Source organism: Klebsiella sp. C360 (genome assembly GCF_048822415.1).
GTDB classification, from domain to species: domain Bacteria; phylum Pseudomonadota; class Gammaproteobacteria; order Enterobacterales; family Enterobacteriaceae; genus Klebsiella; species Klebsiella quasipneumoniae.
In genome coordinates this window covers 1-113391 of the sequence record NZ_JBMEZZ010000012.1, presented here as the reverse complement: position 1 = coordinate 113391, position 113391 = coordinate 1, and the positions used below count along the sequence as shown (strand labels likewise).

Annotated in this window: 111 protein-coding genes, 3 tRNA genes and 1 pseudogene (1 of these 115 only partly in view); 49 read left to right on the top strand and 66 right to left on the bottom strand. The window is 58.0% G+C overall.

Translation table 11 applies throughout. The annotated features are described in order from the left end of the window. Nucleotides 1-2319, top strand: partial view of a valine--tRNA ligase gene (locus tag ACOI7D_RS23405; protein WP_048336514.1) — the 3' portion only. Its footprint begins 537 nt before the window's first position; 2319 of the gene's 2856 nt are visible here — the last part of the coding sequence; its start codon lies off the left edge, out of view; the stop codon is at nucleotides 2317-2319. 47 nt (nucleotides 2320-2366) lie between these two features. Here ACOI7D_RS23405 and ACOI7D_RS23400 read toward each other — a convergent pair whose 3' ends face one another. Beyond that, nucleotides 2367-3560, bottom strand: a complete 1194-nt coding sequence (locus ACOI7D_RS23400) for a YjgN family protein (RefSeq protein ID WP_109546712.1) — start codon at nucleotides 3558-3560, stop codon at nucleotides 2367-2369. A gap of 186 nt (nucleotides 3561-3746) precedes the next feature. On the opposite strand from ACOI7D_RS23400, the gene ACOI7D_RS23395 reads away from it, so the two are divergent. Further along, nucleotides 3747-4250, top strand: a complete 504-nt coding sequence (locus ACOI7D_RS23395; RefSeq protein WP_023291770.1) for a GNAT family N-acetyltransferase — start codon at nucleotides 3747-3749, stop codon at nucleotides 4248-4250. 283 nt (nucleotides 4251-4533) lie between these two features. On the opposite strand, the gene miaE is transcribed toward ACOI7D_RS23395, so the two are convergent. Continuing rightward, nucleotides 4534-5298 carry a tRNA isopentenyl-2-thiomethyl-A-37 hydroxylase MiaE gene (gene miaE / locus ACOI7D_RS23390; RefSeq protein WP_023291769.1) on the bottom strand — a complete coding sequence of 255 codons (765 nt, stop codon included), beginning with the start codon at nucleotides 5296-5298 and terminating at the stop codon, nucleotides 4534-4536. Nucleotides 5299-5355: 57 nt separating this feature from the next. Beyond that, a complete protein-coding gene (gene rraB / locus ACOI7D_RS23385) occupies nucleotides 5356-5778 on the bottom strand; it encodes a ribonuclease E inhibitor RraB (RefSeq protein WP_101866718.1) in 423 nt (140 codons plus the stop codon). Nucleotides 5779-5876: 98 nt separating this feature from the next. On the opposite strand from rraB, the gene argL reads away from it, so the two are divergent. Both argL and argF read left to right on the top strand, forming a co-directional pair. Beyond that, nucleotides 5877-5972 carry a putative translational regulatory protein ArgL gene (gene argL, locus ACOI7D_RS23380; RefSeq protein WP_370736902.1) on the top strand — a complete coding sequence of 32 codons (96 nt, stop codon included), beginning with the start codon at nucleotides 5877-5879 and terminating at the stop codon, nucleotides 5970-5972. Then, complete coding sequence (gene argF / locus ACOI7D_RS23375; RefSeq protein ID WP_060592113.1) at nucleotides 5942-6946, top strand: ornithine carbamoyltransferase; 1005 nt, start codon at nucleotides 5942-5944, stop codon at nucleotides 6944-6946. Before argL ends, argF begins: the two co-directional genes overlap by 31 nt. Nucleotides 6947-7015: 69 nt before the next feature. Here argF and ACOI7D_RS23370 read toward each other — a convergent pair whose 3' ends face one another. After that, the gene (locus tag ACOI7D_RS23370; protein ID WP_060592115.1) at nucleotides 7016-7468 is read right to left on the bottom strand and encodes a YhcH/YjgK/YiaL family protein; all 453 of its coding nucleotides are present in this window, start codon (nucleotides 7466-7468) and stop codon (nucleotides 7016-7018) included. Nucleotides 7469-7662: 194 nt separating this feature from the next. On the opposite strand from ACOI7D_RS23370, the gene ACOI7D_RS23365 reads away from it, so the two are divergent. From ACOI7D_RS23365 to ridA, 5 genes are all read left to right on the top strand, one after another. Continuing rightward, a complete protein-coding gene (locus ACOI7D_RS23365) occupies nucleotides 7663-7767 on the top strand; it encodes a pyrBI operon leader peptide (RefSeq protein WP_002886930.1) in 105 nt (34 codons plus the stop codon). Beyond that, entirely contained in the window at nucleotides 7742-7801 is a 60-nt protein-coding gene (locus tag ACOI7D_RS23360; RefSeq protein ID WP_227650304.1) for a pyrBI operon leader peptide, read from the top strand. Before ACOI7D_RS23365 ends, ACOI7D_RS23360 begins: the two co-directional genes overlap by 26 nt. 2 nt (nucleotides 7802-7803) lie before the next feature. Then, nucleotides 7804-8739, top strand: coding sequence for an aspartate carbamoyltransferase (gene pyrB, locus ACOI7D_RS23355; RefSeq protein WP_004206522.1), 936 nt, complete (start codon nucleotides 7804-7806; stop codon nucleotides 8737-8739). A gap of 13 nt (nucleotides 8740-8752) precedes the next feature. After that, nucleotides 8753-9214: an aspartate carbamoyltransferase regulatory subunit gene (pyrI, locus tag ACOI7D_RS23350; RefSeq protein WP_002886927.1), complete on the top strand. Its 462-nt coding sequence runs from the start codon at nucleotides 8753-8755 to the stop codon at nucleotides 9212-9214. A 153-nt stretch (nucleotides 9215-9367) separates the two neighbouring features. Continuing rightward, nucleotides 9368-9754, top strand: coding sequence for a 2-iminobutanoate/2-iminopropanoate deaminase (gene ridA / locus ACOI7D_RS23345; RefSeq protein WP_002886926.1), 387 nt, complete (start codon nucleotides 9368-9370; stop codon nucleotides 9752-9754). Nucleotides 9755-9827: 73 nt separating this feature from the next. Here the strand turns inward: ridA and mgtA are convergent, their stop codons facing one another. Continuing rightward, the gene (mgtA, locus tag ACOI7D_RS23340; protein ID WP_109546713.1) at nucleotides 9828-12536 is read right to left on the bottom strand and encodes a magnesium-translocating P-type ATPase; all 2709 of its coding nucleotides are present in this window, start codon (nucleotides 12534-12536) and stop codon (nucleotides 9828-9830) included. A 145-nt stretch (nucleotides 12537-12681) separates the two neighbouring features. Further along, nucleotides 12682-12735, bottom strand: coding sequence for a mgtA regulatory leader peptide MgtL (gene mgtL / locus ACOI7D_RS23335; protein WP_219340445.1), 54 nt, complete (start codon nucleotides 12733-12735; stop codon nucleotides 12682-12684). A 180-nt stretch (nucleotides 12736-12915) separates the two neighbouring features. Between mgtL and treR the strand changes: the two genes are divergently transcribed. The 5 genes from treR to nrdG all read left to right on the top strand — a co-directional run bounded on the left by treR (nucleotide 12916) and on the right by nrdG (nucleotide 20503). After that, nucleotides 12916-13863 (top strand): trehalose operon repressor TreR, encoded by a 948-nt coding sequence (gene treR, locus ACOI7D_RS23330; protein WP_004206520.1) that lies wholly within the window; start codon nucleotides 12916-12918, stop codon nucleotides 13861-13863. 130 nt (nucleotides 13864-13993) lie between these two features. Continuing rightward, complete coding sequence (gene treB / locus ACOI7D_RS23325) at nucleotides 13994-15412, top strand: PTS trehalose transporter subunit IIBC (RefSeq protein WP_023291762.1); 1419 nt, start codon at nucleotides 13994-13996, stop codon at nucleotides 15410-15412. A 51-nt stretch (nucleotides 15413-15463) separates the two neighbouring features. Further along, nucleotides 15464-17119: an alpha,alpha-phosphotrehalase gene (gene treC, locus ACOI7D_RS23320; RefSeq protein WP_072422313.1), complete on the top strand. Its 1656-nt coding sequence runs from the start codon at nucleotides 15464-15466 to the stop codon at nucleotides 17117-17119. A gap of 385 nt (nucleotides 17120-17504) precedes the next feature. Then, nucleotides 17505-19643, top strand: coding sequence for an anaerobic ribonucleoside-triphosphate reductase (nrdD, locus tag ACOI7D_RS23315; RefSeq protein WP_004206513.1), 2139 nt, complete (start codon nucleotides 17505-17507; stop codon nucleotides 19641-19643). Nucleotides 19644-20038: 395 nt separating this feature from the next. After that, nucleotides 20039-20503 (top strand): anaerobic ribonucleoside-triphosphate reductase-activating protein, encoded by a 465-nt coding sequence (gene nrdG, locus ACOI7D_RS23310; protein ID WP_109546714.1) that lies wholly within the window; start codon nucleotides 20039-20041, stop codon nucleotides 20501-20503. 3 nt (nucleotides 20504-20506) lie between these two features. On the opposite strand, the gene ACOI7D_RS23305 is transcribed toward nrdG, so the two are convergent. The 14 genes from ACOI7D_RS23305 to pmbA all read right to left on the bottom strand — a co-directional run bounded on the left by ACOI7D_RS23305 (nucleotide 20507) and on the right by pmbA (nucleotide 31870). Beyond that, nucleotides 20507-20788 carry a type II toxin-antitoxin system RelE family toxin gene (locus ACOI7D_RS23305; RefSeq protein ID WP_109546715.1) on the bottom strand — a complete coding sequence of 94 codons (282 nt, stop codon included), beginning with the start codon at nucleotides 20786-20788 and terminating at the stop codon, nucleotides 20507-20509. Continuing rightward, nucleotides 20778-21020 carry a type II toxin-antitoxin system RelB/DinJ family antitoxin gene (locus tag ACOI7D_RS23300; RefSeq protein WP_023319595.1) on the bottom strand — a complete coding sequence of 81 codons (243 nt, stop codon included), beginning with the start codon at nucleotides 21018-21020 and terminating at the stop codon, nucleotides 20778-20780. The genes ACOI7D_RS23305 and ACOI7D_RS23300 overlap by 11 nt, the downstream gene beginning before the upstream one ends. A 77-nt stretch (nucleotides 21021-21097) precedes the next feature. After that, nucleotides 21098-23008, bottom strand: coding sequence for a BglG family transcription antiterminator (locus tag ACOI7D_RS23295; protein ID WP_109546716.1), 1911 nt, complete (start codon nucleotides 23006-23008; stop codon nucleotides 21098-21100). Between the two features lie 22 nt (nucleotides 23009-23030). After that, the gene (locus tag ACOI7D_RS23290; RefSeq protein WP_109546717.1) at nucleotides 23031-24185 is read right to left on the bottom strand and encodes a lactonase family protein; all 1155 of its coding nucleotides are present in this window, start codon (nucleotides 24183-24185) and stop codon (nucleotides 23031-23033) included. A gap of 66 nt (nucleotides 24186-24251) precedes the next feature. Further along, nucleotides 24252-24992 carry a 2-dehydro-3-deoxy-phosphogluconate aldolase gene (gene dagF, locus ACOI7D_RS23285; protein ID WP_004206507.1) on the bottom strand — a complete coding sequence of 247 codons (741 nt, stop codon included), beginning with the start codon at nucleotides 24990-24992 and terminating at the stop codon, nucleotides 24252-24254. After that, on the bottom strand, nucleotides 24989-26107 hold the full coding sequence (locus ACOI7D_RS23280) for a DgaE family pyridoxal phosphate-dependent ammonia lyase (RefSeq protein WP_109546718.1): 1119 nt from the start codon (nucleotides 26105-26107) through the stop codon (nucleotides 24989-24991). Before ACOI7D_RS23280 ends, dagF begins: the two co-directional genes overlap by 4 nt. Continuing rightward, nucleotides 26091-27224: an amidohydrolase/deacetylase family metallohydrolase gene (locus ACOI7D_RS23275; protein ID WP_109546719.1), complete on the bottom strand. Its 1134-nt coding sequence runs from the start codon at nucleotides 27222-27224 to the stop codon at nucleotides 26091-26093. Before ACOI7D_RS23275 ends, ACOI7D_RS23280 begins: the two co-directional genes overlap by 17 nt. A gap of 112 nt (nucleotides 27225-27336) precedes the next feature. Next, complete coding sequence (locus ACOI7D_RS23270; protein ID WP_004206504.1) at nucleotides 27337-27981, bottom strand: DUF4310 family protein; 645 nt, start codon at nucleotides 27979-27981, stop codon at nucleotides 27337-27339. 13 nt (nucleotides 27982-27994) lie between these two features. Beyond that, nucleotides 27995-28771, bottom strand: coding sequence for a DUF4311 domain-containing protein (locus ACOI7D_RS23265; RefSeq protein WP_002886897.1), 777 nt, complete (start codon nucleotides 28769-28771; stop codon nucleotides 27995-27997). A 21-nt stretch (nucleotides 28772-28792) separates the two neighbouring features. Next, nucleotides 28793-29092 (bottom strand): DUF4312 family protein, encoded by a 300-nt coding sequence (locus tag ACOI7D_RS23260; protein WP_004206503.1) that lies wholly within the window; start codon nucleotides 29090-29092, stop codon nucleotides 28793-28795. 2 nt (nucleotides 29093-29094) lie between these two features. Beyond that, a complete protein-coding gene (locus ACOI7D_RS23255; protein WP_032454653.1) occupies nucleotides 29095-29457 on the bottom strand; it encodes an SFCGS family glycine-rich protein in 363 nt (120 codons plus the stop codon). A gap of 10 nt (nucleotides 29458-29467) precedes the next feature. Beyond that, nucleotides 29468-29806 carry a PRD domain-containing protein gene (locus ACOI7D_RS23250; RefSeq protein WP_004206500.1) on the bottom strand — a complete coding sequence of 113 codons (339 nt, stop codon included), beginning with the start codon at nucleotides 29804-29806 and terminating at the stop codon, nucleotides 29468-29470. A 288-nt stretch (nucleotides 29807-30094) separates the two neighbouring features. Continuing rightward, nucleotides 30095-30481 carry a cytochrome b562 gene (gene cybC / locus ACOI7D_RS23245; RefSeq protein WP_002886893.1) on the bottom strand — a complete coding sequence of 129 codons (387 nt, stop codon included), beginning with the start codon at nucleotides 30479-30481 and terminating at the stop codon, nucleotides 30095-30097. A gap of 36 nt (nucleotides 30482-30517) precedes the next feature. Next, a complete protein-coding gene (pmbA, locus tag ACOI7D_RS23240; RefSeq protein ID WP_109546720.1) occupies nucleotides 30518-31870 on the bottom strand; it encodes a metalloprotease PmbA in 1353 nt (450 codons plus the stop codon). Nucleotides 31871-31965: 95 nt separating this feature from the next. Here pmbA and yjgA point away from each other — a divergent pair, with 95 nt between their 5' ends. Both yjgA and ACOI7D_RS23230 read left to right on the top strand, forming a co-directional pair. After that, complete coding sequence (gene yjgA, locus ACOI7D_RS23235) at nucleotides 31966-32517, top strand: ribosome biogenesis factor YjgA (RefSeq protein ID WP_004206498.1); 552 nt, start codon at nucleotides 31966-31968, stop codon at nucleotides 32515-32517. Between the two features lie 681 nt (nucleotides 32518-33198). Beyond that, a complete protein-coding gene (locus ACOI7D_RS23230) occupies nucleotides 33199-34407 on the top strand; it encodes an aldose 1-epimerase family protein (RefSeq protein ID WP_060592124.1) in 1209 nt (402 codons plus the stop codon). A gap of 42 nt (nucleotides 34408-34449) precedes the next feature. Here the strand turns inward: ACOI7D_RS23230 and ACOI7D_RS23225 are convergent, their stop codons facing one another. Both ACOI7D_RS23225 and mpl read right to left on the bottom strand, forming a co-directional pair. Beyond that, a complete protein-coding gene (locus ACOI7D_RS23225; protein WP_060592126.1) occupies nucleotides 34450-34977 on the bottom strand; it encodes a GNAT family N-acetyltransferase in 528 nt (175 codons plus the stop codon). Nucleotides 34978-35043: 66 nt separating this feature from the next. After that, nucleotides 35044-36417, bottom strand: coding sequence for a UDP-N-acetylmuramate:L-alanyl-gamma-D-glutamyl-meso-diaminopimelate ligase (gene mpl / locus ACOI7D_RS23220; protein ID WP_060592128.1), 1374 nt, complete (start codon nucleotides 36415-36417; stop codon nucleotides 35044-35046). A 175-nt stretch (nucleotides 36418-36592) separates the two neighbouring features. Here mpl and fbp point away from each other — a divergent pair, with 175 nt between their 5' ends. Beyond that, complete coding sequence (fbp, locus tag ACOI7D_RS23215) at nucleotides 36593-37591, top strand: class 1 fructose-bisphosphatase (RefSeq protein WP_004206493.1); 999 nt, start codon at nucleotides 36593-36595, stop codon at nucleotides 37589-37591. A 44-nt stretch (nucleotides 37592-37635) separates the two neighbouring features. Here the strand turns inward: fbp and yjfF are convergent, their stop codons facing one another. From yjfF to ytfQ, 4 genes are all read right to left on the bottom strand, one after another. Then, a complete protein-coding gene (gene yjfF, locus ACOI7D_RS23210) occupies nucleotides 37636-38634 on the bottom strand; it encodes a galactofuranose ABC transporter, permease protein YjfF (protein WP_002886825.1) in 999 nt (332 codons plus the stop codon). Next, entirely contained in the window at nucleotides 38621-39646 is a 1026-nt protein-coding gene (gene ytfT / locus ACOI7D_RS23205) for a galactofuranose ABC transporter, ATP-binding protein YtfT (RefSeq protein ID WP_023291747.1), read from the bottom strand. The genes yjfF and ytfT overlap by 14 nt, the downstream gene beginning before the upstream one ends. 10 nt (nucleotides 39647-39656) lie before the next feature. Then, complete coding sequence (ytfR, locus tag ACOI7D_RS23200; protein WP_032736727.1) at nucleotides 39657-41159, bottom strand: galactofuranose ABC transporter, ATP-binding protein YtfR; 1503 nt, start codon at nucleotides 41157-41159, stop codon at nucleotides 39657-39659. Nucleotides 41160-41282: 123 nt separating this feature from the next. After that, the gene (ytfQ, locus tag ACOI7D_RS23195) at nucleotides 41283-42239 is read right to left on the bottom strand and encodes a galactofuranose ABC transporter, galactofuranose-binding protein YtfQ (protein WP_002886769.1); all 957 of its coding nucleotides are present in this window, start codon (nucleotides 42237-42239) and stop codon (nucleotides 41283-41285) included. A gap of 403 nt (nucleotides 42240-42642) precedes the next feature. On the opposite strand from ytfQ, the gene ppa reads away from it, so the two are divergent. Both ppa and ACOI7D_RS23185 read left to right on the top strand, forming a co-directional pair. Next, nucleotides 42643-43173, top strand: a complete 531-nt coding sequence (gene ppa, locus ACOI7D_RS23190) for an inorganic diphosphatase (RefSeq protein ID WP_002886766.1) — start codon at nucleotides 42643-42645, stop codon at nucleotides 43171-43173. 74 nt (nucleotides 43174-43247) lie between these two features. Next, entirely contained in the window at nucleotides 43248-44435 is a 1188-nt protein-coding gene (locus ACOI7D_RS23185; protein WP_065812793.1) for a hypothetical protein, read from the top strand. A gap of 144 nt (nucleotides 44436-44579) precedes the next feature. Here ACOI7D_RS23185 and ACOI7D_RS23180 read toward each other — a convergent pair whose 3' ends face one another. Genes ACOI7D_RS23180 through tamA form a run of 3 tightly spaced genes read right to left on the bottom strand, consistent with a single transcriptional unit; the run spans nucleotide 44580 to nucleotide 50433 of the window. Then, nucleotides 44580-44924, bottom strand: coding sequence for a gamma-glutamylcyclotransferase family protein (locus ACOI7D_RS23180; RefSeq protein WP_002886724.1), 345 nt, complete (start codon nucleotides 44922-44924; stop codon nucleotides 44580-44582). 2 nt (nucleotides 44925-44926) lie between these two features. Further along, the gene (gene tamB / locus ACOI7D_RS23175) at nucleotides 44927-48703 is read right to left on the bottom strand and encodes an autotransporter assembly complex protein TamB (RefSeq protein ID WP_048296487.1); all 3777 of its coding nucleotides are present in this window, start codon (nucleotides 48701-48703) and stop codon (nucleotides 44927-44929) included. Continuing rightward, entirely contained in the window at nucleotides 48700-50433 is a 1734-nt protein-coding gene (tamA, locus tag ACOI7D_RS23170; RefSeq protein ID WP_023291743.1) for an autotransporter assembly complex protein TamA, read from the bottom strand. Before tamA ends, tamB begins: the two co-directional genes overlap by 4 nt. 209 nt (nucleotides 50434-50642) lie before the next feature. On the opposite strand from tamA, the gene msrA reads away from it, so the two are divergent. The 5 genes from msrA (at nucleotide 50643) to araC (ending at nucleotide 57163) form a co-directional block, all read left to right on the top strand. Continuing rightward, the gene (gene msrA, locus ACOI7D_RS23165) at nucleotides 50643-51281 is read left to right on the top strand and encodes a peptide-methionine (S)-S-oxide reductase MsrA (RefSeq protein ID WP_002886721.1); all 639 of its coding nucleotides are present in this window, start codon (nucleotides 50643-50645) and stop codon (nucleotides 51279-51281) included. Nucleotides 51282-51461: 180 nt separating this feature from the next. Further along, nucleotides 51462-52799, top strand: coding sequence for a hemolysin family protein (locus ACOI7D_RS23160; RefSeq protein WP_023291742.1), 1338 nt, complete (start codon nucleotides 51462-51464; stop codon nucleotides 52797-52799). Between the two features lie 200 nt (nucleotides 52800-52999). Next, the gene (locus ACOI7D_RS23155; RefSeq protein ID WP_032454642.1) at nucleotides 53000-54232 is read left to right on the top strand and encodes an oligosaccharide MFS transporter; all 1233 of its coding nucleotides are present in this window, start codon (nucleotides 53000-53002) and stop codon (nucleotides 54230-54232) included. Between the two features lie 18 nt (nucleotides 54233-54250). Further along, nucleotides 54251-56260, top strand: coding sequence for a beta-galactosidase (locus tag ACOI7D_RS23150; RefSeq protein ID WP_060592146.1), 2010 nt, complete (start codon nucleotides 54251-54253; stop codon nucleotides 56258-56260). Between the two features lie 30 nt (nucleotides 56261-56290). After that, a complete protein-coding gene (gene araC, locus ACOI7D_RS23145; protein ID WP_023291739.1) occupies nucleotides 56291-57163 on the top strand; it encodes an arabinose operon transcriptional regulator AraC in 873 nt (290 codons plus the stop codon). Between the two features lie 61 nt (nucleotides 57164-57224). Here the strand turns inward: araC and ACOI7D_RS23140 are convergent, their stop codons facing one another. Beyond that, a complete protein-coding gene (locus ACOI7D_RS23140) occupies nucleotides 57225-57431 on the bottom strand; it encodes a DUF1107 domain-containing protein (protein ID WP_002886707.1) in 207 nt (68 codons plus the stop codon). Nucleotides 57432-57754: 323 nt separating this feature from the next. Between ACOI7D_RS23140 and ACOI7D_RS23135 the strand changes: the two genes are divergently transcribed. Then, entirely contained in the window at nucleotides 57755-58312 is a 558-nt protein-coding gene (locus ACOI7D_RS23135; RefSeq protein ID WP_023291738.1) for a YtfJ family protein, read from the top strand. Here ACOI7D_RS23135 and cysQ read toward each other — a convergent pair. Next, nucleotides 58302-59045 carry a 3'(2'),5'-bisphosphate nucleotidase CysQ gene (cysQ, locus tag ACOI7D_RS23130; protein ID WP_023291737.1) on the bottom strand — a complete coding sequence of 248 codons (744 nt, stop codon included), beginning with the start codon at nucleotides 59043-59045 and terminating at the stop codon, nucleotides 58302-58304. The genes ACOI7D_RS23135 and cysQ overlap by 11 nt on opposite strands. Before the next feature lie 192 nt (nucleotides 59046-59237). Between cysQ and cpdB the strand changes: the two genes are divergently transcribed. Then, a complete protein-coding gene (gene cpdB / locus ACOI7D_RS23125; RefSeq protein ID WP_109546721.1) occupies nucleotides 59238-61181 on the top strand; it encodes a 2',3'-cyclic-nucleotide 2'-phosphodiesterase in 1944 nt (647 codons plus the stop codon). A gap of 128 nt (nucleotides 61182-61309) precedes the next feature. Here cpdB and ACOI7D_RS23120 read toward each other — a convergent pair whose 3' ends face one another. Next, nucleotides 61310-61681, bottom strand: coding sequence for a winged helix-turn-helix transcriptional regulator (locus ACOI7D_RS23120; RefSeq protein ID WP_032429258.1), 372 nt, complete (start codon nucleotides 61679-61681; stop codon nucleotides 61310-61312). Nucleotides 61682-61771: 90 nt separating this feature from the next. On the opposite strand from ACOI7D_RS23120, the gene ACOI7D_RS23115 reads away from it, so the two are divergent. The 4 genes from ACOI7D_RS23115 (at nucleotide 61772) to ytfE (ending at nucleotide 65315) form a co-directional block, all read left to right on the top strand. Next, nucleotides 61772-62620: an SDR family oxidoreductase gene (locus tag ACOI7D_RS23115; RefSeq protein ID WP_048296478.1), complete on the top strand. Its 849-nt coding sequence runs from the start codon at nucleotides 61772-61774 to the stop codon at nucleotides 62618-62620. A 78-nt stretch (nucleotides 62621-62698) separates the two neighbouring features. Continuing rightward, nucleotides 62699-63523, top strand: coding sequence for an AraC family transcriptional regulator (locus ACOI7D_RS23110; RefSeq protein WP_023291733.1), 825 nt, complete (start codon nucleotides 62699-62701; stop codon nucleotides 63521-63523). 75 nt (nucleotides 63524-63598) lie between these two features. Next, nucleotides 63599-64570 carry a DMT family transporter gene (locus tag ACOI7D_RS23105; RefSeq protein WP_117127866.1) on the top strand — a complete coding sequence of 324 codons (972 nt, stop codon included), beginning with the start codon at nucleotides 63599-63601 and terminating at the stop codon, nucleotides 64568-64570. An 82-nt stretch (nucleotides 64571-64652) separates the two neighbouring features. Then, nucleotides 64653-65315 (top strand): iron-sulfur cluster repair protein YtfE, encoded by a 663-nt coding sequence (ytfE, locus tag ACOI7D_RS23100; RefSeq protein ID WP_032454637.1) that lies wholly within the window; start codon nucleotides 64653-64655, stop codon nucleotides 65313-65315. Nucleotides 65316-65419: 104 nt separating this feature from the next. Here ytfE and cycA read toward each other — a convergent pair whose 3' ends face one another. Beyond that, nucleotides 65420-66823, bottom strand: coding sequence for a D-serine/D-alanine/glycine transporter (gene cycA, locus ACOI7D_RS23095; RefSeq protein WP_023291730.1), 1404 nt, complete (start codon nucleotides 66821-66823; stop codon nucleotides 65420-65422). 305 nt (nucleotides 66824-67128) lie between these two features. Next, nucleotides 67129-67749, bottom strand: coding sequence for an FKBP-type peptidyl-prolyl cis-trans isomerase (gene fklB, locus ACOI7D_RS23090; RefSeq protein ID WP_002886687.1), 621 nt, complete (start codon nucleotides 67747-67749; stop codon nucleotides 67129-67131). Nucleotides 67750-67968: 219 nt separating this feature from the next. Between fklB and ACOI7D_RS23085 the strand changes: the two genes are divergently transcribed. After that, nucleotides 67969-68643 (top strand): LysM-like peptidoglycan-binding domain-containing protein, encoded by a 675-nt coding sequence (locus tag ACOI7D_RS23085; RefSeq protein WP_023291729.1) that lies wholly within the window; start codon nucleotides 67969-67971, stop codon nucleotides 68641-68643. A gap of 108 nt (nucleotides 68644-68751) precedes the next feature. Here the strand turns inward: ACOI7D_RS23085 and rplI are convergent, their stop codons facing one another. The 4 genes from rplI to rpsF are packed head-to-tail and all read right to left on the bottom strand — an operon-like array spanning nucleotide 68752 to nucleotide 70190. Continuing rightward, a complete protein-coding gene (gene rplI / locus ACOI7D_RS23080; RefSeq protein ID WP_004206464.1) occupies nucleotides 68752-69201 on the bottom strand; it encodes a 50S ribosomal protein L9 in 450 nt (149 codons plus the stop codon). 41 nt (nucleotides 69202-69242) lie between these two features. Further along, nucleotides 69243-69470 carry a 30S ribosomal protein S18 gene (rpsR, locus tag ACOI7D_RS23075; RefSeq protein ID WP_000135199.1) on the bottom strand — a complete coding sequence of 76 codons (228 nt, stop codon included), beginning with the start codon at nucleotides 69468-69470 and terminating at the stop codon, nucleotides 69243-69245. Nucleotides 69471-69474: 4 nt separating this feature from the next. Continuing rightward, complete coding sequence (gene priB / locus ACOI7D_RS23070; RefSeq protein WP_002885722.1) at nucleotides 69475-69789, bottom strand: primosomal replication protein N; 315 nt, start codon at nucleotides 69787-69789, stop codon at nucleotides 69475-69477. Between the two features lie 5 nt (nucleotides 69790-69794). After that, nucleotides 69795-70190 (bottom strand): 30S ribosomal protein S6, encoded by a 396-nt coding sequence (rpsF, locus tag ACOI7D_RS23065; RefSeq protein ID WP_008807174.1) that lies wholly within the window; start codon nucleotides 70188-70190, stop codon nucleotides 69795-69797. 341 nt (nucleotides 70191-70531) lie between these two features. Here rpsF and ACOI7D_RS23060 point away from each other — a divergent pair, with 341 nt between their 5' ends. Both ACOI7D_RS23060 and ACOI7D_RS23055 read left to right on the top strand, forming a co-directional pair. Beyond that, entirely contained in the window at nucleotides 70532-70807 is a 276-nt protein-coding gene (locus tag ACOI7D_RS23060; protein WP_004206463.1) for a DUF1471 domain-containing protein, read from the top strand. 149 nt (nucleotides 70808-70956) lie between these two features. Beyond that, entirely contained in the window at nucleotides 70957-72150 is a 1194-nt protein-coding gene (locus tag ACOI7D_RS23055; RefSeq protein ID WP_023291728.1) for an MFS transporter, read from the top strand. Nucleotides 72151-72212: 62 nt separating this feature from the next. On the opposite strand, the pseudogene ACOI7D_RS23050 reads toward ACOI7D_RS23055, so the two are convergent. Beyond that, nucleotides 72213-72692 (bottom strand): annotated as a pseudogene (locus tag ACOI7D_RS23050) (L-ribulose-5-phosphate 4-epimerase); the annotation flags it as partial. Nucleotides 72693-72708: 16 nt separating this feature from the next. Further along, on the bottom strand, nucleotides 72709-73425 hold the full coding sequence (gene yjfP, locus ACOI7D_RS23045) for an esterase (RefSeq protein WP_064155442.1): 717 nt from the start codon (nucleotides 73423-73425) through the stop codon (nucleotides 72709-72711). 209 nt (nucleotides 73426-73634) lie between these two features. Between yjfP and bsmA the strand changes: the two genes are divergently transcribed. After that, nucleotides 73635-73943, top strand: a complete 309-nt coding sequence (bsmA, locus tag ACOI7D_RS23040; protein WP_023291718.1) for a biofilm peroxide resistance protein BsmA — start codon at nucleotides 73635-73637, stop codon at nucleotides 73941-73943. A gap of 137 nt (nucleotides 73944-74080) precedes the next feature. Next, nucleotides 74081-74356, top strand: a complete 276-nt coding sequence (yjfN, locus tag ACOI7D_RS23035; RefSeq protein ID WP_004206450.1) for a DUF1471 family protease activator YjfN — start codon at nucleotides 74081-74083, stop codon at nucleotides 74354-74356. Here the strand turns inward: yjfN and ACOI7D_RS23030 are convergent. The 6 genes from ACOI7D_RS23030 to ACOI7D_RS23005 all read right to left on the bottom strand — a co-directional run bounded on the left by ACOI7D_RS23030 (nucleotide 74347) and on the right by ACOI7D_RS23005 (nucleotide 81569). Next, on the bottom strand, nucleotides 74347-75984 hold the full coding sequence (locus tag ACOI7D_RS23030) for an isovaleryl-CoA dehydrogenase (protein ID WP_117140840.1): 1638 nt from the start codon (nucleotides 75982-75984) through the stop codon (nucleotides 74347-74349). The genes yjfN and ACOI7D_RS23030 overlap by 10 nt on opposite strands. 124 nt (nucleotides 75985-76108) lie before the next feature. Then, nucleotides 76109-76840: a 23S rRNA (guanosine(2251)-2'-O)-methyltransferase RlmB gene (rlmB, locus tag ACOI7D_RS23025; RefSeq protein ID WP_109546723.1), complete on the bottom strand. Its 732-nt coding sequence runs from the start codon at nucleotides 76838-76840 to the stop codon at nucleotides 76109-76111. A gap of 79 nt (nucleotides 76841-76919) precedes the next feature. Next, entirely contained in the window at nucleotides 76920-79358 is a 2439-nt protein-coding gene (rnr, locus tag ACOI7D_RS23020) for a ribonuclease R (RefSeq protein ID WP_023291716.1), read from the bottom strand. Between the two features lie 36 nt (nucleotides 79359-79394). Next, a complete protein-coding gene (gene nsrR / locus ACOI7D_RS23015; RefSeq protein WP_002885667.1) occupies nucleotides 79395-79820 on the bottom strand; it encodes a nitric oxide-sensing transcriptional repressor NsrR in 426 nt (141 codons plus the stop codon). Nucleotides 79821-79970: 150 nt separating this feature from the next. Further along, nucleotides 79971-81269, bottom strand: coding sequence for an adenylosuccinate synthase (locus tag ACOI7D_RS23010; protein ID WP_012543110.1), 1299 nt, complete (start codon nucleotides 81267-81269; stop codon nucleotides 79971-79973). Nucleotides 81270-81371: 102 nt separating this feature from the next. After that, nucleotides 81372-81569: a DUF2065 domain-containing protein gene (locus ACOI7D_RS23005; RefSeq protein ID WP_002885664.1), complete on the bottom strand. Its 198-nt coding sequence runs from the start codon at nucleotides 81567-81569 to the stop codon at nucleotides 81372-81374. A 223-nt stretch (nucleotides 81570-81792) separates the two neighbouring features. On the opposite strand from ACOI7D_RS23005, the gene ACOI7D_RS23000 reads away from it, so the two are divergent. Then, nucleotides 81793-82083 (top strand): hypothetical protein, encoded by a 291-nt coding sequence (locus ACOI7D_RS23000; protein ID WP_023291715.1) that lies wholly within the window; start codon nucleotides 81793-81795, stop codon nucleotides 82081-82083. 83 nt (nucleotides 82084-82166) lie between these two features. Here the strand turns inward: ACOI7D_RS23000 and hflC are convergent, their stop codons facing one another. From hflC to nnr, 9 genes are all read right to left on the bottom strand, one after another. Then, complete coding sequence (gene hflC / locus ACOI7D_RS22995) at nucleotides 82167-83171, bottom strand: protease modulator HflC (RefSeq protein ID WP_004192484.1); 1005 nt, start codon at nucleotides 83169-83171, stop codon at nucleotides 82167-82169. A 2-nt stretch (nucleotides 83172-83173) separates the two neighbouring features. Continuing rightward, on the bottom strand, nucleotides 83174-84436 hold the full coding sequence (hflK, locus tag ACOI7D_RS22990; protein ID WP_004206443.1) for an FtsH protease activity modulator HflK: 1263 nt from the start codon (nucleotides 84434-84436) through the stop codon (nucleotides 83174-83176). A gap of 65 nt (nucleotides 84437-84501) precedes the next feature. Next, a complete protein-coding gene (gene hflX, locus ACOI7D_RS22985) occupies nucleotides 84502-85782 on the bottom strand; it encodes a ribosome rescue GTPase HflX (protein WP_004146725.1) in 1281 nt (426 codons plus the stop codon). Between the two features lie 75 nt (nucleotides 85783-85857). Next, nucleotides 85858-86166, bottom strand: a complete 309-nt coding sequence (gene hfq, locus ACOI7D_RS22980; protein WP_002885659.1) for an RNA chaperone Hfq — start codon at nucleotides 86164-86166, stop codon at nucleotides 85858-85860. Between the two features lie 92 nt (nucleotides 86167-86258). Continuing rightward, complete coding sequence (gene miaA, locus ACOI7D_RS22975; RefSeq protein ID WP_004206442.1) at nucleotides 86259-87209, bottom strand: tRNA (adenosine(37)-N6)-dimethylallyltransferase MiaA; 951 nt, start codon at nucleotides 87207-87209, stop codon at nucleotides 86259-86261. Next, nucleotides 87202-89061, bottom strand: a complete 1860-nt coding sequence (mutL, locus tag ACOI7D_RS22970; RefSeq protein ID WP_060592150.1) for a DNA mismatch repair endonuclease MutL — start codon at nucleotides 89059-89061, stop codon at nucleotides 87202-87204. The genes miaA and mutL overlap by 8 nt, the downstream gene beginning before the upstream one ends. A gap of 10 nt (nucleotides 89062-89071) precedes the next feature. Then, nucleotides 89072-90433, bottom strand: a complete 1362-nt coding sequence (gene amiB, locus ACOI7D_RS22965; RefSeq protein WP_109546724.1) for an N-acetylmuramoyl-L-alanine amidase AmiB — start codon at nucleotides 90431-90433, stop codon at nucleotides 89072-89074. Between the two features lie 16 nt (nucleotides 90434-90449). Further along, complete coding sequence (gene tsaE, locus ACOI7D_RS22960; RefSeq protein WP_004206439.1) at nucleotides 90450-90911, bottom strand: tRNA (adenosine(37)-N6)-threonylcarbamoyltransferase complex ATPase subunit type 1 TsaE; 462 nt, start codon at nucleotides 90909-90911, stop codon at nucleotides 90450-90452. Beyond that, nucleotides 90904-92415 (bottom strand): bifunctional ADP-dependent NAD(P)H-hydrate dehydratase/NAD(P)H-hydrate epimerase, encoded by a 1512-nt coding sequence (nnr, locus tag ACOI7D_RS22955; RefSeq protein WP_162543099.1) that lies wholly within the window; start codon nucleotides 92413-92415, stop codon nucleotides 90904-90906. Before nnr ends, tsaE begins: the two co-directional genes overlap by 8 nt. Nucleotides 92416-92428: 13 nt before the next feature. Between nnr and queG the strand changes: the two genes are divergently transcribed. Further along, on the top strand, nucleotides 92429-93568 hold the full coding sequence (gene queG, locus ACOI7D_RS22950; protein WP_032454627.1) for a tRNA epoxyqueuosine(34) reductase QueG: 1140 nt from the start codon (nucleotides 92429-92431) through the stop codon (nucleotides 93566-93568). 270 nt (nucleotides 93569-93838) lie between these two features. On the opposite strand, the gene ACOI7D_RS22945 is transcribed toward queG, so the two are convergent. From ACOI7D_RS22945 to ACOI7D_RS22935, 3 genes are all read right to left on the bottom strand, one after another. Beyond that, nucleotides 93839-93914, bottom strand: a tRNA-Gly gene (locus tag ACOI7D_RS22945). 72 nt (nucleotides 93915-93986) lie between these two features. Continuing rightward, a tRNA-Gly gene (locus ACOI7D_RS22940) sits at nucleotides 93987-94062 on the bottom strand. A 68-nt stretch (nucleotides 94063-94130) separates the two neighbouring features. Further along, nucleotides 94131-94206: transfer RNA gene (locus tag ACOI7D_RS22935), tRNA-Gly, on the bottom strand. Nucleotides 94207-94500: 294 nt separating this feature from the next. Between ACOI7D_RS22935 and ACOI7D_RS22930 the strand changes: the two genes are divergently transcribed. Continuing rightward, entirely contained in the window at nucleotides 94501-95232 is a 732-nt protein-coding gene (locus ACOI7D_RS22930; protein ID WP_101976670.1) for a transporter substrate-binding domain-containing protein, read from the top strand. Between the two features lie 43 nt (nucleotides 95233-95275). Here the strand turns inward: ACOI7D_RS22930 and orn are convergent, their stop codons facing one another. Beyond that, nucleotides 95276-95821 carry an oligoribonuclease gene (orn, locus tag ACOI7D_RS22925; protein WP_002885538.1) on the bottom strand — a complete coding sequence of 182 codons (546 nt, stop codon included), beginning with the start codon at nucleotides 95819-95821 and terminating at the stop codon, nucleotides 95276-95278. 94 nt (nucleotides 95822-95915) lie between these two features. On the opposite strand from orn, the gene rsgA reads away from it, so the two are divergent. The 3 genes from rsgA to mscM all read left to right on the top strand — a co-directional run bounded on the left by rsgA (nucleotide 95916) and on the right by mscM (nucleotide 101431). Further along, nucleotides 95916-96977, top strand: coding sequence for a small ribosomal subunit biogenesis GTPase RsgA (gene rsgA / locus ACOI7D_RS22920; RefSeq protein WP_023291707.1), 1062 nt, complete (start codon nucleotides 95916-95918; stop codon nucleotides 96975-96977). Nucleotides 96978-97115: 138 nt separating this feature from the next. Further along, nucleotides 97116-98078, top strand: a complete 963-nt coding sequence (gene asd / locus ACOI7D_RS22915) for an archaetidylserine decarboxylase (protein ID WP_109546726.1) — start codon at nucleotides 97116-97118, stop codon at nucleotides 98076-98078. A gap of 23 nt (nucleotides 98079-98101) precedes the next feature. Then, nucleotides 98102-101431 carry a miniconductance mechanosensitive channel MscM gene (gene mscM, locus ACOI7D_RS22910; RefSeq protein WP_109546727.1) on the top strand — a complete coding sequence of 1110 codons (3330 nt, stop codon included), beginning with the start codon at nucleotides 98102-98104 and terminating at the stop codon, nucleotides 101429-101431. A 37-nt stretch (nucleotides 101432-101468) separates the two neighbouring features. Here the strand turns inward: mscM and yjeM are convergent, their stop codons facing one another. Continuing rightward, nucleotides 101469-102971, bottom strand: a complete 1503-nt coding sequence (gene yjeM / locus ACOI7D_RS22905; protein WP_048336483.1) for a glutamate/gamma-aminobutyrate family transporter YjeM — start codon at nucleotides 102969-102971, stop codon at nucleotides 101469-101471. Nucleotides 102972-103158: 187 nt separating this feature from the next. Then, on the bottom strand, nucleotides 103159-104136 hold the full coding sequence (gene epmA, locus ACOI7D_RS22900; protein WP_004206428.1) for an elongation factor P--(R)-beta-lysine ligase: 978 nt from the start codon (nucleotides 104134-104136) through the stop codon (nucleotides 103159-103161). Nucleotides 104137-104410: 274 nt separating this feature from the next. Here epmA and frdA point away from each other — a divergent pair, with 274 nt between their 5' ends. From frdA to ACOI7D_RS22875, 5 genes are all read left to right on the top strand, one after another. Further along, complete coding sequence (gene frdA / locus ACOI7D_RS22895; RefSeq protein ID WP_050533658.1) at nucleotides 104411-106201, top strand: fumarate reductase (quinol) flavoprotein subunit; 1791 nt, start codon at nucleotides 104411-104413, stop codon at nucleotides 106199-106201. Continuing rightward, nucleotides 106194-106928: a fumarate reductase iron-sulfur protein gene (frdB, locus tag ACOI7D_RS22890; protein WP_004177729.1), complete on the top strand. Its 735-nt coding sequence runs from the start codon at nucleotides 106194-106196 to the stop codon at nucleotides 106926-106928. The genes frdA and frdB overlap by 8 nt, the downstream gene beginning before the upstream one ends. Before the next feature lie 10 nt (nucleotides 106929-106938). Then, entirely contained in the window at nucleotides 106939-107334 is a 396-nt protein-coding gene (gene frdC / locus ACOI7D_RS22885) for a fumarate reductase subunit FrdC (protein ID WP_002885530.1), read from the top strand. Between the two features lie 10 nt (nucleotides 107335-107344). After that, complete coding sequence (gene frdD / locus ACOI7D_RS22880; RefSeq protein WP_002885526.1) at nucleotides 107345-107704, top strand: fumarate reductase subunit FrdD; 360 nt, start codon at nucleotides 107345-107347, stop codon at nucleotides 107702-107704. Between the two features lie 113 nt (nucleotides 107705-107817). Further along, nucleotides 107818-108351: a lipocalin family protein gene (locus ACOI7D_RS22875; RefSeq protein WP_109546728.1), complete on the top strand. Its 534-nt coding sequence runs from the start codon at nucleotides 107818-107820 to the stop codon at nucleotides 108349-108351. On the opposite strand, the gene sugE is transcribed toward ACOI7D_RS22875, so the two are convergent. The 4 genes from sugE to efp form a co-directional block, all read right to left on the bottom strand. Then, nucleotides 108348-108665 (bottom strand): quaternary ammonium compound efflux SMR transporter SugE, encoded by a 318-nt coding sequence (gene sugE, locus ACOI7D_RS22870; RefSeq protein WP_004206425.1) that lies wholly within the window; start codon nucleotides 108663-108665, stop codon nucleotides 108348-108350. The genes ACOI7D_RS22875 and sugE overlap by 4 nt on opposite strands. A 143-nt stretch (nucleotides 108666-108808) precedes the next feature. Then, nucleotides 108809-108955 carry a lipoprotein toxin entericidin B gene (ecnB, locus tag ACOI7D_RS22865; RefSeq protein ID WP_004206423.1) on the bottom strand — a complete coding sequence of 49 codons (147 nt, stop codon included), beginning with the start codon at nucleotides 108953-108955 and terminating at the stop codon, nucleotides 108809-108811. A 157-nt stretch (nucleotides 108956-109112) separates the two neighbouring features. Then, nucleotides 109113-109244 carry an entericidin A/B family lipoprotein gene (locus tag ACOI7D_RS22860; RefSeq protein ID WP_004206422.1) on the bottom strand — a complete coding sequence of 44 codons (132 nt, stop codon included), beginning with the start codon at nucleotides 109242-109244 and terminating at the stop codon, nucleotides 109113-109115. Nucleotides 109245-109318: 74 nt separating this feature from the next. Then, nucleotides 109319-109885, bottom strand: a complete 567-nt coding sequence (efp, locus tag ACOI7D_RS22855) for an elongation factor P (protein WP_004206421.1) — start codon at nucleotides 109883-109885, stop codon at nucleotides 109319-109321. Between the two features lie 41 nt (nucleotides 109886-109926). On the opposite strand from efp, the gene epmB reads away from it, so the two are divergent. Continuing rightward, nucleotides 109927-110955 carry an EF-P beta-lysylation protein EpmB gene (epmB, locus tag ACOI7D_RS22850; protein WP_109546729.1) on the top strand — a complete coding sequence of 343 codons (1029 nt, stop codon included), beginning with the start codon at nucleotides 109927-109929 and terminating at the stop codon, nucleotides 110953-110955. Between the two features lie 155 nt (nucleotides 110956-111110). Here the strand turns inward: epmB and ACOI7D_RS22845 are convergent, their stop codons facing one another. Then, nucleotides 111111-111677, bottom strand: coding sequence for a winged helix-turn-helix domain-containing protein (locus ACOI7D_RS22845; protein ID WP_060592162.1), 567 nt, complete (start codon nucleotides 111675-111677; stop codon nucleotides 111111-111113). Between the two features lie 494 nt (nucleotides 111678-112171). On the opposite strand from ACOI7D_RS22845, the gene ACOI7D_RS22840 reads away from it, so the two are divergent. Together ACOI7D_RS22840 and ACOI7D_RS22835 are read left to right on the top strand one after the other, a co-directional pair. Next, a complete protein-coding gene (locus ACOI7D_RS22840; RefSeq protein WP_060592164.1) occupies nucleotides 112172-112711 on the top strand; it encodes a fimbrial protein in 540 nt (179 codons plus the stop codon). Between the two features lie 75 nt (nucleotides 112712-112786). Then, on the top strand, nucleotides 112787-113391 hold a 605-nt coding region (locus ACOI7D_RS22835), incomplete at its 3' end, for a molecular chaperone (protein ID WP_420667987.1).

Below are 113391 nucleotides of genomic sequence, written 5' to 3'. Positions count from 1 at the left end.
CGCACCGCCATTTCCGACCTCGAAGTGGAAAACCGCGAATCGAAAGGCTCCATGTGGCATATCCGCTACCCGCTGGCCGATGGCGCGAAAACCGCTGACGGTAAAGACTACCTGGTGGTCGCCACCACCCGTCCGGAAACCCTGCTGGGCGATACCGGCGTGGCCGTTAACCCGGAAGATCCGCGCTACAAAGATCTGATTGGCAAATTCGTGGTGCTGCCGCTGGTTAACCGCCGCATCCCGATCGTGGGCGATGAACACGCCGATATGGAAAAGGGCACCGGCTGCGTGAAGATCACCCCGGCGCACGACTTTAACGACTATGAAGTGGGTCGTCGTCACCAACTGCCGATGATCAACATCCTGACCTTTGACGGCGACATCCGCGAAAGCGCGGAAGTGTACGACACCAAAGGCAATGAATCCGACGTCTACTCCAGCGAGATCCCGGCGGAGTTCCAGAAACTGGAACGCTTCGCGGCGCGTAAAGCCGTCGTTGCGGCGGTTGACGCCCTCGGCCTGCTGGAAGAGATCAAACCGCACGACCTGACCGTCCCTTACGGCGACCGCGGCGGCGTGGTTATCGAACCGATGCTGACCGACCAGTGGTACGTGCGCGCGGACGTGCTGGCCAAGCCGGCGGTGGAAGCCGTTGAAAACGGCGACATTCAGTTCGTGCCGAAGCAGTACGAAAACATGTACTTCTCCTGGATGCGCGACATTCAGGACTGGTGTATCTCCCGTCAGCTGTGGTGGGGTCACCGCATCCCGGCATGGTACGACAACGACGGCAACGTTTACGTGGGCCGCACCGAAGACGAAGTACGCCAGGAAAATAACCTCGGCGCCGACGTGGCGCTGCGCCAGGACGAAGACGTGCTGGATACCTGGTTCTCCTCCGCGCTGTGGACCTTCTCCACTCTCGGCTGGCCGGAAAACACCGACGCCCTGCGTCAGTTCCACCCGACCAGCGTGATGGTCTCCGGCTTCGACATCATCTTCTTCTGGATCGCCCGCATGATCATGATGACCATGCACTTCATCAAAGATGAAAACGGTAAACCGCAGGTGCCGTTTAAGACCGTCTACATGACCGGTCTGATCCGCGATGACGAAGGCCAGAAGATGTCCAAATCCAAGGGTAACGTTATCGACCCGCTGGATATGGTTGACGGCATCACCCTGCCGGAGCTGCTGGAGAAACGTACCGGCAACATGATGCAGCCGCAGCTGGCGGAGAAAATCCGTAAGCGCACCGAGAAACAGTTCCCGAACGGCATCGAGCCGCACGGCACCGACGCCCTGCGCTTCACCCTGGCGGCGCTGGCCTCTACCGGCCGCGACATCAACTGGGATATGAAGCGTCTGGAAGGTTACCGTAACTTCTGTAACAAGCTGTGGAACGCCAGCCGCTTCGTGCTGATGAACACCGAAGATCAGGATTGCGGCTTCAACGGCGGCGAGAGGGTGCTCTCTCTGGCCGACCGCTGGATCCTCGCGGAATTCAACCACACCGTCAAAGCGTATCGCGAAGCGCTGGATAACTTCCGCTTCGATATCGCCGCCGGCATCCTGTACGAGTTCACCTGGAACCAGTTCTGCGACTGGTACCTGGAACTGACCAAGCCGGTGATGAACGGCGGCAGCGAAGCGGAACTGCGCGGCACTCGCCATACGCTGGTGACCGTGCTGGAAGGTCTGCTGCGCCTGGCGCATCCGATCATTCCGTTCATCACCGAGACCATCTGGCAGCGCGTGAAGGTCATCTGCGGGATCACCGCCGACACCATCATGCTGCAGCCGTTCCCGCAGTATGATGCCTCTCAGGTGGATGACGCGGCGCTGGCCGACACCGAATGGCTGAAGCAGGCGATCGTCGCCGTACGTAACATCCGTGCGGAAATGAACATCGCCCCGGGCAAACCGCTGGAACTGCTGCTGCGCGGCTGCAGCAAAGAGGCCGAGCGTCGCGTGAACGACAACCGCAGCTTCCTGCTGAATCTGGCGCGTCTGGAAAGCATTACCGTGCTGCCTGCCGATGATAAAGGTCCGGTCTCCGTGACCAAGATCGTCGACGGCGCCGAGCTGCTGATCCCAATGGCGGGCCTCATCAACAAAGAAGATGAGCTGGCGCGTCTGGCGAAAGAAGTGGCCAAAATCGAAGGCGAGATTAGCCGCATCGAAAGCAAGCTGGCTAACGAAGGCTTTGTCGCCCGCGCGCCGGAAGCGGTGATCGCCAAAGAGCGCGAGAAGCTGGAAGGCTACGCGGAAGCGAAAGCGAAGCTGATTGAGCAGCAGGCGGTGATCGCCGCGCTGTAATTGCTCGCGATAGAAAAAAGGCCGGAGCTTGCTCCGGCCTTTTTACATTACAGGAACGGCAGCATCGGAAAAAAACCGCCGCATAGTTTGTCTGATACCGTCGGCTGCGGTGGCGCCGCCGGCTGTAGATCGAGCGAATCGAGCTCACCGACCATCGTCGTGTTTTCAGCAATATAGCGTAGCAAATCAATCTTAAACCAGGGATAGGCCAGCCCCAGCGTCAGCGGCGTGAGAAACGTCAACGCCAGTAAACGCGGAGCAAGACCGAAAAACGTCAGGGTGGAACGAAAATGAACGCTGTCCCCCAGCACCAGGTTATTCATCGCGTGATTACGTAAAGCCACACGAAGGTATGCCATGGATAACACGATACCGATAGTGAGAAATACATATCCCCCCAATACCGCCCCAAGATGCCGCAATGCCATAAACAGTGCCGAACCATCACTGCACAGACCAAACATACAGCCCGTCAGCAGTTGAGCGAATGCGGAAAATAAAATGCCAATAAAAATGACGATAAACGGCAACAAAATCGCCGTTGCCCATAAAAAAATCACCACACAACGCTTAGTACTCACATAAATATTAAATTTATTTTTGCCTAAGGTTGCGCTTTTGCCGATGAGATCAAGCCAGTGGCTGTAAACCACACCGCTGGTTATTGCCATAATAACTAGCGCCAGCAAAAGCAGAACAACGATCCCCAGCAGCATGCTATTTAGGCCATTGTAAAAGAGCTGACTTCCCAGCATGGCGAACACCACCGCTGTTAGCACGTATATCAGCAAAGGTAAGCCGAGCATAATCCACCATCCGCGCAGCAGATGACACTGAACCCCAAAGCGAATATTCGCGAAAGAGGTCATCGTCGCATGGTAGCTTAACCCCTTAATTATCATTACCGGCAGCAGGATAAGAAATGCCAGCGTCTCCAGCCCTTCGCTACCGGGAGAGAAAATGGCAAGCGCTAAGCTGAGTAAAACCAGCACGACAAATATCAATAGCCAGCTGAGTAAAATCGTGATACCGCGCCCGTGATAGGCAAAGCGGGCGCCATTAACCTCCATATTCTCACAAAGATAACGGCGACTCCGTACCCATGCCCATGGAATAAATAATCCACAAGTTATTACAGAAAAAATAACATTAACCAGACAAATAATAAAATAGCGCCCGGCCTGACCATGAAAAATAAAAGAATGGCCAGAACGCTGCAATTGCCCTGAAATCATACTCATAAAAAAGTCATCCTTGTACTTTAAATCATATATAAAAATAATAAATAATGCGCATCGGCATTAAGCGAGCAGAATATATTATTTTTGAATTTTCCCGGCAATACATTTCACGCGCACCTTGCGCCTGTAAACGAATAATGGTATTAAAGAAATATATGGTTATTTAAGCTAAAATTGAGTGATTCTATGAATCTTGCCGCGCCACAGACCTTTACATTACGCCGTATCGCGGTACAGGATAACGCTGCGATAGCGGCCGTCATCCGCCAGGTATCCGCAGAATATGGCCTGACCGCCGATAAAGGCTATACGGTCGCCGACCCGAATCTCGATGAGCTGTATGAGCTGTACAGCCAGCCAGGCTCGGCCTATTGGGTGGTGGAGAAAGAGGGAGAAGTGGTTGGCGGCGGCGGCGTCGCGCCGCTCGCCTGCAGCGAGCCGGATATCTGCGAGCTGCAGAAAATGTATTTCATGACCAGCGCCCGCGGCCAGGGGCTGGCGAAGAAGCTGGCGCTGCTGGCGCTGGACTACGCCCGCGAGCAAGGGTTTAAACGCTGCTATCTGGAAACCACCGCCTTCCTGACGGAGGCGATCGGCTTATATGAGCATCTTGGCTTCGAACATATTGACGGTCCGCTGGGCTGCACCGGCCACGTGGACTGCGAAGTGCGGATGTTGAAAATGCTGTAACGCCTCGATATCGCAGGCGTCCCCGGTAGCGCTACGCTTACCGGGGCTACAGTTCGGTAGCCCGGCTAAGCGTAGCGCGAGCCGGGGCATGTCCCGGATGGCACCGCTTGCACCTTACCCGTGCTCGCGGTGCCGTTTTTTTGTCGGGTGGCGGCTAACGCCTTACCCGACCTACGGCCCGTACCATGGCGAGCTGAAGCTCTCAACGCTATCTCTCCCCCCATGGCTACTGAGACTGCCGGCGTGAGTGGCGACCGGGGCGACGGGAGCCGAACAGCGTGGGCTACGCCGCCGCCGGCACGCCGCTGTGAAAGCGGAATTCGGCCTCCGGACGGAGGATCAGCGCCGCTTCCGCCTCGCCGAGCTGGCGGACCCGTTCGCTGATATCTTCTCCGGCAATCTTCTGCGCCAGATCCAGGTAGTCCTGATAGTGACGCGCTTCCGAGCGCAGCAGCGACAGATAGAACTTCTGCAAATCGTCGTCCAGCCACGGCGCCAGCGCCGCAAAGCGCTCGCAGGAGCGGGCCTCGATATAGGCGCCACAGATAAGCTTATCGATCAGCATCACCGGCTCATGTGAGCGCACCTCCCGTCGCATGCCGCGGGCATAGTTGCTGGCGGTGATTTTGACGTAGGGGATATCGCGCGCCAGCATCATCTCCCGCACCTGCCAGAAGTGATGCAGCTCCTCTTTAATCAGCAAAATCATGCTGTCCAGCAGCTGACGGCCCCACGGGTCGTCGGTCTGCGGCATAGCGCTTTTGTTGATCCGCTTATGCAGGGCGACAAAATCCGGCTCCGGCCCCCGGCGGTAGGTGAAGTCTTCATACGGCTTCAGGCAGGCCAGCAGCTCGTCGGCGTCGGCTTTATCCGCGACGTAGCGACGCACCAGCAGCATGGCGTTCTGCGCCGCTTTCAGTTCGCACACCATATGGTCGGTCAGCAGCAGCGGCAGGTTTTCCGGCTTGCGGGCTTCGTCAATCCACGCCTGCGGCGTCGGGCAGTGCAGGAAGTTGATAATCGGGGAGAGTATCTGCGGGTAATCCATGGAAGTTCCTTGCTATACGGCGGCTGGCGCCGCCGTATCATCTACATCTTCTGCGACTTAGTGACGAACACCATCGTCGTCTTCATCGATAAAATCTTCGTCATCCTCGCCGTCTTCTTCGCCGTTCGGGTCCTCATAGTAGGTGCCCCAACCGTCATACTCGACGTCAAATTTTTCTGCCAGCGTCATCAGCTGTTCCACCTGGGCATCGATCAGTTCTGCGTTCAGGGCGCATTCGCTCAGGATATCGCAGCAGATGACCACTTCACCCTCTTCCACTTCCAGCTCTTCGGGCTCGGTCACTTCGTAGCCCAGCTTAAACGCTTCCACCGCCACTTTCTCCAGGGTTTCGAAATCGTCTGCAGAGAGGTGATGCTCAATCGTGTACAGTGCGTCCGGATCGCTGCCATCTTCCAGCAGCTCTTCGATAATCAGACGCGTCTCTTCACGCTGTTCTTCCAGGTGTTCCGGGTTTGCCATGGCTCGTTCCTCATAATGTGCGGCAGTTATCCCTATTGTCACATACCGCCGTCATTGCCTCCACTTCTCAGTGAAAGATTTCGATCACAGACTTGCAAATGAATATTCATACATATAAATTGAATTTTAATTCAATTAGTGGCCTATGCCAGGTGAGGGAACCATGTCTGCGTTTTACCAGAAGCATTTTTTAAAGTTACTCGATTTTACGCCTGCAGAAATCACCGACCTGCTCGAGCTGGCGGCAAAGCTGAAAGCCGATAAGAAAAACGGTATCGAAGTCCAGAAACTGGCAGGGAAAAACATCGCGCTCATCTTCGAAAAAGACTCAACCCGTACACGATGCTCTTTCGAAGTTGCCGCATACGATCAGGGCGCCCGCGTGACCTACCTGGGGCCCAGCGGCAGCCAGATTGGCCATAAAGAGTCGATCAAGGACACCGCCCGCGTGCTCGGACGGATGTACGACGGCATTCAGTACCGCGGCCACGGCCAGGAAGTGGTGGAGACCCTGGCGCAATACGCCGGCGTGCCAGTGTGGAACGGCCTCACCAACGAGTTCCACCCTACCCAGCTGCTGGCGGACCTGCTGACCATGAAAGAGCACCTGCCGGGCAAAGCCTTTAACCAGATGACGCTGGTCTACGCCGGCGACGCGCGCAACAACATGGGTAATTCGATGCTGGAAGCCGCGGCGCTGACCGGTCTGGATCTGCGCCTGGTGGCGCCCTCGGCCTGCTGGCCGGAGGCCGCGCTGGTGGAAACCTGTACCGCGCTGGCGAAACAGCAGGGCGGCAACATCACCCTGACGGAAGATATCGCCGCGGGGGTGAAAGGCGCCGATTTTATCTATACCGACGTCTGGGTCTCAATGGGCGAGGCGAAGGAAAAATGGGCCGAACGTATCGCCCTGCTGCGCGACTATCAGGTTAACAGCGCGATGCTGGCGCTCACCGGCAACCCGCAGGTCAAGTTCCTCCACTGCCTGCCGGCGTTCCACGACGATCAGACCACGCTGGGCAAACAGATGGCTGCCGATTACGGCCTGCACGGCGGCATGGAGGTGACTGACGAGGTGTTTGAGTCGGCGGCAAGCGTGGTCTTCGACCAGGCGGAAAACCGGATGCACACCATCAAAGCGGTGATGGTGGCGACGCTGAGCAAATAGTCCTTCGCTCGCCGTCAAATCCCGGATCGCTTGGCGCGTATCCGGGATACCGCTCGTCAGGGCGCTTTGTCACGCCATCAGCATCTTCACCACCGCTTTGCGCACCTTCGCCGGGGCGCCCACGGCGCACAGCGGTTTATGCACTTCGCCGGGATAAAACACCACAAAATCCCCTGCGTTAAGGATCACCGTTTGCTCCTGCGCCCCCTCCGCCAGGAAAGCGATGTCTTTCTCCGCCAGCCAGTCGGTCTGCGGCTCTCCTGCCGGCAGGGTGCTGAAGGTCATCCCCTCGCTGCCGCGGAGCACAATCTGGATATCGAGATAGCGGGCATGATATTCCGCGCGACGCGCGGCCTGCGGCTCGGTGGTGTCTTCGGAAATCAGATAAAACAGGTTGTTGCCGTCGATATCATGTTTACCCAGCGGCGTCGCCTCGCTGACATGGCCGATAACGTGTTCGATAGCCTCGCGCAGCGCGGCAGGCAGCCATGGCTGCAGATGGTGGATATTGCCAATAATCATCGCTTACCTCAAATATAAAACAACATTTCATTTTTGCGTTTTATACCCCCATCTTCGCTGCCATACCAGTGCAGTTTCACGGTTCTTTGCGCTGGCGCACTTTTCTGCAGGCAAACGATTACCTGTTTGTGAATGAATCGCTTGATCGTCATAACGGTCTGCGTATAATGCCAGTCGTTTTGCCGGGAGGAAGCATGGCCAATTGCGTACGACATTCTGTCTTAGCGCGTCTCAATGCAGACGCTGGCCTGCCGTTTTTCTTTCCGTTGCTCATTGGATTCCCGAAGCCCCTTATTTAAGGGGCTTTTTTTTTGCCCAGGCGTCAGGAGATAAGCATGGCTAACCCGCTATATCAAAAACATATCATTTCCATAAACGATCTCAGCCGCGAAGACCTCGAACTGGTGCTGGCGACGGCGGCAAAGCTGAAAGCTAATCCACAACCCGAGCTGCTGAAGCATAAGGTTATCGCCAGCTGTTTCTTTGAAGCCTCGACCCGCACCCGCCTCTCTTTTGAAACCTCGATGCACCGCCTGGGGGCCAGCGTGGTCGGCTTCTCCGACAGCGCCAACACCTCGCTGGGCAAAAAAGGGGAAACGCTGGCGGATACCATCTCCGTCATCAGCACCTACGTTGATGCCATCGTGATGCGTCATCCGCAGGAGGGCGCCGCCCGTCTGGCGACCGAATTTTCCGGCGGCGTGCCGGTACTGAACGCCGGCGACGGCGCCAACCAGCACCCGACCCAGACCCTGCTCGACCTGTTCACCATTCAGGAGACCCAGGGCCGCCTCGAAAACCTCAACGTGGCGATGGTCGGCGATCTGAAGTATGGCCGTACCGTCCACTCCCTGACCCAGGCGCTGGCCAAATTCAGCGGCAACCGCTTCTACTTTATCGCCCCGGACGCGCTGGCCATGCCGCAGTACATCCTCGATATGCTGGATGAAAAAGGTATCGCCTGGAGCCTGCATAGCGCCATCGACGACGTGATGGCGGAAGTGGATATTCTCTACATGACCCGCGTGCAGAAAGAGCGTCTGGATCCGTCGGAATACGCCAACGTCAAAGCGCAGTTCGTCCTGCGCGCCGCCGACCTCGAAGGGGCGCGCGCCAATATGAAGGTGCTGCACCCGCTGCCGCGCATTGACGAAATCACCACCGATGTCGATAAAACGCCGCACGCCTGGTACTTCCAGCAGGCCGGTAACGGCATCTTCGCCCGCCAGGCGTTACTGGCACTGGTACTGAATAGCGAGCTGGCACTGTAAGGGGAAATGAGAGATGACACACGACAATAAACTGCAGGTAGAAGCGATCAAACGCGGCACCGTGATCGACCACATTCCGGCGCAGGTCGGCTTTAAGCTGCTCACCCTGTTCAAACTGACCGAAACCGACCAGCGCATCACCATCGGCCTGAACCTGCCCTCCGGCGAGATGGGCCGCAAGGATTTGATTAAAATCGAGAACACCTTCCTGACCGACGAGCAGGTTAACCAGCTGTCGCTGTACGCCCCGCAGGCGACGGTAAACCGCATTGATGATTACGAAGTGGTGGGCAAATCCCGCCCGAGCCTGCCGGATCGCATCGACAGCGTGCTGGTCTGCCCGAACAGCAACTGTATCAGCCACGCCGAACCGGTTTCTTCCAGTTTTGCAGTGAAAAAACGCGCTGATGACATCGCACTCAAATGTAAATACTGCGAAAAAGAGTTTTCTCATTATGTGGTGCTGGCCAACTAAATGCGGTTGGTATTGGTGGTAGGCCTCCCTATAATGGCTACCACCCTACGCTTCGTCCTTCAGGCGGCGTCTGCGCCCGGCGACACAGCGCTTACCGCCTGGCGGCCACCTGAATGATTTTGCGTAACATTACTCAGTTCATCTGGAGATAACATGAGCAAAACTATTGCGACGGAAAATGCACCAGCAGCGATTGGCCCCTACGTTCAGGGCGTTGACCTGGGCAGCATGATCATCACCTCTGGCCAGATCCCGGTCGACCCGAAAACCGGCAGCGTTCCGGAAGACGTATCCGCGCAGGCGCGCCAGTCGTTGAACAACGTGAAAGCCATCGTTGAAGCCGCAGGCCTCACCGTCGGCGATATCGTCAAGACCACCGTCTTCGTCAAAGATCTCAACGATTTCGCTACCGTTAACGCCACATACGAAGCGTTCTTCACCGAGCACAACGCCACCTTCCCGGCGCGCTCCTGCGTTGAAGTGGCGCGTCTGCCGAAAGACGTGAAGATCGAGATCGAAGCCATCGCCGTGCGTCGCTGATCGCGAACTCCGGTATGAAAAAAGGCAGCCCGCAGGCTGCCTTTTTTACGTGGATCATCCGCAAACCTTCCCCTCACTGCCAGCCGTAGCGGCGGCTGTAGAAGCCTTTGACCGTTTGGGTCAGCACCATATAGCCCGCCAGGATCGCCACCAGCCATGGGAAGTAGCTCAGCGGCAGGGCCTGCAGCTGCAGATAGCCCGCCAGCGGCGAGAACGGCAGCGCGATCCCCACCGCCATCACCACCAGGGTCATGGCGAACAGCGGCCAGGCGGCGCGGCTCTGGACGAACGGAATGCGCCGGGTGCGGATCATGTGCACGATCAGCGTTTGCGACAACAGCCCTTCAATAAACCAGCCGGACTGGAACAGGGTCTGCATCTCCACGGTATTGGCGTGGAACACCCACCACATCAGGCCGAAGGTGAGGATATCGAAAATCGAGCTGATCGGGCCGAAGAAGACCATAAAGCGTCCGAGGTCGGCCGGGTTCCAGCGCTGCGGCTTGCGGATCTGTTCATCGTCGACATTATCGAACGGGATCGCCACCTGGGAGACATCGTACAGCAGGTTCTGAATCAACAGGTGCAGCGGCAGCATCGGCAGAAACGGCAGGAAGGCGCTGGCCACCAGCACGCTGAAGACATTGCCGAAGTTGGAGCTGGCGGTCATTTTGATGTACTTAAGCATGTTGGCGAAAGTGCGGCGGCCTTCGATCACCCCTTCCTCCAGCACCATCAGGCTTTTCTCCAGCAGAATGATATCCGCCGCCTCGCGGGCGATATCCACCGCGCCGTCGACCGAGATGCCGATGTCCGCCGCGCGCAGCGCCGGGGCGTCGTTGATGCCGTCGCCCATAAAGCCCACCACGTGACCTTCTCGTTTCAGCAGCGTCACGATGCGCTCCTTATGCAGCGGCGCCAGGCGGGCGAAGAGCGTGGTGCGTTTCGCCAGCGCCGCCAGCTCGTCGTCGCTCATGGCTTCAATCTGGCTGCCAATCACCACTTCGCCGGCATCCAGCCCCACTTCATGGCACACCTTCGCCGCCACCAGCTCGCTGTCGCCGGTGAGGATCTTCACCGTGATGCCGCTGGCTTTTAACGCTTTCAGCGCCGGAGCGGTGGTCTCTTTCGGCGGATCGAGGAAGGCGATGTAGCCTTCAAGGATCAGGTCCGACTCATCGGCGCGCTGGTAGTCGCCTTCGCGGGCCGGCAGGTACTTGGTCGCCACCGCCACCACCCGCAGCCCCTGCCGGTTGAGGGTGTCAGTGACCCGGCGAATGCGGCGCAGCATGGTCTCGTCCAGCGGCACGATATCGCCGTTGTAGCGCACCTGGGTTGAGACGTTGAGGATCTCCTGCAGCGCCCCTTTACAGATCAGCTGATGCGCGGCGTCCTCCTCTTTCACCACCACCGACATGCGGCGGCGTTCGAAATCGAAGGGGATCTCATCCACTTTCTGCCAGCGCGCCGCCAGCCCGCGGGCGGCCTCCAGCTCAACGCCCTCCAGCACCGCGGTGTCGAGCAGATTTTTCAACCCGGTCTGGTAGTGGCTGTTCAGCCAGGCGGCATGCAGTACGCGCTCGCTGACCTTGCCGGAGACGTCGGTATGGTTCTCCAGCACAATCTTATCCTGAGTCAGGGTGCCGGTTTTATCGGTGCAGAGGATGTCCATCGCGCCAAAGTTCTGAATGGCGTCGAGGTGCTTCACGATGACCTTTTGCTTCGACAGCTTTACCGCCCCGCGCGCCAGCGTCGAGGTGACGATCATCGGCAGCATCTCCGGCGTCAGGCCGACCGCCACCGACAGCGCGAACAGCGCCGCCTCCCACCAGTCGCCTTTGGTGTAGCCATTGATCAGCAGCACCACCGGGGCCATCACCAGCATAAAGCGGATCAGCAGCATACTCACCCGGCTGATGCCTTTCTGGAAGGCGTTCGGCTCGCTCTCCTGCTCGCTGACGCGGCCGGCCAGTTGACCAAACCAGGTGTGGCCGCCGGTGGCGAAGACGATGGCCTGCGCCGAGCCGCTCACCACGTTGGTGCCCATAAAGCACAGGGTGTCGCACTCCAGCGGGTTCTGCTGCAGCGGATCGCGGCTGTGGGCCACTTTCTCCACCGGCAGCGATTCGCCGGTCAGCGAGGCCTGGGCGACGAACAGATCCCGCGCCTGCAGGATACGCAGGTCCGCCGGGATCATGTCCCCCGCCGACAGCCGGATGATGTCGCCCGGCACCAGCTGGTCGATAGGCAGCTCCAGCCAGCGGCTCTCCCCCTGTTCGTTGACCACCCGCAGCACGGTGGCGGTATTGCTCACCATCGCCTTCAGCGCATCCGCCGCTTTGGTCGAGCGCGCCTCCTGGATGAAGTTGAGCAGCGTCGAGATCCCCACCATCAGGGCGATCACCCCGGCGGCGAACAGATCTTCGGTGGAATAGGAGACGATGCCGAGCACCGTCAGCAGTAGATTGAACGGGTTGCGATAGCAGGTCCACAGATGCACCCACCACGGCGAGGGCTTCTGCGCCGGGATCTGGTTGTCGCCGTGTTTAAGGATTTTCGCCGCCACTTCGCCTTCATTGAGCCCTTCAGGGTGGCTGTCAAAGGCGCGCCAGATCTCCTGGTCGTCCATCGCCGCCACGTCCAGGCACTGTTTGCCCAGCGACTCAGGAATGGGGCCGCTCGCCAGATGGCGGGCGTCCGGCAGCGGATCGCGCTGGACTAAACGGCGTGGCAGATGGCGGCTAAGCTGTGCGAACAGCTGCCGGGTATAATTTTTCAGCATAAACAGTCCCTCCGCGCTCGCGCAAGCGAACGCAGCGTTGCCGACGGGCGTAGCAAAACCTACCTGTCAGGCATGTTATTTTTATGGCAGGGACATCAAGGACGTCACTGCTTTACGCTTTCCGGTAAAGCAGTGTTAAACAGGCTTACCGGAAAGAAAGGTTGCTCCATCGAGGATGAGGAGTGGGATCGGGGTCCATAACTATCTCCGGTAAGTGAATTTAAACGGCGCGGATTATAGCGCCCTCGTTGAGGATTGTGTGGCAATAATGGCGATGATAAACCCGCGCAACTAAACCGAACGTAAACCAGACTTTGCTCATTGCGGTTTGGTTGAGTAGCATTAGGCTCACTTCTACCCACCCTGACGAGAATTCCGCATGCAGAACCGGCTGACCATCAAAGATATCGCGCGCTTAAGCGGTGTAGGGAAATCAACGGTATCCCGCGTCCTCAACAACGAGAGCGGGGTCAGCGAACGGACCCGCGAGCGCGTCGAAGCGGTGATGCAGCAGCACGGTTTCTCGCCCTCCCGCTCCGCCCGCGCCATGCGCGGCCAGAGCGATAAAGTGGTGGCGATTATCGTCACCCGTCTCGATTCGCTGTCGGAAAACCTCGCCGTGCAGACCATGCTGCCCGCCTTTTATGAGCAGGGTTACGACCCGATTATGATGGAGAGTCAGTTCTCCCCTGGGCTGGTGGAGGAGCATCTCGGCATGCTCGCCCGGCGTAATATTGACGGCGTGGTGCTGTTCGGTTTTACCGGCATCGACGAGGCGATGCTCGCTCCCTGGCGCGACACCCTGGTGCTGATGGCCCGCGACGCCCCCGGCTTCGCCTCGGTGTGCTATGACGACGAGGGGGCCATCACGCTGCTGATGCAGCGGCTCTACGAGCGCGGACATCGCCACATCAGCTTCCTTGGCGTACCGCACAGCGACGTCACCACCGGCGAACGCCGCCATCTCGCCTACCTCGCCTTCTGTAAAAAGCATCGCCTGACGCCCACCGCCGCCCTGCCGGGGCTGGGCATGAAGCAGGGGTATGACACCGTCGCCAGCGTGCTGACGGCCGAGACCAGCGCCCTGGTGTGCGCCACCGATACCCTCGCCCTCGGCGCCAGCAAATATCTCCAGCAGCAGGGCCGCGATGCGCTGCAGCTCGCCAGCGTCGGCAGCACGCCGCTGATGAAGTTTCTCCACCCGGAAATATTGACCGTCGATCCTGGCTATGCCGAGTCCGGACGCCGGGCCGCCCGGCAGTTGATCGAGCAGATCGCCGGCAGCGTCGATCCCCGCCAGATCGTCATTCCCGCCGCCCTCAATTAATCTCGTTCGGGTGATTTATGTGATCGTCGCCGGATTTCGGGAACGTTCCCATTTTGCAAATCAAGCGGAACGGTTAGGATGCCCTCAAGGTAAAAACGGCATCTCTCCCCTCTGTTTTTGAGGCTTCATCATGAGCAAAGTAAACCAGCAGGACATCGATAAACTGATCGAACTGGTGGGCGGGCGCGGCAATATCGCCACCGTCAGCCACTGTATTACCCGTTTGCGCTTTGTGCTGAACGACCCGGCCATCGCCAGACCAAAAGAGATTGAGCAGCTGCGCATGGTGAAGGGATGCTTCACTAACGCCGGCCAGTTCCAGGTGGTCATCGGCACCGAGGTGGGTGATTACTACAAGGCCCTGCTGGCGACCACCGGTCAGACTTCCGCCGATAAAGAGCAGGTCAAACAGGCCGCGCGGCAAAATATGAAGTGGCATGAACAGCTGATCTCGCACTTCGCCGAGATCTTCTTCCCGCTGCTGCCGGCGCTGATCAGCGGCGGTCTGATCCTTGGTTTCCGCAACGTCATCGGCGACTTACCCATGAGCAACGGCCAGACGCTGGCCCAGATGCACCCGTCGCTGAAAACCATCTATGACTTCCTGTGGCTGATTGGCGAGGCGATCTTCTTCTATCTGCCGGTGGGGATCTGCTGGTCGGCGGTGAAGAAGATGGGCGGTACGCCGATCCTTGGGATCGTCCTGGGCGTGACCCTGGTGTCCCCGCAGCTGATGAACGCCTATCTCCTCGGCCAGCAGGTGCCGGAGGTGTGGAACTTCGGCCTGTTTACCATTGCTAAAGTCGGCTACCAGGCGCAAGTCATCCCGGCCCTGCTGGCGGGCCTGACCTTAGGCTTTATCGAGACGCGCCTCAAGCGCATTGTGCCTGACTACCTCTACCTGGTCATTGTGCCGGTCTGCTCGCTGATCCTCGCGGTATTCCTCGCGCACGCCATTATCGGTCCGTTCGGCCGCCTGATCGGCGACGGCGTAGCCTTCGCAGTGCGCCATCTGTTAACCGGCAGCTTCGCGCCGATCGGCGCCGCGCTGTTTGGCTTCCTCTACGCGCCGCTGGTGATTACCGGCGTCCATCAGACCACCCTCGCCATCGATATGCAGATGATCCAGAGCATGGGCGGAACCCCAGTGTGGCCGCTGATTGCGCTGTCCAACATTGCCCAGGCGTCGGCGGTGGTCGGCATCATCATCGCCAGCCGCAAGCAGAATGAACGTGAAATCTCAGTACCGGCGGCGATCTCCGCCTATCTCGGGGTCACCGAGCCGGCAATGTACGGTATCAACCTGAAGTACCGCTTCCCGATGCTGTGCGCGATGATCGGCTCCGGCCTCGCCGGCCTGCTGTGCGGCCTGAACGGCGTGCTGGCGAACGGCATCGGCGTCGGCGGCCTGCCGGGGATCCTCTCCATCCAGCCGAGCTACTGGCAGGTGTACGCCATGGCGATGGCCATCGCGGTGGTGGTGCCGATTATCCTCACCACCGTGGTGTATCAGCGCAAGTACCGTCAGGGCACCTTGCAGATTGTCTAACTTCTTCTTTCGGGGCGCCTTTGGCGCCCCTCGTTGCAGCAGGAAAGTACTATGAATCATCTCCCCCACTGGTGGCAAAACGGCGTTATTTATCAAATCTATCCGAAGAGTTTTCAGGATACCACCGGCAGCGGCACCGGCGACCTGCGCGGCGTCACCTCCCGCCTCGACTATCTGCAAAAGCTTGGGGTCGACGCCATCTGGCTGACGCCGTTCTACGTTTCACCGCAGGTGGATAACGGCTACGACGTGGCAAACTACACCGCCATCGATCCCTCCTACGGCACGATGGACGATTTTGACGCCCTGGTGGCGGAAGCGAAGGCCCGCGGGATCCGCATCGTGCTGGATATGGTGCTGAACCATACCTCGACCGAACACGAGTGGTTCCGTCAGTCGCTGAATAAGGAGAGCCCCTACCGTCAGTTCTATATCTGGCGCGACGGCGAACCGGACGCCCTGCCGAACAACTGGCGCTCCAAGTTTGGCGGCAACGCCTGGCAGTGGCATGCCGACAGCGGTCAGTATTATCTGCACCTGTTCGCCATTGAGCAGGCGGATCTCAACTGGGAGAACCCGGCGGTGCGCGCCGAGCTGAAAAAGGTCTGCGAATTCTGGGCCGACCGCGGCGTTGACGGCCTGCGCCTCGACGTGGTCAACCTGATCTCGAAAGATCAGGCCTTTCCCGGCGATGCGGACGGGGATGGCCGCCGCTTCTACACCGACGGCCCGCGGGTGCATGAGTTCCTGCAGGAGATGAGCCGCGATGTCTTCACGCCGCGTCATCTGATGACCGTCGGCGAGATGTCTTCCACCTCGCTGGAACACTGCCAGCAGTACGCCGCGCTGGACGGCCGCGAGCTGTCGATGACCTTTAACTTCCACCATTTAAAAGTCGATTATCCCGGTGGGGAGAAGTGGACCCTCGCCCGCCCGGACTATGTGGCGCTGAAGGCGCTGTTCCGCCACTGGCAGCAGGGGATGCACAACCGGGCGTGGAACGCGCTGTTCTGGTGTAATCACGATCAGCCGCGCATCGTCTCGCGCTTTGGCGACGAAGGCGAGTACCGGGTGCCGGCGGCGAAGATGCTGGCGATGGTGCTGCACGGCATGCAGGGCACGCCCTATATTTATCAGGGCGAAGAGATCGGTATGACCAATCCGCACTTCAACAGCATCAGCGATTATCGCGACGTCGAGAGCCACAATATGTTTATCGAACGTGCGGCGCAGGGGCAAAGTCCGGACGAACTGCTGGCGATCCTTGCCAGCAAGTCGCGCGACAACAGCCGCACGCCGATGCCGTGGCATGGTGGCGAGAACGGTGGCTTTAGCGATGGCGAACCGTGGATCGGCCTTGGCGATAACTACCGGGAGATCAACGTCGAGGCGGCGCTGGCGGACCCTGATTCGGTGTTTTATGCCTATCAGCAGCTGATTACGCTGCGTAAAACCCTGCCGCTGCTGACCTGGGGCGATTATCAGGATCTCCTGCCTGACCATCCGTCGCTGTGGTGCTATCGCCGTCAGTGGCAGGGACAAACGCTGGTGGTCGCCGCCAACCTGAGCCGCGACCTGCAGGCCTGGCAGCCTGAGGACGCCCCGGGCGAGTGGAAGATGATCATCAGCAACTATGCCGAGACCACGCCCCGCCCAACCGGGCTGACGCTGCGGCCGTTCGAAGCGGTATGGTGGCTGCAGGCGTAAGGTGTCCCCTGCCCTCCCGAAATGAGAAGGTCATGCCTGGCGCCGGTGGCGAACGCCAGGCATTTTTGCTTATTTTCCAGCCAGATAAATTTACATTTATCGCCAGCGCCCATCATCCGTACTCTCACCTTTTTACCTTGTTCTGGGTCAATAAAATCGCAAACATCTTTGATGCAAATCACTACATATAGAACTTAAAATGCGTCCCGGCCCTACATGTTGTATTAATCGTCTATTATGTCACCATATCTTGTCGATGTCTGGCGGTGATGAGATGTGGATAAAACGGGCCGGATCTGAAGGCAAACAGCACGAGCCGTAGCGTACAGCGCCTTCGGGATAACCTCCGCCTCTGTGGATAACCTGTTCTATATATGGAGTGATCATGACACCGCATGTGATGAAACGTGATGGCTGTAAAGTGCCGTTCAAGTCAGAGCGCATTCAGGAAGCAATTCTGCGTGCAGCTAAAGCAGCGGGAGTCGATGACGCAGACTATTGCGCCACCGTCGCAGAAGTCGTTAGCCAACAAATGCAGGGCCGCGCCCAGGTCGACATCAACGAGATCCAGACCGCCGTGGAAAACCAGCTGATGTCCGGCCCCTATAAGCAGCTGGCGCGCGCCTACATTGAGTATCGCCATGACCGCGATAGCCAGCGTGAGAAGCGCGGCCGCCTCAATCAGGAGATCCGCGGCCTCGTCGAGCAGACCAACTCCGCGCTGCTCAACGAAAACGCCAACAAGGACAGTAAAGTCATCCCGACCCAGCGCGACCTGCTGGCCGGTATCGTCGCCAAGCACTACGCCCGACAGCACCTGCTGCCTCACGATGTGGTGATGGCCCACGAACGCGGCATGATCCACTATCATGACCTCGATTACTCGCCCTTCTTCCCGATGTTTAACTGCATGCTGATCGACCTGAAAGGCATGCTGACCCAGGGCTTTAAGATGGGCAACGCGGAGATCGAGCCGCCGAAGTCTATCTCTACCGCCACCGCGGTGACCGCGCAGATCATCGCCCAGGTCGCCAGCCATATTTACGGCGGCACCACCATCAACCGTATCGATGAAGTGCTGGCGCCGTTCGTCAGCGAAAGCTTTAACAAGCATCGTAAAATCGCCGAAGAGTGGCAGATCCCGGATGCCGAAGGCTATGCCCGCGCCCGTACCGAAAAAGAGTGCTACGACGCCTTCCAGTCGCTGGAGTATGAGGTTAACACGCTGCATACCGCCAACGGCCAGACGCCGTTCGTCACCTTCGGATTCGGCCTCGGCACCAGCTGGGAATCGCGGCTGATCCAGCAGTCGATTCTGCGCAACCGCATTGCCGGCCTCGGTAAAAACCGTAAGACCGCGGTGTTCCCGAAACTGGTGTTCGCGATCCGTGACGGCCTGAACCATAAGTTCGGCGACCCGAACTACGACATCAAACAGCTGGCGCTGGAGTGCGCCAGCAAGCGCATGTACCCGGATATCCTCAACTACGACCAGGTGGTGAAGGTTACCGGGTCGTTTAAAACGCCGATGGGCTGCCGCAGCTTCCTCGGGGTGTGGGAAAACGAGAACGGCGAGCAGGTGCACGATGGGCGCAATAACCTCGGCGTTATCAGCCTCAACCTGCCGCGCATCGCCCTGGAAGCGAAAGGCGACGAAGCCGCCTTCTGGGCGCTGCTGGACGAGCGCCTGCAGCTGGCGCGCAAAGCGCTGATGACCCGTATTGCCCGCCTGGAAGGGGTAAAAGCGCGCGTGGCGCCGATCCTCTATATGGAAGGGGCCTGCGGCGTGCGACTGAAAGCCGACGACGACGTCTCCGAGATTTTCAAAAACGGCCGGGCGTCGATTTCGCTGGGCTATATCGGTATCCATGAAACCATCAATGCACTGTACGGCAATCAGCACATGTACGACAGCGAGGCGCTGCGCGAGAAGGGTGTGGCCATCGTCCAGCGCCTGCGCGACGCCGTCGATTTGTGGAAGGAAGAGACCGGCTACGGCTTTAGCCTGTACAGCACGCCGAGCGAAAACCTGTGCGATCGCTTCTGCCGTCTCGATACCGCCGAGTTTGGCGTGGTGGAAGGGGTGACCGACAAAGGTTACTACACCAACAGCTTCCACCTCGACGTGGAGAAGAAGGTCAACCCGTACGACAAGATCGATTTTGAAGCGCCGTATCCGCCGCTGGCCAACGGGGGCTTCATTTGCTACGGCGAATACCCGAACATCCAGCACAACCTGAAGGCGCTGGAGGACGTGTGGGATTACAGCTATCAGCATGTGCCGTATTACGGAACCAATACGCCGATCGATGAATGCTACGAGTGTGGTTTCACCGGCGAGTTCGAGTGCACCAGCAAGGGTTTTACCTGCCCGAAATGCGGTAACCACGACGCCTCCCGCGTTTCCGTTACCCGCCGGGTGTGCGGCTACCTCGGTAGCCCGGACGCGCGTCCGTTCAACGCCGGCAAGCAGGAAGAAGTGAAGCGCCGCGTGAAGCATCTGGGCAACGGGCAGATCGGTTAATTCCAGCTGGTTTAGCCCCTCCCCCTCTCCCCAACGGGGAGAGGGGACCGGCCCCGTAGCCGTTTGGCCACTAAGGCGCCGTTCCCGGATCGCGGCGCAAAGCGCCTTATCCGGGCTACAACCGCGTATGCGGCTTTTCGTAGCCCGGGCGAGCGCAGCGACGCCGGGAGCCGTTCCCTTTACAAATGCACAACACCTCCGTTTTCGCAAAGCCATTAGCCTCAGAGCAAGGCGGCAAACGAGGGAATCCCAAACAGCCAGGTGGGTTTCCTCAAATCAGTTGGCGTTGTAGCAAGGCGGCAAACGAGTAAGTCCCGGGGAGCTTACTGGAGTAAGTGACCCGGGCGAGCGAGCGCAGCCAACGCCGCTACATCGGCAAATGAGAAGAGGAAACAATGAATTACCATCAGTACTACCCGGTAGATATTGTCAACGGCCCCGGCACCCGCTGCACCCTGTTTGTCTCCGGCTGCGTCCATGAGTGCCCGGGCTGCTACAACAAAAGCACCTGGAGGGTGAATTCCGGCATGCCCTTCACGACCGAGATGGCCGACCGCATCATCGCCGACCTCAACGACACCCGCATCAAGCGCCAGGGGATTTCACTCTCCGGCGGCGATCCGCTGCATCCGCAAAACATCGCGGAGATCTTAAAGCTGGTTCAGCGCGTGCGCGCCGAATGCCCCGATAAAGATATCTGGGTCTGGACCGGCTATAAGCTGGAAGAGCTGAATGAGGCGCAGATGCAGGTGGTGAACCTGATCAACGTGCTGGTCGACGGTAAGTTTGTGCAGGATTTAAAAGACCCGGCGCTGATCTGGCGCGGCAGCAGCAACCAGGTCGTGCATCATTTGCGATAGCGTTTAGAGCCGTTTATTCGCCTGATGATAAACGGCCGCTTTCTCTCTTTTGCCAATGGCAATAACGTAAACCACCACCACACTATCTCGTACTTGATACACCAGCCGATAACCTGACGCCTTAAGCTTGATTTTGTAGCAATCCGGCAAATCGTTCAGCCTGGCCGACTCAATTCGCGGATTCTGCACAATCTGCTGGAGCTTATTTTTGAACTGTTTTTTGACCGTCTCGCCAAGCTGCCATTCGCGCCAGGCACGCGGATCAAACGCCAGTTCATAGGTCATCCAGACTCACCTTCACCTCCGGCTGCGGGTTTTCCAGCCGCTCGCGAACGGTGCGTAACAACGCCGCTTCGCCATCGCTGATGGTCATACTTTTCACCGGCATGCGGCCATTTTCCGCAATGTATTGAAACAGCAGGCGTACCGCCTCCGTTGGCGTCATATCGAGTTTCTCCAGCACGGCATAAGCCTCTTTTTTGAGTTTATCATCCAGCCGAACGTTGAGCGTGGCCATTATGCCTCCAGAAAGGGATATTTTGTAATGCATTATAGCATTACATTTGAATTACACTCGAATCTGGAAAACGTCTCTCAAAACCGGCTGACGCATTCCATCGCCACCGTTTTAAACTCATCGAAGCTGCGGGTCGTGGCGAGGCGGCTCATGGCGCGCTCGCGCAGGAAAGTCACGAAAATATCGTAGATCGCCATCGCCTCTTCATACTCGCGCTTGCTGATAGCGAGCAGGAAGATGAGATGAGCGGTTTCGTCCCCCCAGGCGATGCCCTGCGGAGCGATAACGGTATAGACCACCGTCTTTTTCGCCAGCAGACCCAGGGAGTGCGGCAGCGCAATACCGTCGCCGAGCATGGTGCTGACGATCGCTTCACGCTCCACCACCGAAGCATGAAACTCCGCATCGACGAAGCCTTCCTCCAGCAGCTGCTGACACAGTTCGGCGAATAGCGTTTGCTGATCCATCGGCGTGTCGATCACCCGGAAATGGGCGGCATCGAAGTACTTATTCAGCATCCACGGACGGGTGCGGTCCACCAGCACCAGCTTGCCGATCTGATCCAGTTGATAGTCAGTGGGGAACGGCGCGATGGTCACTACCGGCTTGTTTTTTTCGCTGATCCGCACCGTGGAGATAACAAAATCCGCCTCGATCGCGTCCCGCTGTTCGTACTCGCGCTGGGAAATAGTGGCGGCGATCTCCAGCTGCGGATATTTGCGCTGCAGGATCGCCTCAATCATCCGCACCATCGCATTGCTGGTATCGCACACCAGCAGCACCTGCGGCTGACGCTGGTAGCCGATGTTGTAGTGGCGCTCCAGCCCGACGCCGATATGCAGCACCAGAAAACCGATTTCGTTTTCGCTAATGGTATAAGGCGTGTATTTGCCCCAGCTGGAGACCGCGGCGAGGGTCATATCCCAGGCCATCGGGTAGTGCTGTTTGATGTTATCCAGCAGCGGATTGGGGATCATGATCTGGTAGCGTACGCGGGTGATCATGGTCTTTATGTGGGTCAGCAGATCGGCGTGCAGCTGGGCATCGTCCAGCAGATTGTAGTTATACTGGCTGTTGATGTAGCGCAGGATGTAGTTGACCAGCGCTTCGTCATCGTCGGCGCTGATGGTTTCCGGGTCCACGTCCTGTACCTGACGGGCGGCGATATGCACGCACAGCCACTCTTCTTCCGCGGGCGATAAAGGTTTACCGGCCAGCCGCTGCAGTTCGCCCGCCAGATCGCGCGCGGCATCACGGACGTTCTGCGCCACATCTTCAGCACTGAAATCCGCCAGCGGGTAGCCTTCGCTGACGCGGCGCACCACCACCGCCCCGTACAGGCAGATAAAGCGCTCGCCGACGTCGGTGAGGCGAATATGGTGCCGGGTGAGCGTCTCCTGCAGCACGGGCTCCAGCAGCGCTGGCACCTCCGCGGCAAAGGCCTTGGCGCCGATCGGCGGCGCGATACCGCCCTGCTGGGCCAGCTCCCACAGCAGGTCGGTGAGGCAGGCGCGAACCGATACCTCGCTGCCAAACAGCTTCATACCGTGGCGCGGGCGGGTTTCAAGGGTGAGCTGATAGCGCTGGAAGCGCTCGCGCACCTCGACCATATCGTTCTGCAGCGTGGCGCGGCTGACGAACCACTCATCCGCCAGGTCTTCCAGCTTGATGGAGAACGCCGACGTCAGAAAACGCACCAGCAGAAACGTGATGCGATCCTGGGCGGTACGCGGGACATGCTGCGCCTTCGGCGACGCCTCCTCCAGCGTCTGAAAGCTCGCCGGGTTATCAATTTTCAGCTGATAACCGCTGCCGCGGTTGAGGATAAACTGCGCGCCATACTGCGCCAGTAGCGCATTCAGGGCGGTAATATCGGCGCGCACGGTACGGGTGGAAACCGACAGGCGTTGCGCCAGCTCATCCTGCGGCAGCGTTTCATTCCGCAGCAGGGTGAAGAGTTGCGCTAAGCGTTGGTTAGGAAATCGCATGTCAGTTCCTTGTGGTTACGGCTCAGGGTTGGGCGGATATCACCATCTGCGATGGGCTGCCGACCGGCGTGTAGTCTGAGACAAAGGTCAATTTGCCATCCTTCGGCGCCACGCTGAAGCGGGTAATATTATCGCTACGCTGGTTCATGACGTACAGCCACTGCCCCTGAGTATCCAGGGTCAGCGTGCGGGGGTAATCTCCGCGCGTCCAGATATCCTCCTGGTGGCTCAGGCGGCCATCGGCCTGCACCGTAAAGTGGGCGATGCTGTTATGCAGACGGTTGGCGACGTATAGCTGTTTGCCGTCGTTGCTCAGCGCCAGACCGGCGGCAAAGCTGGTGCCCTTATACTCTTTCGGCAGCGCGGAGACGGTTTTGCCTTCGCGCAGCAGGCCGCTTTGCTTATCCAGATGATAGAAGGTCAGCGTCGACGCTTCTTCGTTAATCAGCCACAGGCCGTCGCCCTTTGGCGTGAAGACGAAGTGGCGCGGGCCGGCGCCCGGCGACGAAGCGGCGATAAATGGCGGATCGTTCGGCGTCAGCTTGCCGCTGGCGCTATCCAGCCGGTACTGATAGATCCGATCCAGCCCCAGATCGGTAGAGTAAACGTATTTTCCGCTGGGATCGGCGGCGATCATATGGGCGTGCGGGCCATTGTGATCGCTGATGGCGAAACTGCCCTCGACGGCCGCCGCCGGGCGTTCGGCCCCTGCCGGGCCTTCATCCTGATGCCTGTCCACCGCCTCACCCAGGCTACCATCTTCTTTGACCGGTAGCACGGCGATGCTGCCGCTGACGTAGTTGGCCACCAGCAGCTGTTTACCGTTTGGCGTCAGGGAGAGATAAACCGGCCCGGCGCCGCCGGAGGCGACCTGATTGAGTGCGGTCAGCTCACCGTTCTTCTCAATGCGCCACGCCTGCACCACGCCTTTCTCCACTTCGCTGGCGGCATACAGCGTCTTGCCATCGCGCGAGACGGTCAGCTGCGCGGCGTTCGGCAACGAGCTCACCAGCGTCCTGTCACGTAGCGCGCCGGTTTGGCTATCAACGGTAAAGCGGTACAGACCTTCGCCATTGGGATTATAGGTGCCTACCCAGGCATAGTGAGTTTGCGCGGCGCCGGCGGCGGCAGCAAACAGGGACAGTGAAGCGACAAGCAGATGACGAGCGACAGGCATAGCAACTCCTTGATGGTTCAGTGGGATAAGCTGCCCCTCACCCTTTGAGGGCGAGGGGCAAGGGCACTACTTCACTAACTGTTTGGTCATCTCCAGCAGCTGGCGAACATCGGCCGGGCGGGTGTTGCCGCTGGCCTTATCGATAATCGAGCTGTAGATATGCGGGATGATTTTGCTCACCCCGGCATCGAGGGCGATCTTGAGGATCTCGCTGTAGTTTTCCAGATCGATACCGCCGGTCGGCTCCAGCCAGAAATCGTGCGCGGCGCAGGCTTTGGCCACCGCCTCGAACTCGTCGCGGTGCTTCAGGCCGCCCATCGGGAAGTATTTGATGGAGCTGCCGCCCATATCTTTTAACAGCGCGATGGCGGTTTCCAGCGGCACAATCCCATCCGCCGCGCCGCTGCTCAGCGGGCCGGTGGAGATCTTCACCATCCCCGGGGTGCCGGTGGGCGAGACCAGGCCGTTGACCACCGTCTCGTTCTGCCCGAGCAGCGCGCGGCTGGTGGCCACGCCGGTGAAGACCTGATTGACGTGCTGCGGCTGCACCTGGCGCGAAATCTCGCTCACCATCGCCGATTGATTCGGATCCCCTGCGCCCAGCCCGACGGAGAGGGCGTTATCAATCAGCTTCGCGTAGTCGCGCATATCGGCCACCGCGCTGGCGACGTCCGGGTAGTTTTTGGAGAGCACGCCGACCAGGACATGACCTTCCGCCGCGTCGTAGATTTCCCGGGCGTTGTCTTTACTACCCGCCAGGACGTTCAGGCACACGCGGTCACGGTAAAAGTTTGGGGTCAGTTTCATGCTTGTTTCTCCTTGTTCAGAACTTCCGCGATACGGCGGGCGACTACCGCCAGCTGCTGGGCGTCAACGCTGCGGACATCGGCTTCGATAATGCCTTCATTCGCTTTATAGCCGCGGAAGTAGATGGCGTATTCGCCCTGCTTCAGCGCGTTAACCAGATCGCCGGTCTTCACGCCGGTCACCGCTTCGTCGAATTTGATTTCGGCGCGGGCGATATCGCGGCCGGCGCTGTCCCATACCACGCGGGCAGTGACGCCGTTGAGGGTATTGAGCTGTTCGATAAACGGCGTCATCTTCGCCACCATCTCTTCACCGCTCTCTTTGCTTGCCGTCAGGTAGTGTTCAATGGCGCAGGTCAGGCCGAGGATCCCCTCTTTACCCACTTTCATCGCCCGGCCAATCCCCATCGACTGGCGTTTAACCCACTCGACGTACTGCGTTTTGCCGATCACCAGCCCGCTGGTCGGCCCTTCAATCGCTTTCGCGCCGCTGTAGATCACCAGGTCGGCGCCCATGCGGTAGTAGCCCTGCAGATCTTCCTCCGCCGCCGCGTCGACGATCAGCGGTAAATGATGCTGACGCGCCACTTCCGCGGCCTGCGCCACGTTGAGCATGCTTTTCTGCACGCAGTGGTGGGATTTGATGTAGAGGATCGCCGCGGTGCGCGGGGTGATCGCCGCCGCCAGCTGTTCGGCAGAACATTCGTTGGCGTAACCCGCTTCCACCAGCCTGCCGCCGCCCAGCGCCACCATGGTGCCGACCGGCGCGCCGAAGTTGACGTTGTGGCCCTTCGGCAGGACGATTTCGTTATGCTCTATCGGCGTGACGTGCAGGTTCTCCAGCAGCCAGTCGCTGTCTTTCACCAGCACCGCCGCCACCGACTGGGCAATCCCTGCCGAGGCGCAGGAGACCACGGTCGCCCCTTCCACGTCCAGCAGCCTGGCGATGTACTCGCCGGTTTTATTCACCAGATCTTTCATTTCAAAGTACTGGTTCATGCCGGCCATCGCGGCGTCCACCACTTCCGGACGCGGCGTGGAAACGCCCAGCGCCGTCATCCGGCCAGAAGCGTTAATAACTTGTTTTAAATGGTATTTTTCAAAAATCGAAGGCATGTTCCGCGCTCCCTTGTTCGGTCAGATAGCCTTTGCCCGCGCGGATCGCGGCCAGCGGCACCAAAATTTTGTCTGCCTGGAGGCTCTCTTTTTCGGCATCCACCAGCAGCGTTGGCTGGCGCTCCAGGCGAAATAGCGTGAGATCGGCGTCGAAACCCACTTCCAGCCGCCCTTTATGCGACAGGCGCAGCCCCTCGGCAGCGCTGACGGTCACGCAGGCAATCACCTGCGGCAGGGTCATGCCGATGGCGAGAAATTTCGACATCACCAGCGCCAGCGAACGCACCGGGCCGTCGATGCGGTTACGGCAGTAAATATCCGAGCTGATGGTGTGCGGCAGAATGCCCAGCGCAATCGCCCGGCGCGCCACTTCAAAGCTGAAGCTGGCGGTACCGTGGCCGACGTCGAGGCGCACGCCGCGCTGCAGGGCGCGAGTAATCGAACTGCGCAGTTCGCCGGCAGGATTCAGAATGCGGTTCGGTTTGCCGTTATAGCAGTGGGTAATGATGTCGCCGCGGCTCAGCAGATCGGCGATTTCATCGAGGTTCGGCGGATTGTTGCCAATGTGCACCATCAGCGGCAGATCGCCGTTTTCCTGCTGAATCGCCTTGGCGCGCGCCAGCGGCGTAATGCCGTTTTCTCCCACCACGCTGCTGCTCATCCGCGCCTTCAGACCAACGATAAAATCGGGATGACGCTGCACCGCCTGCTTCACCGCCTCGGCGTCAATATTGGTCATATTGGCCAGTTCATTCTGGGCAATCAGCCCGACGCGGGAGATATTGAGCAGGGCATAGACTTCCGTCGCCGCTTTACGGGTCAGTTGATAGAACTCATCGACATCGTCGGCGCCGGTGCTGCCGGCATCAATCACGGTGGTGACGCCGGTGGCGATGCCGACGCTGTCCGGCTCATCGTGATAAATTGGCGAATTCGGGTAGCAGTGAACGTGGGAGTCAATCCAGCCGGCGCTGACGTAGCTGTTGCCCTGCAGATCGAGGGTTTTGCGGGAGGGCGCGCTAATCTCGCCCAGCGCCGCGATTTTCCCGTCCTGAATGGCGATATCAGTCAGGGTATCGTCGACGAGGCGCGCGCGGCGCAGGAGTAAATCAAACATAGCTATCTCCTGATGAAAGAGTGTATCTGTTGCCGGATGGCGGCGTACCGCCTTATCCGGCCTACCAATCGCGCTGACGTGTAGGCCCGATAAGCGCCGCGCCATCGGGCGATTAGCTAATCGCCACCGGGAAAATGGAGCCGAGGATCATCGCGCCGAGGATGGCGCCGCCGGTGATCGGTTTCTGCCAGATGTAAAACAGCAGGGCGCCAACCAGCGAGCCGATCCCGATAGGAATCGAGGCGGTCATTGCGCTGAGGATGATCAAGGGGCCGAGGAAGCGGCCGGAGGCATTACCGGCCCCCATCATCACGTCGGCGCCGTAGGTGGAGTCGCTCTGGTTGATGGTGAACTTACGCGCCAGAATGATGATGTAGCCCACCGCCAGGCCGAGGATCAGGCCGGTTGCCAGCGAGGCGGCGAAGTTCGCCACCGGGAAGACAAAGCCCGCGCCGAGCAGCAGCGCCGGGACGCCAAGACCGATCCCGGTCTGAATAGCGCCGCCGATATCGAGGATCCCCACCAGCGACCCTTCGATGATGCGGGCGAACAGGAAGCTGGCGCCAAACGCCGCCACCGCGCCGTAAACGCCGGTATCAATCCCCGACTTCAGCATCGCCACGAAGGCGACTTCGTTAAAGGCGCCGATGCCGTACAGGTAGTACATGTGGGTCCCGGCGAAGACGCCGGAGGAGAGCAGGCCAACGAAGATCGGGAACGACCAGTCGGCATACCAAAAACCTTTATTCTGTTCCATTATCAGGCTCCCGTTACTTGCCGCTGAGTGAGTTGTGGATCATGTCCAGCCAGTTCGGCACGGTCAGATGGAAGGATTCGATCATCTTCATGTCGAAGCCGCGGAAGAAGCCGCTGAGGACGAACAGGGCGACAATGGCCACCATCATCACTTTGGTGACCCGGTTCCAGCCACTCTCTTCAACGCCTTTGCCGATCAGGATGCCCAGCACCAGCCCCGGTACGGCGTTGCCCATAATCAGCTGCGCCGCGCCGCCGAAGATAGTCGCCCAGAAGCCTGATTTTTTACCGGCGTCGATCGCCGCCAGCCAGAAGATCACCGGCATCACGGTGTTCACCAGCAGGTTTGCCGCCGGGACCAGTACCTTAACTGCGGTCACCTGCAGCGCTTCCGGTACGGACGAGGCGGTGAGGTTAAGGAAGGCGACGACGATCATGCCGATGATGCCGCAGGAGATGGCCATTTTTTTCGGATCGTGCAGCGTTTCGCCGACGTTACGATTTTTCAGCATCAGCGCCGCCGCGCCCCAGTTGGGGATAATGCGGTGGTCAACATCCTGGGTGAAGGAGCCTGCTGCAACGGAAGAGGCCCAGGCGTTAAAGAAGAAACCGAGGCCAAAGGAGAAGTGGGAAGCCGGATCGCCCTCACAGGAGTTCAGCTCGCCCAGGGTTCGAAACGCCCCCATCCCCTGGGTGGTAGGGGCATGAAACATGCGTGCCGCTCCGGCGCCCACGCCGACGCCGACCAGGCCGCCGATGATAAGCGATTTTATTAATATTATCAGGAACATAGTCAGACCCTTTGCTAACAATCAGGTTTGCGTGACGAAATCCACTTTATCGAGATCGATGGCGGTCACGTTGACGGTGACGTCCAGCTCCACGCTGTAGGTCCGTCGTTCACGGCGCAAAAAGAAAAACAGGAAGGCCTCTTTTCGTACCGCTTCGCGCGCATGAACAACCGTCACGTCCTGTGGCTCAATACGCAGCAGAATGTGCGATGACGTTTTCATCACCGCAGCCTGCACATGGTTCAGGGCATCGGCGAAGGCCCGTGATTTGCTTTCGCCTTTGCCGGCAACCCTCACCGTGGTGGTGAATTGCTCTTTCATACTTATGCGCCGTATTTCTTTTTCCAGGCCTCTACCAGCCGCTCGCCCAGCTCTTCTTTATCCATAAAGCCGAAGCCCAGCACGTTGCAGCCTTCGTTGATGGCGGTGACGCCCTCTTCCACGGAACGCATGCCGTATTTCGCTTTGTAGCCGTGTTTGGTCTGGGCGGTGATGGCGCCGGCGCCGCCGCTGCCGCAGAAGGAGATGCCGAAGGTGGCGTTTTCCGCTTTCATCATGTCGCCAAGCTTCATGTCGGCAGCAACGCCAGGGACGACCACTGCACGTGCGCCGGCTTTCTCTGCGCCTGCGGCGACTTTTTGGCCTTTACCCAGACGGTCGCCAATAACTACGGTGATTTGTTCCATGTTTTGCTCCTTACAGGTTTTCTTTTGCGACTTCGAAATGGACGGAGAGCAGCCAGGCCTCTTCATCAGGCAGGTTGCCGAACTGCGCGACCACTTCGCGGGCCAGCGTCATTGAATCTGGTGAAATCTCTTCGAACAGGCTGGCATCCACTTCCGGCAGCGGTTCCCCGCTGATTGACCGGTGGGCCATCGCCCGCACGTGGGAGGTCAGCATTTGCTCCTGAACGTCGTTAGGGACGATGCCGTGACGGCTTAACAGGGCAAAAACCTGCTGCAGCATCTTGTCAGCCAGGCGTTCGGTCTGCGCTGCCTGCTCCCCTACGTCGTGTATTACCGCTCCGTTATTCACTTCTGATACCCCGCTGATGTCTCTGGGAATCAAAGTAGCGCCGGGGGATGGGAGTTTGTAGCGAGTTGTTTTCCACTTCGAAGTGGAAAGGGAGACGGCAGGCGTGATCGACCCCACACATTCACTGGAAAAATGAAAAAACAGCAATTATGGCGTGAGACGTATCACAACAATGCGCGTGAATGCGCAGCCCGCGGCTGCGGAAAGGCCGGAAAAAGAGATCGAAAAGTGTGATATCGGTAGGCTTTGAGGTGGGAGACATCGGCTGATGCCTCCCGAAAACGGCAGTTAGCGGTACTTCTTATGGTAGGTGTTGCGGGTGGTTTTAAACTCCTCCGCGGCGGCCTGCGCCTCTTTCACCTTGCCTTCATTCGCCAGCTTCAGCGCGCCGTCGATCTGGCCGATCAGAATATCCAGACCGTGACGGTAATCTTTCATCTCAGCGCTGTCGGCCGCTTTACCTTCCAGCTTCGGCGGCGTCTCTTTCTGGGCATCAACCGCGGCGGTACGCATCTTATTCAGCGCCGCTTTCAGCTCGCCGGCGTCGGAGGTTTTCTGTACCACTTGCAGATTTTCTGCCAGAGTGTCCATGTCTTCGCCCAGGTCGGCAAAGGCCGAGGCTGAACCGAGCGCAAAAGCAGAGACAGCCAGCATCGCTAACAGTTTTTTACGCATTGCTCACTTCCTTTTTATTATTTAAGCAAACAGGTGTTATTGCCCGGCGATTTTCATCTCCGGCAGCAGCACAGAACCGCACTGAATGTTGCTGCGCGTTTCAATATCATCGCCGATGGTCACGATATTACGCCACATTTCTTTCAGATTTCCTGCAATGGTGATCTCACTGACAGGATATTGAATTTCGCCATTTTCTACCCAGAAGCCGGATGCGCCGCGTGAGTAGTCGCCAGTGACGCCACTGACACCCTGCCCCATCAGTTCGGTAACCATAAGACCGGTGCCCATCTCTTTAAGCATCTTTGCAAAACTCAGACCGCGGCCGTTGATGCGCCAGTTATGGATGCCGCCGGCGTGGCCGGTGCTTTTCATCCCCAGCTTGCGGGCGGAGTAGTTGGTCAGCAGCCACTGGGTCAGCACGCCGTCTTTGACGATATCGCGACGCTCGGTGCGCACGCCTTCGCTGTCGAACGGCGTGGAGGCCAGTCCTTTACGCAGGTGCGGATGCTCTTCAATGGTCAGCCACTCCGGCAAAATTTGTTTGCCCAGCGAATCGAGCAGGAAGGTGGATTTGCGGTATACCGAACCACCGGCAATCGCTCCGACCAGGTGGCCAAACAGCCCGGTCGCCACTTCATTGGCGAAAATCACCGGCGCCTTCATGGTCGACAGCTTACGCGGCGCGAGGCGCGACAGGGTGCGGCGGGCGCACTCTTCCCCGACCCATTCCGGGGACTGCAGATCCTCAATCGCCCGGCCAATGGTATAGGCGTAGTCGCGTTCCATGTCGCCGTCATCTTCCGCGATCACGCAGCTGGAAAGGGAGTGGCGAGTCGAACAGTAGCTCTGCAGCATGCCATGGCTGTTGCCGAACACTTTGATGCCGTAGTGGCTGTTAAAGCTGCCGCCTTCGGTGTTGGTGATGCGTTTATCGGCCTTCAGCGCCGCTTGCTCTGCGCGGGCGGCCAGTTCGATGGCCTCATCCGGGGAGACCTCCGCCGGGTGGAACAGGTCCAGATCCGGGGCGTCAAAGGCCAGCAGCTCTTTATCCGCCACGCCGGCGAAGGGATCCGGGGAGGTGTAGCGGGCGATATCCAGCGCCGCCTGCACGGTGCGGGCGATGGCGTCCGGGCTGAGATCGGTGGAAGAGGCGCTGCCCTTGCGGTTCTGGTGGTAAACCGTGATGCCTAACGCCCCATCGCTATTGAATTCTACATTCTCCACTTCGCCATAGCGGGTGCTGACGCCGATGCCCGTCGTCTTGCTGACGGAGACTTCCGCGCCATCGGATTTACCTGCCGCCAGTTCCAGCGCCGTGGTCACGGCCTCTTCCAGCGTCTTACGTTGCTGGGCAACTTGAGAGATCACTTTCATTGCTAATGCCATAATGTAAGAAGGAGTTAACTGAAGTCTAACAGAGAACCGTTTTTCAGTGCGCGCCTTAACTGGTAACATTAGCCTCTTTTTTTAAGGAGCCTGAGATGACAAAGCAGCCCGAAGACTGGCTCGACGACGTTCCCGGTGATGATATCGAGGATGAAGACGATGAAATTATCTGGGTCAGTAAGAGTGAAATTAAGCGCGACGCGGAAGAACTGAAGCGTCTTGGCGCGGAACTCGTTGACCTGGGGAAAAACGCGCTGGATAAAATTCCGCTGGATACTGACCTGCGCGACGCCATCGAACTCGCCCAGCGAATCAAAAAAGAGGGTCGCCGCCGCCAGCTGCAGCTTATCGGTAAGATGCTGCGCAATCGCGATGTCGATCCGATTCGTCAGGCGCTGGATAAGCTGAAAAACCGCCACAACCAGCAGGTTGCGCTGTTCCACAAGCTGGAGCAGATCCGTGACCGACTGATTGACGACGGGGATGACGCCGTAGCTGAAGTGCTGAACCTGTGGCCAGATGCTGACCGTCAGCAGTTGCGTTCCCTGATCCGCAATGCGAAGAAAGAGAAAGAAGGCAACAAACCGCCGAAATCCGCGCGCCTGATCTTCCAGTATCTGCGCGAACTGGCGGAAAACGAAGGCTAATTCCCACCGCTTTTGCCGCACAAGTCACCCGGATGGCGGCGCGCTGCGCCTTATCCGGGCTACTCCGCTTTGTCTGGGGGTGGCTATGCCTTATCCGGCCTACGGAAGGCTGCTGAACCTGAGTTATCAAACAGTTGCTCAACTCCGTAGGCCCGCGCAAGCGCCGCGCCGCCGGGCAGGCTGTATCCAACGCCGTTCCCGTCGTTGTGCCGGATGGCGGCTACGTCTTATCCGGCACACGGAAGGCTGCTGAACCTGAGTTATCAAACAGTTGCTCAACTCTGTAGGCCCGCGCAAGCGCAGCGCCGCCGGGCAGGCTGTATCCAACGCCGTTCCCGTCGTTGTGCCGGATGGCGGCTACGCCTTATCCGGCCCACCTTCCCCTTCTTCAACGCAAGCATCGCGTCAGCAGGGGGTTCCCCTGAGCCCCCAAGTCCACACAACGAGACTGTCGTTTATTGCCTTCTCTAAAGCTGAATCGTTAAAGCTAAAAGCAATGCAGATCACATCTTGTGTTGATAATTAAGCATGGTTTAGCACAATAATCCGACGACCATCGCATTTAATATCTTAAAAACGGCCACTTTCTCACCAGGTGAGGCGCTTCACATTTTAATCACCCCCATGCCGGTAGATTTCACACGTCAATGACACAATCGATTCAGCAAAAAGGGAATAAAAATGAAAAAGACATTGGTTCTGACGGCTATCGCTCTGCTGGTTTCTGGCTCCGCCGCGGCAAAAACATGGGTGCTGACGAATGCTGAAGAGGGCATGGATAAAGGAAACTGGCAGATCGGCAGCGATCAGCTGAAGGTGAAAGACCATGCGTTCAGCATTGAGCAGAAAGTCCTGCACGGCGGCAAGCAGGAAGGCAGCAAAATCCTCACCATTCGCAGTAAAGACGGCCTGACCATCACCCTCAGCCCGACGCGCGGCATGAACTTGCTGCGAGTGGAAGGCTTCGGCAGCCGGATGGGTTGGGATTCGCCGGTCAAAGAGGTTGTTAACCCGGCCTTTATCAACCTGGAGAGTCGCAACGGGCTCGGCTGGCTGGAAGGGTTCAACGAAATGATGGTCCGCTGCGGCTACGAGTGGACCGGCCATCCGGTGACCGCGGACGGGCAAATTTATACCCTGCACGGCAAGGCAGGCAACACGCCGGCCTCTCTGGTGGAGGTTGAGGTGGCCGACAGTGCGCCGTATGAAATTCGCGTCCGCGGGCTGGTGAAAGAGAGCACCTTCAAAAAAGCCGATCTGCAAACCATGACCGAGCTGCGCTATATCCCGGGCAGCAACAGCTTCAGCCTGCACGATGTCTTAACCAATCACGCCGACTATCCGCATGATTACCAGATCATCTACCACAGCAACTTCGGCACCCCGATCCTGGAAGAAGGCGCGCGTTTCCTCGCCCCGATGTCCAGCATCAGCCCGTTCAATGATTACGCTAAGAGCGGATTAAAAACCTGGCAAACCTATCAGGGGCCGACCAAAGACTTTGACGAGATGGTGTTTAATATTCAGCCGCTGGCCGATGAAAATCACCAGACGCTGGCCGCCGTGATCAACAAAGCGGGCGATAAAGGAGCCTCCATTCAGTTCGACACCCGCCAGCTGCCGGTCCTGACGCTGTGGAAAAACACCGACACCGTCAAACAGGGCTATGTCACCGGTATCGAGCCGGGGACCAGCTACGCCTATCCGGTGACCATTGAACGCGAGCAAAAACGCGTAAAACAGCTGCAGCCGGGCGCCAGCGCGCAGTTTGATCTGACCTACACCCTGCTGCATGACAGTGCCCAGGTGGCCGCCGTCGAGCAGAAAATCGCGCAGATTCAGGGCGACAATAAAGTGGTGGAGAACGACACGCCGATCGCCAAAGAGTAAAAATACCCCAGCCGAACGCCCGGAGCGGTACGCCGCGCCGGGCTACGCCCGCCCCATCACCTCGCGCCCGAGATCCCGGGCAAACTGCTGATACTGTCGCTCATCGATCGGCTGCGGGTAGCTCAGCACCAGCAGCTCATGATCCGCGATGCCCTGATGATAGGTCGGATGACGATGCGCCCAGGGGTTAGCGTGGAATCCCATCGACTGATAAAAGCACAGCCGTTTATGGGCGATCTCGCTGCTCAGCGGATCGATTTCCAGAATGGTCAGCGGTGCGCGCGTCAGGATCTGCGCCAGCAGCTGTTTACCATAGCCGCGGGAGCGCAGCGTATCGTCGATCGCCAAATGTTCGACATAACAGTAGCCGGCAAACTGCCAGCAGCCGCTGAGGCCGATAAATACGTCCTCATCGAACCACGCCTCCAGCGCGTAGTGCGCGTTGCTCAGCGCCTGACGCTTTGCCTCGCTTTCGCGCTGCTCGTGCCAAGGAAAGGCGCGCGCGTATAGCGCGTCCAGCATGGCGAAATGGGGCGAGTCGGTAGAAAGAACGCTTTCGCGGGTAAGCATCACACCATCCCTGTTGGTAAAAACAAAACTGCCCTCACGCGGAGGGCAGTGACCGGAGGCGGGACGTTACTCTGTCGCGGCCGCTTTTTGCGCCAGTTTATCCAGCAGCTTTTGATGAATGCCGCCGAAGCCGCCATTGCTCATCACCAGGATATGGTCGCCAGGATGGGCGGTTTTGACCACCATCTCCGCCAGGGTATCGACGTCGGCGCTCCAGTGAGCCGGCTGGACGCAGGCTTCCGCCACTTCCGCCACCTGCCACGGGATATGCTGCGGCTGCAGGAGGAACACCTCATCGGCGCGGCCAAGAGACGGCGCCAGATCGTCCTTGCAGACGCCCATTTTCATGGTGTTAGAGCGCGGCTCCAGCACGGCGAGAATGCGCGCGGTGCCGCCCACTTTGCCGCGCAGCGCCTGCAGCGTAGCGAGAATGGCCGTCGGATGATGAGCGAAATCGTCATACACGGTGACGCCGTTGGCTTCGCCGCGCAGCTCCAGGCGACGGCGGGCGTTGATAAAGCTGCCCAGCGCGTTCGCGGCATCCGCCGGCAGTACCCCGACGTGACGCGCCGCGGCAATGGCCATCAGGCCGTTATGCATATTATGCTCGCCGACCAGCGTCCACTTCACCTCGCCGACCTTTTCACCGTCGAATAGCACTTCCCACTGCGAGGCGTCAGCGTTCAGCTTCCTAGCCTGCCAGTGGCCCTGCTCGCCCACCAGCTCCTGCTCGCTCCAGCAACCCATCGCCATCACCTGCTTCAGGTTGATGTCGTTCTCCGGCAGGATAATTTTGCCTTTGCCCGGCACGATGCGCACCAGATGGTGGAACTGCTTCTGAATCGCCTTCAGGTCGTCAAAGATATCCGCGTGGTCGAACTCAAGGTTGTTGAGGATCAGCGTCCGCGGGCAGTAGTGAACAAATTTGGAGCGCTTGTCGAAGAAGGCGCAGTCGTATTCATCCGCTTCAATGACGAAGAACGGGCTGTCGCCCAGGCGCGCAGAGACGTCAAAATTGCCCGGCACGCCGCCGATCACGAAGCCCGGCTGGTAACCGCAGGCTTCAAGGATCCAGGTCGCCATGCCGGCGGTGGTGGTTTTGCCGTGGGTCCCGGCGACGGCCAGCACCCAGCGATCGCGCAGCACGAAGTCGTGCAGCCACTGCGGGCCGGACATATAGGGAATATTGTTTTCCAGCACCGCTTCAACGCACGGGTTGCCGCGAGTCATGGCGTTACCGATGATCACCAGGTCCGGCCGGGGCTCCAGCTGGCTGGGGTCATAGCCCTGAATTAAATCAATCCCCTGGTTTTCCAGCAGGGTGCTCATCGGCGGATAGACGTTAGCATCCGACCCCGTTACCTCATGACCGAGGGAGCGCGCCAGCATGGCCAGGCCCCCCATAAACGTGCCACAGATTCCTAAAATATGAATGCGCATTCGTCATTTCCTTCTCTTATCCGGGGCACATTTTACCCATATCCCGGGCCCTGGCGAAATGCATTTCAGGCGAATCTGTATTTTGCTGGCGCGATTCACTAGTGCGCACTTTTTTGATTCTTTGTTAAGATTGTTGCGTTCGTTTTACTCAACATAAAAATGCAGGGAACGAGTTATGAAAACGTTAGGTGAGTTTATTGTTGAAAAGCAGCACGAGTTCTCCCACGCCACCGGTGAGCTGACTGCTTTGTTGTCAGCAATAAAGTTGGGCGCCAAGATCATCCACCGCGATATCAACAAGGCCGGTCTGGTCGATATCCTGGGTGCCAGCGGTGCTGAAAACGTTCAGGGCGAGGTGCAGCAAAAACTCGATCTGTTCGCGAATGAAAAATTAAAAGCCGCACTGCGAGCACGCGATATTGTTGCCGGGATCGCCTCTGAAGAAGAAGATGAGATTGTCGTCTTCGAAGGGTGTGAACACGCCAAATACGTGGTGCTGATGGACCCTCTGGATGGCTCCTCTAACATCGACGTTAACGTCTCTGTTGGTACGATCTTCTCTATCTACCGCCGCGTGACGCCTGTTGGCACGCCGGTGACAGAAGAAGATTTCCTGCAGCCGGGCAACAAACAGGTGGCAGCGGGCTATGTGGTCTATGGCTCTTCGACGATGCTGGTGTATACCACCGGCTGCGGCGTCCACGCCTTCACCTACGACCCGTCCCTCGGCGTCTTCTGTCTGTGCCAGGAGCGCATGCGCTTCCCGGAAAAGGGCAATACCTACTCCATTAACGAAGGCAACTACATCAAATTCCCGCAGGGCGTGAAGAAGTACATTAAGTACTGCCAGGAAGAGGACAAAGCGACGCAGCGTCCTTATACCTCACGCTATATCGGCTCGCTGGTGGCGGACTTCCACCGCAACCTGCTGAAAGGCGGCATCTACCTCTATCCAAGCACCGCCAGCCACCCGGACGGCAAGCTGCGCCTGCTGTATGAATGCAACCCGATGGCCTTCCTCGCCGAACAGGCGGGCGGTAAGGCCAGCGATGGTAAAGAGCGTATTCTGGATATTGTTCCGGAAAGCCTGCACCAGCGCCGCTCCTTCTTCGTCGGCAACAACCACATGGTGGAAGACGTCGAGAACTTTATTAAGTCGTTCCCGGACGCCTAAGCGCCCTGCCCGCTCCTCCCGCGCCTGCGGGAGGAGCCTCTCTTTTAGCGACTCCCCGCCCCGCTCACCCGCGTGACCGCCGCATTCTGCCGGTTTTCCCACAGCACGGTCAGCCCACGCTGCAGCGCGATAAAGATAAACAGCAAAATGCCGATGGCGATTTTGGTCCACCATGAGCTGAGGGTGCCGTCGAAGTTGATGTAGGTCTGAATCAGCCCCTGGATCGCCACCCCGAACAGGGTTCCCAGCACAGTGCCGACGCCGCCGCTAAGCAGCGTGCCGCCGATCACCACCGAGGCAATGGCGTCCAGCTCCACGCCGACGCCCGCCAGCGCATAGCCCGCCTGGGTATAAATGGAAAAGACGATCCCGGCCAGCGTCGCCAGCCCGGTGGAGAGCATATAGATACGGATCGTGGCGCTGCGGGTGGAAATCCCCATTAAATTCGCCGACGTCGCGTTGCCGCCAATGGCATACACCTGGTTGCCGAAGCGGGTGCGGTGGGCGACAAAAATACCGGCCACCACCACCAGCAGCATCAGCAGCCCCATGGCGCTGAGGCGTCCGCCGCCGGGAATGGTCCATGCCAGCCCGGACAGGGTGTCGTATACCGGGTGGTTAATCGGAATCGACTCCTCTGACACCAGATAGCTCACGCCGCGCAGGAAGAACATGCCGGCGAGGGTGATGATAAAGGCCGGGATCTTCAAGGCGTCAATCAGCAGCCCCATAAACGCGCCGAAGGCGCAGCCCATCACCAGCACCAGCGGAAACGCCACCAGCGGTGATATTCCCCAAAAGCCAATCGCTTTGGCGAGAAAGACGCCGGTAAAGGCGATCACCGACCCGACAGACAGATCGATCCCGCCGGAGAGGATCACGAAGGTCATGCCCACGGCGATGATCCCGAGGAAGGCGTTATCCGTCAGGATATTGCAGATCACCCGCGTCGAGGCAAAGCCGGGGAATTGCGTCAGGCAGTAGAGATAGCCCAGCACAAACACCGCGAGGGTGATCATCAACGGTAAATTACGTTTTATCATGGCCGCGTACCCCTTTCAGTAAACCGATAAAGCGCGGCGACTGGACAATCAGTACGCACAGCACCACCACCGCTTTCACCACCTGGTTGAGCTCCGGCGGGAAGCCGGAGAGCAAAATCCCGGTGTTCATTCCCTGGATAATCAGCGCCCCCACCACCGACAGCAGCAGGTTGAAGCGCCCGCCCATCAGCGAAGCGCCGCCGATGACCACCGCCAGAATGGCGTCCAGCTCAAGCCATAGCCCGGCGTTATTGGCATCCGCGCCGCGAATGTCCGCCGCCACGATGATCCCGGCGATCGCCGCGCAGACGCCGCTCAGGACATAGGCCAGCATCACCACGATGCGGGTATTGACGCCGGCGTTTTTCGCCGCGCGGATATTGATCCCTACCGCTTCGATAAACATGCCCAGCGCCGTTTTGCGGGTAAACAGCCAGAACAGCAGCAGGGTCGCGGCGGCGATGATCACCGGCGTCGGAAACAGGAGGAACGATCCGCTGCCGAGCCACGCCAGCGCCGGGGAATCAAAGGTGACGATCTGCCCGGCGGTGATCAACTGCGCCACCCCGCGTCCGGCCACCATCAGGATCAGCGTCGCCACAAAGGGCTGGATCTTAAGGACCGCCACGAGAATGCCGTTCCACAGCCCGGCCAGCGCGCCCGCCGCCAGCGAGGCCAGCAGCACCACCGGCAGGCTGTGACCGGCGACGGTCATCGAGGCGGCCGTCGCGCCGGCTATCGCCATCACCGCCCCCACCGACAGGTCGATGCCGCCGGTGGCGATCACCAGCGTCATGCCGATGGCCAGCAGCGCCACCGGGGCGGCGCGGTTGAGAATATCGATTGGGCTGCCAAACAGGCGGCCATCCTGGAGCACCACCTGATAAAAATGGGGCGCCACCAGGCTGTCGACCAGCAGAACCAGCAGCAGGGCAATGATCTGCGGGGTGCCCTTCGGCCAGGTGAAGCGTCGCTTCTCCGGGCCGGTTTGCGAAAGAGATCGAGGCATCATGGGTTACTCCTTATGCCGCAATTGCGTTCATGATCGCCGGTACAGAGAGCTCGGCGAGCGGGATCTCGGCCACCTGCCGGCGATCGCGCATGATAATGACCCGATCGGCGTAACCCACCAGCTCCTCCAGTTCAGAGGAGATGACCAGCAGCGCCAGGCCATCGGCGCAGAGGGTTTCAATCAGGCGAATGATTTCCGCATGGGCGCCAACGTCGATGCCGCGGGTCGGCTCATCGAGGATCAGGAACTGCGGTTTGGTCAGCAGCCAGCGGGAAAGCAGCACCTTCTGCTGGTTGCCGCCGGAGAGAAACTCGATCGGCTGCTCCGCGCTGGGGGTGCGGATCCCCAGTTGGCGAATAAAGCGCTCGGCGATCTCGTTCTGTTCGCGCCGGGGTATCGGCCGCAGCCATCCGCGCTGCGCCTGCAGGGCGAGGACGATATTTTCCCGCACCGAGGCGGCGGCGATAATGCCGTCGGTTTTGCGATCCTCCGGACAGAAGCCGATCCCGAGGCAGGAGGCCTGATGCGGAGAACGCAGGGTTTGCGGTTTGCCTTTGATCCACGCCTTCCCGCTGTCCGCCGTTTTAATACCGAAGATCACCTCGGCGGTTTCCGTGCGGCCGGAACCCAACAGGCCGGCGAGGCCAACGATTTCGCCCGGCCGTACCTGCAGGTCGAACGGGGCGATGGTGCCTTTTTTACCGTAGCCTTCAAATGCCGCCACCGGCTTATCGCTCAGCAGGGTTCGGCCCGCCCGCTGCAGGGCGTTGTGGTCCAGTTCGCGGCCCAGCATCATTTTCACCAGCTCAATCTGCGGCAGTTCGCGGGTCTCGCGGCAGCCGACGAAGCTGCCGTTGCGCAGCACGGTAATGCGGTCGCTGACCGCATAGACCTGGTCGAGAAAATGGGTGACGAAGATCAGGCTGACGCCGTTATCCCTGAGCTGGCGCATCAGGGTAAACAGCATCTCCACCTCCTGGGTATCGAGGCTGGCGGTGGGCTCGTCGAGGATCAGCACCTTGGCCGACAGGTCGATGGCCCGGCAGATAGCGACGATCTGCTGCATCGCCACTGAAAAGCGGTTCAGCGGCTCGCGCACATCGAGGGAAAAGCCGTAGGAGGCCATCAGCGCCGTCGCCCTGGCCTCCATCTCTTTCCGCCGCAGCAGGCCAAACCGCCGCGGCTCACGGCCGATGAACAGGTTATCCGCCACCGACATATTGGGCAGCAGGTTCACTTCCTGGTAGACAGTGCCGATCCCCAGCTGCTGGGCATGGGCGGTATTTTTCGGGGAAATGGTCTGGCCTTCCAGCCAGATAGTGCCGCGATCGGCATGGTAAACGCCGGTAAGCGCTTTGATCAGCGTCGATTTCCCGGCGCCGTTTTCGCCCAACAGGGCCATGATTTCGCCGCGCCGCAGGCTAAAGTTGACGTTATCCAGCGCCTTAACGCCGGGGAAGAATTTACTGAGTCCTTCGGTGCGAAGGATCTCCTGGTGTGCCTCGGCGCTCATAATCGATACCACCTTCAAATGATGTCAGGTTGCCCCGGTTCGCGCTGTGCTTGCCGGGGTTTCTGGAACGCTGCCTGTTACCCTCTCCGGCTGAGGAGAGGGTCGGGATGAGGGGCTATCCACTCAGTAGCCCATATTTTTCTTCTTCTCTAACTCTTCTTTCGCCGTATCCGGCAGATACAGCGTCGATTTGGTAATGGTCAGCTTCTCCGGCAGGGTGCCGTCTTTTTTGTATTTCTCCAGCGCATCAAACGCCGGGCCGGCCATATTTGGCGTCAGCTCGACGCTGGCGTTGGCTTCGCCGGCGATCATCGCTTTATAGATATCCGGCACGCCGTCGATGGAGCCGGTCAGAATATCTTTGCCCGGCTTCAGGCCAGCTTCTTTAATGGCCTGGATGGCGCCGATTGCCATATCGTCGTTATGAGCGAATACCATGCAGATGTTTTTGCCGTTATTCTCAGCCTTGATAAAGCTCTCCATAACCTCTTTCCCTTTGCTGCGGGTGAAGTCGCCGGACTGAGAGCGGATGATTTTGATATTCGAGGCTTTGGCGATGGCGTCAGCGAAGCCTTTCTTACGGTCGATGGCCACGCTGGCCCCGACGGTGCCCTGCAGTTCCACGACGTTACACGGCTTACCGTCGACAGTTTTCACCAGCCAGTCGCCAATCAGCTGACCTTCCAGTACGTTGTTGGCGGTCACGGTGGTCATGTAGAGATCTTTATCTTTCACATCAATAGAACGGTCGAGGAGGAAGACCGGGATTTTGGCCTCTTTCGCCTCTTTCAGTACCGGCTCCCAGCCTGTAGCCACTACCGGCGCAATGAAGATCGCGTCTACCCCCTGGGCGATAAAGGAGCGCACCGCTTTGATCTGGTTTTCCTGTTTTTGCTGACCATCGGCGATCTTCAGCGTGATACCGCGCTTGGCGGCTTCCTCTTTCGCGACGCTGGTTTCTGCCGCACGCCAGCCGGATTCAGAACCGACCTGCGAAAAACCTACGGTTAGCGGGGCAGCTATCGCCATAGACGACATAGCTGCGGAAACTGCTGTGACAAGAAGTAAGCGCTTCCACATAAGGGTATCCTCGTAGGGTTATTGTTGGTTAAAGTCTCACCTGCGGACAAACTATAGACAATCGGTGATGTAACTGAATGCGTTACATCACACTTCAAAAAAGTAAATGAGATGTTAATGACGGCCCCGTTGCCCAGCGGAGAGCCGATAAGGCTTCGCAGGGAGCGCGGCTGTTGCGGTTTATGACGTTTTTTTAAGCGGTTTGATAAATCAATCACATGCAATGAAAACGGTTACATAAATTTATTCATGATGTGGCTATGTTTATGGATTTTCATGCCATTATTGCGCGCAAAATTCAGAGCACTCCACGGCGAGATCGGGAAAAAGAAGCGAAGACATTCGATGTGAGTTGGCTATAATACCGAGCACTTGTTTGCCATACATTTTAAAGGAAACAGACATGAGCTTACTCAACGTACCTGCGGGCAAAGATCTGCCGGAAGACATCTACGTCGTGATCGAGATCCCGGCGAACGCAGATCCCATCAAATACGAAGTCGACAAAGAGAGCGGTGCACTGTTCGTTGACCGTTTCATGTCCACAGCGATGTTCTATCCGTGCAACTACGGCTACATCAACCACACACTGTCCCTGGACGGCGACCCGGTTGACGTGCTGGTCCCGACCCCGTACCCGCTGCAGCCGGGCTCCGTGATCCGCTGCCGTCCGGTTGGCGTTCTGAAGATGACCGACGAATCCGGTGAAGATGCGAAACTGGTTGCGGTACCGCACACCAAGCTGAGCAAAGAATACGATCACATCAACGATGTGAACGACCTGCCGGAACTGCTGAAAGCCCAGATCACTCACTTCTTTGAGCACTACAAAGATCTGGAAAAAGGCAAGTGGGTTAAAGTCGACGGTTGGGACAACGCAGAAGCGGCGAAAGCTGAAATCGTTGCCTCTTTCGAGCGCGCTAAGCAGAAGTAATTCTGTCTCAGGCAGGGTCATACCCTGCCTGATTGCGGCACGGATAGCCGCGATAACACCATGGAGGGTGTCCCGTGAAAAGCGTTCGCTATTTCACTCTTAACTTTTCTGGCTTCACAACCGCCGCCTCTGAAAAACAGGGGTATCTGCGCCTTATCGCCGGCGACCATGTCTTTTATACCGATAAACGCTATTTTAACGCCCCCTCGCTTTTTGACCGCCTGAAGACCCATCAGCCTCTGTATCTCGGCGCCCGCCGCCTGGACAACGGCAGTTACTGGATCCACTGGCTCAGCGATGGCGAAACGCTTCTTGAGCCCAGTCAACGCGTCAAGCGCTGGGCCCGGCCGCTGCTAATTATCAGCCTGCTGACGCTCATCGTCTCCCTTATTCCGCTCCTGGTGGGCGCCTCAGAATGGGCAAAATTCGGCTGCGGCATTATCGCGGTACTGGCCTTCATCGCGCTGTTAACCGGGCTCTGCGAGCGGCTGTTCCACCCGGCGCTAAAACGGCACCCCGCGATGCGCGATCTGCTGGCGAAGATGGCGCAGGCCCGCCGCCGCGACTTTTCTTTTTGCCAGCCGCTACCCGCAACGCCGCGGGCCGTCCGCCGGTCGGCGATGCCTTTTACGCATGCCCTGCCGGAACGCTATGCGGTTAAGACCGACATCATCACCGATACCCACTTTAAGAAGTGGTATGCGGGCAATCCTACGCGGGAATATCACGGCCTCGGGATACAATGCGGTTCCCTGCCGCTGGCCTTCTGGTGGCAGGCTGGCTGCGCTAATTTCGCGCTGCATCCTGTTCTCTATCGTCGTCAGCCACCGTTTCTTGCCACTGGCGATCGTATCGTCGCCGTATACGAGCGCGACAGCCGGGCGATCCATGCGCTATACAATGCCAGCGACGGCGCGGCTTATGTAAAAAACCATCCGCTCTATCCTGGACGCAGACAGCTGTCGCTGCTTTATTACCTGTTTTACGGCCTCGCGCTGGTGATGTATCTGCTATTTCTCGGGGTAGAAATCATCAGCGCCCTTCAGTCAGGCCGACGCGTCTGGTGGCAGGTTCAGGATTCACTGGACATGCTGTCCTTATTGTTACTCTGCTTTGGCGGGATACTGGCGGTACTGGAGCTGATTGGCCCAACGGCCTGGTTATTGTCACACCGGGTGGCTGACTGGCTGAAGCTGCGATCGGCGATGCGGCGTTACCTGCGGGAGGCAGCCCCCCAAACCACGCCCGAGGAGGTCATGTAATGTTCAGCACCCCAACACGACGATTATTATTCCTCGCGCTGACGACGCTGGCTTCCACGATGTGGCTGGCGAGAGATTATCTGCCGCTCTGGTAAGAGGCGGGCGCAGAAAAAACAACGCCACCCGAAGGTGGCGCTGTCGTGGTTAATACTGGTCGCGATCCAACCAGTTGCCGTTCGCTATCAACGTACAACCCTCAACGGAACGTTGATAGACATACATCCATGCGCTGCCGTAAGGCGTCTGAATCAGGTGGCGCGCATACTCGCCCCCCTTGGTGCGGAGCGCATCCAGTTCGGCCAGCGTCGATGCATCAATACGATAAACTTCACCATGTACTGTGCCTTCGCCGGGCACCGCGCCTGGATAGTGGCCCAGGCTGTACAGCTGATAATCGTCGACACTATGAGCGCCCAGCCACTGGGCGTTGGTCATCCAGTGGCTGTTGCCTTGTTTGCGTCGTAAACTGCCGTAAACAAATATTCGCATTGCTAAAACTCAAACTGATAGAGCAAATCGAGCGCCTGGTCGATGCCAGACACCGCTTCCACATATAGCTTAGGCATCAGGCGATAACGTAAAGTCAGCGTCGCCAGGGAATCGAAGATACCGACCCCGTATTTTACCTGCAGACCCGGCAGTACATAGCCGCTGACCACCACCTGGGAAGAGTCGCCTACCCCTTCGGTGTCCAACGCCAAATTGCTTACGCCAAACGTCTCGCCGATTTTACCCACAACCTGACCACTTTGTGCAACCCCCATACCAATAAGCATTGAGGTCATCGCGGCGCTATCGCTCTGTCCGCTGCTCAAACCCTGGCCGCGCAGCAGATAAGACAGCGCTTCCTGCTGGGACATAACCGGGTCGGAGAAGATCTCCGCTTTCGGCTGATCGGCGGAGCCGGTGACGCGAACGCCGGCGATCACGTCGTCTTCGGTGGCATCCGGGTTACGAATCGCTTCGATATTCAGCAACGGCTGATCCGGCGGACCGGAGAACAGCAGCTCCCCTTTGCGCACAATCAAATCCTGGCCATAGGCGTGGAAGCGGCCGTCCGGAATATTGATCTGCCCGTTGAGTCCCAGCCCCTGCTTGTCCTGCGCCACTTTCAGATCGCCGGTCAGACGCGCTTTCAGACCGAAGGCTTCCAGACGAACGTTGTTGCCGACGTGGATCGTCAGGTTGCTGTTGATCGGGATCCCGGCGCTCTGCTGCTTAATCGGCTTGAGGTTTTTGTCGAGCATCACTTCGTCCGACGACACGCCGACCGCGCTCTCCGGCACCTCGTTGACCACGATCCGCGCCCAGGGCACATCCACCTTGCCATCGAGGTTGAACAGGCTTGGCGTGGCGGTAAACACCACGTCCGGCGATACATCGAGACGGACCATCGGCGGCACGGTGATCCGCACCCGGCTGCCTTTCGCCGCAATTTGCGCCCGCCAGTTATCGATCTGCGTCCAGTCGGCGTTCCCGCTAAGGGCGATTTGCCCCTGACGGGTGTTCACCGTCCCCTGCAGGGTCGAGCGCGTACCGTTGAAGTTCATCGCCAGCTGGCTCGGCTGCATATCAAACGGCATAAAGTTGCCGTCGATATCCACCCCGCTTAGCTGCATCTGGCCGAACAGCTGTGGACTTTTCACGTTGCCGCCCAGGCGCAGACGGGCGTTGAGCCGTCCCTCCGCCTTTTCACCGCGGGCGAAAATCGGGTTGATCATCGCCAGCGAGAAGTTGCTGATATTGACGTTGCCGCCGAGGTTACGCCGCCCCTGCGGGTCGGTGACCTGCACCTGCCCATCCAGCTGGCCATTGTTGGTCAGGCGGATAAGCCAGCCCAGCTCCGCGCGATTGTTGTGCAGATCGGCGCTGAGGTTCAGCGTATCGAACGCCACCGGCAGCGGAGCGTCATTGACCACCTGGGTCACTTTGACGTTGCGCCCGCTGAGGGTCACTTTACCCTGCGGCAGCCCCTCTTTGGTGGTGTCCCAGCTGACATCGGCATTACCGGTAAACACGCCGCTGGCCTGGGTCGCCTCCGGCATAAACGGCTTAAGCATCGCCAGGTCGAAGCGGTTGAGATTCACCCGCGCCCGCCCGCTGGCGCCCGCGTCAATGGTCTCAGGCACGCAGAGTTCGGCGTTCGGGTTGGTCCAGCAGTGTGGCCCGATGCTGATTTTCTGCTCCTGGTTACGGTAGTCCAACGCAATACTGCGCGTCAGCGCTACTGGTCCCACCGGCGTCTGGAAGCGGGTATCGCTTAGCGCGCCTCTCCAGCGCTCGGCCTGACGATCGAAGCTGCCCGCCAGCGCCAGCTGGCCGGAAACCGGATCGCCCTGCACCCGCAGCCGCAGCTCATGCTGCTTCTCAGTGCCTTTGGCATTGAGCTGCACCAGGCTGATATTCACCCCCGGCTGGCTGATGCGATCCACCCGCACGTCCAGGTTGCCGCCAATCTGATCGGTGGATTTCACATCCCCTTTGACGTTGACCTGGGCGATGCTCAGCTCCTGCCAGCGCAGCGCCCGGGCGGTGATGTCCGCCAGCAGCTGCGGCGCATCGACAGTGCCGCGCACTTTCACCAGCCCCTTCGCCGTCCCGCCAAGCCCCGGCAGCGCATTATCCAGGTGCGGCGCATCGATGGTGGCGTCGAGATTCAGATCCTTCACCCCCAGCTCGCCTTTGATATCGGCGCTGTTCGGGCCTAACGCCAGATGCAGCCCCGGGATCTTCCACTGCAGATAGCTGTTGCCCTGCAGCGAGCCGGAGACATCCACCTTGTTCTGTTTCACGTTGCCGGTAATTTTCAGCTCCGGCACCGACATCTGCCAGCTGCCGCCGTACAGGCTGCCCTGGGTCTTGATCCTGCCGTTGAGCTTCGACGGCCAGTCCGGCACCTCTTTGGCGGTGTTGATGCCGTCGAGGGTCAGCTCGCCGCGCCAGCTGATCGCCTGCTGCCAGTCGAGGAGCGCCTTCAGCTCGGTTTTCCCTTCGAGGGCATTGACCGTCAGCTTGTCGAGATTGATCTGCCGCTCATTGCCTTTGGCGTTGAGGGCGATTTTCGCCGGCGGCAGCGACTGGCCTTTCACCGCGGTGGAGAAGGCCAGCGCGTAGTCGGTCATTTTGCCGCTGAACTTCAGCTGGACGTCGTCGGCCTGGAACTGCTTCTCGCCGCTGAACGGCCAGGCGAGCTGCTTGCTCTTCAGCTCCATATTGAGCGGCAGCCCGGCCTCCGCCAGCTGCGCGTCCGCCCGCAGCGTGGCCGCTACCGGCCCGCTTAAGTCCACCCCGACCTTAAGCGTTTTACGTATCTCGCCGCCCACCTTCAGCTGCACTTTCTCCCCTTTCATCGGGTCGACGTTCAGCGTTCCGGCGAGGGTGATGTCTACCGGCCAGTTATCCTGCAGCTGGGCGCTGCCCGAGGCGGTGACTTTGCCCTGATCGGAGTCGATATCGAGGGCGTCGAGCTTCATCTGCCCGTCGATACTGCTGACTTTCAGCAGCAGGTTATACACGGTGATATCGGTATCGCCGGTGAGGCGCAGCTGCTCGCCGCGGAACGCCTCAATATTGAGGTTCAGCGGCAGATGGACGTCGGTCATCGCCGGCAGCACCGGCTGCGAGAAGAGGTCGGTCATCGTCTCGCCGAGCGGTTTTTCCTGCGGCTGCGGGTTGTCGATTTTCGGTTCAACCACCTGCTCCTGCGCTACTTTCGCCACCTTCGGCAGGGCGATCAGCAGCCCCTGCAGCGAGGTCGGCGTCAGGGTCAGGTTTTTCTCCTGCCAGTTCAGGCCGGTGGAAAAATCGCGCACAGAGACCGCGGTATCGTCGATTTTGACGTTGACGTTATGCAGCGCGACGCGGCTGAGGGCGATCGGATAAGGGGTGGAGAGATTCAGCGGCCCGCTGTCCTCTTCCTCGACCGGCGCAGAGGGCGGCATCTTCTTCGTATCGACGGCGACGTAAATATCGCGCAGCGAGATGTCGTTTACGCACAGACTGCTGTCCCACAGGCAGCGCAACCTGACGCTAAGATGAAACTGGCCGGCGGTGACCGCCACGCCGGGCTGCTCATAGCGGACATTATCGAGGGTTAAATCACGCCAGCCGCCGGTCACTTTGCCGATTTCCAGCCCCGGTACCCAGCGATCCGCCGCTTTGAACACCAGATGCAAGCCGGTGGTGGTGCCCACCAGGAACCCGACGGTGCCCAGCAGGAGGACCAACACGATTAAGACGCCGAGGCTTATCTTCTTCCATAAACTCATAATTCAGGCCCCAGACCGATGTAAAACTGTAAACCATGCTCTTCTTTGTCGCCGATGGGCCGGGCGATATCCAGCTTGATCGGCCCCACCGGCGACTGCCAGCGCACGCCCACCCCGGCGCCGGTTTTGAAATCACTTTCGCGAATATCGCTGACCGCTTCGCCGCTATCGACAAACACGGCGCCCCACCATTTGCCGCTGACGTTGTACTGATATTCCAGCGAGCCGGTGGCCAGCTTCGAGGCCCCGATCAGCTTGCCGTCATCGTCCTTCGGCGAGATGGATTTGTATTTATAGCCGCGAATACTGCGATCGCCCCCGGCGAAAAAGCGCAGGTCCGGCGGCACCTTGTCAAAGTTGTCCGCTTCGATCCAGCCCAGGTTGCCGCGCACCACAAAGCGGTGGCGGTCATAGAGGGTACGGATCCAGACGTCCTGGGCCTGCATCACGATGAAGTTGATGTCCGAGCCCCACATGGTGTTGGAGTAGTCCACCGAGTAGCGCTGGGAATCGCCCCAGGTGGGCATCAGGCCGCCGCGGGAGCGAGTACGGTTCACCGAGACCCCGGGGTAAATCAGCATGGTGGTGTTGGTGACGTTCGCCTGGGTAAAGTGGTCCAGGCTCCAGCGCAGGTTGATCGCCCGCTGCCAGCCGCTCGACATCTCCCAGAAACGCGACAACCCAAGGGTAGTGGAGTCGGCCTGGGTGTCATTGAGATCGGTACGCTTAAAGCCGCCCTGCATCAGATAGTACTGCTCGAGCGGGCTCTTGAGCAGCGGGACTTTATAGGTGAAGTCGAACTGCTGCTCCGGGGCGGAGAGGCTGACGCTGGAGGTCAGGCTGTGGCCATAGGAGTTCATCCACGGTTTTTTCCACGTAGCTTTTACCCGCGGACCGACGTCTGTGGAGTACCCAACCCCGGTTTCCACGGTGTTCTCTTTGCGTGGCGAGACAACGCCCTGCAGAGGCAGCACCTTGGTTTTCCGTGACTTAGCAAAATCAGGCGCCACCACCACCGAACTGAACCACCCGGTCGCCGCCAGGCGGCGGTTTAGCTCTGCCAGGTCCTGAGAGGTGTAGTAGTCGCCCTCTTTAAACGGCACGAGGTTTTGCAGGTATTCATCACGGATTTGCGATCCGGAGAAGGTGACGTGGCCAAAGCGATAGCGTTCGCCGCTGTCGTAATCGATATCCCAGAACGCCTGATGGCGGTCGAGGGAGACCCCCAGCTGGCTTTTATTGAACTCGCTGTCAAAGTAGCCTTTGCGCAGGGCGACGCGGGTCAGGGAGCTCTTGAAACCGTCGTAATCGCCGTGGTTGAGCACCGTCCCGATGGCCGGGCGGGTTTTCAACAGCGCCAGATAGTCGCTGTCGGTGCGGGCGCCGCCGCGCAGAATCACCTCGGTGCCGCCAATGCGCACCGGCTCACCCGGGGTCACTTTGGCGATCAGCACCTGACGGCCCCTTTTCGGCGGCGGACGAAGATCAAATTCAATCGTCGGCTCGTAATACCCCAGCGCTTTCAGACCTTCGCGAATGGCGTCATCGACGCGCGCGCGAAAGCGACGATCCGGCGTGACCTCATCACTCTGGATGGTGGAAAGCTGGGCGCGAACGTTTTTCTCCAGCTCCCCGGATAATCCTTCAACCTGCAAACGCACATTCGCTGCGCTGGCGATCCCGCTGACCAGCAAAAGGCTGGTGACACATAACTGGCGGATTTTTAGCACATTTTCTCCTGAATATCCCTGTTTCCCCCTACAGGAAACACTGGCGCCGCTCCACGGCTTAACAAAACCCTAACAACGTAGGGTTGAAAAAGTGGCAATAACCCAAATAATTCTTATGTATTAATCTAGACGTATTACGCGTATTTATTGTGTTAAAAGACACGCTTCGTTACAACCTTAACGACGATTTCTGTATTGAGAGGCCCACCGTGAGTCTATTTGATAAAACGCATCTTGTCGCCCAGGCGGATGCGCTGCCTGGACGCAATACCCCGATGCCAGTGGCGACGCTCCACGCAGTTAACGGCCACTCGATGACCAACGTCCCGGCGGGGATGGAAGTCGCGCTGTTCGCCATGGGCTGCTTCTGGGGAGTTGAACGTCTGTTCTGGCAATTGCCGGGGGTTTACAGCACCGCCGCCGGCTACACTGGCGGCTATACGCCCAATCCGACCTATCGCGAAGTGTGCAGCGGCCAGACCGGTCACGCGGAAGCGGTTCGCGTGGTCTACGATCCGCAGGTCATCAGCTATGAGCAGTTATTGCAGGTGTTCTGGGAAAATCACGACCCGGCGCAGGGAATGAGACAGGGTAACGACCACGGCACCCAGTACCGTTCGGCGATTTACCCGTTGACGCCGGAACAGACGGAAGCGGCAAAGGCCAGCCTCGCGCGCTTCCAGGCGGCGATGAACGACGCGCACGATACCCGGCACATCACCACCGAGATCGCCACCGCCAAACCGTTCTACTATGCCGAGGACGATCACCAGCAGTATCTGTATAAGAACCCGCACGGCTATTGCGGCATCGGCGGCATTGGCGTCTGCCTGCCGCCTCAGGCGTAATTCTGATTTCCGCCTCAACAGCGAGGCGGTTAATGAACGCTCTGGCGGCTTTACATTCCCTTACGCTATACTACCCAGTGTGACAGCCGGTCCAGCGCCTTCGGACCGGTTTTTTATGTATTCCACATTTGAGTTATCAACTTCCCTTCCGAGGATCTGACCTCAACGGTCAGAAAAGATATGTTAAACAGTATTTTAGTAATACTCTGTCTGATAGCCGTCAGTGCCTTTTTTTCGATATCGGAAATCTCACTGGCCGCCTCACGTAAAATCAAACTGAAACTGCTGGCCGATGAAGGCAACGTCAACGCACAGCGGGTGCTGAAGATGCAGGAGAACCCGGGCACCTTCTTTACCGTTGTGCAGATTGGCCTTAACGCCGTCGCCATTCTGGGCGGTATCGTGGGCGACGCGGCCTTCTCCCCGGCGTTTTATAGCCTGCTCAGCGGGTATATGTCACCGGAGCTCTCCGAGCAGCTGAGCTTCATCATCTCTTTTACCCTGGTCACCAGCTTGTTCATCCTGTTTGCTGACCTGACTCCGAAACGCATCGGTATGATTGCGCCCGAAACCGTGGCCCTGCGCATCATCAACCCGATGCGCTTCTGCCTGTTAGTCTTCCGCCCGCTGGTGTGGTTGTTTAACGGCATGGCTAATATGATCTTCCGCATCTTCAAACTGCCGATGGTGCGGAAAGACGATATCACCTCCGACGATATCTATGCCGTGGTCGAGGCCGGCGCGCTGGCCGGGGTGCTGCGCAAGCAGGAGCATGAGCTGATTGAGAACGTGTTCGAGCTGGAGTCCCGCACCGTTCCTTCCTCCATGACCCCGCGTGAAAGCGTCATTTGGTTTGATTTACATGAAGACGAGCAGAGCCTGAAGAATAAAGTGGCCGAGCATCCGCACTCGAAGTTCCTCGTCTGTAATGAAGATATCGACCATATTATCGGCTACGTCGATTCCAAAGATCTGCTGAACCGCGTGCTGGCGAACCAGAGCCTGGTGCTGACCGGCGGCGTGCAGATCCGCAACACGCTGATCGTCCCGGATACCCTGACCCTCTCCGAAGCGCTGGAAAGCTTCAAAACCGCCGGGGAAGACTTCGCGGTGATCATGAATGAATATGCGCTGGTGGTCGGGATCATCACCCTCAACGACGTGATGACGACATTGATGGGCGACCTCGTCGGCCAGGGGCTGGAAGAGCAGATCGTCGCTCGCGATGAAAACTCGTGGCTGATCGATGGCGGTACGCCGATTGATGACGTGATGCGCGTGCTGGATATCGACGAGTTTCCGCAGTCCGGGAACTACGAGACCATCGGCGGCTTTATGATGTTTATGCTGCGTAAAATCCCCAAACGCACCGACGCGGTGAAGTTCTCCGGCTATAAGTTCGAGGTCGTGGATATCGACAACTACCGTATCGACCAGCTGCTGGTGACCCGCATCGATAACAAGCCAACGGTGCTGGTGCCCAAGCAGTCGGAAGCGGCGGAAAGCCAGAACGCCTGAGCATCATCTTTTCTCTCTCTTAAGGGCGGATGATCATCCGCCCTTTTTATTGCCCGAATGTGAAGCGGCTCACGCCCCTCTGCCGATAGCAGATTATTACTGCTCCATAGCGAAACGTTCATGACTCCCCCGTGCGCAAAAAGGTAACGTTGCTCGCGTCTACACGATCATATTCCTGAATAAAGGAAGCGAGGGTTACCATGATAACGTCGAATAAAAATTACTTTATCAGCTGTCTGTTTTTCCTGTTTTTCTTTATAGGCTGGGGATGCTGCTACCCCTATTTATCACTGTGGTTAACGGAAACCATCGGTATTAACTACACGGACGTCGGTCTGGTTTATTCTTTCACCGCCATTGTGGCCGTCTGCGTTCAGCCATTATTCGGTTTTATATCGGATAAGCTGGTGTATCGTAAGAATTTGATGTGGATGCTGGCGATCATTATCACCTTATTCGCCCCATACTGGATCTATGTCTTCGCGCCTCTGTTAAAAATAAATGTGTTCCTCGGCGCACTGGCTGGCGGCCTCTATATTGGCATGGCCTACGGCGCAGGCTGCGGGATTTGCGAAGCCTACATCGATAAGGTCAGCCGCGCCTCCGGCTTCGAATTTGGTCGGGCGAGGATGTTCGGCGGCATCGGCGCCGCGATCGGCACCTTTGCGGCAGGAAAGCTCTACGGCATCGATCAGAACATGATTTTCTGGCTGGCCAGCGCGGCAGGTGTCTGCCTGCTGGTGATTGTCTGGAAAATGCAGATCAGCACCCATCAGCAGCAGGGGCTACTGTCTGGCAAAACGTCTCCGGTCACCCTCCGCGATGCCGCCTCGCTGCTGAAAATTAAAAAATTCTGGTTCTTCGCGCTCTATGTGATTGGCGTGGGCGCGGTCTATGAAACCTATGACCAGCAGTTCGCTATCTACTACAGCCACTTTTTTGAGAGTAAAGCCCGGGGCGCAGAAGTCTTCGGTTATTTAACGACAGGACAGATTTTCCTTGATGCCGTCGTCATGTTCTTTGCGCCGTGGTTTGTGAATAAAATCGGCCCCAAAAATGCGCTGTTATACTGCGGGCTGATTATGAGCTTGCGCATTATCGGTTCCGCGTGGGCTATTGGCCCGATATCCATCAGCCTGATTAAACTTCTCCATGGATTTGAAAGCTCGGTGTTACTCGTCGCGGCGCTTAAATATATTACCGCTAACTTTAACCCCCTGCTTTCAGCGACGGTTTACTTAATTGGCTTTCAGTTTTCAAAAAGCTTTAGCTCTATTTTCCTCTCCACCGGCATCGGCCATATGTACCAGAGAATGGGCTTTACCAGCAGCTATATCGTGCTGGGAAGTATCGCCCTGTGCTTCACGCTCATTTCGTTTATCACACTGGATAAAGCGCGCGTGTTCTCTTCACAACCTGTGCCCGCGAATTAATGTCAGGAGGTAGTCTGCATGTCTCAGTTATTTTATGGCGTGGCGTATTACGATGAATATATGCCGGAAGATCGGCTGGCCAAGGATATTGCCTTAATGCGCGAAACCGGCATTAACGTGGTGCGTATCGCCGAGTCCACATGGAGTACGCTGGAGCCCGAAGAGGGCCAGTACAATTTCTACCATATCGACCGGGTGCTGGCGGCGATGCATGAGGCCGGCATCGCGGTCATCGTCGGGACGCCGACCTACGCGGTCCCGGCCTGGCTGGCGGCGAAACATCCCGATATTCTGGTCACCACCGTCACAGGGCAGCAAAAGTATGGCCCACGGCAGATCATGGATATCGTCAACCCGACCTTTCGCCGCTATGCCGAAAAAATTATCCGCACGCTGATGGCGCATGTGCAGCACCATCCGGCAATTATCGGCTGGCAACTGGATAACGAAACCAAGCATTACGACAATATCGGCCGCTATATGCAGGAGGGCTTTGTGCGCAGCCTGCAGGAGAAATATCCTGACCTCCGGCAGCTAAATCACGATTTCGGTCTGGATTACTGGAGCAACCGCATTGACCGCTGGCAGGATTTTCCGGCGGTGGAAAATACCATCAACGCCAGCCTCGCCTGCGCCTTTTTCCGTTATCAGCGCCAGCAGGTCACCGAGTATCTGGCCTGGCAGGCGGAGATCGTGCGCGAGTACGCCCAGCCGCACCAGTTCGTCACCCACAACTTCGATTTTGAATGGCGCGGTTACTCTTACGGCGTGCAGCCGCGGGTCGACCATTTTGCGGCAGCGCAGGCACTGGATATCGCCGGTGTTGATATCTATCACCCGAGCCAGGCGCACCTGACCGGGCGGGAAATCGCCTTCGGCGGCGCCATCACCCGCTCGCTTAAGCCCGGCCAGAACTACTTCGTGCTGGAAACGCAGGCGCAGGGTTTCGCCCAGTGGACTCCCTTCCCGGGCCAGCTGCGCCTGCAGGCGTTCAGCCATATCGCCTCCGGCGCCGCCATGGTCTCCTACTGGCATTGGCATTCGATTCATAACGCCTTCGAAACCTACTGGAAGGGGCTGCTCAGCCACGACTTCTCGCGTAATCCGACCTGGCAGGAGGCCACCACTATCGGGGCTGACTTTGCCCGCCTGTCGCCGCAGCTGGCGGAGCTGAAGGCCGAAAACGACGTTGCGCTGCTGATAAGCAATGAGGCAATGGACGCCCTTAACCAGTTCCGCCCCGGCGACGCCGAGGGCAATATTTATAACGATATTTTCCGCCGCTTCCACGATGCGCTGTATGACCACAATATCAGCCTCGATATCATCCACGACGTCAACGAGGAGACTTCTCGCTACCGGGTGCTGATCGTTCCCGGCCTGTACGCTGCCGATGATGGCCTGCTGGCGCGTATCAACCACTATATCGCCGAGGGCGGCAGAGCGCTTATCGGCTTTAAATCGGGCTTTAGCGATGAAAACGTCAAAGTGCGCCGCAGCGCGCAGCCTGGGATCCTGCGGCAGAGCTGCGGCGTCAGCTACAGCCAGTTCACCCTGCCGGAAGGGACAACGGTAAGCTCATGCTGCGCGGATATTGATTGCCGCAACGACAATCAGGCGGAGCTGTGGATGGAGCTGCTGACGCCCGATGCCGGGACCCGCACTCTGCTGCGCTATCAGCATCCGGCATGGGGCGAGTACGCGGCCGCCACCGAAGCGGATTATGGCCGGGGACGATCGATGTACGTTGGCTTCCTGCCGCAGAAGCGATTGATTAGCCAGCTGTTTGATGTACTCACTGCCGATCTCGCATTGCGCTCGCGCACTTCCGCCTATCGCTACCCATTAGTGGTCAAAAAGATGCGTAATCGCGCCGGGAAAACCATCCACTTCCTGTTCAATTACTCTGGCGAGACGCTCGATTTCGGTAGCGAAACGGCGGGGAACGACCTGCTGAGCGGGGAAACAGTGCGCTGCGGCCAGCCGTTGCGCCTCAGGGCATGGGAATTTACTATCATCGAAAGGTAATGACGCTGCGACGCTCAGGTGGGAGAGAGAATGGAACTTGATATCAATGAGCTACTCAATTTCTCGCCATTGATGAAAACCTTTACCTTCAATGCCTGGGTTGTCGCGGGCTTCACGCCGATCACCCGCGGCTCCAAACTGGACTACTACATTAATCGTCCGCAGGGGATGAAAGGTTACATCATCAATCTGACCCTGCGTGGCCAGGCGCGGGCGAAAGCGGGCGATGGCTTTCTTCTGTGTCGGGAAAACGATCTGCTGCTGTTTCCCCCCGGCGTGCCTCATCATTACGGCAGAGACGAACACAGCGAGTATTGGGACCATCTCTGGATCTACTTTATTCCCCGCCCCTACTGGATAGACTGGCTAAAATGGGACCAAACCACGCACGGCATCGGCAAAACGACCGTTGCTGACCCCGACCAGCTCCAGCACCTGCGCGATCTGTTCCATGAAGTGATACGCCACCACTCGGCCTCCGCGCCGCTGTCGGAAGCGCTGGCGATGAACGCCCTGGAAAGGTTGATCCTCCGCTGTTTTCAGCAACAGCCCATCAGCAACCGCCACGCCCACGATCCGCGAATTAACGCCGTCTGCGACTACCTTAACGCCCATATCGCGCAAGAGGTAAAAATCGAGACCCTGGCGGCGATGGTATTTATCTCTCCTTCACGTCTGGCGCACCTTTTCAAAAATGAGCTGGGGCAGACGGTTTACGCCTGGCGGGAAGCTCAGCGCATCAACCGCGCCAGGTGGCTCATTCAGAGCACCACACTCCCGCTTAACAAGATTGCCTTATCGGTGGGTTACAGCGATCCGGTCTATTTCACCCGCTTGTTCCGTAAACATAACGGCATTCCACCGGGGGAGTATCGCAAACGCTATGCGGAGATGAAGGGCTGAAAACATCAACGGCCCCCATCGGGAGCCGTCTTTTACCTACTACGTACTGCTACGTGTCAGGTTATGCCATCTCAGTTTGCAGACGCAACACCTGACGATTGACTTCGGACATCACTGACAGATGCAGCTTGTCCTTTACCTTCGGGATAAGGATTTTGCCCTTATCAAATTCAAATGCGCCAACGTCCTTGATGTACAACCGTCCACGAAACAGGATCTTCACGTACTTCGCCACTTGCAGCGGATTGTAGCGTTGGAAAATTTTCATTCTTCTCTCCTGCCAGGGTTACGCTCCTGTGGTGCCACAGTTAGCCCACGTATCGGGAGCGCAAATTTTAATGCCCTAAAACTATAGTCCAGAATCTCAGAGGGACCCAGTGTGTATAAGTTTATTTACCGTTTGATGACAATAATTCAGAATTTTCGTTTCGGACATACGATGAAGTAAGTATAAGTCGCCGTTTTTCGACTAATTTGTGCGTCAACACGCAAACTGGCATCCTCATTGCGGGTAATCGTCGCCAATCGCACTTATCATTAAACGAGACCAAGTGGTCGGATCACCTGCACAAAAATGATTAAGGATTCCGCATGACCCTACGTAGCATACTGGCCGCCTCGTTACTCCTCTTCCCGCTGCTGGCCTCAGCGCATAACTTTGTCGACGGACAGCGCGTGGCGCCGGTCGGCGTCGCGGATCGGGGCGAACTTATTCTGGATAATGATAAGTTTAGCTATAAAAACTGGAATAGCTCGCAGCTGGTGGGAAAAGTGCGAGTCATCCAGCACATCGCTGGACGCTCGTCAGCAAAAGAGAAAAATGCCAACCTGATCGAGGCGATTAAAGCGGCGAGCTTCCCACACGATCGCTATCAGACCACCACCATTGTCAATACCGACGATGCCATCCCGGGCACCGGCATGTTCGTACGCAACAGTATCGAGAGTAATAAACAGCTCTTCCCGTGGTCGCAATTTATCGTCGACAGCAACGGGCTGGTGCGGAAAGCCTGGCAGCTGGACGAGAAGAGCTCCGCGATTGTGGTGCTGGATAAGAGCGGGCGCGTACAGTGGGCCAAAGACGGCGCGCTCACCCAGCAGGAGGTGCAGCAGGTGATCGACCTGCTGCGTAAGCTGCTTAATAAATAGAGACCCGGAAGCCGGGGTTGAGGAAGGATTCACGCGGCGTGTAGTCGAGGGTTTTCCCCTGCCAGTCGTGAACATGCGCCCCGGCGGCGACCGCGACCGCATGGCCGGCGGCGGTGTCCCAGGTGCTGGTCGGCCCGAAGCGCGGATAGAGCTGGGCCTGACCTTCCGCCACCAGGCAGAACTTCAGCGAGGAGCCGATAGAGGTGGTCTGGTGCTCGCCCAGCTGCTCAAGGTACTCCTGCAGCTCCGGATCGTTGCCATGGGAGCGGCTGATCACCACCAGCGGCGGACGGGCATCGCGGACCTGGATCTGCTTGCGCACGCCGCACTCTTCTTTCCAGGCTTTGCCTTTTTCCGCGCTGTACATCACCTTCATTACCGGCGCGTAGACCACGCCCAGCGTCGGCTTGCCGTTTTCAATCAGCGCGATATTGACGGTGAACTCGCCGTTACGCTTAATAAATTCTTTGGTGCCGTCCAGCGGGTCGACCAGCCAGTAGCGCTGCCAGTGCTGACGCACTTCCCAGGCCGGCGGGTCCTCTTCCGACAAAACAGGAATGGTGGCATCCAGCGCCTGCAGGCCGCTGACAATGACTTTATGCGCCGCGATATCCGCCGCCGTGACCGGAGAATCATCTTTCTTGCTGGCGACGTTGATCGGTTGGTTTCCATCGTAAACTTCCATGATGGCATCGCCCGCGTTCCGTGCAAGCTGACATACTTGTTCTAACATTCTCCACCTCGTCTGGTTACAGTGGCGTTAACTCGTTGTTTTATTTATATCGCATCACCGCAAGTTCCGCTATCTGTGATAACGATGGCGGTTTCGCTGCCCACTTTTCTGGCAAGATTCACATTTCTGTAAGCAACAGAATATAAATACATTTTCTTCTGTGCTATCGCTCATAAAAAAAGGACGCCTCTGATGATTAAGTTTAGCGCAACGCTCCTGGCCACGCTGATCGCCGCCAGCGTCAGCGCCGCAACGGTCGACCTGCGGATCATGGAAACCACCGATCTGCACAGCAATATGATGGACTTTGACTATTACAAAGATGCCGCCACGGAGAAATTCGGCCTGGTGCGTACCGCCACCCTGATCGAACAGGCGCGGGCAGAAGCGAAAAACAGCGTACTGGTAGATAACGGGGATGTGATCCAGGGGAGCCCGCTGGGCGACTACATGGCCGCCAGGGGGCTGAAAGAGGGCGATGTTCATCCAGTGTATAAGGCGATGAACACCCTGAATTATGCCGTCGGCAACCTGGGCAACCATGAATTCAACTACGGCCTCGACTTCCTGCACAAAGCGCTGGCGGGGGCGAAATTCCCTTACGTGAACGCCAATATCATCGATGCCAAAACCGGCAAACCGATGTTCACCCCCTACCTGATTCAGGATACCCCGGTTCAGGACAGCGACGGTCAATCCCACACCCTGCGCATCGGCTATATCGGCTTTGTGCCGCCGCAGATCATGACCTGGGATAAAGCCAATCTTAGCGGCAAAGTGACGGTCAACGACATTACCGAAACCGCGCGCAAATATATCCCGGAGATGCGGGCGAAAGGCGCTGACGTGGTCGTGGTGGTCGCGCACTCCGGCCTCTCCGCCGACCCGTATCAGGCGATGGCCGAGAACTCGGTCTACTACTTAAGCCAGGTGCCCGGCGTTGACGCCATCATGTTCGGCCACGCCCACGCGGTGTTCCCCGGCAAAGACTTCGCCAACATTAAAGGCGCGGATATCGCCAGAGGGACGCTGAACGGCGTGCCGGCGGTAATGCCGGGAATGTGGGGCGATCACCTCGGGGTGGTCGATCTGGTGCTGAACAACGACAGCGGAAAATGGCAGGTGACTCAGAGTAAAGCGGAAGCGCGGCCAATCTACGACGCGGTGGCGAAGAAATCGCTGGCGGCGGAAGACGGCAAGCTGGTGGCGGTGCTGAAAGCCGATCACGACGCCACTCGCGAGTTCGTCAGTCAGCCGATCGGCAAGTCCGCCGACAACATGTACAGCTATCTGGCGCTGGTGCAGGACGACCCGACGGTGCAGGTGGTCAACATGGCGCAAAAAGCCTACGTCGAACACTACATTCAGGGCGACCCGGATCTGGCGAAACTGCCGGTGCTCTCCGCCGCCGCGCCGTTTAAAGTCGGCGGGCGTAAAAACGATCCGGCGAGCTTCGTGGAAGTGGAAAAAGGCCAGCTCACCTTCCGCAACGCCGCCGACCTCTATCTCTACCCGAACACCCTGGTGGTGATGAAGGTCAGCGGGAAGGAGGTCAAGGAGTGGCTGGAGTGCTCGGCCGGGCAGTTTAACCAGATAGACCCGGCCAGCAGCAAGCCGCAGTCGCTGATCAACTGGGACGGCTTCCGCACCTATAACTTCGACGTGATTGACGGGGTGAACTACCAGATCGACGTCAGCCAGCCGGCCCGCTACGACGGCGAGTGCCAGATGATCCATCCGCAGGCAGAGCGCATCAAGGGCCTGACCTTCAATGGCAAACCGGTCGATCCGCAGGCCACTTTCCTGGTCGCCACCAATAACTATCGCGCTTACGGCGGTAAATTCGCCGGCACCGGCGAAAGCCATATCGCCTTTGCCTCACCGGATGAAAACCGTTCGGTGCTGGCGGCGTGGATTGGCGCGCAATCGAAGAAGGATGGCGCGATCCATCCGGCGGCGGATAACAACTGGCGCCTGGCGCCGATCCACAGTAAGACACCGCTGGATATTCGTTTTGAGACCTCGCCTGGCGACAAAGCCGCGGCGTTTATCAAAGAGAAAGCCCAGTATCCGATGCGCCAGGTGGCCGCCGATGATATCGGCTTCGCCATTTATCAGCTGGATTTGAGTCAGTAATGCCTGTTCCCCGGTGGCGCTGCGCTTACCGGGGCTACAAACCGGAGCTGACGGGTAGCCCGGATAAGGCGCCAGCCGCTATCCGGGTACATCTCCCCGGTGGCGGGGCTACAGGGAGTGATACATTTTCACTCCCCGTGGCTCGCCAGCACCGCGGGCAGATTAACCTCGATCCAGTCCGCCAGGGCGGCCACCTTATCGCTCACCTGCAGACCGAGCGGCGTCAGGCTATATTCAACGTGCGGCGGCACCACCGGATAAGAGACGCGGTCGATAAAACCATCCTGCTCGAGGGCCTGCAGCGACTGCGCCAGCATCTTTTCGCTGACCCCGCCCATTTTGCGCCGCAGATCGCTGAAGCGATGGGTCCCCTCGCGCAGCGCCACCAGAATCAACACGCCCCAACGGCTGGTGACATGTTTAAGCACATCGCGCGACGGGCACTGTTCCGCAAACAGATTGCCGTTGCGCAGTTTATCACTCAGCGTCGGTTCGGCCATTTTCATACTTACCTTTTTGTACGTACTTACTAAAAGTTAGTTAAGGTGTTAGCTTACCACAACTGCCAATAAACACGAAGGAGAAGCCCCATGATCGCCCTTACCGGTGCCACCGGCCAGCTTGGCCACTACGTTCTGCAAGACCTGCTTAAAACCGTCCCTGCCAGCCAGATTGTGGCGATTGTCCGCAACCCGGCCAAGGCCCAGGCGCTCAGCCAGCAGGGCGTCGTCGTCCGCCAGGCCGACTATAGCGACGAAGCGGCATTGACCGCCGCGCTGCAGGGCGTGAATAAACTGCTGTTAATCTCCTCCAGCGAAGTCGGCCAGCGTGCCGTACAGCACCGCAACGTCATCAACGCCGCCAAAGCCGCTGGGGTGACATTCATCGCCTATACCAGCCTGCTGCACGCCGACACTTCGCCGCTGGGCCTGGCCGCAGAGCATATTGAAACCGAGCAGATGCTGGCCGACTCTGGCATCGCTTACGCCCTGCTGCGCAATGGCTGGTATACCGAAAACTATCTGGCCAGCGCGCCGCCGGCGCTGGAGCACGGCGTGTTTATCGGCGCCGCCGGCGAAGGTAAAATTGCCTCCGCTACCCGCGCGGATTATGCCGCCGCGGCCGCCCGCGTTATCGCCGGTGAAGGCCATGCAGGGAAAGTTTACGAACTGGCGGGCGATAACGCCTGGACGCTGAGCGACCTGGCTGCCGAGCTGAGCACGCACAGCGGGAAAAACGTGGTCTATCAGAACCTCAGCGAAGCCGACTTCGCCGCCGCGCTGAAAAGCGTCGGCCTGCCGGCGGGTCTGGCGGATATGTTGGCGGACTCCGACGTCGGCGCCTCGAAAGGCGGGCTGTTTGACGACAGCCACACCCTGAGTACATTGATTGGCCGTCCGACCACTTCCCTTGCCGAAAGCGTGAAAGGCATTCTGTAACCGCCCCTCTCAGCTTTTGCGGTTGCGTCCCGGCGGTTCCTCTCTCATATTGAAGAGATCAACCGTCGGGAGGCAGGCATGCAGGGCGTACCACCCCAATTTAGTGATGAAAAAGATCGTGCGCGCTTTCGCCATCTCGAACAGCTGCCCGGGGTGGAGCTTTACCACGCCCATATCTCCCGCTACGCCTTTGAACCCCATACTCACGAAGCCTTCGGCATCGGCGTGATTGAGCAAGGCGCCGAGCGCTTTCGCTACCGTGGCAGCCAGCATATCGCCGCCGCCAACGCTATTGTCACCATGAATCCCGACGAGCTGCACACCGGCGAAGCGGAAACCGCCGACGGCTGGCGCTACCGGATGATTTATCTGGAGCCGGACCGTCTGGAGGCTATCACCGGGGTGCGCGACTGGTGGTTCAGCGAGGTGGTCCGCGAGGATCCCCTGCGGTCCCGGCGGATTGGCCAGCTAATATATGGCCTGTGGCACAGCGACGATGCGCTGGCCCAGCAGGGAATGCTGCTCGACCTCATCGACACCTTCCGCCCTCTGGCCCACCATGCCTCGGCGCAGGGCGAGACAGGACATCGCTTCGACCGCGTGCGCGACTACCTGCACGATAACTACATGCGCCCCATCACCCTCGACGAGCTGGCTCAGGTGGCGGCGCTTAGCCCGTACCACTTTCAGCGCCAGTTTAAAGCCCACTATCATGTGACGCCCCATCAGATGTTGATGGCCATCCGCCTGTGGCGCGCCAAGGCGTTTCTCACCCACGGCATGCCCGCCGCCGAAGTGGCGATAGCCGTCGGCCTTACCGACCAGTCTCACCTGACCCGCGCCTTCACCCAGCGTTACGGCATTACGCCGGTACGCTATCAGAAGCAGGTCGCCAGGCGCTGATGCGCAATCTCATACAATATTCCCGCCCGCCCTCCTTCTACACTGCAGACAACCGTGATGACAATGGATGCAATGATGATTAGTGGTGTGTTGTACGCCCTGCTGGCGGGGCTGATGTGGGGATTAATCTTTGTCGGGCCTTTGCTGGTGCCCGAGTATCCGGCGATGCTCCAGTCGATGGGACGCTATCTGGCGCTGGGTCTGATCGCCCTGCCGCTGGCATGGCTCGGGCGCGCGCGTTTGCGCCAGCTGAGCCGGAACGACTGGTGGACCGCGCTGAGTCTGACGATGATGGGAAATCTTATCTATTACGTCTGTCTGGCCAGCGCCATTCAGCGCACCGGGGCGCCGGTCTCCACCATGATTATCGGCACGCTGCCGGTGGTATTGCCGGTCTTCGCCAATCTGCTCTACAGCCAGCGTGACGGAAAGCTGCCGTGGCGGCGCCTGTTTCCGGCGCTGGTCTGCATCGCCGTCGGCCTGATCTGCGTTAACGTCGCGGAACTGCGCCAGGGGTTGCCTGATTTTAGTCCGTGGCGCTACGGCTCCGGCATTGCGCTGGCACTGGGGTCGGTGGTCTGCTGGGCCTGGTATGCGCTGCGCAACGCCCGCTGGCTGCGGGAGAATCCGCATCAACCGCCGATGATGTGGGCTACCGCTCAGGCGCTGGTGACGCTTCCGGTTTCGCTGGCCGGTTATCTCGCCGCCTGCGCCTGGCTGCACGGTCAGCAGGCCGGGTTCCCCCTGCCCTTCGGCCCGCGCCCGGCGGTGTTCATTACGCTGATGCTGGCCATCGCGGTGCTCTGCTCATGGGTCGGCGCGCTGTGCTGGAATATTGCCAGTCAACGGTTGCCGACGGTGATCCTCGGGCCGCTTATCGTTTTCGAAACCCTGGCCGGGCTCCTGTATACCTTTCTGCTGCGACAAAGCTTACCGCCGCTGTTAACCCTGAGCGGGATCCTGCTGCTGGTGCTCGGCGTGGTCTCCGCCGTACGCGCCAGGCCGGACAAACCGACGTTGCAACCGCTGACGCACGAAAAAAAGTAGCCGGGCCCTCTTAAGGGGTATTCCCTCGCCATAAAGATGCATTTAAAATGCATCTTATATTCCTGATGACGAGGTAACTGCTATGGCTTTCCGTGACCAACCTTTAGGCGAGCTGGCGCTGACCATCCCGCGCGCCTCCGCCCTGTTCCGTCAATACGATATGGACTACTGCTGCGGCGGCAAACAGACGCTGGCGCGCGCCGCATCGCGTAAAGCGCTGGATGTCGCGGTGATCGAAGCCGAGCTGGCGAAACTGGCCGAGCAGCCCGTCACCCACGACTGGCGCGCGGCGCCTCTCGCGGAGATTATCGACCATATCATCGTTCGCTATCATGATCGGCACCGCGAACAGCTGCCGGAGCTGATCCTGCAGGCCACCAAGGTGGAACGGGTCCATGCCGATAAACCGAACGTGCCGAAAGGGCTGACGAAGTACCTGACCATGCTGCAGCAGGAGCTCTCCAGCCACATGATGAAAGAGGAGCAGATCCTGTTCCCGATGATCAAACAGGGGATGGGCGCCCAGGCCGGGGGCCCCATCAGCGTGATGGAAAGCGAGCATGACGAAGCGGGGGAACTGCTGGAGGTGATCAAACATATCACCCATAACGTGACGCCGCCGCCGGAAGCGTGCACCACCTGGAAAGCGATGTATAACGGTATCAACGAGATGATTGACGATCTGATGGAGCACATCAGCCTGGAAAATAACGTGCTGTTCCCGCGTGCCCTCGCAGGAGAATAACGAAAAAGGCGCCCGCAGGCGCCCTCGACATTGTCCGTCTTATTTGGCCACTCCGGGTGGCCTTTTTTATGACGGTCCGTTGCAAGCAACGTTAAAATGCTCTTTTATTTCGCCAGACGTTTTTTGCCGGCAAACAGCCAGCCCGCACCCAGCAGAACGAACCACAGCGGGGTGACCATCAGCGCTTCACGGGTGTCATCTTCGAGGGTCAACAGCACCAGTACGAAGACGAAGAAGGCCATGCACACCCAGCACATTAATTTGCCCAGCGGCATCTTATATTTGGACTTCTCGTGCAGCTGCGGACGCTTTTTACGGTAGACCAGATAAGAGCAAAGGATAATGGTCCAGACGAACATGAACAGGATCGCCGACACCGTGGTGATCATGGTGAACGCGGCGATCACGCTCGGGTTGACCATCAGCATCACCACACCGCCCAGCAGGCACATGCAGGAGAAGGTTAAGCCCTTCGCCGGCACCGCACGCTTCGACAGCTTGGCGAACATCTTCGGCGCCTGACCATCCTGCGCCAGACCGAACAGCATACGGCTGGTGGAGAAGACGCCGCTGTTGGCCGATGAGGCTGCGGAAGTCAGCACCACGAAGTTAATCAGGCTCGCCGCCGCCGGCAGACCAACCAGCACGAACAGCTCAACGAACGGGCTCTTGCTTGGCACCACGGAGCTCCACGGCGTCACCGACATAATCACAATCAGCGCGAAGACGTAGAACATAATGATACGCAGCGGGATGGAGTTAATCGCCCGCGGCAGGGATTTTTCCGGGTCTTTGGTTTCGGCCGCGGTGGTACCGACCAGCTCAATCCCCACGAAGGCGAATACCGCAATCTGGAAGCCGGCGAAGAAGCCGCTCAGCCCTTTCGGGAACCAGCCGCCGTCATTCCACAGATGCGCGAAAGAGGCTTCGACGCCGGTCGGCGATTTGAAATGCATCATGACCATCACCAGGCCGACCACGATCAGCGCCACGATGGCGACGATTTTGATCATCGCGAACCAGAACTCCATTTCGCCAAACATTTTGACGGTGGCAAGGTTCAGGCCCAGCAGCAGCAGGATCACTGCCAGCGACGCGACCCAGTCGGAGAGTCCGGGAAACCAGAACTGCGCGTAGGCAGTGATCGCCACCACGTCCGCCATCCCCGTCACCACCCAGCAGAACCAATAGGTCCAGCCGGTAAAGTAGCCCGCCCAGGGGCCCAGCAGATCGGCCGCAAAGTCGCTGAAGGATTTATATTCGAGGTTCGACAGCAGTAATTCGCCCATGGCTCGCATAACGAAAAACAGCATAAAACCGATAATCATATAAACAAAAATAATGGATGGCCCGGCAAGGCTGATGGTTTTGCCAGAACCCATAAATAATCCAGTGCCGATCGCCCCGCCAATTGCAATCAGCTGAATATGTCGGTTTGTGAGATTTCGCCGTAGCGACTGTTCAGTCGGCTCCTGCTCGACAGCAGCGACTTTAACCTGATCTACCATGTGATTTCTTCCTGTTGTACCTGTCTGTGTTGTTCAGGCTCTGATGGCCTGTCGTCTGTCATTAACCCCAGCAAGGGCTAGTCGATATTAGGTAAGAATCGGAGGGATGAATACTATGATTTAGATATAATGTTAATTTTATGTTTAAAGTGAGTGTTATATCACTCATCTAACGCGAAATAGCTCACAAAAATACACCCATACGCGATGAATGCAAAACATAATTCCAATTAATTTTTAACTTAAGGATTTTACGCTATTTTTGTGGCTTCCCCCGCCGCCGGGGAAGAGGAAGCCTCTGCTGTTTAGATAATATCCAGCAGTTCAACTTCGAAGATCAGAGTGCTGAACGGAGGAATCGACGCGCCAGCGCCGCGCTCGCCGTAGGCCAGGTTGTGCGGGATGGTCAGTTCCCATTTGGAACCTACCGGCATCAGGGTCAGCGCTTCAATCCAGCCGCCGATTACGCCGGTCACCGGGAACTCTGCCGGTTCGCCGCGGGCGACGGAGCTGTCGAAGACGGTGCCGTCGATCAGTTTCCCGGTGTAGTGCACGCGTACGCGGTCGGTACGGGCCGGGATCGGACCTTCGCCCTGGGTCAGCACGCGGAACTGCAGACCGGACTCGGTGCTGTTCACACCCTCTTTCTCGCGGTTTTCATCAAGGTATTTCTGGCCGTCAGCGGCCATCGCCTGGAAACGCTCGCGACGCACGGCGTCGGCGCGCTCGTGGATTTCACGCAGCGCACGGTGGACGGCTTCTACCGGCACCTGCGGCTGGTTACCTTCCAGCGCATCGGCGATACCCGCCACCAACGCTTCCGGCAGCAGCCCCTGCAGGCCGGATTCGCTCAGCTGTTGTCCAACCTGCAAGCCGATACCGTAACTTGCCTGCGCTTCGATAGTGTCAAAAGTTGGGGTTGCCATCTTTGTTCCTTTTTTGGGTGATAAACATCAAGAGAAAAGCGTCCGGAAGCATAACAGCCATAGCGAAATGGGTAAAACTTTGTCGGCGGATGATGACAAATCTCAGCGAAAAAGAAACAATAGGCGGCATCAGGTTAACTTCACTTTGTTCCGGTCATCAGGACGTTAGCCATCTATACTCATAGGCAGGATAAAAATATGCGGAGCAGGAGGAAAGCCATGCCCGGGCGCTTTGAACTGACATCTACCCTGGCGAAAATCTGGCACGCCCCGGATCATTTTCGCCTCCTGGACCCACTGCCCCCGATGCACCGCCGGGGAATTATCGCTGGCTTCCTGTTGGTGATTATCGGCATTCTGCTTCCCTCAGACGATAGCCAAAACCCGGCGTCCACCAGCCGTGAAGCAAACCTGAATCTGCAGTCGCAGTCCCAACCGCAAGCTGGCGGCAATCAGGCCGTTCCGCTGCCGCCGATCACCAATACGCCTACCGTGAGCGATGCCGACCAGATGGCGCCGGTCGCCCCGGAGCCGATTCAGGATGAGCAGCCGGATCAGGCGCAGACGCAGCAGCCCGCCGCCTCCCAGCCCTATCAATCCTCATCGCAGCAGTCCGCGCCGGGCATTGAGCAGCAATGGCGGACCTATCGCATCGAGTCAGGCAAAACCCTGGCCCAGCTGTTCCGCGATCATGGGCTGCCGGCCACCGACGTTTACGCCATGGCGCAGGTTGAAGGCGCAGGTAAACCATTAAGCACGTTGCAGAGCGGACAGACGGTGCAGATTCGGCAGAACGCCAACGGCGTGGTCACCGGGCTCACTATTGATACCGGCAACGGCCAGCAGGTGCTGTTTACCCGCCAGTCGAACGGCAGCTTTGTGCGTGCGCGCTAGCAGCGAAGACGACAGCGAGCGTTACGCCGCCGCAAAATGAAAGGCGCTAAAAAGCAAAACGCCGGCACAAGGCCGGCGATTTGTTGTTACCAGAACGTCAGAGGCCGATTACTCAGCAACCACGTTGATGATAACTTTAGCGAAAACTTCGCTGTGAACCTGGAAGTCCACTTCGTGCTCGCCAACGTTACGCAGAACGCCGTTCGGCAGGCGAACTTCGCTCTTAGCAACTTTAACGCCTGCTGCAGTGACAGCGTCAGCGATGTCGCGAGTACCGATGGAACCGAACAGTTTACCTTCGTCGCCGGCTTTAGACGCGATGGTTACGGATTCCAGGGCGTTGATCTGCGCAGCACGAGCTTCAGCAGCTGCCAGAACGTCAGCCAGTTTGGCTTCCAGTTCAGCGCGACGTGCTTCGAAGAATTCAACGTTTTTCTTGGTAGCAGGAACAGCTTTACCCTGCGGGACCAGGAAGTTACGAGCATAGCCCGCTTTAACGTTAACCTGATCACCCAGGCTACCCAGGTTTGCTACTTTATCAAGCAGAATAACTTGCATTACCTTATCCTCTCAAAGTCGTATTAATGGACCGTGACCGATTACTGATGACGATCAGTGTACGGCAGCAGGGACAGGTAGCGAGCGCGTTTGATAGCGCGAGCCAGCTGACGCTGGTATTTTGCACGGGTACCGGTGATACGGCTCGGGACAATCTTACCGCTTTCGGTGATGTAGTTTTTCAGCGTAGCGATATCTTTATAGTCGATCTCTTGAACGCCTTCCGCGGTGAAACGGCAGAACTTGCGACGACGGAAATAACGTGCCATATGGCTAGTCTCCAGAATCTATCAATTCAATCTGCTCGGCATGCAGAACCATTTTGCTCAAGCCGTTCTTTGCCTTATGGCAAGAGATGAACCCTCGAACGGTTACTGCGCTACCGACCGTTATACTGTGAGTAATGGCCTGGTTCTCGTGACCGCTAATAATAACGGGCATTTGACACCATGCCTGCCGGTGAAAACCGGCTTCCTCCTGCACTGAACGATGCTCAAGCACGAACTGGCAGTGAGGAATTCCTGACGGGCTGACCTTACGAAGTGGAGTCCTGCAAATAATGCCGGACAGCTCCAGACGGTTGGTCATCAGGATTACTCTTCAGAATCCCCAGCTTCAGAATCATCTGCGGTTTCGTTGGCGAAATCTTCGCGACGCTCACGGCGCTCGTCTTTCGCTTTAACCATCGGAGATGCTTCGGTAACAGCGTGCTTAGTACGCATTACCATGCTGCGGATAACGGCGTCGTTGAAGCGGAAGTTAGTTTCCAGCTCATCGATCGCTTCCTGCGGCGCTTCAACGTTCAGCAGAACGTAGTGAGCTTTGTGCAGTTTGTTGATCGGATAAGCCAGCTGACGGCGGCCCCAGTCTTCCAGACGGTGGATCGTACCTGCTGCTGCAGTGATTGCACCAGTGTAACGTTCGATCATGCCCGGAACCTGTTCGCTCTGGTCAGGATGGACCATAAAAACGATTTCGTAATGACGCATCGAATTGCTCCTTACGGATTATTCAGCCTCCTGTCTGGGTCAGCCGCGGCCCATGGAGGCAAGGAACGTGTTAAAGGGCGGCTGAAAAATTGACGCGTCATTCTAATGGCGGCCCCCCAGGAACACAAGCGCATTTGCACAAATAATTCGCACTAAGCGCCAAGTGGCGCTAAGTGGGTGATTTAAAATTAACCAGCAAAGGAAGCGGCATTTTTTTGAACAACTGCATCAGAAAAGGTCGCGATACGCCGTTCAATCAGCGATTACACTTAAATCAGAAACCCAATGACCACAGGAGAGCCCCGAGTCAGCGTCAGGACTGTCAGTCAGGAGCGTAGTATATGAAACTGAAAATCATCGCCATGATGGCTGCGCTTTTCTTCAGCGCCAACGCGTTGGCAGCTATCCAAATCACCGAACGACAGGCCCGCAACATGGACGATGTGCAGAGCCTCGGCGTTATCTATATCAATCACAATATGGCCACTGAGCACGAGGCCGAACAGGCCCTTAGCCAGCTGAGCGATGCGCAGGGGGCGAAATATTTTCAGCCCATCCTGATGCACGAACCAGAAACCAACGGCCCGCTTCGCGCCAGCGCGGTGATTTACCGCTAATGTCGGGTCCATTCTTCGCCTCTCCTCGCGAGGGGCGAAGCAAGGCCAGCGGCTAAACGCAATTGAGAATAATTTTATAAATCAACTTATCAGCGTCATCGCAACCTGATTTAATCAGCCACTCGCCATTTGATATTCAGGAGTGATTGATGGTTCCGCGTTTCGCCACCTTAGGCCGCATCCCCAAAGGCGTTTGGGTACTCGGCGGCGTCAGCCTGCTGATGGATGTGTCGTCCGAGATGATCCACAGTCTCTTACCGCTGTTTATGGCCACCACCCTCGGCGCCAGCGTGATTATCATCGGTCTTATCGAGGGGCTGGCGGAAGCCACCGCCCTGATCCTGAAAATCTTCTCCGGCGCGATTAGCGACTACGTCGGTAAGCGCAAAGGGCTGGCGCTGCTGGGCTACGGCCTGGGCGCGCTCAGCAAGCCGCTGTTTGCCATCGCCCCGACCGCCGGCGTGGTGTTTAGCGCCCGCATGATCGACCGCGTAGGCAAAGGCATTCGCGGCGCGCCGCGCGACGCGCTGGTCGCCGACGTCACCCCACCGGAGATCCGCGGCGCCGCCTACGGGCTACGTCAGGCGCTGGATACCGTTGGCGCCTTTCTCGGCCCGCTGCTGGCGGTGCTGCTGATGTTTATCTGGGCCAACGATTTTCACGCTATATTCTGGGTGGCGGTTATTCCCGCCGTGCTCTCTATTCTCCTGCTGGGTTTTGGCCTGCAGGAGCCAAAATCCGCCATCGACCATCAACGCAGTAATCCGCTGAAGCGCGAAAATCTGCAAAAGCTCTCCGCCGCCTACTGGTGGGTGGTCGCCATCGGCAGCATCTTCACCCTCGCCCGCTTCAGCGAAGCCTTTCTGGTGCTGCGCGCCCAGCAGATGGAGATCCCGCTGTTTACCATTCCGCTGGTAATGGTGGCGATGAACCTGGTCTACAGCGTTACGGCCTACCCGTTCGGCAAGCTCTCTGACAGCATGAGCCACAGCAAACTGCTGCAGTGGGGACTGCTGGTGCTGATCCTCGCCGATATCGTGCTGGCCCTCAGCGCCCACTGGAGCACGCTGCTGGTCGGGGTCGCGCTGTGGGGAATTCATATGGGGATGACCCAGGGGCTGCTGGCGGCGATGGTCGCCCATACGGCGCCGCCGGCGCTACGCGGCACGGCGTTCGGTATGTTCAACCTGATGAGCGGCCTGGCGCTGTTGCTGGCCAGTACCGGCGCAGGCGTGCTGTGGGAAACCTTCGGCGCCGCTTCGACGTTTTACGCTGGCGCGATAATTTGCGTGGTCACGCTCATCGGCATGCGCGCTATGCCGTCGGCTTATCGTCAGGGCTAAAAACGGCTCCGGGGCCAGACCAGTTGCTTTACCGTGACGGTGAAAGCCCCGGAGCGCGTCGTTTACTTCTGCCCGTAGTAGGCGTTCGGCCCGTGTTTACGCAGAAAATGTTTTTCCATCAGCCAGCTGTCAATCGGCTGCAGCCGCGGATTAATGCCGCGGGCAATCCACGCCATGCGCGCCACCTCTTCCATCACCACCGCATTGTGCACCGCCTCGTGGGCGTCTTTCCCCCAGGAGAACGGCCCGTGCTGATAGACGACGATCCCCGGCGTATGCAACGGGTTTGCCTCGCCCAGCGTTTCGATAATCACCTTCCCGGTGTTCAGCTCGTAGCCCTCATCCACTTCCTGCGCGCTAAGCGCCCGGGTGCAAGGGATATCGCCGAAAAAGTAGTCCGCATGGGTGGTGCCGAGCGCCGGGATCGCCAGCCCCGCCTGCGCCCAGGCGGTAGCGTGCGTCGAATGGGTATGCACCACCCCGCCAAGGCCGGGATAACGGCGATAGAGCGCCAGATGGGTAGCGGTATCAGAGGAGGGACGTCAGCGTGATCCGCGTTTAAAGATGCTGCTGGAAAAAGGCGACCGTCGTGGCCAGCGCCTCCGGGGTGATGCGATGGCGGACGCCTTTCTGCCAGACGCAGGTCAGCCTGGCGGCAAGATCGCTCTGCCTGAGCGCCTGCTCAAGCCGGAAGGTCTCTGCCGGCGGCACCACGTCGTCGGCATCGCCATGCCAGAGCAGCAGCGGCCGCCGGGCGAGCGACGCCAGCTGATGACTGACATCCCACTCGCTGAGGCTGTCGCCATCAAAGCCAGGCGAGGGAAACAGGGTTTGCGACAGCGAACGAAAATAACCCGCCCCCATCAGGCAGGCGACGCTGTTCAGCTCGGGATGATGCGTCATGATACCCAGGGCCGTCATTCCCCCCATCGACGCCCCCGCCACCGCCAGTCGCTCTCCTTCCAGCCAGCCTTCGGCGATAATCGCCTCGCGCAGCGCGGGAAACTCTCTGAAATTCTGCTGCAGGATCGGCCAGAAGCGCTGCATCCGCCCGGTCTCATCACCGTGATAGCGCGCGCCATGCTCCGGCGCGTCCGGCATAATCACCCGGAAACCCGCCTGGGCCAGCGCCACTGCAAAGTAGCTGTAAACCAGTTTTGACGAGGTAAAGCCATGATAAAAGACGATACAGGGCAGTGGCTTATCCAGACTCTCCTGCGGGCAGGCATGCAAAATTTCGCCACCGCCGAGGTTGCGCATTTCTAGTGCAATCATTTATCGTCTCCCTTCTCTATTGTGGTTAGGCGGCATGGGAAAATGCATTCACCAGGCAACCCCGTTTGCTACGATTCATAATGTTGAGAACCCGGTTACGCTTTCACAACATTTTCATTCGAAAATCGCGTCAGAGATAACAGTTCGGGAACATTCCCCGGAAATCCTGTTAAGGCTACCACTACACTATCACTATCAGGAAACGAGATATGGTTATGCGCAGGTTTTGTCCGTGGTTACTGGCTATCGTCCTCAGCGGGTGTAGCGCTCTGCAGGGAACGCCGGAAGCCCCGCCGCCCGCCACCGACCATCCGCAGGAGATCCAGCGCAACCAGACGGCTGGCCTGCAGAAAATGGCCACGGTGAGCGTACTGATGTACGGTTCGCCGATGGATGTCGAAGCGGCGCTGAAGGCCAAAGCAGAAGCAGCCAAAGCCGATTACTACGTCATCATCATGATCGATGACACCATGGTACCCGGCCAGTGGTATTCGCAGGCGATCCTCTATCGTCGATGACGAGGCGGCGTCTTTAAATCTGCTTTACACAGCTTTGCGTCCATTCACGTTCTCCTGTGCATAATAACGTTCGGCCAGCCACCTGGCAGGACGTTAGCAACGGACTGCCCTTGGGACTACGTGAAATGGAGCTGACGATGAAACGATCTTTTACCCTATCCAGCCTGCTGTTAACCACTGCGACGGCCAACACCTCCGCGCAGTCAGCCGAATTCGCCAGTGCGGATTGCGTCACCGGCCTGAATGAAATCGGTCTGATCTCCGTCGCTAATCTTTCCGGCAGCCAACAGGATGTGGAGCACGCCATTGCCCGCAAAGCGGACGAGCAAGGCGCCTCCTGGTATCGCATTATTCAGATGTACGAGGAACAACAGCCGGACAGCTGGCGCGTGCAGGCCATTCTCTACGCCTGAGGCGCCTGGCGCCCCCGCCCCATGGCCCGCAGCAGCAGGTCGTCGAGGGTCGGCGCGTCAAGACGTATGCCGCCGCGCGTGTCGAGCATCATCCGGCACCAGGCTTCGGCCAGCGGCGGCGAAGCGAAACGCAGCATCTGCGCCCCCGCCCCCAGACGATAGACCAGCCGGGCAATCTCTCTGCCCTGCTCTTCGGCGGGTCGTTTCAGCAATTGCTGCAGCTGACGCCATGCGCGGTCGAGATGGCGGTTCTGTCCTTTCACCTCCGCACACTCCGCGGCCAGCAGCTCCATCGCCGCCGGCTGCTTGCTCAGCACCCGCATCACATCGAGGCACATAATATTGCCGGAGCCTTCCCAGATGCTGTTGACCGGCATCTCGCGATACAACCGCGGCAGCTCACTCTCCTCGCAATAGCCGATCCCTCCCAGGACTTCCATCGCCTCAGCGACGAACGGGATGCCGGCCTTGCAGATGGCAAACTTGGCCGCAGGCGTAAACAGACGCGCCCAGGCGCTTTCCCGGGCATCATCCCGACGGTCCCAGGCCCGCGCCAGACGAAACAGGAACGCGGTTTGTCCTTCAAGACGGAGCGCCATTTGCCCCAGCAGCTGGCGCATCATCGGTTGATCGACCAGATTTTTACCGAACGCCTGGCGCTGTAGCGCATGATACAGCGCCACCGAGAAGGCCCGGCGCATCAGGGCATGGCTACCCAGCGCGCAGTCAAAGCGGGTCAGGCCGCCCATCCCGAGGATCTGCCGCACGCCGTCGCCCTCGTCGCCCACCAGCCAGCCGCAGGCGTCATAAAACTCCACTTCGCTACTGGCGTTGGAGCGGTTGCCGAGCTTTTCTTTTAAGCGCTCCAGCCGCACGCCGTTGCGCTGTCCGTCGGGCAGCAGGCGCGGCACAAAGAAGCACGACAGTCCCGCAGGCGCCTGGGCCAGCACCAGGTGGGCATCGCTCTGCGGCACCGAGAAGAACCATTTGTGTCCCACCAGCCGGTAAAACCCTTCCGCCGTTTTCTCCGCGCGGGTGGTATTGCTCAGCACATCGGAGCCCCCTTGCTTCTCGGTCATCCCCATGCCAATCAGCAGGCCGCGCTTCTGGCCGCCCGGCGCGAGGTGGGGATCGTAACGGTCGCTCAGCAGCGGCGACAGCCAGTCGCCAAAAGGCGCGGGCAGGGCGTGCTGCAGCAGAGGCGTCGCGGCGAAGGTCATGGTAATCGGGCACAGCGTTCCGGCCTCTACCTGGGCGTGGAGCAGAAAGCGAGCGGCGCGCGCGACAAACGCGCCTTCACGGGCCTCCTCCTGCCAGGCGAGATTATGCACCCGGTTCGCGCACAGCCCCTGCATCAGCAGGTGCCAGGCGGGGTGGAAGCGAACGTCGTCCAGTCGGGCGCCGGTGGCGTCATAGCGCAGCAGCTCCGGCGGGTTGCTGTTGGCCAGGCGTCCCAGCTCCAGCGATTCTGCGGTCCCCAGCTGCTGGCCAATGCTGGCGAGCAGATCGCCATCCCAGCCGGCGCCTTCACGGACCACCGCTTCACGCAGGGCGGTATCGGACAGGAACAGATTGCTGTTATTCAGCGGGGTCGGTTGATTAAAAACGGTGTGCGTTTGCCAGTGCATCGTGTCTCCCTCCATCAATGGCGATAACCATAAGTATGGTTATCCAGGGAGATACTCGCCCGCGAGAACGGTCACAAAAAAGCCATCCCGGAGGATGGCTTTTCAGTTCCGTCAGCGGATCAGCTTAGCTGCGCTGGCGTACCGCCTCAAACAGGCAGATGCCAGTGGCCACCGAGACGTTCAGCGAGGAGACGCTGCCCGCCATCGGGATGCTGATCAGCTCATCACAGTGCTCGCGGGTCAGGCGGCGCATACCTTCGCCTTCCGCGCCCATCACCAGCGCCATCGGCCCGGTCATTTTGCTCTGGAACAGCGTATGGTCGGCTTCACCTGCGGTTCCGACGATCCAGACGTTCTCCTCCTGCAGCAGGCGCATGGTGCGCGCCAGGTTGGTGACGCGGATCAGCGGGACGTTCTCCGCCGCGCCGCAGGCCACTTTCTTCGCCGTCGCATTCAGCTGCGCGGAACGATCTTTCGGCACAATCACCGCGTGCACGCCGGCAGCATCGGCGCTGCGCAGGCAGGCGCCGAGGTTATGCGGATCGGTCACGCCGTCAAGGATCAACAGGAACGGCTGATCGAGCTGCGCCAGCAGATCCGGCAGATCGTTCTCCTGATACTGACGCCCCGGCTTCACACGGGCAATGATCCCCTGGTGTACCGCGCCTTCGCTCTTCTCATCGAGGAACTGGCGGTTGGCCAGCTGAATCACCACGCCCTGCGCTTCCAGCGCGTGGATCAGCGGCAGCAGGCGCTTATCCTCACGGCCTTTCAGAATATAAACTTCCTGAAAACGCTCAGGTGCGCGCTTCAGCAGTGCCTGCACCGCATGGATGCCGTAAATCATTTCACTCATTGATGTACTCGTTTTAGGTTCTGTTATCCGCCCTTCACCCCGTTCTGCGTCAGCAGACTTCAGAGTGAAGGGTGGTCAATCACTCGGCGCTCTTCTTCTTTGCCGCGCGCTTGGCTTTGGTCGCGGCGGCGATTTTCTGCGTTTTCGCCGACGGTTTTTTCGCTTTCTTCTCGCCTTTCGGCTTCGCTTTCGCCTGGTCTTTTTCTTTGCGGAACGCGCTGTCCGGCTCGAAGTTCACCTGCTTACCAACCTGACGACGACGGCCGCCCGGTTTGCCGGAGGTGCTCTTTTTCGCTTTCTCACGGGCGGTTTTGCCGACATTACGCGGCGCGCGCTCGCTGGAGATCAGGGTAAAGTCGATTTTACGCTCGTCCATGTTGACCGCTTCCACACGGACTTCCACGCGGTCGCCCAGGCGATAGGTCTGCCCGCCGGACTCGCCGATCAGACGCTGCCCCACCTGGTCGAAACGATAGTAGTCGTTATCGAGGGAGGAAACATGCACCAGGCCGTCGATAAACAGATCGTTGAGACGAACGAAGAAGCCAAAGCCGGTTACGCTGGCGATAACCCCGGAGAAGATATTGCCTACCTGATCCTGCATGAAGTCACACTTCAGCCAGTCGGAGACTTCGCGCGTCGCTTCATCGGCGCGACGTTCGGTCATCGAGCAGTGCTCGCCCAGCTGCAGCATCTCTTCCATGCTGTAGTGCCAGCCGCCGGTCTCCGTGCTATTGCCTTTATGCCCCTGCTCTTTGGCCAGCAGATATTTGATGGCGCGGTGCAGCGACAGATCCGGGTAACGACGGATCGGCGAGGTGAAGTGGGCATAGGACTGCAGCGCGAGGCCAAAGTGGCCGCGGTTTTCCGGATCGTAGACCGCCTGCTTCATCGACCGCAGGAGCATCGTCTGCAGCATTTCCGCATCCGGGCGATCGGCGATGGAGGTCAGCAGTTCGGCGTAATCGCGCGGCTCCGGCTTGTTGCCGCCCGGCAGTTCCAGACCCAGCTCCGCCAGCACGCTGCGGAACGCGGTAATCGCCTCGGTGCTCGGCTTATCGTGAATACGGAACAGCGCCGGCTCCTGCGCCTTCTCAACGAAGCGCGCAGCGGAGATGTTCGCCAGGATCATGCACTCTTCAATCAGCTTGTGCGCATCGTTACGCTGGGTCTGTTCGATACGCTCGATACGGCGCTCGGCGTTGAAGATGAATTTAGCTTCTTCACTTTCAAATGAGATACCGCCGCGCTCTTCGCGGGCGCCATCCAGCACCTTGTAGAGGTTATGCAGTTCTTCAATATGCTTCACCAGCGGCGCGTAGTGCTCACGCAACTCCTGGTCGCCCTGCAGCATATGCCACACCTTGGTATAGGTCAGGCGAGCATGTGAACTCATCACCGCTTCATAGAATTTATAACCGGTCAGACGGCCTTTTGACGAAATCGTCATCTCGCATACCATGCACAGGCGATCGACCTGCGGGTTCAGCGAGCACAGACCGTTAGACAGCACTTCCGGCAGCATCGGCACCACCTGCGACGGGAAGTAGACCGAGGTTCCGCGGCTGCGCGCTTCAGCGTCCAGCGGCGTCCCCGGACGCACGTAGTAGCTGACGTCGGCAATGGCTACCCACAGGCGCCAGCCGCCGCCGCGTTTCTTCTCGCAGTACACCGCGTCATCGAAGTCGCGGGCATCTTCGCCGTCAATGGTGACCAGCGGCAGGGAGCGCAGATCGACGCGCCCGGCTTTCGCCTCTTCCGGCACCTGCTCTTTCAGGCCGGAAACCTGGTTTTCTACCGCCGGCGGCCAGACGTATGGAATTTCATGGGTGCGCAGCGCCATATCGACGGCCATGCCGGTACCCATGTTGTCGCCCAGCACTTCGACGATTTTCCCCACGGCTTTGGTGCGGCGGGTCGGGCGCTGGGTCAGCTCGACCACCACCACGTAGCCCATACGCGCGCCCATAATCTCTTCCGGCGGGATCAGGATATCGAAGCTCAGGCGACTGTCGTCCGGGACGACGAAACCGACGCCAGCGTCGGTAAAGTAGCGGCCAACAATCTGGCTGGTTTTCGGCACCAGGACGCGGACAATGCGCGCTTCGCGGCGGCCCTTGCGGTCCGCGCCCAGCGGTTGGGCCAGCACCTGGTCGCCATGAATACAGGTTTTCATCTGCTCTGACGACAGGTAGAGATCGTCTTTGCGCCCTTCAACGCGCAGGAAACCATAGCCATCGCGGTGGCCGATAACGGTACCTTTGAGGAGATCAAGGCGCTCCGGCAGCGCATAGCACTGACGGCGGGTGAAGACCAGCTGACCGTCGCGCTCCATCGCGCGCAGGCGGCGGCGCAGCGCTTCGGTTTGCTCTTCGCCCTCGATATTTAACTCGATGGCCAGCTCATCGCGGCTGGCAGGCTTTTCCCGTTTGGTTAAATGTTCGAGGATAAATTCCCGGCTCGGGATTGGGTTCGCGTACTTCTCAGCTTCGCGTTCCTGGAATGGATCTTGTGACATATCGGTTCCTCCGTTGTCATCTCCGGCAGAGTGGCGTCACTCCACCAGCAATAATTTATAAAGCGGTTGATTCTTCTCAACCAAATCAGCCAGCGTATAGTTATCCAGTTCCTTGAGAAAACTCTGCGCGGCTTCAGCTAGCGCCTGTTTCAAACGACAGGCTGGTGTAATGTGGCAAAACTCGCTGCTGCAGTTGACCAGCGATAAGGGTTCAAGGTCGCGCACCACGTCACCGACGCGGATCTGTCCTGCTGGTTTGCCGAGGCGAATGCCCCCGTTCTTCCCCCGCACGGCAGTTACGTAGCCCATGCGACTTAACTGATTGATTATTTTAACCATATGATTACGGGAGACGCCATAGACCTCGGTCACTTCCGAGATACTGGTCATCCGTCCTTCCGGCAGCGACGCCATATAAATCAGCGCCCGTAGTCCGTAATCGGTGAAACTCGTTAACTGCACATAAACCTCAGGGAAAAGAAAACAGGGTATGTCGAGCGACATCATTATTATTGATGATAAACCAGCCAGCGCTCAGGCCGCTAATTTATTTAAAATGGGGCGGGCGAACAGCAAAAACAAGGGCGCCCGAACGGCGCCCCTTGCGAGTGATTATGCGTCGAACGGGTCGCGCAGAATCATGGTCTCGGTACGGTCTGGACCGGTAGAGATGATATCAACCGGAACGCCGGTCAGCTCTTCAATACGCTGGATGTAGTTCAGCGCTGCCTGCGGCAGGCCGCTGCGCTCTTTCACGCCGAAGGTGGTTTCAGACCAGCCCGGCATGGTTTCGTAGATAGGCTCGATACCTTCCCAGTTGTCGGCTGCCAGCGGAGTGGTGGTCACTTCGCGGCCATCCGGCATACGGTAGCCAACGCAGATTTTCACTTCTTTCAGGCCGTCGAGGACGTCCAGTTTAGTCAGGCAGAAGCCGGACAGGGAGTTAATCTGCACCGCGCGACGAACCGCGACGGCGTCCAGCCAGCCGGTACGACGACGACGACCGGTGGTGGCGCCGAATTCGTTACCCTGCTTGCAGAGGAACTCGCCGGTTTCATCAAACAGCTCGGTCGGGAACGGACCCGCGCCTACGCGAGTCGAGTAAGCTTTGATGATCCCCAGAACGTAATCCACATAACGCGGGCCCAGGCCGGAGCCGGTCGCCACGCCACCGGCGGTGGTGTTGGAAGAGGTTACGTACGGATAAGTACCATGGTCGATATCCAGCAGCGTGCCCTGCGCGCCTTCGAACATCACGAAGTCGCCACGTTTACGCGCCTGATCCAGCAGGTCGGAAACGTCCACCACCATGCCGGTCAGGATGTCGGCAATCGCCATCACATCGTCCAGCACTTTCTGGTAGTCAACGGCTTCTGCTTTGTAGAAGTTCACCAGCTGGAAGTTGTGATATTCCATCACTTCTTTCAGTTTATCGGCGAAGGTTGCTTTATCGAACAGATCGCCAACGCGCAGACCGCGACGAGCGACTTTATCTTCGTAAGCCGGGCCGATGCCGCGACCGGTGGTGCCGATAGCCTTCGCGCCGCGCGCTTTTTCACGTGCCACGTCCAGCGCCACGTGATAGTCAAGGATAAGCGGGCAGGCTTCAGAGAGCAGCAGACGCTCGCGAACCGGGATACCACGGTCTTCCAGGCCCTTCATCTCTTTCATCAGCGCAGCCGGAGACAGCACGACGCCGTTACCGATGATGCTGGTGACGTTTTCACGCAGAATGCCTGATGGAATAAGATGGAGAACGGTTTTTTCACCGTTGATTACGAGAGTATGGCCGGCGTTGTGACCACCCTGGTAGCGCACAACATATTTAGCCCGTTCTGTCAGGAGATCGACGATCTTCCCTTTACCTTCGTCACCCCATTGGGTGCCCAGTACGACGACGTTGTTACCCATTTTTCAAAATCACCGTTTGCTTAAAAATGGATTCTACCATCGCTTTTTCAGAGTTACAGCACTTTTTGCATCCAAAATAAGGCAAATCCGACCACTTTTTGATCAGCCAATCGATTTCCTCAACATGTAGTAGATCACAATCCCGGCAACCACAAGTCCGCCGCCAAAGCGCCGCAATAAATTATCCGGGAGCTGGCTCAGGCTGGCGACCATCTTGCGCCAGGCGCGCGGATAAAGTAGCGGGCCAAGCCCTTCGAGTACTAAAACCAGCGCCAGCGCCAGCCAAATGGTGGAGTTCATCGTCAACCCTAATTGAAAAGTATCATCGCCGCCTTCGTAGGCGTCATCGGCCAGCACAGTGAATTCATTCACTCATTTCACATTGTCCCGTATTTCAGCTTCATTATGAACCAGCAAAGTGAAACATAATTCACAACTAATTGTATTGATGGATATTTTTTAAACTGTAACTATGCCGTCGCGTACTACAACCCGGTACGTCTACATAATCAGGAAGATTATCATGAGAGAATTAACCGCATTTGAAATCGAAAATGTGAGCGGCGCAGGTTGGTTACAGGATGGCCTGGCCTCCTTAGGTAGCAAGGTCGGCGCCGCCGTATGGACGATGGGCACCGATGCCCTGAGCATCAACCTGCCGCTGCTTGGCACCATTAATCTGGCCGATCTGGCGCCGGACCTGGGCAAAACCCTGGGCGAAAGCGTTGGCTCATCTATCGGCGGCACCATCGAGAGTACGCTGGCGAGCCTGCCGGTGATCGGCGGCCTGCTGAACAAGCTGCTCGGCAACTAATTCACGCCGTCGTAGCATAAAAAAAGGCGCCTGTCTCAGGCGCCTTTTTGCATTAACCACTGTAGGTTACTGTCATCTTCGACTTATTTACGCACCGAATCCGGTGAACGCATATAGCGGAAGAAATCGCTATCCGGGCTCAGGACCATGACATCCTGATTGCTCTGGAAGCTCTTCTCATAGGCGCGCAGGCTACGAATAAAGGAATAGAAGCCCGGATCCTGGCTGAACGCGTCGGCAAACAGTTTTGCCGATTCCGCATCGCCTTCACCACGCAGGATACGGCCCTGGCGCTCGGCTTCCGCCAGCGTCTTGGTGACTTCATAGTCCGCGGTCGCGCGCAGTTTTTCCGCCTCTTCCTGACCCTGTGAACGGTGGCGACGAGCAACCGCTTCACGCTCCGCGCGCATACGGTTGTAGATCGCTTCCGACACTTCCGCCGGCAGGTTGATCTGCTTGATACGCACGTCGACGACTTCAATACCCAGCGCCGCCATACTGTTCGGGTTGATCACCTGCACTTTGCCGTTGGTTTCAGCTTCCACGCGCTCTGCCGCTTTGGCAATCGCGTCGTCAGCTGCCGGCGTGCTAACCTCGTCTTCCGTACCGGCCGACCCTGAGTTCAGCGCATCACGCACTTCCAGCGTCAGACGGCCACGGGAGTCGGTGACGATGTCTTTCACATCCAGACGGCCGATTTCAGAACGCAGACGGTCCGAGAATTTACGCTTCAGCAGCACCTCTGCCTGGGAGACGTCGCCGCCGCCGGTGGCCAGGTAGTAACGGCTGAAGTCGCTGATGCGCCATTTAATATAGGAGTCGACGATCAGGTCTTTCTTCTCTTTGGTGACAAAACGGTCAGCCTGGTTATCCATGGTCTGAATACGCGCATCCAGCATTTTCACCGATTCGATAAACGGGATCTTGAAGTGCAGGCCTGGCGCGTATACCAGCGGCTTGTTTTCGTCGTCGCGCAGAACTTTACCGAAACGCAGCGTGATACCGCGCTCGCCCTCCTTCACGACAAAGACTGACATGTAGAGCACTACCAGCACGATGACAATGATCGCGATAACAGATTTACGCATCGTTATTCCCCCTGACGCTGGTAGTCGTTACGCTGCGCGTTAGCGCGGCGTTGGTCCATAATGCTACCCCCGGTTGAGCTCGAGGTTGATGAGGTGCTGGCGCTGCCAGTGCTGGATGCAGGCGGCAGACGCAGCAGATCGCTGGCGTCACTGCTATCGCTCTTTGCTGCCGGCGCAGCGGCGCCTTTCAGCATCTGGTCCAGCGGCAGAACCATCAGATTGCCGTTTTTGCTGTCATTAACCAGCACTTTACGGGTGTGGCTCAGCACTTTTTCCATCGTTTCGATGTACAGACGCTCGCGGGTAATCTCCGGCGCGGCTTTGTATTCCGGCAGGATCTTAGCAAAGCGAGCCACTTCACCCTGGGCTTCCAGGACGGTCTGGGTCTTATAGGCGCGTGCCTCTTCGAGGATACGCTGCGCCTGACCATTCGCGCGCGGCTGGACTTCGTTGGTGTAAGCCTCCGCTTCACGAATGTACTGCTGTTCGTTCTCACGCGCGGCAATGGCATCGTCAAACGCGGCTTTCACCTCTTCCGGCGGACGTGCCGTCTGGAAGTTGACGTCCAGCAGAGTGATGCCCATGTTGTACGGGCGAATCGTCTCTTCCAGCTCACGCTGAGTATCGCTACGGATCACGGTACGACCTTCGGTCAGAATGCGATCCATGGTGTATTTACCGATCACCCCGCGCAGCGCGCTGTCGGTGGCCTGACGCAGGCTGTCGTCCGCGCTGGTGACGCTAAACAGATAGCGCTCCGGATCGGTGACGCGGTACTGCACGTTCATCTCAACGCGCACCACGTTTTCGTCAGAGGTCAACATGACGCCGGACGCCGCCAGTTCACGTACCGACTCCACGTTTACTGCCTGCACGTTATCGATAAAGGTCGGCTTCCAGTTCAGGCCCGGCTCAACCAGATGGCTGAACTTACCAAAACGGGTGACCACGCCGCGTTCGGCTTCTTTAATAGTATAGAAACCGCTGGCCGCCCAGATAATCACTGCCGCCGCGGCAACGATGCCGACAATACGCCCGCCCATCGGTCCGCGAGGTCCCTGCGCGCTATTGCCGCCGCCCAGTCCGCCCTTGCCGCCGCCGAGCCCGCCAAGTTTTTTACTTAACTTGCGGAAGATATCATCCAGATCCGGCGGCCCCTGCTCGCGACCGCCTTTGTTGCCATTTCCCTCAGAGTTGCCGCCAGGTTTGCTGCTCCCCCACGGGTCGCGGTCCTGTCCGTTATTACCGGGCTGATTCCACGCCATGTATATGCTCCATATTTGTTTTTGATATCCCCACAGGGGTCAATATCTTCAGGCAAGCTGCAAGGTCAAACCACATAGTCAACAAGCGTTGGCTCTTGCTTACAGAGGCGCCGCCAGTCAACGATCGGCATGCGCACCTGCAGACTCACGCTGCCGTCATCCTCCATCCACTCTTTTTCTATCGCCTGAAGCTGATAGAAACGGCTTCTCAGTCGCCCTTCTTTCGGCGGTAAGCGCAGCGTATGCTGGGCCACTTCACCGGAAAGGCGCTCCGTTAACGCCTGAAAAAGCAGTGGTACGCCAACCCCGGTCTGAGCGGAAAGCCAGACCCGAATCGGTTTATTTTCATCGTCGCGATCGATGCGCGGTTCAAAATCGTCCAGCATGTCGATTTTGTTCATCACCAGCAGCGCCGGGATCTCATCGGCCTCAATTTCAGCGAGAACCGTATTTACCGCATCAATGTTTTCCTGCACGCGGACATCCGCCGCGTCAATCACATGCAGCAGCAGCGTCGCCTGACGCGTCTCCTGCAACGTCGCTTTAAACGCGGCCACCAGATCGTGCGGCAGGTGGCGAATAAAGCCGACGGTATCGGCCAGCACCGTTTCGCCGACGTCAGGGACGTCAATGCGGCGCAGCGTCGGGTCCAGGGTCGCGAACAGCTGGTTCGCGGCATAGACCTCGGCGGCGGTGATCTGGTTAAAGAGCGTTGATTTTCCGGCGTTGGTGTAGCCCACCAGCGACACGGTTGGAATATCGGCTTTCGCGCGCGACCGCCGCCCCTGCTCACGCTGCTTTTCGACTTTTTCCAGCCGCGACAGGATCTGCATGATGCGGTTACGCAATAAACGACGGTCAGTTTCGAGCTGGGTTTCACCCGGGCCACGCAAACCGATCCCGCCCTTTTGTCTTTCAAGGTGGGTCCAGCCGCGGACAAGGCGGGTCGCCATATGGCGCAGCTGCGCCAGCTCGACCTGCAGTTTCCCTTCATGGGTGCGCGCGCGCTGAGCGAAAATATCTAAAATAAGACCGGTACGATCGATAACCCGGCATTCGCACAGGCGTTCCAGGTTGCGTTCTTGCGCCGGACTCAGGGCATGATCGAAGAGCACGACCGAAGCGCCGGTCGCTTTAACGGCTTCCGCAATTTCGACTGCCTTACCTTCACCAACAAAATACTTCGGGTGCGGTGCTTTACGGCTACCGGTAATCACCTGCATTGCTTCGACACCGGCGGAAGAGGCCAGAGTTTCAAACTCCTGGAGGTCTTCCATATCTTTGTCTTGCGAAAAATAGATGTGTACCAGTACCGCCTGCTCACCGGCGTCATAACGGTCAAACAAGCGTAAACCCCTTATAAAATACCAGCGGGGAACGCAGAAAACCTGGCTCCCCGGCGTGGAAAAACAGCACGAGCCTTATTCGGCGTCGTCGCTGTCTTGTTGTGGCGCAGAAGAGCCCTGCGCGCTACCACCGTGGTGATAGTTACTGGAACCGCCGCCAGCATTGTTGCTGTGGTGAGACACCGGGCGAGACGGGACAACAGTAGAAATTGCGTGCTTATAGACCATCTGGCTGACCGTGTTCTTCAACAGGATCACGAACTGATCGAAAGACTCAATTTGCCCTTGCAGCTTGATACCATTCACCAAATAAATAGAAACCGGAACGCGTTCCCGACGCAAAGCGTTCAGGAACGGATCTTGTAAAGATTGCCCCTTAGCCATTCTCTCTTTTCCTTATATGTATGCTTGTTTTGTACTCAGAACCTTACGATTCTCAAAAAAAATTACGCACGATACCGTTTAATTGTACACGTTCAGTTCTGGCTCGCACCAACAACCTGTAATACTTTGTTGAGCGCTTGTTCAGGTTGTTCACTGTCTAACCAGTGCACACCTTCCCAACCGCGCAGCCAGGTGACCTGACGTTTGGCTAACTGTCTCGTGGCGCAAACACCTCGATAAACCATCTCATCATATGGGATCTCGCCATTGAGATATGACCACATCTGGCGGTATCCGACACAACGGATGGAAGGCATATCCGTATGCAAATCTCCGCGGGCAAAAAGCGCCCGTACTTCTGCTTCAAAACCTGAAGCTAACATCTGATGAAAACGCTGTTCTATGCGTTGATGGAGCAGTTCACGGCTCGCCGGGGCGATGGCGAACTGATGCACCTGATATGGCAGAGCGTCTCCTGACGTTTGCGTCAGTTCCGTTAAAGTTTTACCCGAAATGAAAAAAACTTCCAGTGCCCGGGAAAGCCTTTGCGGATCATTTGGATGAATACGCGCAGCCGCCACGGGATCGATCTCCTGTAACTGCTGATGTAACGCGTTCCACCCCTGCTCTGCGGCCTGTTGCTCAATCCGCGCTCTGACCTCTGGGTCAGCGGACGGTAAGGGCGACAATCCTTCCAGCAACGCTTTGAAATACAACATCGTCCCGCCGACTAACAGCGGAATTCGCCCGGCGGCGACAATTTCCGCCATCGCCGCCAGCGCATCGCGGCGAAAATCCGCCGCGGAATAGGCCTCTGCAGGATCCAAAATATCCAGCAGCCGGTGCGGCGCGGCGCTCAGCTCTGCGGCATCCGGTTTGGCGGTGCCAATATCCATTCCCCGATAAATGAGGGCGGAATCAACACTAATCAACTCTACTGGCAAAACTTTACGTAAGGCTATCGCCAGCGCGGTTTTGCCGGAGGCCGTCGGGCCCATTAAAAAAATTGCCTTGGGCAGGCTCGCCTCGGTTACATCATTCATCTTTCAGGGCATTCATCGCCGAATGGAGATCTACAGGTTGTAACAGGCCACCCGGCGGCGTTCTCACCAGCTGCGGGCAAAGACGCTCAACGTCCGCCAGCAGCGCAATCGCCTGCGCCATATTCCATGACGTCTGTTCGCTCGTCAGATTACGCGCCATCCATTGGGCGATATTGCCGACGTCGAATGCGTTTTGCTGCGCCAGGTAGCCTATCAGTTCAGGAATCAAGATTTGTAAATTTTGTTGTCTTAAGGGTAAAGGGACCGCGCGCACCGTCACGTGCAGGGCATCGGTATGCATATCGATCCCCAGCTGCGTCAGCGCCGACTGCGCGGCGGCCAGCGCCTGTTTTTCCCCTTCCGTCACTTTTAACCGCAGGGGGATCAACAGCGGCTGGGCACAGACGGCCTCTGCTCCCGGGGTCAACTGCGCCTGGCGCAGCCAGCGCTCGGCAACGGTCAACGACAGCAGCGCCAGGCCGCCCTCGCGCTCGAGCAGCGCGCAGTCGCGGCTCACAATCGTCAGCACTCTGCCAAAGCTCTGGCTGTGACCGGCCAGTTCCGCCGTGCCCGGAGTCTGTAACGCGGGCTTTGGCGCCGTTGGCGTGTCGAGCAACTGACGATAAAGCGCCCCTTGCTGCTTCTGGTAACCCGGCTGCGCGTGCGGCCAGCTCGCGCCGCCCGGCCTGCCGCTGGAGGTCGCAGACTCACGCGATGGCGTGATGCTGAAACGGGTTGCCGGTTCACGCGCTTCCGACGGCCGCGCAAACTGGTTGCCGCCCGCCGCGATCCGGTTCTCCGGCATCGCACGGGGCGCCGGCGGGTCGTCTTTTTCCGCCAGCGGCGCGTCAAGTTGCTGCTGCAGCACGCTCAGTACGCCCTGGTAGATAAAGTCATGCACCAGGCGCGACTGATGGAAACGCACCTCATGCTTGGCCGGGTGGACGTTCACATCCACCTGATGGGGATCGATCTCCAGATACAGCACAAACGCCGGCTGCTGATCGGCCCCCAGCTTGTCTTCACAGGCCTGGCGGATAGCGTGGTTGATCAGCCGGTCGCGCATCATCCGCCCGTTAACATAGCAATACTGAATTTCCGCCAGCGCAGGGGTGGTATGCAGCGGATCGGCGACCCAGCCGCGCAGGGTCAGATCGCCATGCTGCCACTCAATCGCCAGGGCATGTTCAAGAAAGGCGGCGCCACAGATGGTTCCCAGCCGCCGCTCCCGCTGGCCATCCTGAGCGACTGCCCGGTACTGGCGCATCACCTTGCCGTTATGGCTGAGGTTGATGGTGACGTCGAAGCGCGCCAGCGCAATGCGGCGGACCACCTCGTCAATGTGGCCGAACTCGGTCTTTTCGGTGCGCATAAATTTGCGCCGCGCCGGGGTGTTGTAGAACAGATCGAGGACTTCCAGGGTGGTGCCGACCGGATGCGCCGCCGGCTTCACCGTCACCGCCTGATCGCGGCCTTCGGCATACGCCTGCCAGGCTTCCTGCTGTTCCGCCGTGCGTGAGGTGAGCGTCAGACGCGCCACCGAGCTGATACTGGCCAGCGCTTCGCCGCGAAAACCGAGGCTGATAATGGCTTCGAGATCGTCGAGCGAGGCGATTTTGCTGGTCGCGTGGCGAGCCAGGGCCAGCGCCAGCTCGTCTTTTTTGATGCCGCAACCGTTATCGCGAATGCGAATGAGCTTCGCGCCGCCGCGTTCGATATCAATATCAATTCGCGTGGCGCCCGCATCAAGGCTGTTTTCAACCAGCTCTTTCACCACCGACGCGGGCCGTTCCACCACTTCGCCGGCGGCAATCTGGTTGGCGAGCTGCGGCGGCAGAACCTGAATCGGCATCCCCTGCTCCTTAGTTAATCAACATCCCGCCTGGCGCTGCGGCGCTGGCGGTCTGCGCCGCCTCGCCGCGAGGCGCAGACTGCAGCGGATGCTGCATAAAGTAGTTGCGCAGACCGTTGTAAATCGCCTCCGCAATCTGCTCCTGGTAATCATCGCTCCCCAGCAGCCGTTCTTCCCCGTTGTTACTGATAAAGCCTGTTTCCACGAGGATCGACGGAATGTCCGGCGAGCGCAGTACGCCGAGGCTGGCATGCTCAGGACGGCGCTTATGCAGATTGCCAATCCGCTGCAGCTGGCTGAGCACGTTGGTCGCCACATCGTAGCCGACGCGCTGGGAGTGACCGAACTGCAGATCCAGCACCGCCTGGCTCAGGTAGGGATCGGCCTGGCTGTTCGCCAGCACATCGCCCGCGCCGCCGAGCAGTTCAGACTGCTTCTCATGCTGCTCCAGCCAGCCGGCCATTTCACTGTTGGCGCGACGGTTCGAGAGCACCCATACCGAGGCGCCGGTGGCATCGCGGTTTGGCGCGGCGTCGGCATGGATTGAGACGAGGAAGTTGGCGTTTTGCTTACGCGCCACATCCGAGCGCCCCATTACCGAAATAAAGTAATCCCCATCACGGGTCAGCACCGGTTTAAACTGCGGATCGGCGTTCAGCAGCGCCCGCAGCTTGCGCGCGATAGCGATAGTCACGTTCTTCTCTTTGGTGCCATTCGGGCCAATCGCGCCAGGATCCTGACCGCCGTGCCCGGCGTCGATGGCGATAATCACCTTATCCTGCGCCGACACCGTGCGGGCCGCCGGACGGGTCACGGTCTGATTGTTGGTCATCGCCGGCTGAGAGGGGGTCATCAGCGTCTGCCGATCGTGGCCCGACGAGCTAAACGGATTGCGTCCCGCCATCGCCGTCCGGGAAGGCATTACCGGCGGCGGGTCGGCCCGTTTCACCACCACAGGAGGCGGCGGCGGCGGCGGCGGCGGCGGCGCGTCGGCGTTGATGGTAAAGACCACCGTGTAATTCGCCCCGTTCTGCTGCTTCACCGCCCGGGTTTTGCCATCTTCCGTCAGATCCACCAGCAGACGCAGCGTCTGCGTATCCTGCGGCGTACCGGCGCGAATACTCTTCACCAGGTTGCTGCCGCTAAATTTCAGCGGCAGTCCCTGCAATACGCCGGTCTGCTTGATATCCAGCGCCACCAGTCGTTTGCCTTGCGGGGTAAAGGAATACTCCGGTTCACCGACAAAGCTAAGAGTTATACGGGCCTGCTGGTCTCCGTTGGAGACCTGGATATCGGATAAACTCGCCGCAGTGGCGTGAAGACTCGACAGCATCAGCGCAGCGGCAAGCCAGGTGGTTATGCGATACTTCATCCCGTCATCCTTCAGGCTAAATGGCTAAACGCGCCAGTAAAGACTCACCCCGTGAGGAGATCGCGGTAATGCGCGCCTCACGCCCTTGTGCCTGGTAATCAAGGTGAATTTCAACGTCCGGGTCAGGCAGGACACCTGCGCCTTGCTGCGGCCATTCCACCAGGCAGATGGCATCGTCGGCAAAATAATCGCGGATCCCCATAAATTCCAGTTCCTCAGGATCCGCCAGGCGGTAGAGATCGAAGTGATACACCATCAGTTTGTCGAGGGTGTACGGCTCCACCAGGGTATAGGTTGGGCTTTTGACATTGCCGCGGTGACCGAGCGCCTGTAAAAAGCCGCGGCTAAAGGTGGTTTTCCCCGCGCCTAAGTCACCATACAGGTAAATCACGGTGGCGCCGGTACAGGCCTGCGCAATACGGTCGCCCAGGGCCAGCGTGGCCTGCTCATCGGGTAAAGGAATCACTCGGTTAATCATGGTCTACGTCAATCACATCCGGGTTAACAACACGCCTGAGCGTGGAAAAGAGATCGGTCGCCAGCATGCCGCGGGTGCCCTCGCGGGCGGCCAGTCGGTCGGCGGCATCGCCATGCGCGACGCACCCGGCACAGGCAGCATCATACGGCGTCAGGTGCTGTCCTAACAATGCGGCGATAATGCCAGTGAGCACATCGCCCATTCCGCCGCTGGCCATCCCGGCATTGCCGGCGTCGATAATGCCCATCGCCCCGCTTTCACTGGCCACCACCGTGCCCGCGCCTTTCAGCACGACCACGCCGCCATACCGTTTTACCAGACGCTGCGCAGAAAGTAAGCGATCGCTTTCAATTTCTGCCACGCTGACGTTCAGCAGACGGGCCGCTTCGCCGGGGTGCGGCGTCAGCACGCGATTGTGACGTTTATCGGGATTGAATGCCAGCAGGTTCAGCGCGTCTGCGTCCCAGACCATCGGTTTGTTAACACTTTCCACCATGCGCAGGGCGCTGCGTCCCCACTCGTTCTGCCCCAGGCCCGGGCCAATCGCCACCACATCCGCCCATTCCAGCGCGGCTTTCAGGGTCTGCGGCGTCAGTTCATCCACCATTAATTCCGGCCGGGCGGTGACAATGGGCGCCACATTCTCAGGGTGAGTGAGTACTCGCACCAGCCCTGCGCCGGCGCGTAAAGCCGCTTCACCGCACATGCGAATCGCGCCTGCCGTGCCGCGCTCGCCGCCGACGATCGCCAGCTTGCCGTGATCGCCCTTATGGGAGGTAGCCCGGCGCGGCGGCAGCCAGTCGGCAAGGTGGGCGGCGCAAAATCGCGTCAGGGGGGTACTTTGTCCGGCGAGCCAGCGCTCAAGCCCCAGCGCATGATGGTGGAGCTGCCCGACGACATCCCGCGCCTTGCCGGTCAGCAGCCCCGGCTTGAGCGCAATAAACGTCAGCGTATGGTCGGCCTGAATGACCGCCCCCGGCGTCGCGCCGGTCTGCGCATTCAGACCGGAAGGGATATCCAGAGCCACCACCGGCGCAGGATGGTGGTTCGCCTGGTGGATGAGCGCCGCGATGGATTCGCGCGGCGCACTGCGCAACCCGGTGCCAAGCAGGCCATCAATAATCAGTGAGATATCGTCTGGCCAGGGGACTGTGGCCGCATGGATCACGCCGCCGGCGTTAAGCCATGCCTCCCGCGCCGCCTGCGCCTCTTCCGGTAGCGGGCTGTCACTCTCCACCGCCAGCAGCGTCACCCGCCGCCCGGCGGCCTGGGCCAGACGCGCGACGACATATCCGTCGCCGCCGTTGTTGCCATGCCCGCAGAGGATCAGCCAGTGCGCGCTGTCAGGAAAAGCGCGGCTGGCCAGCTGGAACGCCGCCTCGCCCGCGCGCTGCATCAGTTCAAACAGCGTCAGTCCCAGGCTGTCCGCCGCCTCTCGTTCGGCCAGGCGCAGCGCCTCCGCAGGCCAAATGTTGTATGGTATACTGTCAGGGTTTTTCGTCATTGTATGGTCCATCATGTCACAGCCCCTCGATCTCGTTCAGTTAGCGCAACAAATCAAACAATGGGGCACAGAGCTCGGGTTCCAGCAGGTCGGTATCGCCGATACCGACCTTAGCGCCAGTGAACCCAAACTGCAGGCATGGCTGGATAAACAATACCACGGCGAAATGGAGTGGATGGCCCGTCACGGTATGATGCGCGCCCGCCCCCACGAACTGCTGCCCGGTACGTTACGCGTCATCAGCGTGCGGATGAACTATCTGCCCGCCAACGCCGCCTTTGCCCGCACCCTGAAAGATCCCGCGCTGGGTTACGTCAGCCGTTATGCCCTTGGGCGTGATTATCATAAGCTGCTACGTAATCGCCTGAAAAAACTGGGTGAGAAGATTCAGGAACAGTGTGCTTCGCTCAATTTTAGACCTTTTGTCGATTCCGCGCCTATCCTGGAGCGGCCCATCGCAGAAAAAGCGGGCCTTGGATGGACAGGTAAGCACTCACTTATCTTAAGCCGCGACGCCGGATCCTTCTTTTTCCTCGGCGAACTGCTGATTGACCTGCCCCTGCCGGTCGACAGCCCGGTCGCGGAGGAGTGTGGACGCTGCGTCGCCTGCATGACCATCTGCCCCACCGGGGCCATCGTCGAGCCCTATACCGTCGACGCCCGCCGCTGCATCTCCTATCTCACCATCGAACTGGAAGGCGCGATCCCGGAGGAATTCCGTCCGCTCATCGGCAACCGGATCTATGGCTGCGACGACTGCCAGCTCATCTGCCCGTGGAACCGTTTCTCACAGCTCACCGATGAAGAGGATTTCAGTCCTCGCCAGGCGCTGCATGCCCCGCCGCTGGTGGAGCTGTTCGCCTGGAGCGAAGCGTGGTTTCTGAAGGTGACCGAAGGGTCGGCGATTCGTCGCATTGGTCACCTGCGCTGGCTGCGTAATATCGCCGTCGCGCTGGGTAATGCGCCCTGGGATGAAGCCCATCTTCGCGCGCTGGAGAGTCGCCTGGGCGAGCACCCGCTTCTCGACGAACACATTGAGTGGGCTATGGCCCAGCAGCTGAAAAAGCGGAGCGCCGACGCCGTTGAAGTACAGCTGCCGAAAAAATTACGTCTGGTCAGGGTGGTAGAGAAAGGGCTGCCGCGCGACGCCTGATTCATTCACAGGCTGTGAATAAAATCTAAAACACATTGCGTTTCAAGGCGCAGACCGAGGTCAAGTGATCGGATTAACATTTCGAAATGAAATTTAATTGTTAAATTTCAATTAGATATAAAGATATTATTTACAAAGCGAAGCATTTACGCCGTCAGAGACGAAACGACAACTTGTGGATAACTCTGTTCACAGTATTTCTGCAGACCAAACGAAAATCATCCCCGGCGCTGGATTGCACTGTGGATAAATAAGAGATGGAAGAAAATTTGGAGCGGGAAACGAGACTCGAACTCGCGACCCCGACCTTGGCAAGGTCGTGCTCTACCAACTGAGCTATTCCCGCTTAATCATCGTCATTCAAGCTACTGTGTAGCAACCTGAAAACTGCGACTGGTGTGGTGTGTCATTCAAATTTTGGAGCGGGAAACGAGACTCGAACTCGCGACCCCGACCTTGGCAAGGTCGTGCTCTACCAACTGAGCTATTCCCGCTTAATCTTTGGCTTTCGCCCCGCATCTGCGAGATGAAATCCTTTGATCAGGATGGTGCTTTCAAATTTTGGAGCGGGAAACGAGACTCGAACTCGCGACCCCGACCTTGGCAAGGTCGTGCTCTACCAACTGAGCTATTCCCGCGTTACTGCATTTTTTGCCATATTTCGATGGCGTCGTAATTTGCATTTCTGCGTCGTTACGGGAGGCGCATTATACGAGAATTCGATGCCCCTGCAACCCCCTGTTCATCACTTTTTTGCGTTTTTTGTTTAAATGGATATTTTCTCGCCACCTACGCCGCTGAATTGTATAAATAAGCGTCATTTCGGGCAAAATCGCTTTTTCCGCCCGCCTGAATGACGCAAAATCGCTCGCATCATACAGCGGTGGCGCGACGTAAAACGAGGCCACCACGCCGCCAAACAGGGAATTAGCATGAGAAAAGTCCTCACCGTCCTGCTGCTGAGCACGCTGGCCATCGGAACCGCGTCAGCCGAGACGCTCCATTTTGGCACCAGCACGGCCAATCCGCCGTTTGTCACCGCCAACGGCAAAAATCAGCCTGTCGGCTTCGATATCGATCTTGCCCAGGCCCTGTGCCAGCAGATGCAGGCGCAGTGCCAGTTCACGGCGCAGCGTTTCGATACGCTGATCCCGGCTTTACGCTTCAAGAAATTTGACGCGGTGATTGCCGGCATGGAAGTGATCCCGATGCGTGAGAAGCAGGTCGCCTTCAGCCGTCCCTATCGCCAGGCGCTCTCCGGGGTGGTGATCGTCAACAAAGATGTCGCCCATACCTTTGCCGACCTGAAAACCAAAAAAGTCGGCGTGGTGAAAGGCTCACTGCATCAACACTATCTGCGTGATAAACAGAAAGCCGTACAGGCTGTTCCTTACGACGACGTCGCCAGCGCCCTGGCCGCGCTGAAGGCCGGGCAAATAACCGGCGTCATGGGCGACTTTGCCACCCTCGACGCCTGGCAGCAGGAGAACCCTGACTATGCCATCATGGATGAACGGGCCACCGACCCGGCTTATTACGGTAAGCAGTATGCGATTGCGGTGCGCAAAGACGATCCGGAGCTGCTGAATGCGATCAACGATGCCCTGACTGCGGTCATGGCGACGCCTGACTTCCAGCAGATGCAGCAGAAGTGGTTTAAATAACGCAGAAAGGTGTACCGGGCCGCGCACAGGGCCCGGTCGCGGTTTACAGCTTAATGAAATGCTCGCGGTAGTAAGCCAGCTCGGCGACTGACTCGCGGATATCGTCCATCGCCTGATGGGTACCCTGCTTTTTAAAGCCGTCGAGAATTTCCGGCTTCCAGCGACGCGCCAGCTCTTTCAGCGTGCTAACGTCCAGATAGCGATAGTGGAAATAGGCTTCCAGTTGCGGCATGTACTTAAACAGGAAGCGACGATCCTGGCCGATGCTGTTGCCGCAGATCGGCGACTTGCCCGCCGGCACCCACTGCTTAAGAAACTCAATGGTCGCCAGTTCGGCGTCGTGCTCGCTGACGGTGCTGGCCTTCACGCGATCCACCAGCCCGCTGCCGGTATGCGTCCGCACATTCCACTCGTCCATCAGCGCCAGCTGGGCATCCGATTGATGCACCGCGATGGTCGGCCCCTCGGCCAGAATGTTCAGGTTGGCATCGGTCACCAGGGTGGCGATTTCAATAATGCGATCGCGCTCCGGATCCAGCCCTGTCATCTCAAGATCGATCCAAATGAGGTTGTTTTCATTTGCACTCATGCTATTTTCCACCCTTCTTGCGTGACTATATTCATCTAAAATAGCGTGTATCATAGAGGTTTTGCCCCATCAGGGCGACCAGGAGCCAGTTCGATTGAGTAAAAATAAACTCTCCAAAGGCCAGCAGCGCCGCGTCAAAGCCAACCACCAGCGCCGTCTGAAAACCACTGCGGAGAAGGCCGACTACGATGACAACCTGTTTGGCGACACGTCGGAAGGCATTGTCATCAGTCGCTTTGGCATGCATGCCGACGTCGAATCCGCTGACGGCAGCGTGCATCGCTGCAATATCCGCCGGACGATCCGTTCGCTGGTCACCGGCGACCGCGTGGTCTGGCGGCCGGGTAAAGACGCCGCCGACGGCGTAAGCGTCAAAGGGATCGTCGAAGCGGTTCACGATCGCGCCTCCGTCCTGACGCGCCCGGATTTTTACGACGGCGTGAAGCCTATCGCCGCCAATATCGACCAGATCGTGGTGGTTTCCGCGATCCTGCCTGAGCTGTCGCTGAATATTATCGATCGCTATCTGGTGGCCTGCGAGGCGCAGGATATCGAACCGTTAATCGTCCTGAACAAAATCGATCTGCTGGATGACGATGGCCTGCGCTTCGTCAATGAGCAAATGGACATCTACCGCAACATCGGTTACCGCGTACTGCTGGTCTCCAGCCGTACTCAGGACGGCCTCAAGCCGCTGGAAGCGGCCCTGACCGACCGCATCAGCATCTTCGCCGGGCAGTCCGGGGTGGGTAAATCAAGCCTGCTGAACGCCCTGCTGGGGCTGAATGAGGATCAGATCCTCACCAATGATGTCTCGGACGTTTCCGGCTTAGGCCAGCACACCACCACCGCGGCGCGCCTCTACCACTTCCCGCACGGTGGCGATGTGATTGATTCACCGGGGGTACGTGAGTTCGGCCTGTGGCATCTGGAAGCGGAACAAATCACCAACGGCTTTGTCGAATTCCATGATTATTTAGGCCGTTGCAAATATCGCGACTGTAAACACGATACCGATCCTGGCTGTGCGCTTCGCGAAGCGGTAGAGAGCGGCAAGATCGCCGAAAGCCGTTTCGAGAACTACCACCGCATCCTGGAAAGCATGGCGCAGGTACAGGTAAAAACGCGTAAAAACTTTTCCTCGACCGATGACTGACCATTAAGCTGAGCGTCACGTCAGGCGCGGCTTACGCGGATGCCATTTGGCGAGTTTTACGTATAGAATCGTCCCCTTTTTTCAGGTCCCCGCCCGCAGGCGGGGTCAGGAACGACATATCATGGCCTGGAGGCTACTTTGTTAAACGATCTTAAACTTTCACTGCAATACATTCTGCCTAAACTGTGGCTCACCCGCCTCGCAGGCTGGGGTGCGAGCAAACGCGCAGGTTGGCTGACGAAGCTGGTCATCGATCTGTTCGTGAAATACTACAAGGTCGATATGAAAGAGGCGCAGAAGCCGGATACCGCGGCCTATCGCACCTTCAACGATTTCTTTGTGCGCCCGCTGCGCGACGACGTTCGCCCGCTGAATACCGATCCTAACGTACTGGTGATGCCGGCCGACGGCGTGATCAGCCAGCTTGGTGCCATTGAGAACGATAAAATTCTGCAGGCCAAGGGCCACGACTACAGCCTGGAAGCCTTACTGGCCGGCAACTACCAGATGGCCGACCTGTTCCGTAACGGCAGCTTCGCCACCACCTATCTGTCGCCGCGCGACTATCACCGCGTGCACATGCCGTGCAACGGTATCCTGCGCGAAATGATCTACGTTCCAGGCGACCTGTTCTCCGTTAACCATCTGACGGCGCAGAACGTGCCGAACCTGTTCGCCCGTAACGAGCGCGTCATCTGCCTGTTTGATACTGAGTTTGGCCCGATGGCGCAAATTCTGGTGGGCGCGACTATCGTCGGCAGCATCGAGACCGTGTGGTCCGGCACCGTAACCCCGCCGCGCGAAGGCATTATTAAACGCTGGACCTGGCCCGCTGGCGACAGCGAAGGCTCCGTCGCCCTGCTGAAAGGCCAGGAGATGGGCCGCTTCAAACTGGGCTCCACCGTGATCAACCTGTTTGCCCCGGGCCAGGTGAAGCTGGTCGACACGCTGCAAAGCCTGTCCGTGACTAAAATCGGCCAACCGCTCGCGACAACGGTGGAAGCAACCACCGCCGCTGAACCGGCGCCGTTACCGAAAGAAGAGATCCGCGCCGAACATCGCGCCAGCCCGCTGGTTGACGATAAACAAGACCAAGGTTAATTCTTCAGCAAAAGGGTTATGCCGTGCGCCTGATATACACTTTCCTGTTGGCCTTGAGCCTCAGTTTCGGGGCGTACGCTGCGACAGCCCCGGATGCTAAACAGATAACCCAGGAACTGGAACAGGCGAAGGCGGCAAAGCCCGCCCAGCCTGAAACCGTTGAAGTTCTGCAGTCCGCCCTGAACGCGCTTGAGGAGCGAAAATCGTCTCTCGAGCGCGCCCGTCAGTATCAGGACGTTATCGACAATTTCCCCAAACTGTTTCAAAGCCTGCGTGCCCAGCTCAACAATCTGAGCGAAGAGCCGCGCCAGGTGCCAGTCGGCCTGACCGCCGATGCGCTGAACCAGGAGATCCTCCAGGTCAGCAGCCAGCTGCTGGAGTCAAGCCGTCAGGCGCAGCAGGAGCAGGATCGCGCGCGTGAAATCGCCGACTCCCTGAACCAGCTGCCGCAGCAGCAAACCGACGCCCGGCGTCAGCTCAATGAGGTTGAGCGCCGCATCGGCACGCAAACCGGCAACAATGCTCTCGCCCAGGCGCAAAATCTTGCCCTGCAGGCGGAATCGGCGCGCCTGAAGGCGCTGGTGGATGAGCTCGACCTCGCCCAGCTTTCCGCCAATAACCGCCAGGAGCTGTCGCGCGCCCGTTCTGAACTGGCGCAAAAGCAGAGCGAGCAGCTGGATGCCTATCTGCAGGCGCTGCGTAATCTGCAGAACAGCCAGCGCCAGCGGGAGGCGGAAAAAGCGCTGGAGAGTACCGAACTGCTGGCGGAGAACAGTGAAAACCTGCCGCCGGACATCACCGCCCAGTTTAAAGTCAACCGCGAACTCTCCCAGGCGCTGAACCAGCAGGCGCAGCGTATGGATCTGGTGGCGTCCCAGCAGCGGCAGGCGACGAATCAAACGCTGCAGGTGCGTCAGGCGTTAAACACCCTGCGCGAGCAGTCGCAGTGGCTGGGCTCCTCCAATCTGCTGGGCGAAGCCCTGCGCGCCCAGGTGGCGCGGCTACCGGAACGCCCTCGCCCGCAGCAGCTGGATACGGAAATGGCGCAGCTGCGCGTGCAGCGTCTGCGCTTTGAGGATTTACTCAGTAAGCAGCCGCAGCTGCGGCAGATCCGCCAGGCCGACGGCGAACCGCTGACCAGCGAGCAGAACAAGATCCTGCAGGCGCAGCTACGCACGCAGAACGAGCTGCTGAACTCGCTGCTGCGCGGCGGCGATACCCTGATGCTGGAGCTCACCAAGCTGAAGGTCGCCAACGGCCAGCTGGAAGACGCGCTGAAGGAGATCAACGAAGCTACCCACCGCTATCTGTTCTGGACTTCGGACGTCAGCCCCATCGGCTTCTCCTGGCCGCTGGAGATCGTCCAGGATCTGCGGCGCCTGATCTCCCTGGATACCATCAGCGAGCTGGGTAAAGCCAGCGCGATGATGCTCACCAGCAAAGAGACCCTGCTACCGCTGTTTGCCGCCCTGCTGCTGGTTGGCTTCAGCATCAGCTCCCGGCGCCATTTCACCCGCTTCCTTGAGCGCTCCAGCGCTCGGGTGGGGAAAGTCACCCAGGATCACTTCTGGCTGACGCTGCGCACGGTCTTCTGGTCGATACTGGTGGCTTCGCCGCTGCCGGTGCTGTGGATGACGCTCGGCTATGGTCTGCAGTCCGCCTGGCCCTTCCCGCTGGCGGTGGCGATTGGCGATGGGGTCACCGCGACGGTGCCTCTGCTGTGGGTGGTGATGATCTGCGCCACCTTCGCCCGGCCAAACGGGCTGTTTATCGCCCACTTCGGCTGGCTGCGTAACCGCGTGGCGAAAGCGATGCGCTACTACCTGATGAGCATCGGACTGATTGTGCCGCTGATAATGGCGCTGATCATGTTCGATAATCTTAACGACCGCGAGTTCTCCGCCTCGCTGGGCCGCCTGTGCTTCCTGCTGATCTGCGGCGCGCTGGCGGTGGTCACCCTCAGCCTTAAGCATGCCGGCATCCCGCTCTACCTGGATAAAGAGGGGAATGGCGACAACATGGTGAACCGCCTGCTGTGGAACCTGATGCTTGGCGCCCCGCTGGTGGCCATGCTGGCGGCCGCCGTCGGCTACCTCGCCACCGCTCAGGCGCTGCTGGCACGTCTGGAAACCTCCGTCGCCATCTGGTTCCTGCTGCTGGTGGTCTATCACATCATCCGCCGCTGGATGCTGATCCAGCGGCGCCGACTGGCCTTCGACCGGGCCCGCCATCGTCGCGCGGAAATTCTCGCCCAGCGCGCCCGCGGCGAAGATGAGCCTGTTCACGTCAGCAGCCCGGAAGGGTCGGTGGAGACGGAGGTCAGCGAGGTCGATCTCGATGCCATCAGTACCCAGTCGCTGCGTCTCGTGCGCTCTCTGCTGATGCTGATCGCGCTGCTGTCAGTCATCGTGCTGTGGTCGGAAATTCACTCGGCGTTTGGCTTCCTTGAGAATATCTCGCTGTGGGACGTCACCTCGACGGTGCAGGGGGTGGAAAGCCTCGAGCCCATCACCCTTGGCGCAGTGCTGATTGCCATTCTGGTGCTGATCATCACCACTCAGCTGGTGCGCAACCTGCCGGCGCTGCTGGAGCTGGCGATCCTCCAGCACCTCGATTTAACGCCCGGCACCGGCTACGCCATCACCACCATCACCAAATATTTGCTGATGCTGATCGGTGGGCTGGTGGGCTTCTCGATGATTGGCATTGAGTGGTCGAAGCTGCAGTGGCTGGTCGCCGCGCTGGGTGTGGGTCTCGGGTTTGGCCTGCAGGAGATCTTCGCTAACTTTATCTCCGGCCTGATTATCCTGTTTGAAAAGCCGATCCGCATCGGCGATACGGTCACCATCCGCGACCTGACGGGCAGCGTCACCCGCATCAATACCCGCGCCACCACCATCAGCGACTGGGACCGGAAGGAGATTATCGTGCCGAACAAGGCGTTCATCACCGAACAGTTTATCAACTGGTCGCTGTCGGACTCGGTCACCCGCGTGGTGTTGACGGTGCCGGCTCCGGTGGACGCCGATACCGAAGAGGTGACCAAGATCCTCATCGCCGCGGCGCATCGCTGTTCGCTGGTCATCGATACCCCGGCGCCGGAGGCGTTTCTCGTCGACCTGCAGCAGGGGATCCAGATTTTCGAGCTGCGTATTTTTGCCGCCGAGATGGGGCACCGCATGCCGCTACGCCATGAGATGCATCAGCTGATCCTGGCGGGCTTCCGCGAGCATGGCATTGATATGCCGTTCCCTCCGTTCCAGATGCGGCTGGAAAGTATCGACGGCAGGCAAAGCAGTAAAACCATGACCTCGGCCGGGAAAACCAGCCGACGTACGGCTGGCAGCCTGTAGGCCATACCCTGCCCGGCGGCGGCGCCGGGCAGACTTTCTAGCTCTCCATTACCAGCACACCGGACGCCAGGCGCCGACGGTAGCTTTCGTAAATGGCCAACGCCAGCAGCGAGAAGAAGATCGGCCCACCGACCATCCACAGCGTGCTGTTCCAGTCCCCGCTGTCGATGACCGGCTGAATAATGGTGAAGATATTGGCGAAGGTCACCACCAGTAGCACCACGCCGGTCGCCAGCAGCGTCGACTGGCGGTTTTTGAAAATCACGAACGGCCGATCGAGATGCGCTTTTGACTTGAAGAACGGGAAGGCGATGGTCAGGAACAGGTAAGGCAAAGTCATGGAGACATTGGCCATCAGCGTCAGCTTGTTATAAAACGCGGAAGCGCTGTCCCCACCGAACGACACCATGACAATAAATACCCCGACCAGCAAACACTGCAGCCACATCGCCGCGGCGGGCATACCATTAACGTTGAGACGGGTCATCACCGATGGCCAGAGCGCTTTTGGCGTGCCCTGGATGATCGCTTTCAGCGGCGAATAGCTGAGAGTGAAAAACGCGCCGGTATAGGCGAGAAACATCGACAGCCCGGTAATACGGGCGAACCAGATCCCGGTGAGGGCTGCCGCCTCTGGCGTCATGTGCAGAGCCTGGCCGAGCGTGTTCCCGAGGCTGGTCATCAGCACATAGGTGATGTTGCCGAGGTTAGTTGAACGCGCACCGAGCACCTGCTGCCAGTTGGCGCTCACGCCCCACAGCACAATCGCCAGCGAATAACCAACCGAGATCACGATCGCCGCGATAATAATCCCTTTGGCAAAGTTCTTTTCCGGTTTATCGGTTTTATCCACTAAGCCGCCGACTGCCTCAATTCCGCCATAGGCGAAGATGGCAAATACCACAAATGACAGCATTGCCATGCCCGACTGATAGCCCGGATTAGGCGAAAGGGCGAAGTTTAACGGTTGGGCGAAATGGCCGCCGTTGAGCAGCAGGATCGCCCCGCTCACCAGCAGCAGCACCAGATTAAGCCCCATCACCGCGATACCGCCGACGGCGGTGATCCTGGCGATTTTATTGATCCCTTTGACGGCAATAAAGGTCACGACGACCATCCAGCAGGCCGCCAGAATGCCCACCGTCTGCGTCGGGGTCAGGCTACCCAGCGCCCAGCTTTGGGTTTTGTCGGCGCCAAACAAAAAGGTAGATAGCGGCACCCAGATCTTAGCCGCGGTACTCACCATCCAGACGATGTACGACGCAAACCACATAAAGGTGCCGATAAACGCAAAGCGCGGCCCGACGCTGTGGTTCATCCAGGAGTAAATGCCGCCCTCTTCCCGACGAAAGGCTGAGCCCATCTCCGCCATCATCAGCGCAAACGGAATGAAGAAAAAGAGTGCGGAAAAAAGATAAAACGGCATAGCGCTGTAGCCCATCAGATAAAACGCCGACGGGCTGTTGGCAAAGCCAAACACCGAGGTGAAGATCATCAGAATCAGCCCAATCAGGCTCATCTTCTTGAGTTGTTGATGCATAAACCTATCCAAACGTGAGCATCGCCCGACGGGCAACGCCTGGTCTCATAAAAAGAGCGCGGATAGTAGCAAAAGCACGGAGAGAGATTGTGGGTATTCGGGCGAATACCGGGATACCGTACGAAGTATAGGTCAGGAGAGGCCTGTCACCTCCCTCGCCCGCAGGCGGCGGGAGGTGACAGCGCCATCAGGCGCGGTCGACCGTAAAGGCGATCACTTCGCCGATGCTTTCAGCGCCCAGCGCCAGCATCACCACGCGATCAACGCCCAATGCCACGCCGGAGCAGTCCGGCAGACCTGCCTCCAGCGCCGCCAGCAGGTTGTTATCGATGGGCTGCTGCGGGAGGCCGCGCGCGGCCCGCTTGCGGTTGTCCTGCTCAAAGCGCAGGCGCTGCTCATGGGCGTCGGTCAGCTCGTGGAAACCATTCGCCAGCTCAATTCCTTTGTAATAGACCTCGAAGCGCTCAGCGACCCGATGATCTTCCGGGCTGATCTGCGCTAAAGAGGCCTGAGTCGCCGGGAAATGATAAATGAACGTCGGCCGATCTTTGCCGATGTGCGGCTCCACGCCCATGGTGAACAGCAGTTGCAGCAGCGTGTCGCGATCTTCTTCAGTATCGGCGATATTACTCAGATCCAGCTTCGCCGCGACTTCGCGCAGCTGCGCTTTATCGGCAGAGAGCGGGTCAATATCCAGATGACGCTGGAACGCCTGCTGATAGGAGAGGCTTTCCGCCGGCTGGCACTCCAGCACCTGCTGCAGCAGATCGTCCACCTCGTTGATCAGACGATACATGTCATAGCACGGACGATACCACTCCAGCATGGTGAATTCCGGATTGTGATGCCGCCCCATCTCTTCATTACGGAAGCTGCGGCACAGCTGGAAAACCGGGCCGCAGCCCGCCGCCAGCAGGCGCTTCATATGGTATTCCGGACTGGTCATCAGGTACAGATTGAGTCCCTGTGAGTGGCCCGGGCCGACGAAACGGGTTTCAAACGGGAACAAATGGATATCCGTTACCGTCGCCTGACTCATGCAAGGCGTCTCCACCTCCAGCACGCCGCGATCGGTAAAGAAACGGCGGATTTCCGCCATCACCGCCGCGCGTTTCAACAGATTGGGAATGGGTGCGCTCGGCTGCCAGGTTGCCGTCTCGCTCATGGTACTTTCTCCGATTGCAAACAAGGGCACGAAGTCTACTCGCAACCGGCGAGTGAAACAAATTTTGTGCAATCCCCGGCAGATTACATGCCATTAATCTATCGTTAACCTAAATGCATAAATATCACTGATAAATAACCGCACATATCGATAAAAAAATCGAACACGTCAATTTTCCATACTGACCCTACGGCTATACTCCTGTACCTATAAAGGAGCAGTGATACTTTTTCGCCAGCCCGGCGGCGAAATACACTAAAACTGGAGGAATGTCGTGCACACTTTTCAAGCCGATCTCGCCGTAATTGGCGCCGGCGGGGCAGGCCTTCGCGCCGCTATCGCCGCCGCCCAGGCCAACCCCAATGCCAAAATCGCCCTGATTTCTAAAGTCTATCCGATGCGCAGCCATACGGTCGCTGCAGAAGGGGGGTCCGCAGCCGTTGCCCAGGATCACGATAGCTTTGAGTACCATTTTCACGACACCGTCGCCGGAGGCGACTGGCTGTGCGAGCAGGATGTCGTCGACTATTTCGTTCACCACTGCCCGACGGAAATGACCCAACTGGAACAGTGGGGATGCCCGTGGAGCCGCCGCCCTGACGGCAGCGTTAACGTCCGGCGCTTCGGTGGCATGAAGATCGAACGTACCTGGTTTGCCGCCGATAAAACCGGCTTCCACATGCTGCATACCCTCTTCCAGACCTCCCTTCAGTTTCCCCAAATTCAACGCTTTGATGAACATTTCGTCCTTGATCTGCTGGTCGATGACGGCCAGGCCCGCGGCCTGGTGGCGATGAATATGATGGAAGGCACGCTGGTGCAGATCCGCGCCAACGCGGTGGTGCTGGCCACCGGCGGCGCCGGACGCGTCTATCGCTACAACACCAACGGCGGCATCGTTACCGGTGACGGCATGGGTATGGCGCTGGGCCACGGCGTGCCGCTGCGCGATATGGAATTCGTGCAGTATCACCCGACCGGCCTGCCGGGCTCCGGGATCCTGATGACCGAAGGCTGCCGTGGTGAAGGCGGGATTCTGGTCAACAAAAACGGCTATCGCTATCTGCAGGATTACGGCATGGGCCCGGAAACCCCGCTCGGCGAACCGAAGAACAAATATATGGAGCTGGGCCCACGCGACAAAGTGTCCCAGGCCTTCTGGCACGAATGGCGGAAAGGGAACACCATTCCCACGCCGCGCGGCGACGTGGTCTACCTCGATCTGCGCCACCTCGGCGAGAAAAAGCTGCTGGAGCGCCTGCCGTTTATCTGTGAGCTGGCGAAAGCCTACGTCGGCGTCGACCCGGTGAAAGAACCGATTCCGGTACGCCCGACCGCGCACTACACCATGGGCGGCATCGAAACCGATCAACAGTGCGAAACCCGCATCAAAGGGCTGTTTGCCGTGGGCGAATGCTCGTCCGTTGGTCTGCACGGCGCCAACCGCCTGGGCTCCAACTCGCTGGCAGAGCTGGTGGTCTTCGGCCGCCTGGCCGGGGAACAGGCCATGCGGCGCGCCGCGCAAGCGGGCGAGACGAACGGCTCCGCCCTTGATGCGCAAGCTGCCGATGTGGAGCGTCGTCTGAAAGATCTCGTCAACCAGGAGGGTAACGAAAACTGGGCGAAAATCCGCGACGAAATGGGGCTCTCGATGGAGGAAGGCTGCGGCATCTACCGGACGCCAGAGCTGATGCAGAAAACTATCGACAAGCTGGCTGAGCTGCAGGAGCGCTTTAAGCGCGTGCGCATTACCGACAACTCCAGCGTATTCAACACCGATCTGCTTTACACCATTGAGCTGGGACACGGTTTAAACGTTGCCGAATGTATGGCGCACTCGGCCATCGCCCGTAAAGAATCGCGCGGTGCGCACCAGCGTCTGGATGAAGGCTGTACCGAACGCGACGACGTCAACTTCCTCAAACATACGCTCGCCTTCCGCGAGGCTGATGGCACCACCCGCCTGGAATATGGCGATGTGAAGATCACCACGCTGCCGCCGGCGAAACGTGTCTATGGCGCTGAAGCGGAAGCGGCTGAGAAGAAGGAGACCACCCATGGCTGAGATGAAAAACCTGAAAGTCGAAGTGGTGCGTTACAACCCGGAGGTCGACACGGCACCGCACAGCGCGTTCTATGACGTGCCTTACGATGAGCAGACCTCGCTGCTGGACGCGCTGGGCTACATTAAAGACAACCTGGCGCCCGACCTGAGCTACCGCTGGTCCTGCCGGATGGCGATCTGCGGCTCCTGCGGCATGATGGTCAATAAGGTACCGAAGCTGGCCTGTAAAACCTTCCTGCGGGATTACACCAAAGGCATCAAGGTTGAAGCGCTGGCCAACTTCCCGATCGAGCGCGATCTGGTGGTGGATATGACCCACTTTATCGAAAGTCTGGAGGCCATTAAGCCGTATATCATCGGCAATAACCGCACCCCGGACCAGGGACCAAACAAGCAGACGCCGGCCCAGATGGCCAAATACCATCAGTTCTCCGGCTGTATCAACTGCGGACTGTGCTATGCCGCCTGTCCGCAGTTCGGCCTGAATCCGGAGTTTATCGGCCCGGCGGCGATCACCCTCGCCCACCGCTATAACGAAGACAGCCGCGACCACGGCAAAAAGGAACGCATGGCGCAGCTTAACGGCCAGAACGGCGTCTGGACATGTACTTTCGTGGGCTACTGCTCGGAAGTGTGTCCGAAGCACGTCGACCCGGCGGCCGCGATCCAGCAGGGCAAAGTGGAAAGTTCGAAAGACTTTCTTATCGCCACCCTGAAACCACGCTAAGGAGTGCATTATGACGACGAAACGCAAACCCTACGTGCGGCCGATGACCTCCACCTGGTGGAAAAAGCTGCCGTTTTATCGCTTCTACATGGTGCGGGAAGGCACGGCGGTGCCGACGGTCTGGTTTAGCATTGTGCTGATTTACGGGCTGTTTGCCCTCAAGCACGGCGCCGAAAGCTGGGCGGGATATATCGGATTCCTGCAAAATCCAGTGGTGGTTATCCTCAATCTGATCACCCTGGCGGCGGCGCTGCTGCACACCAAAACCTGGTTCGAGCTGGCGCCGAAAGCCGCCAACGTCATCATCAAAGGCGAAAAAATGGGGCCAGAGCCGGTGATTAAAGGTCTCTGGGTGGTGACGGCGGTGGTCACCGTGGTGATCCTGTTTGTCGCCCTGTTCTGGTAAGGAGGCTGAGATGATTAATCCCAATCCGAAACGTTCCGATGAACCCGTTTTCTGGGGGCTGTTTGGCGCTGGCGGCATGTGGGGCGCGATTGTCGCGCCGGTGATGGTGCTGCTGGTGGGCATTTTGCTGCCGCTGGGGCTCGCCCCGGCCGACGCCTTCAGCTATGAGCGCGTGCTGGCCTTTGCCCAGAGCTTTATCGGCCGCGCGTTCATCTTTCTGATGATTGTCCTGCCGCTGTGGTGTGGGCTGCATCGTATTCACCACGCCATGCACGACCTGAAAATCCATGTGCCAAACGGCAAATGGGTCTTCTACGGTCTGGCGGCGATCCTCAGCGTCATTACTCTCGTTGGCGTACTGTTTATCTGATCCTGCAAGAGCCCGGCAGCAATTCTGCTACCGGGCTCGCTTCATAGAAAAATCTTGCCGCCTTTGCCCTGCCGGACTCTACACTTAGCTTAAAAGCCAGCAAGGAGCATACCATGCGTATCCTGCCGATAATCACCGCGGTCGCCGTCTCGTTCCTGTCTGTCGCCTGCAGCACCCCTGCCCCGCCGCCGGGCGTCATCGTGGTCACCCCCTTCGACGTTCAGCGCTATCTGGGTACCTGGTACGAAATCGCCCGCTTCGACCATCCTTTTGAAAGCGGGCTTGAAAAGGTCACGATCGCCTGGCAGCCGCGCGATGACGGCGGTCTGGACGTGGTCAATAAAGGCTATAACCCCGACCGCGACATGTGGCAGAAAACGGAAGGGGTGGCGTATTTTACCGGCGAACCCAGCCGAGCCGCGCTGAAGATCTCCTTCTTCGGCCCCTTCTATGGCAGCTATAACGTCATTGCGCTGGATAAAGAGTATCGGTACGCGCTGGTCTGCGGCCCCGACCGCGACTATCTCTGGCTACTGGCGCGAGCCCCCACCATCGCCCCGGAAGTCAGGCAGCAGATGCTGGATATTGCCACCCGGCAGGGTTTTGATATCAGCAAACTGGTCTGGGTCAATCAGCGCTACAACTAGTGCGCGCTGATCTTCAGGCCAATGATGCCGACCACGATGCAGACAAGACTGGCGATACGCATAGCGCTGGCGGATTCACCTAACAGTACGATACCGGTCACAGCGGCGCCCACGGCGCCGATCCCCGTCCAGACGGCGTAAGCGGTACCCACCGGCAGGGTTTTCATCGCCCATGAAAGCAGCGCCATGCTGACGACCATCGCGACGATGGTGATGACGCTGGGAACCAGGCGGCTAAAGCCATGGGTATATTTCAGGCCGACGGCCCACACCACTTCCAACAGGCCAGCGATAAATAAGACTATCCAGGACATAAGGCTCCTTTGCTGGGGCCGTCCCCGGATGAGAAACGCTTACGGGTCGTCCCGTAAGGTGGATGAAAAGTCGTAGTGAGTATATCCAACAGGATGGGGGAAGTGAAGAACGGTACGGCGCAAAACCGTACCGTCGAAGGCTGTTATTGCTGAGCTTTGGTTGCTGCGCCAGAGATTGCGCTGCCGCCCTCTGAAATATCCTGACCCACACCGCGCGTGGTGTTACAAGCGGTCAGTGCTGAAGAGAGGACCAAAACCGTAAAGAACGCTGCAATCGTTTTTTTCACCATAATGTCATCCTTAGTGTCAGTTTTGTTTTCATGCCCTATAAGCATAGACAAACCGTCCACAGATGAAGGGATCTTTGCGTTTTTTAAGAGAAAAGGAGTATTCGTGGAGGAAGCAGGCGCACCGCAATGCGATCGCGGCAGGCGAAACGGAAGGAAGTCAGCTTACAGCGCGAGAGATGGCGTGACCCAGGCCCTGAATATCTTCACCGAAACCGCGGGCGGTATTGCAGCCAGACAGCAGTGCGCTGCTCAGAAACAGTAACGCCAGGAGTTTTACGCTGCGCTTCATGTGTCGTGCTCGTCGTGCCAGTACAGAAAGAGCGGCGCAGCACAGAGGCTGCGCCCAGTCATCATGACGTGAAATTACTTCACGCGGGATACGTATTCGCCAGAGCGAGTATCCACTTTAATCACTTCGCCAATCTGGACGAACAGCGGCACTTTAACCACAGCGCCAGTAGACAGGGTCGCTGGTTTACCACCGGTACCCGCGGTGTCGCCTTTCAGACCTGGGTCGGTTTCAACGATTTCCAGCTCAACGAAGTTCGGCGGGGTGACCGCGATCGGCTGGCCGTTCCACAGGGTCACGATGCACTCAGCCTGATCCAGCAGCCATTTGGCATTGTCACCGATCGCTTTCGCATCAGCAGACAGCTGTTCGAAGGTTTCGTTGTTCATGAAGTGCCAGAACTCACCGTCGTTATACAGGTAAGTCAGGTTCATATCGACAACGTCCGCGCCTTCTGCAGAATCAGTAGATTTGAAGGTTTTCTCAACGCGGGTGCCGGTCAGCAGACGGCGCAGCTTAACGCGCGCAAACGCCTGGCCTTTACCTGGTTTAACGAATTCGCTGGCTTCTACCGCATAAGGTTCGCCATCTAACATGATTTTAAGACCAGCACGAAAATCGTTGCTATAGTAAGTCGCCATAAGGCCCTCTGAAATTGTTTAACTGGTAGCTAAGCCACAAAATGGCGCATATTGTAACCCTAAATACCCCATCCAGAGAAGATTGGATAACGCAACTTGCCAATGTTGTGACCAGTCCTGATGAACTGCTGCGTCTTTTAAATGTAGACGCTGATGAAAAACTGCTCGCCGGACGTGAGGCCAGACGCCTGTTCCCGCTGCGCGTCCCGCGCGCGTTTATTGCCCGAATGGAGAAAGGCAACCCTGACGATCCGCTGCTTCGTCAGGTACTTACCGCCGAAGAGGAGTTTATCGTCGCCCCCGGCTACTCCACCGATCCGCTGGAAGAACAGCACAGCGTCGTGCCCGGCCTGTTGCACAAATATCGCAACCGGGCCCTGCTGTTGGTGAAAGGCGGTTGCGCGGTCAATTGCCGTTACTGCTTCCGCCGCCACTTCCCTTATGCCGAAAATCAGGGCACCAGGCGCAACTGGCAGACGGCAATGAACTATATCGCTGAGCATCCGCAGCTTGATGAAATCATCTTCTCCGGCGGCGACCCGTTGATGGCGAAGGACCATGAGCTTGACTGGCTAATGACCCAGCTGGAAGCCATTCCGCACGTTAAGCGTCTGCGTATTCACAGCCGCTTGCCGATCGTGATCCCGGCGCGCATCACCGAGACGCTGGCCAGCCGCTTCCACCGTTCGTCGCTGCAGGTGATCCTGGTTAACCACGTCAACCACGCTAATGAAATTGACGGCGAGTTTCGCGCGGCGATGGCCATGCTGCGTCAGGCGGGCGTCACGCTGCTTAACCAGAGCGTGCTGCTGCGCGGGGTGAACGATAACGCGCAAACCCTGGCCGATCTCAGCAATGCGCTGTTCAATGCCGGGGTAATGCCCTACTACCTGCACGTGCTGGACCGGGTACAAGGGGCGGCACACTTTATGGTCAGCGATGATGAAGCCCGTGAAATCATGCGTGAACTGTTGACCCTCATCTCCGGCTATATGGTGCCGAAGCTGGCGCGAGAGATCGGCGGCGAACCCAGCAAGACGCCGCTGGATTTAGGTCTGAAGCAATATTGATTAGTAAACAGCCAGTAGCAACCTGGCTGTTTACTAGCCTAGAAATGAGCATTCAGCTTCTAACTAGAGATATCTCTAAAGTGAAATTTTTTTAATAATGAGCCAAGCAATACACTAACATTCTGGCATATAACATTAACTTTGATTAATGAAGTTTAACAAATTAAGGAAAGGATGTTGACCACCACCATAATGACTAAAAGGATTAAAACCCAGCGCGGAATTTTGAAGGCTATATTTTTATACTCAATAGAATTTCCCTTCGAAACTTTGGATACAGCTATCTTATCAATTATTTTCCTCTCAACCGGCAAAGATGAGACGCTAGCGATGACCTGTGAGTTAAAGAATCTTTCAGGTTGAGCATCTTCAGCATTGAAGAATGACGTAACTTGCAACTCAGTATCCAGAACAAAACCGCGCTGCCTAACGGTAATAATGATATTTTTTGATAGTCCAGCTTTAAGTAGTGACTTTCTTAATAAGGAAATATTTTGATAAAAAGTATTTTGAGACACAACAACTCCACGCGTTTTCCATACCGCATCCAGAAATTCCTCCCTGGATATAATTTTACCTCCGCTTTCCAATAAAAGCTGAAGACAACGGGCTGTGGGAGCATTCAAACTAATATTCTCACCATTTTCTCCAAGAGGACAAAGTTCGTTGGTATTCACTTTAAAAATAACTTCATTATTAATAATATATTCATTGAATATCATAATCTCTCCCTGTCCTCATTTAGCCATGTGAAAAAGATGAAATAAACTCAACTTTATCGCTAGCCTTCAGGATATGTCCTTATAAACTAATCGTCTCGTATAAAGAATAAAAAATCCGACGTCCTACATAGAGCTTATGCCAAGGTTAGCATGACATCACAACACAATGGAAGATGAAAAATCCTACTATACCCACAAGCTCAAATCACCATGTAATTTATTCACTCATTTTATGTGTTATGCAAACATCTTATGAACTTATTAAATTTAAAGAGAAAAAATAAATTCAGCAAAAATTCACATGCATTTTCTCTGCTTTCGAATTAAATTCTTCACCGCTCCAGTCTTAGAATACATTCAACATGCATATGTTAAATGATGAAGAGGCTGGAGACAGCAAACGTGATGCTCAGGCTATTATTATGTATATAACACATTGATAACTAAGCCCGACATCTATTCAGGACTTTAGTAATTATAAATGGAATAAATAAATGAATAAAAACATCATTGCAGTGTTAATCGCAGGTGGCCTGTTCTCTGCAAATGTTCTTGCAAATGACGGTACCGTTAACTTCACCGGCAACATTACTGATGGTGCTTGTACTGTTGATATCCAAAATTCAGGTACAAATACTGGTAATGTAACTTTGGGTGATGTTCCTAAAACTGCGTTCTCTGGTGTCGGTTCAACTGCAGGTAATGGCCAAGGTCTGGCTTCTATTGACATCGCGATTTCAGGTTGCCCGTCCACCAAGACTGCCGCATACGTCACTTTCGACGGTGATTACTACAACAGCAACAGTGATTATCTTCGTCTGAGCAACTATGGCAATACCGGTGTTGCTAAAGGTGTTGCAATTAAACTTTTTGATGGTACTGGACAGCATCTGAAATTAGGTCAAAAGTCTGCTGCAATCCCTCTGACCAGCGGGGCTGCCACTGTTGATTTCAAAGCAAACTATGTTCAGGTTGAAAGTGATATTGAAGAAGGTACTGCCAACGGTACTGCAACGCTCCTGGTAACGTACTAATTCTAATCAAGTATACTAATTAAATATTCGCTCCTCATTTGAGGGGCGAATAATCATAATAAAAACAGGTAAAATATGATAAAAACTATTTTTTACACGTTCTTTTTAACAATAATCTCAACCATCGGCACTGCGTATGCAGGAATCCAGATAGGTGCAACTCGCGTACTTTACGCTGAAGGAAAAAAAGAAGTTTCTGTGTCAATTCATAATAAAGATAGCAGCCCTTATCTTATCAAATCTTGGATTGAAAGTACCACGACCAGTAATTCATATTTTGCTGTAACGCCACCATTATTTAGAATGGATGGAGATCAAAAAAACGTTGTGAGGATTTTCAAATCGAATTCGGAGTTGCCATCAGATAAAGAAAGCTTATTTTACCTCAACATTACATCAATACCTTCGATGGATAGTAGTGATACGCGAAATTCATTACAAATCGCGGTCAGAACAAAAATGAAACTGATTTACCGACCAAAGAGATTGATGGAAGACATACCGGAATCATTCTCAAAAGATATTATATGGACTCTTAATGGTAATACTCTCACAGCTAAAAACCCATCACCATATTTTATGAACTTCGCACAAATAACTCTAAACGGAAAAACAATATCAATGGCCGAAAAAAACTTCATACCACCGCTTATGACAACAAGTTATGAACTACCTGCTGG

Bases quoted from the DNA above. Each gene is read 5' to 3' on its own strand.
- ACOI7D_RS23400 (WP_109546712.1), bottom strand. From the start codon at position 3,560: ATGAGTATGATTTCAGGGCAATTGCAGCGTTCTGGCCATTCTTTTATT.
- ACOI7D_RS23395 (WP_023291770.1), top strand. From the start codon at position 3,747: ATGAATCTTGCCGCGCCACAGACCTTTACATTACGCCGTATCGCGGTA.
- miaE (WP_023291769.1), bottom strand. From the start codon at position 5,298: ATGGATTACCCGCAGATACTCTCCCCGATTATCAACTTCCTGCACTGC.
- rraB (WP_101866718.1), bottom strand. From the start codon at position 5,778: ATGGCAAACCCGGAACACCTGGAAGAACAGCGTGAAGAGACGCGTCTG.
- argL (WP_370736902.1), top strand. From the start codon at position 5,877: ATGAATATTCATACATATAAATTGAATTTTAATTCAATTAGTGGCCTA.
- argF (WP_060592113.1), top strand. From the start codon at position 5,942: ATGTCTGCGTTTTACCAGAAGCATTTTTTAAAGTTACTCGATTTTACG.
- ACOI7D_RS23370 (WP_060592115.1), bottom strand. From the start codon at position 7,468: ATGATTATTGGCAATATCCACCATCTGCAGCCATGGCTGCCTGCCGCG.
- ACOI7D_RS23365 (WP_002886930.1), top strand. From the start codon at position 7,663: ATGGCCAATTGCGTACGACATTCTGTCTTAGCGCGTCTCAATGCAGAC.
- pyrB (WP_004206522.1), top strand. From the start codon at position 7,804: ATGGCTAACCCGCTATATCAAAAACATATCATTTCCATAAACGATCTC.
- pyrI (WP_002886927.1), top strand. From the start codon at position 8,753: ATGACACACGACAATAAACTGCAGGTAGAAGCGATCAAACGCGGCACC.
- ridA (WP_002886926.1), top strand. From the start codon at position 9,368: ATGAGCAAAACTATTGCGACGGAAAATGCACCAGCAGCGATTGGCCCC.
- mgtA (WP_109546713.1), bottom strand. From the start codon at position 12,536: ATGCTGAAAAATTATACCCGGCAGCTGTTCGCACAGCTTAGCCGCCAT.
- treR (WP_004206520.1), top strand. From the start codon at position 12,916: ATGCAGAACCGGCTGACCATCAAAGATATCGCGCGCTTAAGCGGTGTA.
- treB (WP_023291762.1), top strand. From the start codon at position 13,994: ATGAGCAAAGTAAACCAGCAGGACATCGATAAACTGATCGAACTGGTG.
- treC (WP_072422313.1), top strand. From the start codon at position 15,464: ATGAATCATCTCCCCCACTGGTGGCAAAACGGCGTTATTTATCAAATC.
- nrdD (WP_004206513.1), top strand. From the start codon at position 17,505: ATGACACCGCATGTGATGAAACGTGATGGCTGTAAAGTGCCGTTCAAG.
- nrdG (WP_109546714.1), top strand. From the start codon at position 20,039: ATGAATTACCATCAGTACTACCCGGTAGATATTGTCAACGGCCCCGGC.
- ACOI7D_RS23305 (WP_109546715.1), bottom strand. From the start codon at position 20,788: ATGACCTATGAACTGGCGTTTGATCCGCGTGCCTGGCGCGAATGGCAG.
- ACOI7D_RS23300 (WP_023319595.1), bottom strand. From the start codon at position 21,020: ATGGCCACGCTCAACGTTCGGCTGGATGATAAACTCAAAAAAGAGGCT.
- ACOI7D_RS23295 (WP_109546716.1), bottom strand. From the start codon at position 23,008: ATGCGATTTCCTAACCAACGCTTAGCGCAACTCTTCACCCTGCTGCGG.
- ACOI7D_RS23290 (WP_109546717.1), bottom strand. From the start codon at position 24,185: ATGCCTGTCGCTCGTCATCTGCTTGTCGCTTCACTGTCCCTGTTTGCT.
- dagF (WP_004206507.1), bottom strand. From the start codon at position 24,992: ATGAAACTGACCCCAAACTTTTACCGTGACCGCGTGTGCCTGAACGTC.
- ACOI7D_RS23280 (WP_109546718.1), bottom strand. From the start codon at position 26,107: ATGCCTTCGATTTTTGAAAAATACCATTTAAAACAAGTTATTAACGCT.
- ACOI7D_RS23275 (WP_109546719.1), bottom strand. From the start codon at position 27,224: ATGTTTGATTTACTCCTGCGCCGCGCGCGCCTCGTCGACGATACCCTG.
- ACOI7D_RS23270 (WP_004206504.1), bottom strand. From the start codon at position 27,981: ATGGAACAGAATAAAGGTTTTTGGTATGCCGACTGGTCGTTCCCGATC.
- ACOI7D_RS23265 (WP_002886897.1), bottom strand. From the start codon at position 28,771: ATGTTCCTGATAATATTAATAAAATCGCTTATCATCGGCGGCCTGGTC.
- ACOI7D_RS23260 (WP_004206503.1), bottom strand. From the start codon at position 29,092: ATGAAAGAGCAATTCACCACCACGGTGAGGGTTGCCGGCAAAGGCGAA.
- ACOI7D_RS23255 (WP_032454653.1), bottom strand. From the start codon at position 29,457: ATGGAACAAATCACCGTAGTTATTGGCGACCGTCTGGGTAAAGGCCAA.
- cybC (WP_002886893.1), bottom strand. From the start codon at position 30,481: ATGCGTAAAAAACTGTTAGCGATGCTGGCTGTCTCTGCTTTTGCGCTC.
- pmbA (WP_109546720.1), bottom strand. From the start codon at position 31,870: ATGGCATTAGCAATGAAAGTGATCTCTCAAGTTGCCCAGCAACGTAAG.
- yjgA (WP_004206498.1), top strand. From the start codon at position 31,966: ATGACAAAGCAGCCCGAAGACTGGCTCGACGACGTTCCCGGTGATGAT.
- ACOI7D_RS23230 (WP_060592124.1), top strand. From the start codon at position 33,199: ATGAAAAAGACATTGGTTCTGACGGCTATCGCTCTGCTGGTTTCTGGC.
- ACOI7D_RS23225 (WP_060592126.1), bottom strand. From the start codon at position 34,977: ATGCTTACCCGCGAAAGCGTTCTTTCTACCGACTCGCCCCATTTCGCC.
- mpl (WP_060592128.1), bottom strand. From the start codon at position 36,417: ATGCGCATTCATATTTTAGGAATCTGTGGCACGTTTATGGGGGGCCTG.
- fbp (WP_004206493.1), top strand. From the start codon at position 36,593: ATGAAAACGTTAGGTGAGTTTATTGTTGAAAAGCAGCACGAGTTCTCC.
- yjfF (WP_002886825.1), bottom strand. From the start codon at position 38,634: ATGATAAAACGTAATTTACCGTTGATGATCACCCTCGCGGTGTTTGTG.
- ytfT (WP_023291747.1), bottom strand. From the start codon at position 39,646: ATGATGCCTCGATCTCTTTCGCAAACCGGCCCGGAGAAGCGACGCTTC.
- ytfR (WP_032736727.1), bottom strand. From the start codon at position 41,159: ATGAGCGCCGAGGCACACCAGGAGATCCTTCGCACCGAAGGACTCAGT.
- ytfQ (WP_002886769.1), bottom strand. From the start codon at position 42,239: ATGTGGAAGCGCTTACTTCTTGTCACAGCAGTTTCCGCAGCTATGTCG.
- ppa (WP_002886766.1), top strand. From the start codon at position 42,643: ATGAGCTTACTCAACGTACCTGCGGGCAAAGATCTGCCGGAAGACATC.
- ACOI7D_RS23180 (WP_002886724.1), bottom strand. From the start codon at position 44,924: ATGCGAATATTTGTTTACGGCAGTTTACGACGCAAACAAGGCAACAGC.
- tamB (WP_048296487.1), bottom strand. From the start codon at position 48,703: ATGAGTTTATGGAAGAAGATAAGCCTCGGCGTCTTAATCGTGTTGGTC.
- ACOI7D_RS23160 (WP_023291742.1), top strand. From the start codon at position 51,462: ATGTTAAACAGTATTTTAGTAATACTCTGTCTGATAGCCGTCAGTGCC.
- ACOI7D_RS23155 (WP_032454642.1), top strand. From the start codon at position 53,000: ATGATAACGTCGAATAAAAATTACTTTATCAGCTGTCTGTTTTTCCTG.
- ACOI7D_RS23150 (WP_060592146.1), top strand. From the start codon at position 54,251: ATGTCTCAGTTATTTTATGGCGTGGCGTATTACGATGAATATATGCCG.
- araC (WP_023291739.1), top strand. From the start codon at position 56,291: ATGGAACTTGATATCAATGAGCTACTCAATTTCTCGCCATTGATGAAA.
- ACOI7D_RS23140 (WP_002886707.1), bottom strand. From the start codon at position 57,431: ATGAAAATTTTCCAACGCTACAATCCGCTGCAAGTGGCGAAGTACGTG.
- ACOI7D_RS23135 (WP_023291738.1), top strand. From the start codon at position 57,755: ATGACCCTACGTAGCATACTGGCCGCCTCGTTACTCCTCTTCCCGCTG.
- cysQ (WP_023291737.1), bottom strand. From the start codon at position 59,045: ATGTTAGAACAAGTATGTCAGCTTGCACGGAACGCGGGCGATGCCATC.
- cpdB (WP_109546721.1), top strand. From the start codon at position 59,238: ATGATTAAGTTTAGCGCAACGCTCCTGGCCACGCTGATCGCCGCCAGC.
- ACOI7D_RS23120 (WP_032429258.1), bottom strand. From the start codon at position 61,681: ATGGCCGAACCGACGCTGAGTGATAAACTGCGCAACGGCAATCTGTTT.
- ACOI7D_RS23115 (WP_048296478.1), top strand. From the start codon at position 61,772: ATGATCGCCCTTACCGGTGCCACCGGCCAGCTTGGCCACTACGTTCTG.
- ACOI7D_RS23110 (WP_023291733.1), top strand. From the start codon at position 62,699: ATGCAGGGCGTACCACCCCAATTTAGTGATGAAAAAGATCGTGCGCGC.
- ACOI7D_RS23105 (WP_117127866.1), top strand. From the start codon at position 63,599: ATGATTAGTGGTGTGTTGTACGCCCTGCTGGCGGGGCTGATGTGGGGA.
- ytfE (WP_032454637.1), top strand. From the start codon at position 64,653: ATGGCTTTCCGTGACCAACCTTTAGGCGAGCTGGCGCTGACCATCCCG.
- cycA (WP_023291730.1), bottom strand. From the start codon at position 66,823: ATGGTAGATCAGGTTAAAGTCGCTGCTGTCGAGCAGGAGCCGACTGAA.
- fklB (WP_002886687.1), bottom strand. From the start codon at position 67,749: ATGGCAACCCCAACTTTTGACACTATCGAAGCGCAGGCAAGTTACGGT.
- ACOI7D_RS23085 (WP_023291729.1), top strand. From the start codon at position 67,969: ATGCCCGGGCGCTTTGAACTGACATCTACCCTGGCGAAAATCTGGCAC.
- rplI (WP_004206464.1), bottom strand. From the start codon at position 69,201: ATGCAAGTTATTCTGCTTGATAAAGTAGCAAACCTGGGTAGCCTGGGT.
- rpsR (WP_000135199.1), bottom strand. From the start codon at position 69,470: ATGGCACGTTATTTCCGTCGTCGCAAGTTCTGCCGTTTCACCGCGGAA.
- priB (WP_002885722.1), bottom strand. From the start codon at position 69,789: ATGACCAACCGTCTGGAGCTGTCCGGCATTATTTGCAGGACTCCACTT.
- rpsF (WP_008807174.1), bottom strand. From the start codon at position 70,190: ATGCGTCATTACGAAATCGTTTTTATGGTCCATCCTGACCAGAGCGAA.
- ACOI7D_RS23060 (WP_004206463.1), top strand. From the start codon at position 70,532: ATGAAACTGAAAATCATCGCCATGATGGCTGCGCTTTTCTTCAGCGCC.
- ACOI7D_RS23055 (WP_023291728.1), top strand. From the start codon at position 70,957: ATGGTTCCGCGTTTCGCCACCTTAGGCCGCATCCCCAAAGGCGTTTGG.
- yjfP (WP_064155442.1), bottom strand. From the start codon at position 73,425: ATGATTGCACTAGAAATGCGCAACCTCGGCGGTGGCGAAATTTTGCAT.
- bsmA (WP_023291718.1), top strand. From the start codon at position 73,635: ATGGTTATGCGCAGGTTTTGTCCGTGGTTACTGGCTATCGTCCTCAGC.
- yjfN (WP_004206450.1), top strand. From the start codon at position 74,081: ATGAAACGATCTTTTACCCTATCCAGCCTGCTGTTAACCACTGCGACG.
- ACOI7D_RS23030 (WP_117140840.1), bottom strand. From the start codon at position 75,984: ATGCACTGGCAAACGCACACCGTTTTTAATCAACCGACCCCGCTGAAT.
- rlmB (WP_109546723.1), bottom strand. From the start codon at position 76,840: ATGAGTGAAATGATTTACGGCATCCATGCGGTGCAGGCACTGCTGAAG.
- rnr (WP_023291716.1), bottom strand. From the start codon at position 79,358: ATGTCACAAGATCCATTCCAGGAACGCGAAGCTGAGAAGTACGCGAAC.
- ACOI7D_RS23010 (WP_012543110.1), bottom strand. From the start codon at position 81,269: ATGGGTAACAACGTCGTCGTACTGGGCACCCAATGGGGTGACGAAGGT.
- ACOI7D_RS23005 (WP_002885664.1), bottom strand. From the start codon at position 81,569: ATGAACTCCACCATTTGGCTGGCGCTGGCGCTGGTTTTAGTACTCGAA.
- ACOI7D_RS23000 (WP_023291715.1), top strand. From the start codon at position 81,793: ATGAGAGAATTAACCGCATTTGAAATCGAAAATGTGAGCGGCGCAGGT.
- hflC (WP_004192484.1), bottom strand. From the start codon at position 83,171: ATGCGTAAATCTGTTATCGCGATCATTGTCATCGTGCTGGTAGTGCTC.
- hflK (WP_004206443.1), bottom strand. From the start codon at position 84,436: ATGGCGTGGAATCAGCCCGGTAATAACGGACAGGACCGCGACCCGTGG.
- hfq (WP_002885659.1), bottom strand. From the start codon at position 86,166: ATGGCTAAGGGGCAATCTTTACAAGATCCGTTCCTGAACGCTTTGCGT.
- miaA (WP_004206442.1), bottom strand. From the start codon at position 87,209: ATGAATGATGTAACCGAGGCGAGCCTGCCCAAGGCAATTTTTTTAATG.
- mutL (WP_060592150.1), bottom strand. From the start codon at position 89,061: ATGCCGATTCAGGTTCTGCCGCCGCAGCTCGCCAACCAGATTGCCGCC.
- amiB (WP_109546724.1), bottom strand. From the start codon at position 90,433: ATGAAGTATCGCATAACCACCTGGCTTGCCGCTGCGCTGATGCTGTCG.
- tsaE (WP_004206439.1), bottom strand. From the start codon at position 90,911: ATGATTAACCGAGTGATTCCTTTACCCGATGAGCAGGCCACGCTGGCC.
- nnr (WP_162543099.1), bottom strand. From the start codon at position 92,415: ATGACGAAAAACCCTGACAGTATACCATACAACATTTGGCCTGCGGAG.
- queG (WP_032454627.1), top strand. From the start codon at position 92,429: ATGTCACAGCCCCTCGATCTCGTTCAGTTAGCGCAACAAATCAAACAA.
- ACOI7D_RS22930 (WP_101976670.1), top strand. From the start codon at position 94,501: ATGAGAAAAGTCCTCACCGTCCTGCTGCTGAGCACGCTGGCCATCGGA.
- orn (WP_002885538.1), bottom strand. From the start codon at position 95,821: ATGAGTGCAAATGAAAACAACCTCATTTGGATCGATCTTGAGATGACA.
- yjeM (WP_048336483.1), bottom strand. From the start codon at position 102,971: ATGCATCAACAACTCAAGAAGATGAGCCTGATTGGGCTGATTCTGATG.
- epmA (WP_004206428.1), bottom strand. From the start codon at position 104,136: ATGAGCGAGACGGCAACCTGGCAGCCGAGCGCACCCATTCCCAATCTG.
- frdB (WP_004177729.1), top strand. From the start codon at position 106,194: ATGGCTGAGATGAAAAACCTGAAAGTCGAAGTGGTGCGTTACAACCCG.
- frdC (WP_002885530.1), top strand. From the start codon at position 106,939: ATGACGACGAAACGCAAACCCTACGTGCGGCCGATGACCTCCACCTGG.
- frdD (WP_002885526.1), top strand. From the start codon at position 107,345: ATGATTAATCCCAATCCGAAACGTTCCGATGAACCCGTTTTCTGGGGG.
- ACOI7D_RS22875 (WP_109546728.1), top strand. From the start codon at position 107,818: ATGCGTATCCTGCCGATAATCACCGCGGTCGCCGTCTCGTTCCTGTCT.
- sugE (WP_004206425.1), bottom strand. From the start codon at position 108,665: ATGTCCTGGATAGTCTTATTTATCGCTGGCCTGTTGGAAGTGGTGTGG.
- ecnB (WP_004206423.1), bottom strand. From the start codon at position 108,955: ATGGTGAAAAAAACGATTGCAGCGTTCTTTACGGTTTTGGTCCTCTCT.
- ACOI7D_RS22860 (WP_004206422.1), bottom strand. From the start codon at position 109,244: ATGAAGCGCAGCGTAAAACTCCTGGCGTTACTGTTTCTGAGCAGCGCA.
- efp (WP_004206421.1), bottom strand. From the start codon at position 109,885: ATGGCGACTTACTATAGCAACGATTTTCGTGCTGGTCTTAAAATCATG.
- epmB (WP_109546729.1), top strand. From the start codon at position 109,927: ATGGCGCATATTGTAACCCTAAATACCCCATCCAGAGAAGATTGGATA.
- ACOI7D_RS22845 (WP_060592162.1), bottom strand. From the start codon at position 111,677: ATGATATTCAATGAATATATTATTAATAATGAAGTTATTTTTAAAGTG.
- ACOI7D_RS22840 (WP_060592164.1), top strand. From the start codon at position 112,172: ATGAATAAAAACATCATTGCAGTGTTAATCGCAGGTGGCCTGTTCTCT.